The 113,772-nt window shown below is 71.7% G+C and carries 100 protein-coding genes and 1 pseudogene (2 of these 101 running past the window's edge); 40 read left to right on the top strand and 61 right to left on the bottom strand.

The features are described 5' to 3' along the window. The 5 genes from mmsA to OG446_RS36100 all read right to left on the bottom strand — a co-directional run. Positions 1-838 carry the 5' portion of a multiple monosaccharide ABC transporter ATP-binding protein gene (gene mmsA, locus OG446_RS36120; protein ID WP_328897998.1) on the bottom strand. It extends 734 nt beyond the left edge of the window, so 838 of the gene's 1,572 nt are visible here — the first part of the coding sequence; the start codon lies at positions 836-838; its stop codon lies off the left edge, out of view. Next, on the bottom strand, positions 835-1,968 hold the full coding sequence (gene chvE / locus OG446_RS36115) for a multiple monosaccharide ABC transporter substrate-binding protein (protein ID WP_328897997.1): 1,134 nt from the start codon (positions 1,966-1,968) through the stop codon (positions 835-837). Before chvE ends, mmsA begins: the two co-directional genes overlap by 4 nt. Before the next feature lie 369 nt (positions 1,969-2,337). Further along, positions 2,338-2,607, bottom strand: coding sequence for a hypothetical protein (locus tag OG446_RS36110; protein ID WP_328897996.1), 270 nt, complete (start codon positions 2,605-2,607; stop codon positions 2,338-2,340). Between the two features lie 35 nt (positions 2,608-2,642). After that, on the bottom strand, positions 2,643-3,119 hold the full coding sequence (locus tag OG446_RS36105) for a MarR family winged helix-turn-helix transcriptional regulator (protein ID WP_443050252.1): 477 nt from the start codon (positions 3,117-3,119) through the stop codon (positions 2,643-2,645). 111 nt (positions 3,120-3,230) lie between these two features. Further along, positions 3,231-3,785 (bottom strand): GH25 family lysozyme, encoded by a 555-nt coding sequence (locus OG446_RS36100; RefSeq protein WP_328898527.1) that lies wholly within the window; start codon positions 3,783-3,785, stop codon positions 3,231-3,233. A gap of 193 nt (positions 3,786-3,978) precedes the next feature. Between OG446_RS36100 and OG446_RS36095 the strand changes: the two genes are divergently transcribed. Beyond that, positions 3,979-4,638, top strand: a complete 660-nt coding sequence (locus tag OG446_RS36095; RefSeq protein WP_328897995.1) for an NADPH-dependent F420 reductase — start codon at positions 3,979-3,981, stop codon at positions 4,636-4,638. A 197-nt stretch (positions 4,639-4,835) separates the two neighbouring features. Here OG446_RS36095 and OG446_RS36090 read toward each other — a convergent pair whose 3' ends face one another. Continuing rightward, positions 4,836-5,708 carry an oxidoreductase gene (locus tag OG446_RS36090; RefSeq protein WP_328897994.1) on the bottom strand — a complete coding sequence of 291 codons (873 nt, stop codon included), beginning with the start codon at positions 5,706-5,708 and terminating at the stop codon, positions 4,836-4,838. 115 nt (positions 5,709-5,823) lie between these two features. Here OG446_RS36090 and OG446_RS36085 point away from each other — a divergent pair, with 115 nt between their 5' ends. Continuing rightward, positions 5,824-6,720: a LysR family transcriptional regulator gene (locus OG446_RS36085; protein WP_328897993.1), complete on the top strand. Its 897-nt coding sequence runs from the start codon at positions 5,824-5,826 to the stop codon at positions 6,718-6,720. 128 nt (positions 6,721-6,848) lie between these two features. On the opposite strand, the gene OG446_RS36080 is transcribed toward OG446_RS36085, so the two are convergent. Beyond that, positions 6,849-8,201 carry a radical SAM protein gene (locus OG446_RS36080; protein ID WP_328897992.1) on the bottom strand — a complete coding sequence of 451 codons (1,353 nt, stop codon included), beginning with the start codon at positions 8,199-8,201 and terminating at the stop codon, positions 6,849-6,851. A 225-nt stretch (positions 8,202-8,426) separates the two neighbouring features. On the opposite strand from OG446_RS36080, the gene OG446_RS36075 reads away from it, so the two are divergent. After that, on the top strand, positions 8,427-8,951 hold the full coding sequence (locus OG446_RS36075) for an SRPBCC family protein (protein ID WP_328897991.1): 525 nt from the start codon (positions 8,427-8,429) through the stop codon (positions 8,949-8,951). Positions 8,952-8,966: 15 nt separating this feature from the next. On the opposite strand, the gene OG446_RS36070 is transcribed toward OG446_RS36075, so the two are convergent. Further along, positions 8,967-9,830, bottom strand: coding sequence for a pentapeptide repeat-containing protein (locus OG446_RS36070; protein WP_389259404.1), 864 nt, complete (start codon positions 9,828-9,830; stop codon positions 8,967-8,969). A 164-nt stretch (positions 9,831-9,994) separates the two neighbouring features. On the opposite strand from OG446_RS36070, the gene OG446_RS36065 reads away from it, so the two are divergent. The 6 genes from OG446_RS36065 to OG446_RS36040 all read left to right on the top strand — a co-directional run bounded on the left by OG446_RS36065 (position 9,995) and on the right by OG446_RS36040 (position 17,313). Continuing rightward, complete coding sequence (locus tag OG446_RS36065) at positions 9,995-11,365, top strand: FAD-binding oxidoreductase (RefSeq protein WP_328898525.1); 1,371 nt, start codon at positions 9,995-9,997, stop codon at positions 11,363-11,365. Positions 11,366-11,425: 60 nt separating this feature from the next. Continuing rightward, the gene (locus OG446_RS36060) at positions 11,426-11,923 is read left to right on the top strand and encodes a hypothetical protein (RefSeq protein ID WP_328897990.1); all 498 of its coding nucleotides are present in this window, start codon (positions 11,426-11,428) and stop codon (positions 11,921-11,923) included. 85 nt (positions 11,924-12,008) lie between these two features. Next, complete coding sequence (locus tag OG446_RS36055; RefSeq protein ID WP_328897989.1) at positions 12,009-12,236, top strand: hypothetical protein; 228 nt, start codon at positions 12,009-12,011, stop codon at positions 12,234-12,236. Positions 12,237-12,492: 256 nt separating this feature from the next. Continuing rightward, positions 12,493-13,659, top strand: a complete 1,167-nt coding sequence (gene rhaI, locus OG446_RS36050; protein ID WP_328897988.1) for an L-rhamnose isomerase — start codon at positions 12,493-12,495, stop codon at positions 13,657-13,659. A 62-nt stretch (positions 13,660-13,721) separates the two neighbouring features. After that, the gene (locus OG446_RS36045) at positions 13,722-15,767 is read left to right on the top strand and encodes a bifunctional aldolase/short-chain dehydrogenase (protein ID WP_328897987.1); all 2,046 of its coding nucleotides are present in this window, start codon (positions 13,722-13,724) and stop codon (positions 15,765-15,767) included. A gap of 16 nt (positions 15,768-15,783) precedes the next feature. Continuing rightward, entirely contained in the window at positions 15,784-17,313 is a 1,530-nt protein-coding gene (locus OG446_RS36040; protein ID WP_328897986.1) for a rhamnulokinase, read from the top strand. Between the two features lie 153 nt (positions 17,314-17,466). Here OG446_RS36040 and OG446_RS36035 read toward each other — a convergent pair whose 3' ends face one another. Continuing rightward, entirely contained in the window at positions 17,467-18,531 is a 1,065-nt protein-coding gene (locus OG446_RS36035; RefSeq protein ID WP_328897985.1) for an enoyl-CoA hydratase/isomerase family protein, read from the bottom strand. Between the two features lie 226 nt (positions 18,532-18,757). On the opposite strand from OG446_RS36035, the gene OG446_RS36030 reads away from it, so the two are divergent. Continuing rightward, complete coding sequence (locus OG446_RS36030; RefSeq protein WP_328897984.1) at positions 18,758-20,950, top strand: SpoIIE family protein phosphatase; 2,193 nt, start codon at positions 18,758-18,760, stop codon at positions 20,948-20,950. 126 nt (positions 20,951-21,076) lie between these two features. On the opposite strand, the gene OG446_RS36025 is transcribed toward OG446_RS36030, so the two are convergent. The 6 genes from OG446_RS36025 to OG446_RS36000 all read right to left on the bottom strand — a co-directional run bounded on the left by OG446_RS36025 (position 21,077) and on the right by OG446_RS36000 (position 26,937). After that, a complete protein-coding gene (locus OG446_RS36025; protein ID WP_328897983.1) occupies positions 21,077-21,706 on the bottom strand; it encodes an LAETG motif-containing sortase-dependent surface protein in 630 nt (209 codons plus the stop codon). Between the two features lie 247 nt (positions 21,707-21,953). Further along, positions 21,954-22,442, bottom strand: coding sequence for a GNAT family N-acetyltransferase (locus OG446_RS36020; RefSeq protein ID WP_328897982.1), 489 nt, complete (start codon positions 22,440-22,442; stop codon positions 21,954-21,956). Next, entirely contained in the window at positions 22,417-23,532 is a 1,116-nt protein-coding gene (locus OG446_RS36015) for a DUF6397 family protein (RefSeq protein ID WP_328897981.1), read from the bottom strand. The genes OG446_RS36020 and OG446_RS36015 overlap by 26 nt, the downstream gene beginning before the upstream one ends. Positions 23,533-23,647: 115 nt before the next feature. Continuing rightward, positions 23,648-24,061, bottom strand: a complete 414-nt coding sequence (locus OG446_RS36010) for a roadblock/LC7 domain-containing protein (protein WP_328897980.1) — start codon at positions 24,059-24,061, stop codon at positions 23,648-23,650. A 119-nt stretch (positions 24,062-24,180) separates the two neighbouring features. Beyond that, positions 24,181-24,804, bottom strand: coding sequence for a GTP-binding protein (locus tag OG446_RS36005; protein WP_328897979.1), 624 nt, complete (start codon positions 24,802-24,804; stop codon positions 24,181-24,183). A 207-nt stretch (positions 24,805-25,011) separates the two neighbouring features. After that, positions 25,012-26,937 carry a hypothetical protein gene (locus OG446_RS36000; RefSeq protein ID WP_328897978.1) on the bottom strand — a complete coding sequence of 642 codons (1,926 nt, stop codon included), beginning with the start codon at positions 26,935-26,937 and terminating at the stop codon, positions 25,012-25,014. 108 nt (positions 26,938-27,045) lie between these two features. Between OG446_RS36000 and OG446_RS35995 the strand changes: the two genes are divergently transcribed. After that, positions 27,046-28,098: an Lrp/AsnC family transcriptional regulator gene (locus OG446_RS35995; protein WP_328897977.1), complete on the top strand. Its 1,053-nt coding sequence runs from the start codon at positions 27,046-27,048 to the stop codon at positions 28,096-28,098. A 49-nt stretch (positions 28,099-28,147) separates the two neighbouring features. Here OG446_RS35995 and OG446_RS35990 read toward each other — a convergent pair whose 3' ends face one another. Further along, the gene (locus OG446_RS35990; protein ID WP_328897976.1) at positions 28,148-29,638 is read right to left on the bottom strand and encodes an LCP family protein; all 1,491 of its coding nucleotides are present in this window, start codon (positions 29,636-29,638) and stop codon (positions 28,148-28,150) included. A 397-nt stretch (positions 29,639-30,035) separates the two neighbouring features. Here OG446_RS35990 and OG446_RS35985 point away from each other — a divergent pair, with 397 nt between their 5' ends. Further along, positions 30,036-30,611: a TerD family protein gene (locus OG446_RS35985; RefSeq protein ID WP_148018456.1), complete on the top strand. Its 576-nt coding sequence runs from the start codon at positions 30,036-30,038 to the stop codon at positions 30,609-30,611. Between the two features lie 79 nt (positions 30,612-30,690). Here the strand turns inward: OG446_RS35985 and OG446_RS35980 are convergent, their stop codons facing one another. Beyond that, positions 30,691-32,808 (bottom strand): MMPL family transporter, encoded by a 2,118-nt coding sequence (locus OG446_RS35980; protein WP_328897975.1) that lies wholly within the window; start codon positions 32,806-32,808, stop codon positions 30,691-30,693. Between the two features lie 79 nt (positions 32,809-32,887). Between OG446_RS35980 and OG446_RS35975 the strand changes: the two genes are divergently transcribed. Then, the gene (locus OG446_RS35975; RefSeq protein WP_328897974.1) at positions 32,888-33,397 is read left to right on the top strand and encodes a MarR family winged helix-turn-helix transcriptional regulator; all 510 of its coding nucleotides are present in this window, start codon (positions 32,888-32,890) and stop codon (positions 33,395-33,397) included. Between the two features lie 23 nt (positions 33,398-33,420). On the opposite strand, the gene OG446_RS35970 is transcribed toward OG446_RS35975, so the two are convergent. The 4 genes from OG446_RS35970 to OG446_RS35955 are packed head-to-tail and all read right to left on the bottom strand — an operon-like array spanning position 33,421 to position 37,840. After that, positions 33,421-33,843, bottom strand: coding sequence for a DUF742 domain-containing protein (locus OG446_RS35970; protein WP_328897973.1), 423 nt, complete (start codon positions 33,841-33,843; stop codon positions 33,421-33,423). A 21-nt stretch (positions 33,844-33,864) separates the two neighbouring features. Next, a complete protein-coding gene (locus tag OG446_RS35965) occupies positions 33,865-34,302 on the bottom strand; it encodes a roadblock/LC7 domain-containing protein (RefSeq protein ID WP_328897972.1) in 438 nt (145 codons plus the stop codon). Further along, positions 34,299-36,920 carry a sensor histidine kinase gene (locus OG446_RS35960; RefSeq protein WP_328897971.1) on the bottom strand — a complete coding sequence of 874 codons (2,622 nt, stop codon included), beginning with the start codon at positions 36,918-36,920 and terminating at the stop codon, positions 34,299-34,301. The genes OG446_RS35965 and OG446_RS35960 overlap by 4 nt, the downstream gene beginning before the upstream one ends. A gap of 59 nt (positions 36,921-36,979) precedes the next feature. Further along, complete coding sequence (locus tag OG446_RS35955; protein WP_328897970.1) at positions 36,980-37,840, bottom strand: MHYT domain-containing protein; 861 nt, start codon at positions 37,838-37,840, stop codon at positions 36,980-36,982. 159 nt (positions 37,841-37,999) lie between these two features. On the opposite strand from OG446_RS35955, the gene OG446_RS35950 reads away from it, so the two are divergent. Continuing rightward, positions 38,000-38,599 carry a class I SAM-dependent methyltransferase gene (locus OG446_RS35950; RefSeq protein ID WP_328897969.1) on the top strand — a complete coding sequence of 200 codons (600 nt, stop codon included), beginning with the start codon at positions 38,000-38,002 and terminating at the stop codon, positions 38,597-38,599. Between the two features lie 20 nt (positions 38,600-38,619). Here the strand turns inward: OG446_RS35950 and OG446_RS35945 are convergent, their stop codons facing one another. Next, a complete protein-coding gene (locus OG446_RS35945; protein WP_328897968.1) occupies positions 38,620-39,522 on the bottom strand; it encodes an oxygenase MpaB family protein in 903 nt (300 codons plus the stop codon). A gap of 90 nt (positions 39,523-39,612) precedes the next feature. Between OG446_RS35945 and OG446_RS35940 the strand changes: the two genes are divergently transcribed. Then, entirely contained in the window at positions 39,613-39,921 is a 309-nt protein-coding gene (locus tag OG446_RS35940; RefSeq protein ID WP_328897967.1) for a hypothetical protein, read from the top strand. 115 nt (positions 39,922-40,036) lie between these two features. Continuing rightward, positions 40,037-41,035: a hypothetical protein gene (locus tag OG446_RS35935; RefSeq protein ID WP_328897966.1), complete on the top strand. Its 999-nt coding sequence runs from the start codon at positions 40,037-40,039 to the stop codon at positions 41,033-41,035. Positions 41,036-41,163: 128 nt separating this feature from the next. Here the strand turns inward: OG446_RS35935 and OG446_RS35930 are convergent, their stop codons facing one another. The 3 genes from OG446_RS35930 to OG446_RS35920 form a co-directional block, all read right to left on the bottom strand. Further along, entirely contained in the window at positions 41,164-41,706 is a 543-nt protein-coding gene (locus tag OG446_RS35930; RefSeq protein ID WP_328897965.1) for an MOSC domain-containing protein, read from the bottom strand. Positions 41,707-41,721: 15 nt separating this feature from the next. Then, a complete protein-coding gene (locus OG446_RS35925; RefSeq protein ID WP_136325839.1) occupies positions 41,722-41,904 on the bottom strand; it encodes a hypothetical protein in 183 nt (60 codons plus the stop codon). Positions 41,905-42,000: 96 nt separating this feature from the next. Further along, positions 42,001-43,053, bottom strand: a complete 1,053-nt coding sequence (locus OG446_RS35920) for a fatty acid desaturase family protein (protein ID WP_328897964.1) — start codon at positions 43,051-43,053, stop codon at positions 42,001-42,003. Positions 43,054-43,308: 255 nt separating this feature from the next. On the opposite strand from OG446_RS35920, the gene OG446_RS35915 reads away from it, so the two are divergent. The 4 genes from OG446_RS35915 (at position 43,309) to OG446_RS35900 (ending at position 49,995) form a co-directional block, all read left to right on the top strand. Continuing rightward, positions 43,309-46,215: a DEAD/DEAH box helicase gene (locus OG446_RS35915; RefSeq protein WP_328897963.1), complete on the top strand. Its 2,907-nt coding sequence runs from the start codon at positions 43,309-43,311 to the stop codon at positions 46,213-46,215. After that, positions 46,212-47,573 (top strand): SWIM zinc finger family protein, encoded by a 1,362-nt coding sequence (locus OG446_RS35910; RefSeq protein ID WP_328897962.1) that lies wholly within the window; start codon positions 46,212-46,214, stop codon positions 47,571-47,573. The genes OG446_RS35915 and OG446_RS35910 overlap by 4 nt, the downstream gene beginning before the upstream one ends. 157 nt (positions 47,574-47,730) lie before the next feature. Beyond that, a complete protein-coding gene (locus tag OG446_RS35905) occupies positions 47,731-49,080 on the top strand; it encodes an esterase-like activity of phytase family protein (RefSeq protein WP_328897961.1) in 1,350 nt (449 codons plus the stop codon). A 324-nt stretch (positions 49,081-49,404) separates the two neighbouring features. Then, a complete protein-coding gene (locus OG446_RS35900) occupies positions 49,405-49,995 on the top strand; it encodes an N-acetylmuramoyl-L-alanine amidase (protein WP_328897960.1) in 591 nt (196 codons plus the stop codon). A 21-nt stretch (positions 49,996-50,016) separates the two neighbouring features. Here OG446_RS35900 and OG446_RS35895 read toward each other — a convergent pair whose 3' ends face one another. After that, a complete protein-coding gene (locus OG446_RS35895) occupies positions 50,017-50,562 on the bottom strand; it encodes a helix-turn-helix domain-containing protein (RefSeq protein WP_328897959.1) in 546 nt (181 codons plus the stop codon). A gap of 113 nt (positions 50,563-50,675) precedes the next feature. On the opposite strand from OG446_RS35895, the gene OG446_RS35890 reads away from it, so the two are divergent. Together OG446_RS35890 and OG446_RS35885 are read left to right on the top strand one after the other, a co-directional pair. Next, on the top strand, positions 50,676-51,905 hold the full coding sequence (locus tag OG446_RS35890) for a benzoate/H(+) symporter BenE family transporter (protein ID WP_328897958.1): 1,230 nt from the start codon (positions 50,676-50,678) through the stop codon (positions 51,903-51,905). 85 nt (positions 51,906-51,990) lie between these two features. Next, a complete protein-coding gene (locus tag OG446_RS35885; protein ID WP_328897957.1) occupies positions 51,991-53,787 on the top strand; it encodes an ABC transporter ATP-binding protein in 1,797 nt (598 codons plus the stop codon). A gap of 30 nt (positions 53,788-53,817) precedes the next feature. Here the strand turns inward: OG446_RS35885 and manD are convergent, their stop codons facing one another. The 4 genes from manD to OG446_RS35865 all read right to left on the bottom strand — a co-directional run bounded on the left by manD (position 53,818) and on the right by OG446_RS35865 (position 57,408). Next, positions 53,818-55,032: a D-mannonate dehydratase ManD gene (gene manD / locus OG446_RS35880; RefSeq protein ID WP_328897956.1), complete on the bottom strand. Its 1,215-nt coding sequence runs from the start codon at positions 55,030-55,032 to the stop codon at positions 53,818-53,820. Beyond that, on the bottom strand, positions 55,029-55,766 hold the full coding sequence (locus OG446_RS35875; protein WP_328897955.1) for a DUF2625 family protein: 738 nt from the start codon (positions 55,764-55,766) through the stop codon (positions 55,029-55,031). Before OG446_RS35875 ends, manD begins: the two co-directional genes overlap by 4 nt. A gap of 230 nt (positions 55,767-55,996) precedes the next feature. Continuing rightward, entirely contained in the window at positions 55,997-57,013 is a 1,017-nt protein-coding gene (locus OG446_RS35870) for a hypothetical protein (RefSeq protein ID WP_328897954.1), read from the bottom strand. A gap of 98 nt (positions 57,014-57,111) precedes the next feature. Further along, on the bottom strand, positions 57,112-57,408 hold the full coding sequence (locus OG446_RS35865; protein ID WP_328897953.1) for a hypothetical protein: 297 nt from the start codon (positions 57,406-57,408) through the stop codon (positions 57,112-57,114). Positions 57,409-57,605: 197 nt separating this feature from the next. On the opposite strand from OG446_RS35865, the gene OG446_RS35860 reads away from it, so the two are divergent. The 5 genes from OG446_RS35860 to OG446_RS35840 all read left to right on the top strand — a co-directional run bounded on the left by OG446_RS35860 (position 57,606) and on the right by OG446_RS35840 (position 64,707). Further along, on the top strand, positions 57,606-59,117 hold the full coding sequence (locus tag OG446_RS35860; RefSeq protein ID WP_328897952.1) for an aldehyde dehydrogenase family protein: 1,512 nt from the start codon (positions 57,606-57,608) through the stop codon (positions 59,115-59,117). 27 nt (positions 59,118-59,144) lie between these two features. Beyond that, a complete protein-coding gene (locus OG446_RS35855; protein WP_328897951.1) occupies positions 59,145-60,674 on the top strand; it encodes a GMC family oxidoreductase in 1,530 nt (509 codons plus the stop codon). Beyond that, positions 60,671-61,720, top strand: coding sequence for a quaternary amine ABC transporter ATP-binding protein (locus OG446_RS35850; protein WP_328897950.1), 1,050 nt, complete (start codon positions 60,671-60,673; stop codon positions 61,718-61,720). Before OG446_RS35855 ends, OG446_RS35850 begins: the two co-directional genes overlap by 4 nt. Before the next feature lie 61 nt (positions 61,721-61,781). Further along, complete coding sequence (locus tag OG446_RS35845; protein ID WP_328897949.1) at positions 61,782-63,740, top strand: ABC transporter permease; 1,959 nt, start codon at positions 61,782-61,784, stop codon at positions 63,738-63,740. Position 63,741: 1 nt separating this feature from the next. Then, positions 63,742-64,707 (top strand): ABC transporter substrate-binding protein, encoded by a 966-nt coding sequence (locus OG446_RS35840; RefSeq protein WP_328897948.1) that lies wholly within the window; start codon positions 63,742-63,744, stop codon positions 64,705-64,707. A gap of 62 nt (positions 64,708-64,769) precedes the next feature. On the opposite strand, the gene OG446_RS35835 is transcribed toward OG446_RS35840, so the two are convergent. The 3 genes from OG446_RS35835 to OG446_RS35825 form a co-directional block, all read right to left on the bottom strand. Continuing rightward, positions 64,770-67,172, bottom strand: a complete 2,403-nt coding sequence (locus OG446_RS35835) for a glycoside hydrolase family 9 protein (protein WP_328897947.1) — start codon at positions 67,170-67,172, stop codon at positions 64,770-64,772. A gap of 164 nt (positions 67,173-67,336) precedes the next feature. Beyond that, a complete protein-coding gene (locus OG446_RS35830; RefSeq protein ID WP_443050251.1) occupies positions 67,337-69,202 on the bottom strand; it encodes an ATP-binding SpoIIE family protein phosphatase in 1,866 nt (621 codons plus the stop codon). 200 nt (positions 69,203-69,402) lie between these two features. Beyond that, positions 69,403-69,564, bottom strand: a complete 162-nt coding sequence (locus OG446_RS35825) for a hypothetical protein (protein WP_187284885.1) — start codon at positions 69,562-69,564, stop codon at positions 69,403-69,405. Between the two features lie 286 nt (positions 69,565-69,850). Here OG446_RS35825 and OG446_RS35820 point away from each other — a divergent pair, with 286 nt between their 5' ends. Beyond that, positions 69,851-71,767, top strand: coding sequence for an ABC transporter ATP-binding protein (locus OG446_RS35820; RefSeq protein WP_328897946.1), 1,917 nt, complete (start codon positions 69,851-69,853; stop codon positions 71,765-71,767). A gap of 95 nt (positions 71,768-71,862) precedes the next feature. Here the strand turns inward: OG446_RS35820 and OG446_RS35815 are convergent, their stop codons facing one another. Together OG446_RS35815 and OG446_RS35810 are read right to left on the bottom strand one after the other, a co-directional pair. Beyond that, entirely contained in the window at positions 71,863-72,723 is an 861-nt protein-coding gene (locus OG446_RS35815) for a PepSY domain-containing protein (RefSeq protein ID WP_328897945.1), read from the bottom strand. A 166-nt stretch (positions 72,724-72,889) separates the two neighbouring features. Then, positions 72,890-74,287 (bottom strand): APC family permease, encoded by a 1,398-nt coding sequence (locus tag OG446_RS35810; protein ID WP_328897944.1) that lies wholly within the window; start codon positions 74,285-74,287, stop codon positions 72,890-72,892. A gap of 369 nt (positions 74,288-74,656) precedes the next feature. Here OG446_RS35810 and OG446_RS35805 point away from each other — a divergent pair, with 369 nt between their 5' ends. Then, positions 74,657-74,974, top strand: coding sequence for a hypothetical protein (locus OG446_RS35805; protein ID WP_328897943.1), 318 nt, complete (start codon positions 74,657-74,659; stop codon positions 74,972-74,974). Between the two features lie 104 nt (positions 74,975-75,078). Here the strand turns inward: OG446_RS35805 and OG446_RS35800 are convergent, their stop codons facing one another. Continuing rightward, on the bottom strand, positions 75,079-75,804 hold the full coding sequence (locus tag OG446_RS35800) for a hypothetical protein (protein ID WP_328897942.1): 726 nt from the start codon (positions 75,802-75,804) through the stop codon (positions 75,079-75,081). Between the two features lie 347 nt (positions 75,805-76,151). Between OG446_RS35800 and OG446_RS35795 the strand changes: the two are divergent. After that, positions 76,152-76,499, top strand: a pseudogene (locus OG446_RS35795) (MerR family transcriptional regulator); the annotation flags it as partial. A 42-nt stretch (positions 76,500-76,541) separates the two neighbouring features. On the opposite strand, the gene OG446_RS35790 reads toward OG446_RS35795, so the two are convergent. The 6 genes from OG446_RS35790 to OG446_RS35765 form a co-directional block, all read right to left on the bottom strand. Continuing rightward, positions 76,542-76,736: a hypothetical protein gene (locus OG446_RS35790; protein ID WP_328897941.1), complete on the bottom strand. Its 195-nt coding sequence runs from the start codon at positions 76,734-76,736 to the stop codon at positions 76,542-76,544. A gap of 130 nt (positions 76,737-76,866) precedes the next feature. Next, the gene (locus OG446_RS35785) at positions 76,867-77,754 is read right to left on the bottom strand and encodes a phosphatidylinositol-specific phospholipase C/glycerophosphodiester phosphodiesterase family protein (protein WP_328897940.1); all 888 of its coding nucleotides are present in this window, start codon (positions 77,752-77,754) and stop codon (positions 76,867-76,869) included. Positions 77,755-78,005: 251 nt separating this feature from the next. Beyond that, positions 78,006-79,133: an acyl-CoA dehydrogenase family protein gene (locus OG446_RS35780; protein WP_328897939.1), complete on the bottom strand. Its 1,128-nt coding sequence runs from the start codon at positions 79,131-79,133 to the stop codon at positions 78,006-78,008. Next, positions 79,130-80,317, bottom strand: coding sequence for an acyl-CoA dehydrogenase family protein (locus OG446_RS35775; RefSeq protein ID WP_219568649.1), 1,188 nt, complete (start codon positions 80,315-80,317; stop codon positions 79,130-79,132). Before OG446_RS35775 ends, OG446_RS35780 begins: the two co-directional genes overlap by 4 nt. After that, entirely contained in the window at positions 80,314-81,282 is a 969-nt protein-coding gene (locus OG446_RS35770) for an NADPH:quinone oxidoreductase family protein (RefSeq protein WP_328897938.1), read from the bottom strand. Before OG446_RS35770 ends, OG446_RS35775 begins: the two co-directional genes overlap by 4 nt. A 178-nt stretch (positions 81,283-81,460) precedes the next feature. Further along, positions 81,461-84,130, bottom strand: a complete 2,670-nt coding sequence (locus OG446_RS35765) for a beta-N-acetylglucosaminidase domain-containing protein (RefSeq protein WP_328897937.1) — start codon at positions 84,128-84,130, stop codon at positions 81,461-81,463. 213 nt (positions 84,131-84,343) lie between these two features. On the opposite strand from OG446_RS35765, the gene OG446_RS35760 reads away from it, so the two are divergent. Beyond that, on the top strand, positions 84,344-85,273 hold the full coding sequence (locus OG446_RS35760; RefSeq protein WP_328897936.1) for an SDR family oxidoreductase: 930 nt from the start codon (positions 84,344-84,346) through the stop codon (positions 85,271-85,273). 33 nt (positions 85,274-85,306) lie between these two features. Here the strand turns inward: OG446_RS35760 and OG446_RS35755 are convergent, their stop codons facing one another. The 3 genes from OG446_RS35755 to OG446_RS35745 all read right to left on the bottom strand — a co-directional run bounded on the left by OG446_RS35755 (position 85,307) and on the right by OG446_RS35745 (position 87,433). Further along, on the bottom strand, positions 85,307-86,164 hold the full coding sequence (locus OG446_RS35755) for an enoyl-CoA hydratase/isomerase family protein (RefSeq protein ID WP_328897935.1): 858 nt from the start codon (positions 86,162-86,164) through the stop codon (positions 85,307-85,309). A 68-nt stretch (positions 86,165-86,232) separates the two neighbouring features. Then, positions 86,233-86,964: a PIG-L deacetylase family protein gene (locus OG446_RS35750; protein WP_328897934.1), complete on the bottom strand. Its 732-nt coding sequence runs from the start codon at positions 86,962-86,964 to the stop codon at positions 86,233-86,235. A gap of 190 nt (positions 86,965-87,154) precedes the next feature. After that, positions 87,155-87,433 carry a metal-sensitive transcriptional regulator gene (locus OG446_RS35745; protein WP_148015298.1) on the bottom strand — a complete coding sequence of 93 codons (279 nt, stop codon included), beginning with the start codon at positions 87,431-87,433 and terminating at the stop codon, positions 87,155-87,157. Between the two features lie 100 nt (positions 87,434-87,533). On the opposite strand from OG446_RS35745, the gene OG446_RS35740 reads away from it, so the two are divergent. Then, positions 87,534-88,106 (top strand): rhodanese-like domain-containing protein, encoded by a 573-nt coding sequence (locus tag OG446_RS35740; RefSeq protein WP_328897933.1) that lies wholly within the window; start codon positions 87,534-87,536, stop codon positions 88,104-88,106. A 65-nt stretch (positions 88,107-88,171) separates the two neighbouring features. Here OG446_RS35740 and OG446_RS35735 read toward each other — a convergent pair whose 3' ends face one another. After that, a complete protein-coding gene (locus tag OG446_RS35735) occupies positions 88,172-89,467 on the bottom strand; it encodes an alpha/beta fold hydrolase (protein WP_328897932.1) in 1,296 nt (431 codons plus the stop codon). A gap of 104 nt (positions 89,468-89,571) precedes the next feature. On the opposite strand from OG446_RS35735, the gene OG446_RS35730 reads away from it, so the two are divergent. After that, entirely contained in the window at positions 89,572-90,735 is a 1,164-nt protein-coding gene (locus OG446_RS35730) for an ABC transporter ATP-binding protein (RefSeq protein ID WP_328897931.1), read from the top strand. 88 nt (positions 90,736-90,823) lie between these two features. Here the strand turns inward: OG446_RS35730 and OG446_RS35725 are convergent, their stop codons facing one another. Beyond that, a complete protein-coding gene (locus OG446_RS35725; protein ID WP_328897930.1) occupies positions 90,824-91,972 on the bottom strand; it encodes a serine hydrolase domain-containing protein in 1,149 nt (382 codons plus the stop codon). A 282-nt stretch (positions 91,973-92,254) separates the two neighbouring features. On the opposite strand from OG446_RS35725, the gene OG446_RS35720 reads away from it, so the two are divergent. Next, positions 92,255-93,406, top strand: coding sequence for a Gfo/Idh/MocA family protein (locus OG446_RS35720; RefSeq protein WP_328898523.1), 1,152 nt, complete (start codon positions 92,255-92,257; stop codon positions 93,404-93,406). Beyond that, entirely contained in the window at positions 93,403-94,332 is a 930-nt protein-coding gene (locus OG446_RS35715) for a PmoA family protein (RefSeq protein WP_328897929.1), read from the top strand. Before OG446_RS35720 ends, OG446_RS35715 begins: the two co-directional genes overlap by 4 nt. A 24-nt stretch (positions 94,333-94,356) precedes the next feature. Here the strand turns inward: OG446_RS35715 and OG446_RS35710 are convergent, their stop codons facing one another. The 3 genes from OG446_RS35710 to OG446_RS35700 are packed head-to-tail and all read right to left on the bottom strand — an operon-like array spanning position 94,357 to position 96,661. Next, positions 94,357-95,313: an ABC transporter substrate-binding protein gene (locus OG446_RS35710; RefSeq protein WP_328897928.1), complete on the bottom strand. Its 957-nt coding sequence runs from the start codon at positions 95,311-95,313 to the stop codon at positions 94,357-94,359. Next, the gene (locus OG446_RS35705) at positions 95,310-95,987 is read right to left on the bottom strand and encodes an ABC transporter permease (RefSeq protein WP_328897927.1); all 678 of its coding nucleotides are present in this window, start codon (positions 95,985-95,987) and stop codon (positions 95,310-95,312) included. Before OG446_RS35705 ends, OG446_RS35710 begins: the two co-directional genes overlap by 4 nt. Then, positions 95,984-96,661 (bottom strand): ABC transporter permease, encoded by a 678-nt coding sequence (locus tag OG446_RS35700; protein ID WP_306084340.1) that lies wholly within the window; start codon positions 96,659-96,661, stop codon positions 95,984-95,986. The genes OG446_RS35705 and OG446_RS35700 overlap by 4 nt, the downstream gene beginning before the upstream one ends. A gap of 229 nt (positions 96,662-96,890) precedes the next feature. On the opposite strand from OG446_RS35700, the gene OG446_RS35695 reads away from it, so the two are divergent. After that, positions 96,891-97,283 (top strand): nuclear transport factor 2 family protein, encoded by a 393-nt coding sequence (locus OG446_RS35695; protein ID WP_328897926.1) that lies wholly within the window; start codon positions 96,891-96,893, stop codon positions 97,281-97,283. Positions 97,284-97,374: 91 nt separating this feature from the next. Then, positions 97,375-98,049 carry a formylglycine-generating enzyme family protein gene (locus OG446_RS35690; RefSeq protein WP_328897925.1) on the top strand — a complete coding sequence of 225 codons (675 nt, stop codon included), beginning with the start codon at positions 97,375-97,377 and terminating at the stop codon, positions 98,047-98,049. A gap of 24 nt (positions 98,050-98,073) precedes the next feature. Here OG446_RS35690 and OG446_RS35685 read toward each other — a convergent pair whose 3' ends face one another. The 10 genes from OG446_RS35685 to OG446_RS35640 are packed head-to-tail and all read right to left on the bottom strand — an operon-like array spanning position 98,074 to position 109,585. Continuing rightward, positions 98,074-99,642 (bottom strand): ABC transporter ATP-binding protein, encoded by a 1,569-nt coding sequence (locus tag OG446_RS35685; RefSeq protein ID WP_328897924.1) that lies wholly within the window; start codon positions 99,640-99,642, stop codon positions 98,074-98,076. Next, entirely contained in the window at positions 99,639-100,514 is an 876-nt protein-coding gene (locus tag OG446_RS35680; protein WP_328897923.1) for an ABC transporter permease, read from the bottom strand. The genes OG446_RS35685 and OG446_RS35680 overlap by 4 nt, the downstream gene beginning before the upstream one ends. Further along, entirely contained in the window at positions 100,514-101,455 is a 942-nt protein-coding gene (locus OG446_RS35675; protein WP_328898522.1) for an ABC transporter permease, read from the bottom strand. The genes OG446_RS35680 and OG446_RS35675 overlap by 1 nt, the downstream gene beginning before the upstream one ends. Positions 101,456-101,463: 8 nt before the next feature. Continuing rightward, the gene (locus OG446_RS35670; RefSeq protein ID WP_328897922.1) at positions 101,464-103,068 is read right to left on the bottom strand and encodes an ABC transporter substrate-binding protein; all 1,605 of its coding nucleotides are present in this window, start codon (positions 103,066-103,068) and stop codon (positions 101,464-101,466) included. Between the two features lie 51 nt (positions 103,069-103,119). Further along, entirely contained in the window at positions 103,120-103,908 is a 789-nt protein-coding gene (locus OG446_RS35665; RefSeq protein ID WP_328897921.1) for a class I SAM-dependent DNA methyltransferase, read from the bottom strand. 11 nt (positions 103,909-103,919) lie between these two features. Next, positions 103,920-105,182, bottom strand: a complete 1,263-nt coding sequence (locus OG446_RS35660; RefSeq protein WP_328897920.1) for an MFS transporter — start codon at positions 105,180-105,182, stop codon at positions 103,920-103,922. After that, entirely contained in the window at positions 105,179-106,324 is a 1,146-nt protein-coding gene (locus OG446_RS35655) for an enolase C-terminal domain-like protein (RefSeq protein ID WP_328897919.1), read from the bottom strand. The genes OG446_RS35660 and OG446_RS35655 overlap by 4 nt, the downstream gene beginning before the upstream one ends. After that, entirely contained in the window at positions 106,321-107,517 is a 1,197-nt protein-coding gene (locus tag OG446_RS35650; RefSeq protein ID WP_328897918.1) for a PLP-dependent cysteine synthase family protein, read from the bottom strand. The genes OG446_RS35655 and OG446_RS35650 overlap by 4 nt, the downstream gene beginning before the upstream one ends. Further along, the gene (locus OG446_RS35645; protein ID WP_328897917.1) at positions 107,514-108,332 is read right to left on the bottom strand and encodes a Rossmann-like domain-containing protein; all 819 of its coding nucleotides are present in this window, start codon (positions 108,330-108,332) and stop codon (positions 107,514-107,516) included. Before OG446_RS35645 ends, OG446_RS35650 begins: the two co-directional genes overlap by 4 nt. Next, positions 108,329-109,585 carry an ATP-grasp domain-containing protein gene (locus OG446_RS35640; RefSeq protein ID WP_328897916.1) on the bottom strand — a complete coding sequence of 419 codons (1,257 nt, stop codon included), beginning with the start codon at positions 109,583-109,585 and terminating at the stop codon, positions 108,329-108,331. Before OG446_RS35640 ends, OG446_RS35645 begins: the two co-directional genes overlap by 4 nt. A 287-nt stretch (positions 109,586-109,872) precedes the next feature. Between OG446_RS35640 and OG446_RS35635 the strand changes: the two genes are divergently transcribed. From OG446_RS35635 to OG446_RS35625, 3 genes are all read left to right on the top strand, one after another. Continuing rightward, on the top strand, positions 109,873-111,165 hold the full coding sequence (locus OG446_RS35635; RefSeq protein WP_328897915.1) for a phosphoribosyltransferase family protein: 1,293 nt from the start codon (positions 109,873-109,875) through the stop codon (positions 111,163-111,165). 266 nt (positions 111,166-111,431) lie between these two features. After that, the gene (locus OG446_RS35630) at positions 111,432-112,514 is read left to right on the top strand and encodes a tetratricopeptide repeat protein (RefSeq protein WP_328897914.1); all 1,083 of its coding nucleotides are present in this window, start codon (positions 111,432-111,434) and stop codon (positions 112,512-112,514) included. Next, on the top strand, positions 112,511-113,557 hold the full coding sequence (locus tag OG446_RS35625; RefSeq protein WP_328897913.1) for a polyprenyl synthetase family protein: 1,047 nt from the start codon (positions 112,511-112,513) through the stop codon (positions 113,555-113,557). The genes OG446_RS35630 and OG446_RS35625 overlap by 4 nt, the downstream gene beginning before the upstream one ends. A 57-nt stretch (positions 113,558-113,614) precedes the next feature. On the opposite strand, the gene OG446_RS35620 is transcribed toward OG446_RS35625, so the two are convergent. Further along, on the bottom strand, positions 113,615-113,772 hold the end of the coding sequence (locus OG446_RS35620; RefSeq protein ID WP_328897912.1) for a DUF2000 domain-containing protein. 274 nt of this gene lie beyond the right edge of the window; 158 of the gene's 432 nt are visible here — the last part of the coding sequence; the start codon falls outside the window, past its right edge; it ends in the stop codon at positions 113,615-113,617.

The following is a 113,772-nucleotide window of genomic DNA, read 5'->3' as shown; positions in this document are numbered from 1 at the left end:
CGCGGATCTCCAGGGCCGGTTGTGCTCCCGGGTCACCGTCGTACGGGGTGCGTTCGGGGAATCGGTGGTCGAGTTCGCGGCCGACCATGCCGCGGATGATGCGGTCCTCGGTGGTCGACCCGGCACTCACGTCAAGGGTTTCGACCGTCCGGCCGTCGCGCAGGACGGTGACGGAGTCGGCGACCGCGGTGATCTCGCCGAGCTTGTGCGAGATGATGATCGACGAGATGCCCTGGCTCTTCAGCTCCTCGATGAGCGTGAGGAGTTTCGCACTGTCCTCGTCATTGAGGGCGGCGGTCGGCTCGTCGAGGATCAGCAGCTCGACCTTCTTGGAGAGCGCCTTGGCGATCTCGACGAGTTGCTGCTTGCCCACTCCGATGTCCGCGACCCTGGTCTGCGGATGTTCCCGCAGGCCGACCCGGTCGAGCAGGACGGCCGCGTGGCGCAGGGTCTCGTTCCAGCTGATGAAACCACGCGTGGCGTGTTCGTTGCCGAGGAAGATGTTCTCGGCGATGGAGAGGTACGGCACCAGCGCGAGTTCCTGGTGGATGATCACGATGCCGCGTGCCTCGCTCGCCCGGATGTCCTTGAACGCGCAGCTCTCACCCCTGAACCGGATCTCGCCCTCGTAGCTCCCGTGCGGATGCACGCCACTGAGGACCTTCATCAGGGTCGACTTGCCGGCACCGTTCTCCCCGCAGATGGCGTGCACCTCGCCCTGGCCGACGGTCAGGGAAACGTCGGAGAGTGCCTTGACGCCGGGGAACGTCTTGCCGATGGACCGCATCTCGAGGATGGGTACGGCGGCGGCCACCGGGCCTGCCGTCGGGGACTTCATCGGAGGTCGCTCTCCTTGATGTAGCCGGAATCTACGAGCTCGGCGCGGTAGTTCGTCTTGTCGACGCTCACCGGTTCGAGCAGGAACGCGGGGACGACCTTCTTCTCGTTGTCGTACGTCGTGGTGTCGTTGACCTCGGGCTTCTTGTCGTTCAGTACGGCGTCGGCCATCTGGACGGCCCGTTTGGCGAGTGCACGAATGTCCTTGTAGACGGTCTGCGTCTGCTGGCCGGCCATGATCGACTTCACCGAGGCGACCTCTGCGTCCTGGCCGGTGACGACGGGGTACGGCTTGGATCCGGTGCCGTACCCATCCGATTTCAGGGCCGAGATGATGCCGATCGAGATGCCGTCGTACGGGGAGAGCACCGCGTCGACCTGAGCCGACGAGTAGGCGCTGGTGAGGAGGTTGTCCATACGCCTCTGGGCGATGCCTCCGTCCCAGCCGAGCGTGGTGATCTGGTCCAGTTTCGTCTGCTTGCTGCGGACGACGAGCTGCTTCTTGTCGATGTACGGCTTCAACGTCTTCCAGGCGCCCTGGAAGAAGTAGCGCGTGTTGTTGTCGTCGGGGGACCCGGCGAACAGCTCGATGTTGAACGGGCCCTTCTCGGTCCCGGACTTCAGCCCGAGCTTGTCGAGGAGGTAGCCGGCCTGGAGCTCGCCGACCTTCTCGTTGTCGAAGGAGGCGTAGTAGTCGACGTCCGGGCTGCCGAGGATGAGCCGGTCGTACGAGATGACCCTGATGCCCTGCTCCCCCGCCTGGTGCAGCACATCGCTGAGGGCGCGGCCGTCGATGGCGGCGATCACGAGGACGTCCACACCCTTGGTGATCATGTTCTCGACCTGGGAGACCTGCTGGTCGACGTCGTTCTCGCCGTACTGCAGATCCGTCTTGTAGCCGAGCTTCTCGAACTCGGCGACCATGTTTTTCCCGTCGGCTATCCAGCGCTCCGACGACTTGGTCGGCATGGCGATTCCGATGGTCGAGCCCTTGCCGCCCGTCTTCTTCTCCTTGCTGCCGCCATCGCCGCTCTGTCCGCAGGCGGCGAGCGTCAGCGACAGGGTCAGGGCGGTGAGGACCGTTGCGGTCCGGGCGACACGCGGGGTTGACGCGGTACGTGAGGTGCGCATGGTCGGTCCTCCGGGGGTGCGAGGGGAGCGGCTGGGCGGGCCGCGTCGCCCTCATCGATGGTTCGGTATATCGGACGTGGTTCGGTGTACACGACGGCCGGAGGTACTCGAAGACCCGCCACCCGGGGCACACCCCGTGCAGGGCAAGGCAGTTGAGCTGACCGTCGTTCGAAATTTCGTCACGCGTTCGAAATGTGGGCGTGACGGTAGTGAGGGAGCGGGGAGACTGTCAATGGGGCACGCAAGCGTCGTCGCGGCAACTCCCACCGGGAGCAGGCAGTTTCGGCCGCACGGGCCACGACCTTCGCGTTCCACGCAGGCAGTACGGCCCCGGCACGCCCCGAGGCGACCCGTCCGGGGCAGTGGTGGTCAGCCGGCCCGGCCGATCGCGCTACGGAGCATCGCCACGGTGGTCGCCGCCGCGGCGCGCTCCGCCTCGTCGCCCGTGGCGCGCACTCGCTCTTCCAGCAGCACGACGGCGGCCTGGAGCACACCGACCCGTACCGGAACGCTCTGCATGGCCGTGAGCACGGCGGCCGCCTGCTCGGCGGGCGTCGCGGTCGCGGCCTGCGGAATGAGAGTGGAGATTCCGCGCCCGAGTGCACGGTCACGAGGCGGCTGAGCCGCGGCAGTGGTCACCGAGGAAGTCTGCCGCACCGGGGGCACGGAATGGGTCAACGACTTGGCCGCTGCGTCCCGGAACCGCCCTGAAGATGCCCGTACACTCGCGTCAACAGGGCCGTCAGCCGGGCGCGTTCGCGCGCGTTCAACGACGCCAGAACCTCGTCCTGCACGGCCGTCGCGTCAGCCTGGAGGCGCTCGTACAGCGCACGGCCCGCCGGGCTGACGGTGACGGTCACGCGCCGCCGGTCGGTCGTGTCGCGCACCCGTTCCACCAGTCCGGCCGCGCCCAGCTCATCGATGATCTTCACGATGTCGCTGCGGTCGATCGCCAGCCGCACCGCCAGTTCCCGTTGCACATGGGGACCGAGATCAACCAGCGCGGCCAGCACGGCCATGTGCCGGAGCCGCAGACCGCGGTCGGCCAGCCGTTCGGCAAGGCGGCTCCGCGCGGTCTTGCCCGTCCTGGACATGAGGTAGGTCGTGAGTTCCAGGAGGCTGGGCGGGGTCTCGTTCTCGTTCACCCGCATATCGTAGGCGCATACCCATCGCGGGTATGCGCCCCGAATTGCGCCTGAGGCAGCGCTCGGACGAGCACACCGCTGCGCCGCTCACTCCCTCTCCCCCGCCGCCCCGCTCTGTCACTGACCCCGCGCCCATGCGTGCATGGCCGCCCGGGAGGAGAAGGCGGCAACGTCCTTGTCGAGCGGCTCGTCGGTGTACTGGTGAATACGCCAGGAAGCCTTGATGCGCGGCTTTCCGGCGGTGACGTAGTCGGCGATCCAGAGACCGTCCCCGGCGTACGACGTCGTGTCGTGATTCAGCCAGAAGTAGCGGTTGCAGTAGAGCAGGACCTTGTGGTGCGGACGCCTCCGTTTGACCTCGCGGATGAAGCGGTCCTTCTCGGCGTTGCTCGCATGGGTGCCCTCGCCGTTCTGCTCCCAGTCGACGGCCAGGAGCTCGCCCGCCTTTTCCGGTGCCTTGCTCAGGAAGTATTCGGCCTGAGCCGTGATATTCCCCGGCCACAGGAAGTGATAGAACCCGACCACGCACTCCGCGTCCCGGGCCCGCTTGGCCTGCGCCGCGAGACGCGGATTTATGTACGAACGGCCCTCGGTGGCCTTGATGAAGACAAAGTCCAGCCCGTCCGTTTCGAAGGACGGCTGATAGGCACTGACGTCGACACCGTGCAGCATGGGTACCGCCTCACACATGGTCCGGTCATTCCACTTCCTTCTCTGATACGTGCCCGCACCATGCGGCTCCCATCCGTCCGACGAGCCGGGAGAATCGGTGCGCCGGCGCGTGGAATAGCTCCGGGCCGACAGCGGTTGGTGAACCGGCAAGACCCGTTTCACGTCACGCACGCACCAGCGGAAGGTCGGATCCATGAAGATCGGCATCATCGGCGCAGGGAATATCGGCGGCAACCTCACCCGGCGCCTCACCGCGCTCGGCCATGACGTGTCCGTCGCCAACTCACGCGGTCCGCAGACACTCACCGCGCTGGTGGAGGAGACCGGTGCGACCGCCGTCACCGCGGCTGACGCGGCGAAGGGCGCCCAGGTCGTGGTCGTCACCGTTCCGCTCAAGGCCGTCCCGGCCCTGCCTTCGGGTTTCCTCGACGGCGCCGCGGAAGACGTCGCGGTGATCGACACCGGGAACTACTACCCGCGCGAGCGCGACGGCCGGATCGCCGCGATCGAGGACGGCCTGCCGGAGAGCCGGTGGACGCAGGAACAGATCGGTCACCCCGTCATCAAGGCCTTCAACGGGACCTACGCACAGGACATCCTCTCCAACGGCCGCCCCAGCGGCAGCACGGGCCGTCAGGCGCTGCCGGTGGCCGGGGACGACGCCGCGGCGAAGCGGACCGTCCGCCACCTGATCGACGAGCTGGGCTTCGACACGGTGGACGCGGGCGGGATCGACGAGTCGTGGCGCCAGCAGCCGGGCACGCCGGTGTACGGCCATCGGGGTGACGTCGCGGCGATCGAGAAGGCCCTGGCTTCGGCATCCGCCGAGCGGACCGCCGAGTGGCGGGCCTGAGGTCCCGTCCGGCCGGTGTACGGCAGGGGTACGGAACGCGCACCCTTCCGGCAGGGTGATGTGGGAAACGCGCCCTGCCGGCAGGGCCGGGTGCGGGACACGCGCCCTCCCGGCAGGGGTGGGTGCGGGCGTGCACCCGCCCCTGCCGCACAGCTCGCGTCCGCCGGGCATCGGTCCCCGCCCCACGCGCCATGACCTCAGTCGTCGTAGCCGGTACTGCGGCTGACCTTCTCCCAGGCCAGCACTTCGGTACGGGAGGCGTCGAGGCTCGCGAGAACCGCGTCGGTCGCGTCGTTGCCGAGCGGCAGCCGCAGGGGGGTGTCCTGGGCCGCCAGCGCCGTCAGGATGGCGGCCGCCGCCTTGTCCGGGTCGCCCTCCTGCTTGCCGTCGGAATCCGGGAGGTTGCTGCGGACCGGGCCCACCGTCTCCTCGTAGGCGGCAAGCGCCGCGGACTGCCGCAGCGCGCCGCCCCCGGCGAAACCCGTGCGGAACGAACCGGGCTCGACGATCAGCACCTTGATGCCGTGCGGGGCCACCTCCGCCGCCAGCGCCTCGGACAGGCCTTCCAGTGCGAACTTCGTCGCCGAGTAGGCGCCGACCCCGGGGAAGGTGAACCGGCCGCCCATACTGCTCATCTGGACGACGGCACCGGAACGGTTGCGCCGCATGTGCGGCAGCACGGCACGCACCAGCGCGGCCGGCCCGAAGAAGTGCAGGTCCATGAGTTCACGCAGCTCACGGTCGGTCGTCTCCTCCACGGCACCGACCAGCCCCATGCCCGCGTTGTTGACCACCACATCGATCCGGCCGTGCCAGAGCACGGTGTCGGCGACCACCTCCGCGATACGCGCCGTGTCGGTGACGTCCAGTTGCGCGGCTACGGCCCGGTCGGGGTGCGCGGCGACCAGATCGTCGAGTGCCTCCGGCCTGCGGGCCGTGGCGACAACGGTGTCCCCGGCAGCGAGGGCTGCCTCGGCGATGGCGCGGCCGAAGCCGGAGGAGGCCCCGGTGATGAGCCAGACCCGGCCCGGCGCCTTGTCGTGGGCAGCTGCCGCGTGTTCGGTGTTCATGTCCAACTCCAGGTTCTTCCGGCGGTGTTGCGGTGATCCAGTTATGCCACTCCGTTCGGCGGGCGGTCCAAGACAGAGACCCGGCGGACCGATAAGCGGGCCTTATGATCGCTGGATGGAGTTACGTCAGCTGCACTACCTCACCGTGATCGCCGAGGAGGAGAACCTGGGGCGGGCCGCCAAGCGGCTGTTCGTCAGTCAGCCGGCTCTCTCGTACGCGCTCAAGGGCCTCGAGTCCGAACTCGGGGTGCGCCTCTTCGACCGTCACTCCGGTGGCGTCTCGGCCACCGCCGCGGGACGTGATGTGATCGCCGAGGCACTGCTCACGGTGCGCCAGTCCGAACGGGTGACGGCAGCGGCACAGCGGCACGCGCGGGGCGAGACGGGAGTGCTGCGCGTGGGATTCGAGGCGAGTGGCGCCGGCGAACTGACCACGCGGGCACGGGCGGAGTTCTCCCGCCGGTACCCAGGGGTGCGGGTGACGCCCAGGCACTACGACTGGGGGCAGGAGGCCGATGCCCTGCGGGACGGCCTGACGGATGTGGCCTTCGTCTGGCTGCCCAATGATCTCACCGGGCTGCACAGCGAGTTGGTGCACACGGAGCCGCGCGTCGTGGGACTTCCCTCAGGGCACGCGCTGGCGTCCCGGTCCGGCGTGTCCGTCCTGGAGGTCGGGAAGGAACCGCTGTTGTGGACCGAGCGGGCACCACGGGAATGGGTGGACTGGTGGGCCGTCAACCCACGTCCGGACGGGTCGGTTCCACGCTGGGGGCCGACCAACGACAACGTCGAGGAGATGCTGGAGCAGGTGGCGGAGGGCGCCGCCATCTGTTTCGCTCCGCTGAGCATGGCGAGGTACTACGCGCGCCCCGATCTCGTCTGGGTCCCGTTGACGGACGTGGAGCCGCTGCGCGTCGTGCTCGCCTGGGCGAAGGAGACCGACAACGCGCTGGTCCAGGGGTTCGCCGGCGTGGTGCGGGAACTGTCCGCCCCGGAGCGGCGGAGCCGGTGAGCACGCAGGGCAAGGTCGCGCTCGCTGGTGACCGTCATACCGAAAGCACAGCCCCTGGCGATCCTGCGGGGCAGAATCGCGCCGCCCCTGCTCCCGGCGTCGTCCGCAACGCCGGAAGCAGCTCGCCGCTAGGGCCTGTCGTCCTCCTGCCGGGCCGGCAGGCTGTCCATGAAGGAGCTGACGGAGAACACCGCACGTCCGGGACCGGGCGGGCCGTAGCCGGGAGGTGAGCTGAGTCCGTACTCCTCCATCGTCGAGCGATAGGCCTCCAGCAACCGGATGTGGTACTCCAGCGGCGCACCGTCCGGGTTGGTCCTGCCGAGCGGTGTCGTCGGTTCGGGGCACCAGGTGGTGAAGCGCGGAGTGATGCCGTGCGACATGAAGAACCGCAGCCCCTCGGTGGTGGAGTCGATCGCCTCCTTCACCGTGGTGAAGCCGAACGGCTCGGCCATCTCGACGCCCGCGACGAAGTTGGGGATGACGTTGCGCGCGCCGAAGACGTCTGCGGAGTCCAGGATGCGGCGGTGCCACTCGTCGCGGCCGACGTAGCGCTCCTTGCCCGGGCAGTACAGCTCGAAGAGCCTGCGGTCCCACACCTCGTAGTTGGGGTGGTAGATCTGCACGCCGTAGTCGTGGAAGCGCTGCACGTCGGCCTTGGGCAGGGCCTGGGCGACGACCTTGCCGATCCAGCGGCCGGGGAACCGCTCCTCGATGGCCTTGGCGTACTGGCCGTAGAAGTCGGCCTCGTCCCGTCCGCCGATGTGGGAGGTGATGGCGCCGCCTGTGAGGGTGTAGGCGGTGGAGGTCTTCGCCGTGTCGTACCGGTCGATGATGGCCAGTGCCTCCAGGACCTCCTCGACGGGCTTCACTCCGGTGTAGGGGCGGCCCGCTGCCTTGTGCTGGCGCCAGTTGTGGTTGATGTCGCAGTACTGGCACTCCTCCTTCGCCCCGAAGTACTGGCAGACGCGGAAGACCGTCAGGTAGACCAGGTAGCCCCACTGGATGGTGGGCGCGACCTCCATGACCGACTTTCCGTTGCCGAGGGTGTGACGGTAGTAGTCCGGCATGGGAGGCAGGCCGACATCGGAGATCCGCCGGCCGTCGAGGTACAGCCCCAGCACGCCTTCGGCGTCGGACGCCACCCGGTACGGAGACGCCGGATTGACGCGCACGGAGACGACCGTGCGCCGCAGTTCGTACGGTCCGCCGGTGAGCACGATCTCCTCGGGAGGACGGCGCAGCGCGGCCGCACCGAGCTCGGGAAGGGTGCCGTGGTCGAACGAGAAGATGAAGTACGACTTCGGCTTGACGTCGCCGCCCTCGTTGTCGCTGAGCGCGGACTCGTCGAAGGCCACACCGCCGCGCAGCAGATCCTCCTTGATGACGGCCTCCCGCGGCACGTGCGGGAACTGCTCCATCAGCCGCTCGATCAGACGGGTGCGGCTCGTGTCGGTGCTGCCGGGGTCGGTTCGGCTGGGCATGTGCGGGCTCCTGGGTACGGTCGTGGAGGGTGTTCCGGGTACGCCGTCCTGTCCAACGAACCAGGGACGCGAAGCGTTCGCGCGCCCGGTCGTCGGAACGGCCCGAACCCGGCACCCTCCCCCATGTGACCGGTGAGTAGGGTGTGGTGCCCGGGAGCCCGTCGGCCGTGCGGCCGTTCCGACGCCCCGGGGGTTGCCGCAGTCGGCCGCGGAACGGAAGTGCTCATGCGCCGCACCATGTCCGTGTCGGACAGCATCGTGGTTCTCGCCGAACCCTCGCTCGTGTACGACCGCTTGAGCGACCCGACGGAGATGGGGCGCTGGAGTCCGGAGAACCGGGGCGCGAAGGTGCTCGGACAACGCCGGGGCGCGTACGTCGGGATGGTCTTCGAGGGCCGGAACAAGCGCGGGGCCATGCGCTGGACGACCAGGTGCACGGTGACGGCGGCGGACCCGGGTGAACGGTTCGCCTTCCGTGTCCACGCCATCGGGGCGAAGCGGCCGCGGCTGCCGGGTGCGATCGCCACCTGGGAGTACCGCTTCGAGGCAGTGGACGGCGGCACCAGGGTCACCGAGATCTGGAGGGACGACCGCCGCGCCTGGCCGGACTTCGTGGCCAACGCCTTCGACCGGGCAGCCACCCGGGGGCACACCTTCGCCGATTTCCAGCGCGGCAACATCCGCACCACGCTCCAGCGTCTCAAGGCGGCGCTGGAGGCCTCGCCGGCCGACGGGACCCCACAGGCGTGACGAGGTGGCGTGCCGTCATTTGTCCCAGTGCGCGGGGCGGCTGAGCGAGGAGGGCAGCCGGGTGGCGCCGTTCCCCCTGGCCGCGTTGAGCTGGGACTGCGTGAGGAAGAGCGCCCCCGTCAGGTCGGCGCCGGACAGATCGGCATCCCGGAAGTCCGCGCCGATCAGATCGGCCAGCCGCAGGTCGGCGCCGGCGAGGTCCGCCGCGATGAGGTAGGCGCCGCGGAGATCGGCGCCCCGCAGGTCCGCCCTTCCGAGGCGGGCGGCGATCAGGTCCGCACCCCGGTGGCTGCGCTTCTTCTTCCGGGGGGCCGTGGCGCGCACGAGTTCGCTGGTGCGCGCGAGCAGGGCGGCGACACCGTCGCGGTGCGTGGCCACGTCCAGGTCCGTGAGGGCGTCCGCGTCGAGGCGGGTGAGGCGTTCGGTCTCCTCCAGACTGCGCCGGATCTCTCCGTGCAGGGAGCGGGCCGGCGCGAGGGAAGCCGCCTCCGTGAGGTACCAGAGGAGCTCGTGGAGCTGCCGTACGACCGGGAAGACCTGGAACATCTGCTGCGCGCTCTCCGGGGCCGTGCGCCAGTCCCGCCCGCCGAAGGTCTCCCCGGACACCTTCTGGCCCGCGCCGAAGCAGTCGTACACCGTGCAGCCGGCGAAGCCCTCGGTCCGCAGCCGGGTATGGATGCCGCAGCGGAAGTCCTCCTGGAGGTTGCGGCAGGGTTTGCCCGCGTCCTTGTTGATGGCGAAGTCCGCGGACCGGGTGAGGGTCAGCGCGACGCAGCACAGTCCGAAGCAGTTCCCGCAGTCGGCGCGCAGCGCGGCACGGTCGCCGCCGTCATGGCCGTCCTTGCCCTCGGTGCCGGGGGCTCTGTCGTTCTCGGGCACGGTACGTGTGTCCTTCGCTGCGCGGTTCCTGGGCGGCCGAGCCTATCCAGTTCCGGTGTCCGGCCCCACCACGAGGTACCCGCGGCGCCGGGGCCGCCCGCACCCTCGGGGGGCACCGCGACCATAATGATGGGTAATACATCTTTTGGGAGGTGGCCACCACCGTGGCGAACGCACCGGTCGACAGCATTCCGGCCCGGCGGGTCCTGACCGATCCCGCGGGTCTGACCCGATACCAGCACGACGAGGCAGAGTGGGCACCGTTCGGGACACCGCTGGCCGTGGTGCGTCCGCAGAGCACCGAAGAGGTGCGGGACGTGGTGCGTCACTGCGTCACCCACCGCATCCCGTTGGTCCCGCGCGGCGCGGGTACCGGTCTGTCCGGGGGCGCGAACGCCGTCGACGGGTCGATCGTCCTGTCCTTCGAGGACATGAACCGCGTCGTCGCGATCGACCGTGCGGAGCGGCTGGCGGTCGTCCAGCCCGGTGTGGTCAACGACGATCTGCGCGCGGCGAGCGCGGAGCACGGGCTGTGGTACCCGCCGGATCCGGCCAGTTCGCCGTGGTCCACGATCGGCGGGAACGTCGCGACCAACGCCGGAGGCATGTGCTGCGTCAAGTACGGCGTGACGCGTGACTACGTGCTGGGACTGGAGGTCGTCAATGGTCTCGGCGAAGTCGTCTCGCTCGGCCGCCGGACCGCGAAGGGCGTGGCGGGGTACGACCTGGCCGGGCTGATGGTGGGTTCCGAGGGCACCCTCGGGGTGATCACGGAGGTCACGGTGCGCCTGCGGCCCGCGCGGCTCCAGGAACGGACGGTGGCCGGGTACTTCTCGTCCGTCGTCGCCGCGGGTGAGGCCGTGAGTGCGATGACCGCGTCCGGCGTCATCCCCTCCGCGCTCGAACTCGTCGACCGCCACTGCCTTGCCGCGGTCGACGCCTGGAAGAAGATGGGCCTGTCCGCGGACGCCGACGTGGTGCTCCTCGGCCGTGTCGACACGCCCGGCGCCGAGGGTGACGCCGAGGCCGAACTGGTCCGCGAGTGCTTCGAACGCGCCGGGGCGACCTGGGCCGCGGTCTCCACCGACCAGCAGGAGGCGGACGCACTGTTCCAGGCCAGGCGGCTGGCCTATCCGGCGCTGGAGCGGCTCGGTCCGGTGCTGACCGAGGACGTCTGCGTACCCCGGACCGCCGTGCCGGAGATGCTGGCCCGGATCGAACGGACGGCCGCCCGGCACGATGTTCTCATCGCCAACATCGCGCACGCGGGCGACGGCAACCTCCATCCGCTGATCATCACCCCGCCGGGGGACGAGGCCGCGCGGGCGCGCGCCCAGAACGCCTTCGAGGACATCCTGGACGATGCGATCGCGCTCGGCGGCACGGTGACCGGTGAACACGGGGTGGGGCTGCTGAAGATGCGCGGCATGAACAAGGAACTGGGCCCGGCGGTGCTCGGCATGCACCACGCGGTCAAGGCGGCACTCGATCCGCACGGCATCCTCAACCCCGGCAAGGTGCTCGGGAGCGTCTGAGCCGGTTGTCAGTGGGCCGGCGCACACTGGCCCCACTGCGACACGGCGGAGGGAGACCGGATGAGCGCCGGGGAAGAAGAGGCCGGGTTCGAACCGGCCACCGGGGAGGGCCCCTTGCCCCCGGGCCCGGCCGAACGACGGGCCGCTTCGGTGCGGACCGCGTTCGCCGGGATGCTCCAGATCCGGCGCCTGACGAACACCGGCTCCGCCGCCCCGGAGACGGTTCCGGCGGCGTGGGAACTGCACCGGACGGTACGGGCCGTCGCTCTCGCCCTGGAGGCGGCGGGGCTGGCCGCGTCGGCCGCCGACTCCTCCGGCCGGCGCACGGCGACGGGGTACCGGGTGGCCGCGGGCACCTCACCGGGCACCGCGCGGGTGGAGTGGCTCGGCCCGCCGGGCAGTGGCGCGGCGCACGAGGAGGAGGGCGAGCTGACCCGGTGTGCCGCGGTGCTGCGGGAGTTGGGATGGACGGCCCTGCTCTACCGCGGGCCGCGCAGCCGCCGGTTCCTGGAGGTCGAACCACCGACGGGTGCGGCTCGGCCGGACAGCCGGCGGTAGCCGCGCCTCAGCTCTCGGTGAGGGCCGTTGTCAGACCCATGAGAGATGCTTGTGGGTCCGACACCTCTGACCTGGAGATGCTGAGATGCGCAATGACGAACTCGCCGCGGCGCAGGCGTACGTCCGTTTACTGGAAGCGACGCGGGCGGCGCTCTCCGATCCGGACGACGCCCCGCTGTACATGCCGTTGCTCGCCTCACCGATCGCCGAGGCGGACGGTGCGCTGCGCCGCGCCGGTCTCTCGGGCAACGAGTCACGGTTCTTCGACCTCGTCCGCTCGCTCCAGCCCAGCATGTCGGGCAGCGGACACTGACCAGCAGCCCTCACCGCACGGCCGCACACCGCACCGGCCGACCCCGGCCCGCCCCGGATCTCCCGGGCGGGCCGGGCCCGTCTTCGGGCGGGTCGCCCCGATCCGTGGTGAATTGATTCAACCCCGTTCAAGCTCGAACGAAGACCGCCTGGTCGCTTGACTAGTGAGCGGCGTCATACCTAGCGTACGTTCGGATGAAACGATTCACATGTTCCGGCGATCACGCTCGCCGGGTGACTCTGCTTACGAGGTGTTCATGTCTGATGTGTCGGCCGTCAAGGCAGCCCTGAAGTCCCAGGTGATCGAGACCCCGTCGTGGGGCTACGGCAATTCCGGGACCCGGTTCAAGGTGTTCGCGCAGCCGGGGGTGCCGCGGGACCCGTTCGAGAAGATGGAGGACGCGGCACAGGTCCACGCGTTCACGGGCGTCGCACCGAAGGTGTCGCTGCACATCCCGTGGGACAAGGTGGCCGACTACGCCGCACTGACCCGTCATGCCGAGGGCCTCGGCCTGCGGATCGGCGCGATCAACTCCAACGTCTTCCAGGACGACGACTTCAAGCTGGGCTCGGTCACCCACCCGGACGCGGTGGTGCGTCGCAAGGCGACCGCGCATCTGCTGGAGTGCGTCGACGTCATGGACGAGACCGGGTCCCCCGATCTCAAGCTGTGGTTCTCCGACGGCACGAACTACCCGGGACAGGATGACATCGTTGCCCGTCAGGACCGGCTGGCCGAAGCACTGGCCGAGGTCTACGAGCGGCTCGGCGACGACCAGCGGATGCTGCTGGAGTACAAGCTCTTCGAGCCCGCCTTCTACACGACGGACGTGCCCGACTGGGGCACGGCATACGCGCACTGCCTCAAGCTCGGTCCGAAGGCGCAGGTGGTCGTGGACACCGGGCACCACGCCCCGGGCACGAACATCGAGTTCATCGTTGCCCTGCTCCTGCGCGAGGGACGGCTCGGCGCCTTCGACTTCAACTCCCGCTTCTACGCGGACGACGACCTGATGGTCGGGGCGGCCGACCCCTTCCAGCTCTTCCGGATCATGCACGAGGTCGTGAAGAACGGCGGTCTGCGCTCCGAGACCAACGTCAACTTCATGCTCGACCAGTGCCACAACATCGAGGCGAAGATCCCCGCGGTGATCCGCTCGGTCGCCAATGTGCAGGAGGCGACGGCCAAGGCCCTGCTGGTCGACATGGACGCACTCGTCGCCGCGCAGACGTCGGGCGACGTGCTCGCCTCGAACGCTGTGCTGATGGACGCCTACAACACCGACGTACGGCCGCTGCTGGCCGAGGTCCGGGAGGAACAGGGCCTGGCCGGGGACCCGTTCGCCGCCTACCTCGCCTCCGGCAACCAGGAGCGCATCGCCGCCGCCCGGGTGGGCGGCACCCAGGCCGGCTGGGGCGCCTGACCCCGGCTGGACCACTACGCCGCTGCCCGTCGACCCGCACATCCCGTCCCGAAGGAATGCTCATGACGTCCCCGACCCACGCCGAAGTCGCCGCGCTCCTGGAGCGCGCGCACCGGATCGGATCCGACCCACGCAACACCAACTACGCCGGCGGCAACACCTCCGTGAAGGCGGCCGGCTCCGACCCGGTCACCGGAGGTGAGACCGAACTCCTCTGGGTCAAGGGTTCCGGGGGTGACCTCGGCACCCTGAAGGAGGAAGGGCTCGCCGTGCTGCGCCTGGACCGGGTCCGCGCCCTCAAGGAGGTGTACCCGGGCGTGGAGCGCGAGGACGAGATGGTGGCGGCCTTCGACTACTGCCTGCACGGCAAGGGCGGCGCCGCACCGTCGATCGACACCGCCATGCACGCCCTGGTCGAGGCGGCGCACGTCGATCATCTGCACCCGGACTCGGGGATCGCCCTGGCGTGCGCGGCCGACGGGGAGAAGCTGACCGCCGAGTGCTTCGGCGACAAGGTGGCCTGGGTGGGCTGGCGTCGGCCCGGCTTCCAGCTCGGGCTGGACATCGCAGCCGTGAAGGAGGCCAACCCGCAGGCGGTCGGTGTCGTCCTGGGCGGTCACGGGATCACCGCCTGGGGCGAGACCTCGGACGCGTGCGAGCGCAACGCCCTGTGGATGATCCGCACGGCCGAGACCTTCCTCCAGGAGCGTGGCCGGCCCGAACCGTTCGGAGCCGTACTGCCCGGCCGCGAAGCCCTCGCGGCGGACGAGCGCCGGGAGCGGGCGGCGGCACTCGCGCCGGTGATCCGCGGCCTGGCGTCCACCGACCGCCCCATGGTCGGTCACTTCACCGACGCCGAACCGGTGCTGGACTTCCTCTCCCGCGCCGCACACCCGCGGCTCGCCGCCCTCGGCACCTCGTGCCCGGACCACTTCCTCCGTACGAAGGTCAGCCCGCTGGTGCTCGACCTTCCCGCGGACGCGCCGGTCGCCGAGGCGGTGGAACGGCTCAAGACGCTGCACGGCGAGTACCGCGAGGCGTACCGGGCGTATTACGAGCGGCACGCCGTCCCCGGGTCCCCCGCCATGCGTGGCGCGGATCCCGCCATCGTGCTGGTGCCCGGGGTCGGGATGTTCTCGTTCGGCAAGGACAAGCAGACCGCCCGCGTCGCCGGGGAGTTCTACCTCAACGCCATCAACGTGATGCGTGGCGCGGAGGCCGTCTCCACGTACGCGCCGATCGAGGAGTCCGAGAAGTTCCGGATCGAGTACTGGGAACTGGAGGAGGCCAAGCTGCGCCGGATGCCGAAGGCGAAGCCGCTGGCCACCCGGGTCGCTCTGGTGACCGGGGCCGGTTCGGGGATCGGGCGCGCCATCGCGCACCGGCTGGTGGCCGAGGGCGCCTGTGTGGTCGTGGCGGACCTGAACGCCGAGAACGCGGCCGCGGTCGCGCAGGACCTGGGCGGCCCGGACCGGGCCGTGGCCGTCACCGTCGACGTCACGAGCGAGGAGCAGATCGCGGAGGCCTTCCGGGCCGCCGTGCTGGCGTTCGGCGGTGTGGACCTCGTCGTGAACAACGCCGGGATCTCCATCTCCAAGCCCCTGCTGGAGACGACCGCGCGCGACTGGGACCTCCAGCACCACATCATGGCGCGCGGCTCGTTCCTCGTCGCACGCGAGGCCGCCCGGATCATGCAGGCGCAGAACCTCGGCGGCGACATCATCTACATCGCTTCCAAGAACGCCGTGTTCGCCGGCCCCAACAACATCGCGTACTCCGCCACCAAGGCCGATCAGGCGCATCAGGTACGGCTGCTGGCGGCCGAGCTCGGCGAGCACGGGATCCGCGTCAACGGCATCAACCCGGACGGCGTGGTGCGGGGTTCGGGGATCTTCGCCGCGGGCTGGGGCGCCCAGCGGGCGGCGACGTACGGCATCGAGGAGGAGAAGCTCGGCGAGTTCTACGCGCAGCGGACCCTGCTCAAGCGGGAGGTGCTGCCCGAGCACGTCGCCAACGCCGTGTTCGCACTGACCGGCGGCGACCTCACCCACACCACCGGGCTGCACATTCCGGTGGATGCCGGTGTTGCTGCCGCCTTCCTGCGATGACCTGGAAGCGATCTCCATGGCTGTGAAATCCATCGGCTCCGCGGCCGGCGACGCGGTCTACGCCGCCGTGGACCTCGGCGCGACCAGCGGCCGGGTGATCACCGGCCGGGTCGGGCCCGGAAGGCTCGAACTGGCCGAGGCGCACCGGTTCGCCAATACACCGGTGCGCCTGCCGGACGGTCTGCGCTGGGACGTGCTGGCCCTGTACCAGGGGATGCTGGACGGGCTGCGGGCGGCCGGGGGCTCGGGGCCCGTGGCCTCCATCGGTGTCGACACATGGGCGGTGGACTACGGGCTGCTGGACGGCGACGGAGCGCTGCTGGGGCTGCCGTTCCACTACCGGGACACGCGCAACAGCGGGGCGGAGGAGAGGCTGCCGGACGGCTGCGGAGTGCGGGAGCTGTACGCGGTCAGCGGACTGCAGCACCTGCCGTTCAACACGGTCTTCCAGCTGCTCTCCCACCGGACGACCGTCCAGTGGGGAGCCGCCCGGACCGTGCTGCTGATGCCCGATCTGCTGGTGCACTGGCTGACCGGGTCGGTGGGCGCGGAGATCACGAACGCGTCGACGACCGGGCTGTTCGACGCGCGGAGCGGTGAGTGGTCCGACGCGCTGATCGGGCGGTTGGGGCTGGAGCGTGCGCTGTTCCCGCCGCTGCGTGAGCCGGGCGCTCACGCGGGGACGCTGCTGCCGCACGTGGCCGAGTACACCGGCCTGCCCGGCGGGACCCCGGTGACGACGGTCGCCTCGCACGACACGGCGTCGGCGGTCGCGGCCGTTCCGGCCACGGAGGCGGACTTCGCGTACATCTCGTGCGGCACCTGGTCGCTGGCCGGACTGGAACTGGAGGGTCCGGTGCTGTCCGAGGAGTCCCGGGCGGCCAACTTCACCAATGAGCGCGGGGTGGACGGCACGGTCCGCTATCTCCGCAACATCATGGGCATGTGGCTGCTGGAGGAGTGCCGCAGGGTGTGGGAACGCGCGGGCTCACCCCTCGGTCTGGCCGGTCTGCTGGCCGACGCGGCCGGGTCGGAGCCGTTCGCCGCGGTGATCGATCCGGACGACGCGTCGTTCCTCGCACCGGGTGACATGCCCGCCCGGATCGACGCCCATCTGCTGCGTACCGGGCAGACGCCGCCGCGGACGCCAGGCGGGTACGTGCGCTGTGTGCTGGAGAGTCTGGCGCTGGCCCATCGCAGGACTCTGCGCAGGGCCGCCGAGCTCGCGGGGCGCGATCCGGTACGTATCCATCTGGTGGGCGGCGGCTCCCGCAACGCGCTGCTGTGCCAGTGGACGGCCGACGCGAGCGGGCTGCCGGTGACGGCGGGACCCGCGGAGGCGACGGCTCTCGGCAACATCCTGCTCCAGGCCCGTGCCCAGGGTCTCGTGGACGGTCTCGCCGGATTGCGGCGACTGGTCGCCGGCACCCAGGAACTGCGGCACTACGAGCCGCGGGGTAACCGTCGCGAGTGGGACCGCGCCGAGGCCCGGCTCGACCCGTGGCACGGGCGCGCGGACGCCGGGGCGGAGGTCGGCATGGCCTGACCGGGAGTCGTGACGTCAGCCGGCTGTACCGGTGGGTGCGAGCAGGAGTGCCGGCCGTCTCAGCCGGCTGTGCCCGTGGGCGAGAGGGTGGGCCAGGCGCCTCAGCCGGCTGTGCCCGTGCGCGCGCGAGGCAGTGCCGGCCGCCTCGGCCGGTCACCCTGCCGCGGGGCCGAGGCCGAGCTCGCCGTCGCCCAGCGGTGCGAAGTGGCGGGCCACATCCGCGTCGGTGACGCCGGCGAGCTCCGCCGGGCTCCACCGGGGGTTCCGGTCCTTGTCGATGATCTGGGCGCGCACACCCTCCACCAGATCGGATCCGGTGAAAGCGGTGGACGAGACGCGGTACTCCTGGTCGAGGACCGCTTCCAGGCTGTTCAGACGACGGGCGCGCCGGACGGCCGCGAGCGTCACCTTGAGCGCCGTGGGCGACTTGGCCAGGATCGTCGCCGCGGCCTGCTTCGCGGCCGGCACCCCGCACCCGTCCAGGCGCTCCACGATCTCCTCGACCGTGTCCGCCGCGTAGGACGCGTCGATCCACTCGCGGTGCGCCGACAGTTCGCCGGCCGGGGCGGTGCCGGCGTACCGCTCGGCCGTGGCGACGACGGCCTCCGGCGTGGCGCAGGTGTCGAGTGCGGTGAGCAGGGCGGGCAGCTCACCCGACGGCACGAAGTGGTCGGCCAGGCCGCACAGGAGCGCGTCGGCCGCACCGACCGCGTCGCCGGTGAGCGCCAGGTGCAGGCCGAGTTCGCCGGGGGCCGTGCCGAGCAGGTAGGTGCCACCGACGTCCGGCACGAATCCGATGCCGGTCTCGGGCATCGCGATCCGGGAGCGTTCCGTGACGATACGGAGCGAGCCGTGGGCGGAGACGCCGACCCCGCCGCCCATCACGATGCCGTCCATGAGGGCGACGTACGGCTTGGGGAAGCGGGCGATGCGGGCGTTGAGCCGGTACTCGTCGCGCCAGAAGTCCAGGGACGTCCGGCCGCCGGCCAGGGTATCGTCGCGGATGGACCGGATGTCGCCGCCCGCGCACAGACCACGCTCCCCCGCCCCGGTGAGCAGCACCGCGACGACCGAGGGGTCCCGTTCAGCCGCGTCCAGCGCCTCACCCATGCGCAGCACCATGGCGTGATCGAGGGCGTTCAGGGCCCGGGGCCTGTTCAGCGTGATGTGGCGGACGCGCCCCTCGGTGTGCAGCAGGACGGAATCCTCGTGGTTCATGCGTGCGCTCCGGTCAGCCCCAGTGCCGTACCGTCCGCCGGTCACGGACGATCTTCCGCTGCCATTGTGCGTGGCGGCCCCGGGTGCTCGACAGGAGGGGTTGGCCGCCTCGGGGGCCCGGGCGGAGCGCCGTCCGACGGTTTCCCGCTGTGGCAGCCGTGCCGAACCCGCCAGACAATTGAGTCACGCCGTACGGCAGCCCCGCCGGACGATCTTCGGAGCATGAATGACCGATCACGACCGGCCACCGTTCATCCCCGTCCCGCCCCGCCTGTTGGTCGAGAAGACCCACAACAGCGAGACGGCGACCGCGGAGCGGCTCGCCATGAACCGCACCGGCAGTTTCGAGTGGGATCTCGACGCCCGGACACTGGACATCGACGAGGCCGGGCTGCTGGTGTTCGGCCTGGATCCGGCCGTTTTCGACTCCCGGCCCGAGTCCCTGATGGAACTCCTCGACCCGGCGGAGCGGATCCGTCTCGATGTGGCGATCGACGAGGCCATCAAGGGCGGGAGCACCTCGTACAGCGTGCACTTCCGGGTTCCGCTGGACGACGGTGGTGATCAGTGGACCCATGTCCAGGCGCGCATCCTGCGCGGCACCGACGGGAGGGCGCACCGAGTGATCGGTCTGGTGCGGGACGCGACCGCGGAAGTCACCCATTCGGCCTTCGTGCTGGATCTGGAAAAGCGGCGTCAGCGACAGACCGACATAGTTGAACGAACAACCAGTGCGTTGTCGCGAGCGGTGACCGTCGATGACGTCACCGCCGCACTGACCGGACCGGGCGGGCTGGCACGACTCGGTGCCGACGGGCTCGCACTCGGCCTGCTGGACAACGCCACGCTCAATGTCATCGCCCTGAGCGGCGAATCACTGGAGGTCGTCGACGAGCTGGGCTCGGGCCGGCTCGACCCGAAGTTCCCGCTGGCCGACACCATCCTCAGCGGACGGCCACGCTTCGTGAGCTCCCTCGATGCGCTCACGCGGCGCTATCCGGTGCTGGAGCCGTTCGTGGGACAGCTCAAGTTCCAGGCGGCGGCGTATCTGCCGCTCGTCGCCCAGGCCAGGACCCTCGGCGGGCTGGCGCTCTTCTACCGCGAACGCACCGCCTTCACCGCCGACGAACGCAACCTCTGCCTGGGGCTCGCCGCGATCGTCGCCCAGTCCCTCCAGCGGGCCACGCTCTTCGACGAGGAGCGCGAGTTCGCCACCGGACTCCAGTCCGCGATGCTGCCCCGCCGGATCCAGGACATCGAAGGCGGCGAGATCGCCGTCCGGTACCACGCGGCGTGGAGCGGCCGCCAGGTGGGCGGCGACTGGTACGACGTGATCGCCCTGCCCAAGGACCGGTTCGGCATCGTGGTCGGCGACGTGCAGGGCCACGACACGCATGCGGCGGCGATCATGGGCCAGCTGCGCATCGCGCTGCGTGCGTACGCCGCCGAGGGGCACCCGCCGTCGACGGTGCTGGCCCGGGCCTCCCGGTTCCTCGCCGAGCTGGACACGGACCGCTTCGCCACCTGCACGTACGCCCAGGTCGATCTGGCGACCGGAACGGTGCGGGTGGTACGGGCCGGCCACTTCGGGCCGCTGATCCGGCACACGGACGGCCGGGTCGGCACCCCGCAGGTGCGTGGCGGCGTCCCGCTGGGCATCGCGACCGACTTCGGCGACGAGGAGTTCCCGGAGACCCGGCTGGACCTGGTCCCGGGCGAGACGCTGGTCCTGTACACCGACGGTCTGGTGGAGGAGCCGGGTGCCGACATCGATGCGGGGGTACGCACACTCATCAACGAGGTCAGCGCAGGCCCGGCGGGTGCCGAGGCATTGGCCGACCATCTGTCGGACCGGCTGTGGGAGCGCTGGGGCTCGGGCGACGACGTCGCCCTGCTGGTGCTGCGGCGCAGCCCCGACCCGGGGTCCCCACGGGCACCGCGGCTCCATCAGTACATCCACCAAGCCGACCCGGAGGGGCTCTCCGAAGCCCGGACGATCGTGCGTCAGGCACTGACCGACTGGAACATGGCCGAACTCGCGGACGATGCCGAGTTGGTGACCGGTGAACTGCTGGTGAATGTGCTTCTGCACACGGAGGGCGGGGCCGTCCTCACACTTGAGGTGCTGCCGGAACCGGTGCGGCGCATCCGCCTGTCGGTGCAGGACCGCTCCAGTGCCTGGCCCCGGCGCCGTACACCCGGCGAGACCGCGACGTCGGGCCGGGGACTGCTGCTCCTCGACGCCGTCGCCACCCGCTGGGGCATCGAACCCCGCGGCGAGGGCAAGGCGGTCTGGTGCGAGATCGGCCCGGCCGCGCCGCCCGTGTCCGCGCCGGTCCGCAGGGAGGCCACGGAGCCCGTGGACCGCCTCGCCGAAGACGACCCGGACCGTCCCGGCTCCCTGGACGCACGGAACTGACAGCGACGACGCCGAGGGACGCCACGCAGGGGACAGCATCGAGGGGCGCGCCTCGTCCCACGGGACACGGCACGCCCCTCAGCCGGTGGCCCGGGCACGGTCAGCGCGCCCGGGTCCCGGAGTACGTCAGTGCTGCGCGGTGCGGCGCTTGCGCACGGACCACATGATGCCGCCACCGGCCAGCAGCACGGCGACGGCCGCGCCACCGATGATCGGCGTGGCGGACGACGAACCGGTCTCGGCCAGATCCGGCGAGCTGGGGCTCGGCGTGGCTGCGGCAGGCGCAGACGACGAGGCGGTCTCGCTGGGGGTAGTGGTCGGCGTGGGAGTCGCCGTCGTGGGCGTCTCGGACGGCTTCGTCTCGGTCGGCGTCGGGGTCGGCGTGGGCTCCTCGGTCTCCTCGCACACCGGCGCCTGCTTGGACTCGTCGCGCGAGTACTGCTCGCCGTCACCGGCCTTGACGACCAGACGGACCGTCAGCGCCTTGTCGTGCTCGGGCAGCGCGATCGTCTTGTCGAAGCCCTTGCCGAAGGTCTCCGTCGGCAGGAGGTCCTTGCCGTCGACGGTGACGGTCACCTGGTTGGTGACGTCATCGTTGTACGCGGTCAGGTGCAGGCTCACTTCGGTACAGGTCACGTCCCAGGTGGGGGTGTGAGCTGCGGCCGGACCGGCGGTGAGAACCGCACCGGTCAGGCCGACAACCGCGGCGGCGGCGAGGGTTCCCGCAGCACGCCACGATCTCCTGGGTATGGTCATGGATTCTTCCTCCGCAAATGTTTCATCGCCCGAATGGCGGTGGGGCGCACAGTACTGCCCTCTTCCCCTCCGTGTGCACCCGCCCCACAGACCATTCGGCGTCACAACTGACCGCACATCGCCTTCGGTTGGGGCAACCCGGACACGCGCACCGGCGGGGCCCCACCGCAGCCGTGGCGCGAAGTGAACGCCCGGCGCCGCAGCGTGCCCGTGAGGCAGTGCGCCGCCACGACCGCCCGTGGACCCGTTAGAGCGGCCGGTACATGATGTGAAGTCCCACGAACCCCTTCTTCGGGTGGTTGAACCCCTCCGGCAGGGTTCCCAGCACCTCGAAACCGAGGGAACGGTAGAGACCGACCGCGGCGGCGTTGCCCTCCACGACCGCGTTGAACTGCATGGCGCGGAACCCGGCCGCGCGAGCCCAGTCGATCGTGTACGCGCACAGGGCCCGCCCCACACCCCTTCCGGAGTGCCGGGGGTCGACCATGTAACTGGCACTGGCGACGTGCGAGCCGTTGCCCATCTGGTTGTTGTTCATCTTCGCCGTGCCCAGGACGCCGCCGTCCTCGTCTACCGCGACCACCGTGCGGTTCGGGGGCTTCAAGAGCCACCAGTCGAGCGCATCGGCCTCCGCGAGATCGGGTGGGTAGGTGAACGTCTCGCCCGCGGCCACGATTTCGTGGAAGAAGGGCCAGATGGCGGGCCAGTCCTCAGCGGTGGCTTCCCTGATCAGCATGGTGGAAAGAATGCCTGGTCCGGGCGCCGGTGGCGAACGGCTTCCCCGGGCCGCTCGCTGTCCGGCGCGGGCTCCGGCGCCGAGGTGTCCGGCGGAGGCGGAACCGGGCCAGCAGCCCCGCCGCGCCGCCGCCTTCGCCGCCTTCCTGTTCGCCGTCTCCCTGTGTGCCGTCTCCCTGCGCACCGGGCTCCAGCCGTTCAGCCGACGCCTCCTCCGAGCCCGACGCCCGCACCTGACCGACCGATCCCACCGGCACTGCGGGTTCGGCCGAGGGGCCCGATTCGCCCGCCGCTCCGGGACACCGCTCCTCCCCGGGCCGCGGGGCCGCGCGCAGCTCGCGTGCGCTGTCCAGCTCCATCCCGAGAGTGACCCGCCGCCAGAGGATCTCGTCGGGTTCATCGGCGAGCATCAGCTGCGCCATGGCCTCACGCCCGGCGGCCGATCCGCCCTGGCCGAAGAGCGGTACGGGCCGGACCCTGCCGAGGTAGGCACGCTCGTACGGATCGTCGACGACCTCGGCCAGCTGGACCGGGTCCAGCGCTCCCCCGACGACGGCGGCACGGGCCCAGGGGTCCTCGGTGAGGGCCAGCAGCCGCTCGGTCCGAAGGGAGCGCCAGTTGCGGGCCCGGCAGTCCGTTCCGGCATCCAGTCGACTGCGCATCCAGGGCGGGCTGTTGCCCACCATGAGTTCGGGTGACCGCGCGGCCACCCCGCCCAGCTCCTGCGCGAGATAGAGCCAGACCACCGCTCGGTAGCGATTCAGGTAGAACGCGACCGGCGTGACACAGCCCGCGCGCGCCAGCCGGCTGAAGCGGACCGGACTGATCCCGAGCAGCCGGGCGCCATCCGCGGTCCCCACGGTCCGCACCCGCTCCTGCAGCGCCTCGGGAAATCCGTCCTCCGACCTGAGCCGGTCGATTTCCTCCCGGTGGACTCCGGCCCGCCCTCCGGGCTGCCGGGCGTCGACCCGGACGATGCCCAGGTGCACGGCCAGGGCGAACTCTCCGCGCCTCAGCTCCAGTTCCGCAGTGGCCCTGCTTACGGTGATCATACGAACGCCGTCGTCCCGCACCGATTCCGTCGTCGGCATGACGATTCTCCCCCGTGAGACCCGAATACTCTCCGTGATCACGGTAGTACGGAAAAGGCAACCGCCGCCCTGCCTGTGGATAACCATCGGACAGGGGGCGGCACCGACCGAGCCGTCAGACCCTGTTGACCCCTACGCTCCCGTCCTGCCGCGCAGCCACCCCGAGGTGCTCGCCGACTCTGTTGACCAGCAGCGTCATCTCGTACGCCACCTGCCCCACATCGGCCTCCGCCTCACTCAGCACACACAGACAGCTGCCGTCTCCGGCGGCCGTCACGAAGAGCAACGCCTCGTCGAACTCCACCATCGTCTGCCGGGCCTTTCCGGCGCGGAAGTGCCTGCCCGATCCACGGGCGAGACTGTGCAGTCCGGACGAGACGGCGGCCAGATGCTCCGCGTCCTCACGAGCCAGCCCCGTGCTCGCTCCGGTGACCAGACCGTCGTTCGACAGCACCAGAGCGTGCCGTATGTGCTCCACCCGGCTGGTGAGATCGTCAAGCAGCCAGTCGAGTCCCCTGTCCAGCGCCATTCTGTTCCTCCCCGCTCATACGTTCCCCGTGCCCCACGTGTGCGCAAGCCTTACGCACCGGTCACGTACGGGCAAGCGTCCCGCTGCGCATCAGCGCGACGGAATCAGGCCAAAACAGCTCAGCCGACCGAGTCCAGAAGCCGCGCGGTGTGCATACGGCCCGCGTATTCGACCATCCGGATCAGGACTTCCTTGCCCGAGTCCCGGTCCCTGGCGTCGCACAGCACCACCGGAGTTCCCGGGTCGAGATCGAGGGCGCGCGACACATCCCCTTCGCCGTACGAACGAGCCCCCGCGAAGCAGTTGACGGCGACGACGAAGGGGATCCTGCGGTGCTCGAAGTAGTCGACCGCCGGGAAGCAGTCCTCCAGCCGCCGGGTGTCCGCCAGAACCACCGCACCCAGGGCGCCTTGGGAGAGTTCGTCCCAGAGGAACCAGAACCTGTCCTGGCCCGGGGTTCCGAACAGGTAAAGGGAGAGTCCGGACCTGATGGTGATGCGTCCGAAGTCCATGGCGACGGTGGTGGTGGTCTTCTGCGCGACGCCATCGGTGTCGTCCACCGACTGTCCGGCCTCGCTGAGGAGTTCCTCCGTCCGCAGAGGCCTGATCTCGCTCACTGCTCCGACGAGCGTCGTCTTGCCGACCCCGAACCCGCCGGCGACCAGGATCTTCAGGGCCAGGGCGTCTTTCGGAGCGGCCCCGGTGGACTCGTCCGGGGAGCTGTCAGCGTGCTCGGTCGGCATGGATCACTTCTCTCACCAGTGTGCCCCAGGACGTCGAATGCGCAGGTCAGAGTCGTCACGGGGGCTCGGATTCAGTGCATCTTCGGCATGCTTACGGCGACAGCATGGCAAACCGGCACCCGGTCCGCGGGGTGCGATCACTATTTTGAGGATGTGACTGTTTCGGGCCGTCCGATGCCCGGAACCGCACGAATTCCGGTGCGATTGTCAGCCATCCGATTGTTCTTGGCCGATAACCACGCGCAGCCCTTCCCCGGCTCCGTGTTCCTGCTCCCGTCGTAGCCGCTCCTCACCCAGGACGGAGCGCAGCTTCTCCCACCGCCGGGAATGACGCTGCGCCACTGCGGCAGGGACCGGAACGTCCACCGGCGCGTCCGGCCCGGACCGGGCCGAAGCGCCCAGCAGACGCGCCGCGGCGCGATGGTTGCCGAGGCCGAGCTCGATGTCGGCGACGAGTTCGCCCGCCACCGAGGCGGACCGGCGGTCACACAGATCGAGCATCCGCCGGGCAGCCTGCGCCGCATAGCGGCGGGCTCGGAGCGGGTCGCCCTCCCAACGGCTGATCTCCGCCAGGACGAAGCGGGTCCACGCGTCGGCGTGGGCATCGGGGGCGGTCGGGGCCAACTCCCCCGACGTCGCGATCACGTCCATGGCCGCTTCGGGCTCGGCCTGGACCAGGGCCAGTGCGAGGAGGGCCACCGTCACTCCCTTCCCCGGACCGAACTCCGGTGTCCGCGGCAGGTGTTCCAGCGCCTCGGCGAACTCCGTGGCCGCCGCTTCCGCCTCTCCCTTCCACAGGTGCGCGACGCCCCTGATCTGGGCGAGCTGCCCGATGCAGGTGCTGTCGCCGTCCCGGACGGCGAGCGGCCATGCCTCGGCGAGCACCGGGGCCGCCGCCTCCGGATCGCCGTCGCACACCATGAGCTGGGCGAGCAGCCACAGCGCCCGTGCGGGGCGCGTGCCGAGCGTGGCGTCGAGCGCCCGCTCCAGGTGCCGCCGGCCTTCCGCGAACCGGTCATCGGTCACCCAGTGGAACCACAGCGAGACGGCGATGCCCGACGCGGTCTCCGCTTCCGCGGCGGGCGAGAGCGGAGCAGTGGCGGGGTTCAACGCGGCATACAGGTCCGGGCGGGCCGAGAGCACCAGTCCCTCCGCCTCGCGGTGCCGCCCCAACCGCCACAGGAGGGACGCCTCCTCGGCCACCGCGGCGTAGTGGCGCCGGTGGTGCAGGACGACGGCCCACCGGTCGCCGCGCGCGTCGAGCCGGGCAGCCCCGGTCCGCCGGGCGGCGGCAGGCATCCGGTAGCGGCCCTCGGCGTCCGTCAGCAGCACGCGCGGGGCCAGCCGGTCGAGAGAGGCCAGCACCTCGGCGACGGGCAGTGCCCCGGAGACACAGACCGCCTCCACGGCGGCCGGACCGAAGCTCCCGTCGAACACGGAGAGCCGTTCCCAGAGCAGCCGTTCCTGCGGGTCGCATGTCAGATAGGTGTGCTCGGCGTCGGCCAGGGGGCCGGGACCGGCGGGCGAGCCGAGCGGATCGTCGAGTACGGCGTCCAGGGTCTCGCTGCCCAGCCTGTCCGCCGCATGCCGAACCGCGCCCGGAATTCCGTCGAGCCGGTCGCACAGCTCCGACACCCGGGCCCGCAGGGCGGATGCCTCCGCACCGCCGTCGGCCCGGATGTCCGGCAGCGGGCTGCCCGCGGCAGTGGCCGCCGCGGTGAACACCCGCATCGCTTCGGGCCCGTCCAGCGGGCCGAGCAGGAGGGCCGCCTCGCCCGCCAGATGAAGCCGGCGCCGGACGGTGACCAGCAGGGAGATACCGGGGAACTCGTTGAGCAGGCCCGCGATCTGCGACCTGGCGTGGGGTCCCAGGTGTTCGCAGTCGTCCACCACCACGAGCGCGTCGTGAAGTTCCTGGCCGCGCAGTCGGCGGGCCGCCTTCTCGGGGGCCGCCCCGGCGGGTGTCCCGGTCGGCGACATCCAGATCACCTGTCGGCCCGTCAGAAGTTCCGCCTCGACCACCCGGCGGGCCAGCCACGACTTGCCGATGCCTGGCGGGCCATGCACGGTGACCAGCCGTTCCCCCGTCAGGAGCCCGTTGAGGCCACGTATTTCTCGGTCTCTTCCTGCCATGCGCCCAGTCCTTCGCATCCCGTCGATCTTGCCCACACATGCTCATGGCATAGTCCGGTCCACCCTCTTCATCCCCGCCGTCAACCGGTGAATCCGCCAGGAAGAAACGTGTCACGCAGCGAACACACCCTCAGCGAAGCTGACCGCACGGTGATCCATGCGCTCCAGATCGCGCCCCGAGCCGGCTGGAGCCGGCTCGGAGCTGTTCTCGGGAGCCGTCCGGACACGCTGGCGCAGCGGTGGGCCAGGATCACCGCCGCCGGAACGGGCTGGTGTGTGGCGCTGGGACTGCACACGGGAGAGACGCCGCCCTGCATGGCCTGGATCGAGGTCCTCTGCACCGGCGAGCGGAACGAGGTGCGGTCCGCCCTGCTCACCGAGGATCCGCATGTGCTGTCGGTGTTCGACGTGACCGGGGCCCGCGCCATGCTCCTGTTCGTCGCCTTCCCGGACCTGTCGATGCTCGACGAGCACATCTCCACCCGTCTACTGCGTCTTCCCGGTGTGACGGGGACCCGGACCCATCTCGTCACCGCGGTCCATCGCTCCGGGCACCGGTGGCGGCTCGACCGGCTGACGCCCACACAGACCCACCGCCTGATCGACCTGCCCGGCCGCCCCCGTGAACCGGGCGCGACCTCGTCCCCCTCCCTCAGGCCGGAGGACCGGCGTCTGGTCCTGGCCATGGCGGGCGATTCACGGCTCTCCGTGGCCGAGCTGGCCCGGCGGCAGGGCCGGAGCGAGTCCGCGACGCGACGCCAGCTCATCCGGCTGGAGAGCAGTGGCACCCTCACCCACAACTGCCGGCCGGCTCCGCTCTACTCGGGCTGGCCCGTCTCGGTCGTGATGTGGGCGGACTCCCCGACCGCGGACCTCGCGACGGCTCCGCCCCTCGTCCATCTGCGGGAGACGGTCGAGTTCATGTCGGTCACGGGTCCGCACAACCTCGTCATCGCCCTCAATCTGCGCTCGCTCGACGATCTGCCGGCCTGTGCGGCCACCCTGATGCGGCGGGTGCCGGGACTCAGGATCGCGGACTCGATCGTCGTACTGCGGTGCCACAAGTTCGCCGCGCAGGTGCTGGGCTCCGACGGCCGCCGGATCCGCACGGTCCCGCCGGACATCTGGGCCCGCCCGGTTCCGCTGCCGGCGCGTTCATGACGACCGCGGCGCGCACTGTCGCCATGAACGCGCCGGGAGCGCCGCGGCCTCAGCCGTACGAGAGGTCGCTGCACGGGTCGTCCGCCGCGGAGCGGGACCTGTCCGTGACGTCGGACGGCAAGGAGTCGGATGCCGGGGACGCGGGTGCCGGTGACGCGGGGTCCGGCGCGGGGTTGTCGGCGTAGTCACGCCCGACGATCACCTGGATTCCCGCCTCGCCGGACTCCTTGATCCGGGCTCCGCCGAAGAGGCGCGCCGTGGTCTCGGCCCCGGTCTTCCCGCCGGGCCCGTAGGTGACGACGGTCCGCTCCTGGTCCTGGGAGTTCGCCGTGGCGGTGCCGGTGACGGTGAACCCGTGCGTACGCAGGAGCCCGGCCGCCCGGGCCGCGAGTCCGGTCACCGTGGTGCCGTTGTAGACGGCCACGTCGATGCCCGTGCCGGAGACGGGCCCGGTGGAGGTGGGGGCCGGTGCGGGCGTTGCCCCCTTGTCCCGGCTTGTGCCCGCCGCGTCCTGGCCGTCGATCGTACGGTCGGCCTTGAGCGTCGCCCACAGCGCGTCGGCCTCCGCTTCCACGATGGCGACGCGGGCTCCCTCGTAACGCCACGGAACCGTGAGGAACTTGGTGTTGCGCAGGTCGATGTTCTTCATCGACAGGGCGAACCTCAGCAGTTTGTCGGCCGAGCCGAGGCCCGGGTCCACGGTCATCGCGTCGGTCGCCGCGTTGGCCAGGGGCAGCAGGGTGGTCGGGTTCAGGCCACGGGACTTGACCTGTTTGATGAGGGAGCCGACGAACGCCTGCTGCCGCTGGATCCTGCCTATGTCGGAGCCGTCGCCGATGCCGTGCCGGATCCGTACGTAGTCGAGCGCGCGCTGTCCCGAGACCTCCTGGGGGCCCTTGGCGAAGACCCGCTCGCCTCGGGTGGGGCGCTTGGGGTTGAGGTCTCGCTGGTAGATGTCCTGCGGAAGACAGACGGGTACTCCGCCTACGGCCGAGGTCAGTGCGGAGAAGCCGGCGAAGTCGACGACGACGGTGTGGTCGACGCGCAGACCGGTGAGGTGCTCGACGGTGTTCTGGGTGCAGGCCGGATTGCCCTCGGCGGTCTCCCCCACCGAGAAGGCCGCGTTGAACATGACGTGCTGCTGCGGGGCCGTCCACTCGCCGCCGGGCTTCTTGCAGGCCGGAATGTCGACCAGTGAGTCACGGGGGATGGAGACGGCGACGGCATGCTTGTGGTCGGCGTAGACGTGCAGCAGGAACGCGGTGTCGGAGCGGCCGACGTCGCCCGTGCCGCCGCCCAGTCCGCTGTTGTCGCCCGCTCGCGTGTCCGATCCGATGACGAGGACGTTCTGTCCCGCCGACGTGTCGGGCGGCCGGTCGCCGGAGATGCCGTCGGAACTGAACGTGTCGATGCTGCCGGTCAGTTTGAGATAGCCCCAGCCGGCCCCGGCGACCAACAGGACGAGGAAGGACAGCCCGGTCAGCGCCGTCCGCCGTAGCCGGCCTGCCCGGCCCACGGCCCCCTTGTGACTGCCTGTCATCGATCACCCCGTTCGTCCGGCTGCCGTACGAAAGACCGGCATCGGCCTCGCACGGTTGCGCGGTTGCGCTGTTCGGCAGGTTGCGGTCGCCTCGTGGATCACCGGCCCCGCCCATCCTCGGTCCGATCCCCTGTCCACAACCGGCTGCTGGAAACATTGACCGGAAGACACCCGGTCCCGCCTGTGCCCTGGGCAAATCCCCGCGGATCCTGAAGAGTGGGCCCACGGTCGTGAGGACAGGACGCGCCGCCGGGGATCCGCTTCCGGTGTCTGCGGGACCACCCCGCCACTTCACGGCCCGCGTCTCCAGGGAACCATAGGGGAAGGGCCGTCGTCCTCTTCGGTGGCGGCCGAAGGAACACTGATCACCGGATCACCGGATCATTGGAGGAAGTTCATGGGTGTGACCCTGGCCAAGGGCGGCAACGTCTCCTTGTCGAAGGAGGCGCCCGGCCTGACCGCGGTGACGGTGGGCCTGGGCTGGGACGTGCGGACGACGACGGGCGCCGATCACGACCTCGACGCCAGCGCGCTGCTGTGCTCGGACGCCGGCAAGGTCCTCTCCGACCAGCACTTCGTCTTCTACAACAACCTCAACAGCCCGGACGGTTCCGTCCAGCACACCGGTGACAACCTCACGGGTGAGGGCGAGGGCGACGACGAGTCCATCAACGTGGACCTGGCCGGTGTCCCGGCGAATGTCGCGAAGATAGTCTTTCCGGTCTCCATCCACGACGCGCAGAGCCGGGGGCAGAGTTTCGGCCAGGTGCGCAACGCGTTCATCCGGGTGGTGAACCGGGCCAACGGGGTGGAGCTCGCCCGCTACGACCTGAGCGAGGACGCCTCGACCGAGACGGCGATGGTGTTCGGCGAGCTGTACCGGCACGGTGCGGAGTGGAAGTTCCGTGCGGTGGGCCAGGGTTACGCATCCGGGCTGGCCGGCATCGCGACGGACTACGGCGTCAACGTCTGACCGCCTGCACCGCGTGTCCCGTGCGCCCGGGCCCTGTGCCCGCCCCTGAAGTCCGGGGCGGGCACAGGGCCCGGTTGCGTCACCCCTCCTCGCTCCCCCGCCCCGATCCGGCCGGGATCCGGCTGATCATGCTCGGCCACCAGGCCTTGGGGCCGATGTCCACGACGAGTGCCGGGGCCAGCAGCGAACGCACCACCAGGGTGTCCAGCAGCACTCCGAAGGCCACGATGAACGCGATCTGGGCGAGGAACGCCAGCGGAATGACGATGAGCGCCGCGAAGGTGGCGGCCAGTACCACTCCGGCGGAGGTGATGACCCCGCCCGTGCTCACCAGGCCTCGCAGCACCCCCTGCCGGGCCCCGTGCTCCAGGGCCTCCTCCCGGACCCGTGACATCAGGAAGATGTTGTAGTCGACGCCGAGGGCCACCAGGAAGACGAATCCGTACAGCGGCACGGACGCGTCGGTGCCGCTGAAGCCCAGGACGTGCTTGAAGACCAGCGACGAAACGCCGAGGGTCGCGAGGAAGTTGAGCCCCACGGTGGCCACCAGCAGGACGGGGACCAGCACCGACCGCAGCAGCCCCATCAGGATCAGCAGAATGATCACGAGCACCACCGGCACGATGATGCCGCGGTCACGGTCGGCCGTCTGCTGGGTGTCGTACTGCTGCGCCGTGTAGCCGCCGACGAGCGCCTCGGCGCCCGGGACGCCGTGCACGGCGTTCCGCAGACGCTGGACCGTCGCCTTGGCCGCGTCGCTGTCCGCCGCATCGTCCAGGGTCGCGTCGATGCGTACCCGGCCGTCGACCACGAGGGGAGGCCCGTCGCCCGGGCGTCCGGACTCGGTGACGGGTGCCGCGGAGGCGACGCCGGGGGTTCCCGCAGCGGCCGCCGCGGTCACCTCGTCGGCACGGCCGGCCGCCGCGACGATCACCGCGGGGTTGCCGGAGCCGCCGGGGAAGTGCTTGCCCAGCGTGGCCTGTGCCGACACGGACGGGGCGTCGTTCACGAAGATCTCGTCCAGCGGCACGCCCTGCGACTTGAGCGTGGGTGCGAACGCCGCGCAGGCGACGAGGACCAGGGTGGTGGAGACCCACACCTTGCGCGGGGACCGGTCGACGCGGTCGGCGACCCGGCGCCAGATGCCGTGCCCTCCCGTCTCCTGGCCGGCGGGACGCGGCCTTGCCGGCCAGTAGGCGGCCCGGCCGCACAGGACCAGCACCGCGGGAAGGAACGTCAGTGTGCTCAGTACCGCGCAGACGATACCGATGGCACCCACGGGCCCCAGGGCCCGGTTGTTCGTCAGATCACTGAGCAGCAGCGCGAGAAGACCCAGCGCCACGGTGGCGGCGCTGGCGGTGATCGCTCCGAAGGACCGTCGGAGCGCGGCGAGCGCCGAGGCCGTCCGGTCGCCGTGCCGGGCGAGTTCCTCCCGGAAGCGTGCGGTCAGGAGCAGGGCGTAGTCGGTGGCCGCCCCGATCACCAGGATGGACAGGATGCCCTGGACCTGGCCGTCCACACGGACGACGCCGTGGTCCGCGAGGGCGTACACGACGGCGCAGGCGAGGCCCAGGGCGAGGACGGCGCTGAAGATGATCAGGAACGGCAGCAGGACGCTGCGGTAGACGAGCAGGAGAATCACCAGCACGGCGGCCAGTGCCACGCCCAGGAGCAGTCCGTCGATCCCCGCGAACGCGTCCTTGAGGTCCGCCTGGCTGGCTGCGGGCCCGGCGATCTCCGCCCGGGTGCCGGGCACGGATCCGGCCGCGGCGCGTACCCGGTCCAGGGTGTCCGGCAGCGCGTCACCGAGGTCCGAGCGCAGCTGTACGACACCGGAGAGCGCCGCACCGTCCTTGGAGGGCTGCGCGCCCGACGGCGTGCCGACCACACCTGGCCGGCCGGCCAGGGAGGCGAGTGAACGAGTCGCACTCTCCTGCGCACCGGCCGGGATCCTGCCCGTCCGGCCGGTCCACACGACGATCGCCGGTACGGTCCCGGACTTCTGGAACGCCTTCTGCGCCTCGGACACCTTGGTCGACTCGGCGCTGCGCGGCAGGAAGGCCGCCTGGTCGTTCGTCGCGACCTCTCCGAGCTTCCCGGCGTAGGGACCGAGCGTGCCTCCGATGCCGAGCCAGACGACGAGCAGGGCTACGGGCACCAGCCATCGGACGATGCGGTGCCGCGGTGCGGGCTTCATTGCTTCCCCATGAGTCGATGCACGCGATATCTCTCGGACATTCATTATCTCAATCAGTGAGAGATATTACTGTAGGGGCATGCGTACAGCAGACGGAGGCCCGGACAGAGGCATGAGCGACGGCCCCACGGGGCTCCAGTCGTTCGCTGTGCTGCTGCGCCGAATGACGAGCGAGTTCAATCGCATCACCCATGAGTTCGCCCAGGCCCAGGGGCTGCATCCGACGGATGTGCAGGCACTCATCGCCGTCCTCGACGCCGAGCACGGCGAGGACGGCTCGGCCATGACCCCCGGGAGGCTGCGTGAGCAGCTGGACCTCACCTCGGGTGCGGTGACGGCGTGTCTGGACCGGCTGGAACGCGCGGGTCACATTCACCGCGTCCGGGACGGCGGCGACCGGCGGGTGGTTCGTCTGCACTACGCGCCGGCGGCGAAACTGGTCGCCCGCGACTTCTTCAGCCCGCTGGCGACCGCCACCGATGCGGCCCGGCGCCAGTTCGACGAGGACGGACTCCACGTCGTCGTGCGCTTCCTGGAGGCCATGAACGACGAGCTCACGCACCTGAGGGGAAGCGGGAGCACGTCGTAGCGGTGCGGTGCGGCAGCCGGTTCTCAGAGTGCGCGCAGGCCGTTGATCACCTCGCGGAGGATCCGTTCATCGGGCAGCTGCGCGGGCGGCACCGGGCGGCTGACCGTGACGTACCCCGATTCGAGCAGGTCGCCGAGCAGCACGCGCACCACGCCGACGGGCAGGTCGGCGTCGGCGGAGAGTTCGGCGACCGACTGCGTCTCGGTCTGGCACAGGGTCAGCAGCGTCCGGTGCTCCGGCCCGAGCAGCGCGTCCTCGGAGCTCCCGGTCACGGTGTCGTCCAGGGTGACGAGCGCGATCAGGTCGAAGCGCGCGCCGCCCGGGCCCGGCTCGGTCCGCCCGCCGGTCATGGCGTACGGACGGACGAGGGGTCCCGCGTCGGCGTCGTACCACTGGCTGCCCGGCAGTTCGTACGGGTCGGGGGCCTGGGGTCCTCCGTCGGTCATGGACACTGCTCTCCCCGCCCCTCAGCCGGCTGCCGACGGATGCTCGGCGAAGCGTGCCGGGGTACGCAGGTGCTCACCGACCCGTTTGACGAGGCGGGCCATCTCGTAGGCGACCAGGCCGATGTCGGCGAACGCCGTACTGAGCACGGCGAGGCACGACCCCTCGCCCGCAGCGGCGACGAAGAGGAAACCCTCATCCATCTCGACCATCGTCTGGCGCACGCTGCCCGCCCGGAAGTGCCTTCCGGCGCCCTTGGCGAGGCTGTGGAACCCGGAGGCGACCGCGGCCAGGTGCTCGGCGTCCTCGCGGCTCAGCGCACTCGACGCCCCGACCGCGAGTCCGTCCCCCGAGAGAACGACCGCGTGCCGGACCTCGCCCACGCGGGTCACCAGATCGTCCAGCAGCCAGTCGAGTTCACCGGATCGGCGGGGCACCCCGGTCCTCTCGTTCGCGATCATGCGCGGTCTCCTTCGCTTGGCGGGCGGGGTTCGGTGGTGCCGGGGGGTGCCGCCGGGGATGCCGGGGCGGCGCCGCCGCCGCGTACCCACCCGGCCCGGTAGGCGGTCATCCGGTCCCTGGCCTGTTCGGGGGTGCGGTGCGCGGCCCTCTCCTCGTCCGGTCCGCCGGTCCGGGGCGGTTCGGGCCGCGGTTCCTCACGGAGCTGGGGTACGAGGCTTGCCTGCCGCACCCGGCGGGGCAGGGTCCCGTCGTCGTTGCCTTCGGCAGGCGTCCGCGGCGCCGGCCCGGTCGTGTCCTTGTCTCCGGCAGGCGTCCGCGGTGCCGGCCCGGCCTCGTCCTTGGCCTCCGGACGACGGGGACGGAGCGAGGTCACCTGGGCGGTGGGGCCGGCGACGCGGGACTCCAGCGCCGGGACCGGTACGGGTGCGGGGAAGGCGGTGCCCTGAGGCCGGACGGCGCGGGGACCCGGCCCGAAGGTCGTGCGTTCGTGTTCGTCGCGGCGTTCGACGGACGCCTTCTGCGGCGCCGCCTGCTCCTCGGCCGGCGGCAGTGCGGTCTGCAGCAGCGCCGTCGGCAGCAGGACGACCGCCGTGGTGCCGCCGTACGGGGAGGTGCGCAGCTGGACCTTGATCCGGTGCCGTACGGCGAGCCGGCTGACGACGAACAGGCCGAGCCGGTCGCTGTCGAACAGATCGAGGGCCTCCGCCTGCTCGATGCGGCGATTGGCCTCGCCCAGCAGTTCGGCTCCCATGCCGAGGCCGCGGTCCTCGATCTCCAGTGCGTAGCCGTTGCCCACGGGTTCACCGGTGATGCGCACCTTGGTGTGCGGGGGTGAGAACTGTGCGGCGTTCTCGACCAGTTCGGCGAGGAGGTGGGTGAGGTCGGCGACGGCCGTGCCCTTCACCGCGGCATCGGGCAGCCTGCTGACCTCCACCCGGGCGTAGTCCTCGATCTCGGAGACGGCTGCGCGCACGACGTTGGTCAGGGACACCGGCATGCGCCAGGCCCGGCCGGGCGCGGCGCCGGACAGGATGATCAGGCTCTCGGCGTGCCGGCGCATCCGGGTGGTGAGGTGGTCGAGGCGGAAGAGGTCGCTCAGCTCCTCGGGGTCGTCGGCCCGGCGCTCCATGCTGTCCAGGAGGTTGAGCTGGCGGTGGACCAGTACCTGGCTGCGCCGGGCGAGGTTGACGAAGACGCCGGAGATCCCGTCCGCGAGCTCGGCGCGCTCGACGGCGGCGCTGAGGGCGGCCCGGTGGACCGTACCGAGAGCCTCGCCGACCTGGCCGATCTCGTCCTGGGAGGCGAGTCCCGGCGGGGCCTCGGCCCGGATGTCGAGCTCTTCGCCCGCGCGCAGCCGTTGCATGGCCAGGGGCAGTTTGCGCCGGGCGATCTCCAGGGCGCTGTTGCGCAGGCTGACCAGCTCCACGACGAGCCCGCGCCCGATGCGCACGGAGATCACCAGGGAGGCGGCGACGGCGACGCAGCCGAAGATCACCGCGGCGCCGGACGGGCTGAGCAGTCCATGAGCGAGGGGGTCGGCACGGTCGGCGGCGCGGTCTCCGGCGCCTGAGGTGATGCTGCGCAGTTCACCACGGACTTCGTCGGCGGCGCGCTGCCAGTCCGTGGCGGGCACGGCCCGCGCGGCCTCGCGGCCGGCCGGCGCCGTGAGCACCTTGTCTTCTGCTGTCCGGACGGAGCGGTAGGCGGGCAGCGCGGTGAACTTCCGCCAGGCGGTGCGTTCGGTGGCGGGCAGGTCGGCGCCGGCGGACTCGGTGAGGCTGCGCCGGGTGTCGACCGCGCCGGTGAACAGCCGCAGCGGGCGGTCCTTCAGGGTGCCGACGCGTGCGGCGGTGGCCAGCAGGGCGTCCTCGCGGGCCAGCATCTCGTCGGCGCGGGCGAGTTCGAGCAGGACGCGGGCGTCGGAGCCGAGGGAGTCGTCCTGGATGCCGGTGAGGGCTCCGGACACGGCGAAGGCTGCGCTGACCGCCGAGGTGTAGCGGTCGTACACGGCGTCTTCGCCGCCATCGGCGCTCGCACGGCTTCCGTCGTCCGTCCGCAGGTCCTGGGCGAGGCCGAGGAAGCGGTCGAGCCGGCCGGCCAGGCCCCCGGGGAGGTTGCCGGTGTCGGCGACGGTGTGACCGTCGCCGAGCCGCAGCGCGTCGAGGGCGGTGTCGGTGCGCCCGGCCCGTTCCTTCAGGGCGGCGGCGTGTGCGGTGCCGGGGTCGGCGGACTGGAGCATGGCCGCCCGGCGTTCGCTCTGGAGGGCCGAGACCGCCGCCGCGACGGGCGCTCTGACCTCTTCGTCGACACGCTGCAACTGGCGCAGCCGTGCCACGTCCTGGGCGGTCGACACGGTGGCGAAGCCCCAAAGGGCCAGCAGCGAGACGACGGGCAGCATGAGCAGCGAGATGATCTTCGCGCGCACGGTCCTGGGACGCAGCGCCCGGCGTCCGCGTGGGGCGGATATGCCGTACTCGGCCGGCGGACTGTCGCGCTCGGCGCTCTCGTCGGCGGGCGGTCCCGCGTGCGCGCGGCGGCCTCGGGCAGGAGGCGTGGGCGGGGTGGCGGGCCGGGCGGCGGAGGCACCGGGGTCCGGGGTCGTGCGGGGTGGGCGCATGGCCTCCTCGTTCCGGGTCGGAGCTGGGTGGATGGTGCTGCGGCGGACGGGGCCGCGCGTCAACGGATGCCGACGGGTGGCGCGTCGGGGCTGCGGGCGGCACGCCGGGACCTGAGGTCCGGACCGCGGGCGGCCGTGGCCGTGGCGGCCGCCTCGGAGGGGGCCTGTGCGTGCTCGGCGTGGGTGTACGCGGCTCGTTCCGGCGCGGTCGGGGACAGGGCCACGAACGCCGACGTGAGGAAGAGGTAGGAGCCCAGTCCGACGGCGAGGGGGAAGATGAACTGCATCGCGGTGGCCCCGTGCAGCGCGGCTCCCGAAGGCGTCACCTGCACGGTCACGGCCAGCATCCCGGTGTAGTGCATGCTGCTGACGGCCGCGCCCATGACGAGGGAGGCGAGGGCCACGGCGCGCGTCGACCTGATGTTGAGCGCGGCCCACAGCGCGGCCGTCGCGGCGATGACCGCGATGACGACGGAGAGGACGACCTTGAGCGGGTCGTAGTGGATGGAGCCGTGCAGTCGGAGTGCCGCCATGCCGAGGTAGTGCATGCTGGCGACGCCGAGCCCGGTGGCGACCCCGCCGAGCAGCAGCGCCCGCGTCCGGTCGCGGCTGTAGCCGACGGCGAAGACCCCGCCCCCGACCACCACCATGGCGCCGAGCAGGCTGAGGAAGGTCAGCGTCACGTTGTAGCGGATGTCGGTGCCGTACACGCCGAAGCCGAGCATCGCGACGAAGTGCATGGTCCAGATGCCCGAGCCGATGGCCGACGCGGCTGTGATCAGCCAGTTGCGGCGCGAGCGCCCGGTCGTGTCGAGCGCGCGTACGGTGCAGCTCAGACCGAGTGCGGCGCCGATGCAGGCCATCGCGTACGACAGCAGAGGTGTCAGCCAGCCGAAGGTGGCGTGGTCCAGGTGTCCCATGACTCGGGGACGCTAGTCGCGCCGGGGCGCGCGCCCCGGGCGCATTCGAAAGCTGCCGAAATATGACAGAGAGATGTTCCCCGACGATCGCAGCGTGCTCGAACATGCGCATCGATTCACGACGTTTCGTTCGGGCAGTGCCTGCGCGATCATGTCCGTATGGCCGATGACCACACACACGTCCAGGAGTTCTTCACCGCTCGCGCCGCGGACTGGGACACGCGCTTCCCGGACGACGGCCCGGCCTTCGCCACCGCGATCGCCGAGCTGGGACTCCGCCCCGGCGATGCCGTTCTCGACGCGGGGTGCGGTACGGGGCGGGCGATGTCGGCCCTGCGGGCGGCGGTCGGGCCCGAGGGCACCGTGCTGGGCGCGGACCTCACCGCGGCGATGCTGAAGTCGGCTGTGCGTGCCGGACGCGGTGGCAGCGGGCTGCTGATCCGGGCCGATGCCGCGCGCCTGCCGTTGCGGGCCCGGTCCCTGGACGCGGTGTTCGCCGCCGGACTGGTCTCGCACCTGTCCCGGCCGGGGCCCGGCCTGGCCGAGTTGGCCCGGGTGGTCCGGCCGGGCGGACTGCTGGCGCTGTTCCACCCCATCGGGCGGGCGGCGCTGGCCGCGCGGCACGGCCGGCAGCTCACGGACGGCGATCTGCGGGCCGCACCGAACCTCGGCCCTCTGCTGACCCGTTCGGGCTGGCGACTGGCTTCGTACGTCGACGAGGAGAGCCGGTTCCTCGCCCTGGCCGAACGGACCGGATGAAGGGGCGGCAGCCCCCTGAGTCAGCCGGCCCGGGCGTCCGGGCGTCGAACGTGCGGGACCGGGCAGCCGCCGATGCCCGGTGTGGGGAAGGTGCCGAGCGCGGCGACCTCGTACCCGTCCGGGTATCCCTTGATCTCCGGGTTCTGCCGGGCGTAGTGCGGCTTGACGCGGGGCGGCAGCAGACGGACCGCACGGGCTCTCAGGCGCAGGGCACCGCGGGTGAGTGAGCGGGCCGCGGCGCTCGGCCGTCGGTAGCGGAATGCCCGCAGCAGCGAGTCGTCCAGGAGGGCGAGGCTCGCGCCGCGCACGAGCGGCGCCAGGGGGCGCGGATACCACGAGGCCATGAGCTCCAGTGTCGCGTCCGACACCGAACGCGCCCCTTCGTCCCAGCCGAAGTGAGCCTCCTCGTAGGTGTCGAGGGTGTGCTCGAAGTCCTCGTAGGTCTGCGGCAGGTCCTTGATCCCCATATGGGCGCCCAGGGTCCGGTAGTAGGCCGCACATGCCCGCAGTTCGTGGTCGCACAGCCGGCGCCAGCCGTACGCGTCGAGCCACCGCTTCGGGGTGACGACGAAGGTGCACAGCACGTAGCGCATGTCGTCGTTGCCGATGTCGAAGCTGTTGTGCATCCGGTTGATCCGGCGGATGGCCGTGCGTCCCTGTTCGCTGTCGAAGCCGTGCTCGACAACCGTGTCCAGGAGCAGCGCCGTATCGTCGTAGCGCTTCTGCGAACGGTCCGTCAGTTCCGCTGTCTCCGCGAGGAGCCGCCCGATGCTGGGGACCGCATACGTGCGGTACAGCGCCAGTTCGAGGGCGCGGGTGATGTCCCAGGGGAACTCGTACGTCGCCGTGATCCGGTAGATCTCCAGGAAGTCCCGCTCCGGATCGAGGCGTTGGATTTCCTTCAGCCGGTCGAAACGCTTCACCGCACCGTCTCCCTTGTCCGGGTCGAGTGTCCCAGCGTACGTGCGGGGGCAGGACGGTGAGTACATACGCGTCAACGGAAGGCGGTCCCCATGACCAGCATGTTCGGCATATTGCGCAGAGCCGTGACCCCGGGACGCAAGGACGGCCTGCCCGCGGCGCCCTCACGGGCGCCGGAGCGCCGGCAGCACAACCTCTTCGAGGCGGCCGCCACGTTCGTCGCCGCATCGGTGGAGGAGGACCAGGACCGGATGGACGAGGCGAGCGGCTGGGTGTCGCCGGAGGCGCTCTCGTTCGGCGTCGGTGAACTGGCCTGCCGGGCCGTCATCGCCCTCGCCCGTGAGCGCGACGAGTCGCCCGAGACGGTGGCGCGTGCGCTGCTCGGCCTGGCGGACGACTGAGGCGCCGTACGGTTCGCCGTCGGAACCTGTGTCCTGCCTTGTCAGGGCCTCGACGAGCGGGTTACCCACTGGTTAAGGTGCGCCGACGACAACCACGACGGAAGAGGAGGGTGCAGTGGCCGGGACGGACAACACAGTCGCCGACGACGACGCCCTGTACGTGCTGACCGCGGTCCTGCTGACCCCTGCGCAGTTTCCGAGCGTTCTCGGCGACGACTACCCGGCAGCCTGCGCGGCCCTGCACCTGGAGCCCTATGCCGAGGGCTACGGCCTCGTCCTGGGCCAGGACGGCGACGGGGCCCGGTGGACGGTGGTCGTCGACGACGTGTCCCTGGTGGCCGTGGCGATAGCGTCGTGGGACTGCGGGATGGAGTACGACCTGTCGCCGGACGACCGCTCGGTGGTCTGCGCGCTCCCCGGCTGGCCGCTCGCCGTGGCGGTCGCCGCTCCCGGAGTGAGCGCTCCGCACGATCCGGAACCGGACCCGGAGGCGGACGGGGAGGACCTCGTTCCGCTGTGCCCGCCGGACACCGACGTGTGGGGGCCCGCCCAGCGCCGGCTGGGTGCGGACGCGATAGCACTCCAGTGGGCGGTCTGGCGGGAGCAGATCGACGACGAGACCGCCTTCGCACCGGCGGGTGACGGGGAGGAGGAGGGTTCGCACGCGGACGCCTCGGACCCGGACGGGCCGCAGGTGGACGGCTCGGAAGGGGACCCGGACAAGCCCCAGGCGGGCAACCCGGACGAGGACGCCCCGGAGGCCGGAGCAGAAGCCGGAGCAGAGCCCCGGCCAGAGGACGATGCCGAGGCAGGACCGCCTGCGGACGACGCACCCCTGTCCGGCACACATCCCGGTGTACGGCGCGCTCTGGCCGAAGCGCACTCCTATGTCGACACACCACCGCCCCCCGGCCGCGTCCGCTCCTCCTTCGCCCCGGGCGACGCCCGGATGATCAGGGCCGACGGACCCGGCTGGTCCATGGTCGCCAGGACCGACGACATCGCCTTCCTGCTGCTCGACGAGATGCCGGGGGAGATCCTGACCGTGGGGCGCGGGACGGAGCTCCCCAAACTGCTCCAGGCCCTGGACGCCATGGCCGTGCGGCCGTCCTGACCGCGGGACGGCAGGACCCGGGACGGCAGGACCCACCGCATGAGGGAGCCCCGGGACGGCACGACCCACCGCGTAAGGGAGCCCCGGGATCCTTCGATCCCGGGGCTCCCTCATGCGCGCGTCGAACGTCAGACCCGTTCCAGCGGCCGGTGGGGCTCGGCCGGGAGCTCGACTCTGACCCGGTCGCCGGGCCTGACGGTGCCGCCCACGGCGACCACGCTCATGACGCCCGCCTTGCGGACGATGTTGCCCGCCTCGTCGCGGCCGACGACCTGCTTGAGCAGTCCGTCCTGGAAGTTGTCGATCTGGAGGCACGGGTTGCGCAGCCCCGTGACCTCGACGACGGCCTCGTCGCCGAGGTGCAGCAGGGTGCCGACGGGGAGCGCCAGCAGATCGATGCCACGGGTGGTGACGTTCTCCCCGAGGTCACCGGGAGCGACCTCGAAGCCCGCCTCGCGCAGCTCGTCGAACAGTTCTTCATGTATGAGATGGACCTGGCGCAGATTGGGCTGGGTGGGGTCCTGCGCGACCCTGGAACGGTGCTTGACCGTCACCCCCGCGTGTACGTCCCCCTCCACTCCGAGCCCGGTCAGCAGGGTGACGCTCTCCCGGTTCGGCTTGGTGAAGGTGTACGACTCATTGCTGCTCACCACGGTGACTGTCCCGCTCACTGCGCAGGTCCCCTCTCAGCGGCCTATTTCCTTACGCGTGATCCTACGGAGCCTGCGCCGCTGGCTCGGGTCCAAGGCCAGATACGCGATGGCGGGAACTCCGATGAGCACCAGCAGTGACAGCCAGAACCCGATGAACGGCATCAGGACGACTGCGACGACAACTCCCCCGATGGCGATCTTTGCGCTGTTCGACATCGTCCACGCCTCCTTCGCGGCCCGTGGCCGCTCCTGCTGTGAGAACGCCTGTGGGCGCCCATCGGTTCCTCGTGGCGGCGGGCGCCCGCGCGCCCGTCACCGCAGAGGGGCGCCGACCTCGTGCATGTGCTCCAGCGCCTGCCGGTAGGACTCGATGAGTCCGGTCTCGGCGTACGGCATGCCGAGTGCCTCGCAGTGCGCCTTGACCAGGGGCTGGGCGAGCCGCAGGTGCGGGCGCGGCATGCTCGGGAAGAGGTGGTGCTCGATCTGGTAGTTGAGACCGCCGAGGAACCAGTCGGTGAGGACGGCGCCCCGTACGTTGCGCGAGGTGAGGACCTGTCGCTGCAGGTGTCCCCAGCGGTCCCCGTCGGGATCGGGCATCTCCATGCCCTTGTGGTTCGGGGCGAAGGCCATCCCGAGGTGGAGACCGAAGAGCGCGTGGTGAACGAGCGCGAAGACGATGGCCTTTCCCGGGGACATGACGCTGAGCAGCAGCGTGGCGTAGAGGCCCAGGTGAGCCACGAGGAGTGCGGCCGACAGGGCGCGCTCCTTGACGGGCTGCTGCCGCAGGTACTGGAAGCCGGAGATCTTCAGGGCGATGCCTTCGAGGAGCAGCATCGGGAAGAACAACCGGGCCTGGTTGCGGGTGAGCCAGCGGGCGAAGCCCTCGCGCTGGGCTGCCTGCTTCTGGGTCCAGACGAGGGCGCCGACGCCGACGTCCGGGTCCTTGTCGATGTGGTTCGGGTTGGCGTGGTGACGTACGTGCTTGTCGTTCCACCACGCTTCGTTCATGCCGAGCAGGAGGTTGGCGTGGACCAGGCCGATGGTCCGGCTCACCCGCCGGTCGCCGGTTATCTGGGCATGGCCGGCGTCATGTCCGACGAAGGCGGTGCGGGACCAGATGATGGCCAGGGGAAGAGTGAGGAGCAGGGTCCACCAGGTGTTGCCGAGGAGGACCACCGCGCTCAGCAGCGCGCCCAGGGTGATGAGATTGGCGGCAATGCCTGCCGTGTACCAGCCGGTACGCCGTTCGAGGAGCCCTTGCCCCTTGACGGCCCGCAGCAGTGGCGCGAAGTCACTTCCTGTACTTCCGGCACTTCTGTCACTGTCGCGAGTCGGTTCCGCGACAGTGGTTGCGGCCTGAGGCATGATGTCTCCGGTCTTATAGGTGCGCTGACCTGATGAAACGTACGGGTCGCAGATGTATAGCAGCCATGGAGCCACCACCCGGAGTTTCCTGGTGCCAACCCCCTCATTCCGACGGGGGGCTGGCAACACCTGCCAGATATGACGGATTTGCGCACGTGACTTGAATCACCCGCCACGGACCCCCGTCAATGGCCGCGATGGAGTACCCTCGGCGACCTCGGCCCACTAGTCAAATTTGAGGACTCTGACATCGCTGTGCACCGCCTCTCCGCAGCAACGCTCTCCGAGATCTCCGCACTCGCCGGCTGCTGCGTGGTCTTCCTGCCCGCGGATCCCGCCCGGACCGGACGGGTCGCCTTCTGGTATCCGGACGGCAGCAGCCCGCCAGACGCCCCCGGAACCGTCGAGGAACTCACCGTCGCCGGTGCCGATGTCCAGCCGTACGCGGTGCCCGCACGGATCCTCCCGGTACGGGACGCGCTGCCCGTACTCACCCGTGCCCGGACCGCGGCGCACGCCTCCGCGGCAGCCTCGTTCTGGGGGGCGGCGGGGCTGCTGGCCCTGCAGTTCGCCGCCCGGGGGCTGTTGCTGCCGGGCCTGAGCGCCACGGATCACGACGCATGGCGGGCCGGGCCGCTCACCGCGGACGACCGGACGCGCATCCGCACCCTGGCCGCTTCCATGCCTCCCACCGCCCACGCGGTGCCCGTCGACGCACTGGCCCAGCCTCTCCTGCTGCCCGAACCGGAGTGGCTGGTACGGGAGTTCCTCGACGCGGTCGCGGACGGCCTGCCGCGCACACCGGGTGCCACCTTCGCCGCGGGCGGTCCGGCGTTCGCCGCGGACGCGCCGCAGCACCTGCCCGGCCGGCGGGCCTGGGTCACCGACGTCGCCGCGGGGCACGACGCGGGCGTCCGGCTCTCGCTGCGCGTGGAGGTGTCGGGCCTCGACCGGAGCGGCGAGGCACATCCCGAGCAGCCCTCCGGCCCGTCCTTCCGGGTCGTTCCGCAGATCCACGGCGTGAGCGATCCGACGCTGGTCGCCGACGCCGCCGAGATCTGGACAGGCTCGGGGCCTGCCGCCGCGTCGTTCGGGCCGCGGGCCCGGATGGACACCCTGCTGATGCTGCGCCGGGCCGCCCGCGCCTGGCCGCCCCTGACACCCCTGCTGTCGGCGGCGGTGCCGGACGCCGTGGAGCCGGCCGACGACGAGATCGCCGATCTTCTGGGCCCCGCCTCACGGGCCCTCGCCGCCACCGGTGTTCAGGTGCACTGGCCCCGGGAACTGGCCCGCACGCTGACGGCACGCGCGGTGATCGGCCCCCCGGACGAGGCGGGCGGCGAGGGCGCACCCGACGGGAGCCGGGGGCCGGCGGGCAACGTGTCGGACACGCCCGCCCTCCTGTCCGCCGACTCCCTGCTGACGTTCAACTGGTGGTTCGCCCTCGGTGACCAGAAGCTGAGCCGTGCCGAACTCGACCGGCTCGCCGAGGCGGGGCGGCCGCTGGTGCGGCTGCGCGACCAATGGGTCCTGATCGACCCGGAGGAGGCGCGCCGCGCCCGGGAGACGCAGGACCGCAAGGTCACCCCCATCGACGCGCTCGGCGCCGTACTGACGGGTTCCACCGAGTTCGACGGTCACCGGGTCGACGTGCGGGCGACGGGCTGGCTGGAGCGGCTGCGTCAGCGGGTGGCCGACCCGGAGTCCCCGCAGGCGGACCAGCCGGTGGTCGGTCAGCCGGCCGCGCTCACCGCGACGTTGCGGGACTACCAGCTCCGCGGCCTGAACTGGCTGCACACGATGACGTCCCTCGGGCTCGGTGGCTGTCTCGCCGACGACATGGGGCTCGGCAAGACCATCACGCTGATCGCTCTGCATCTGCATCGCCAGACCCTCGACGGGGCCGCCGGACCCACCCTGGTGGTCTGCCCGACCTCGCTGATGGGCAACTGGCAGCGGGAGATCGAGAAGTTCGCCCCGGGCACCCCGGTCCGCCGCTTCCACGGCGCGTCACGCAGCCTGGAGGGCCTGGTGGACGGCGAGTTCGTCCTGACCACGTACGGCACCATGCGGCTGGACGCGTCCCGGCTCGCGGCCGTGCGATGGGGCATGGCCGTCGCCGACGAGGCCCAGCACGTGAAGAACCCGTACTCGGCGACGGCCAGGCAGCTGCGCACGATCCGCGCACAGGCGCGGGTCGCCCTCACCGGTACTCCCGTGGAGAACAACCTCTCCGAGCTGTGGGCCATCCTCGACTGGACCACACCCGGCCTGCTCGGCAGGCTCGGCACCTTCCGCACCCGGTACGCGCGTGCGGTGGAGGGCGGGAGCGACCCGGCGGCGGCCGAGCGCCTCGGCGCTCTGGTACGGCCGTTCCTGCTGCGCCGGCGCAAGTCCGATCCGGGCATCGCCCCGGAGCTCCCGCCGAAGACGGAGACGGACCGTGCGGTGTCGTTGACGGCCGAACAGGCGGGTCTGTACGAGGCGGTGGTGCGGGAGACGCTGGCCGCGATCTCCGAAGCCGACGGCATGGCACGGCGCGGCCTGGTGGTGAAACTGCTCACCGCGCTCAAGCAGATCTGCAACCACCCCGCGCAGTATCTGAAGGAGGAGGAGCCGCAGGTCGCGGACCGTTCGGGCAAGGTGGAGCTGCTCGACGAACTGCTGGACACCATCCTCGCCGAGGGGGCGGGTGTCCTCGTCTTCACCCAGTACGTGCAGATGGCCCGGCTCCTGGAGCGCCATCTGGCGGCGCGCGGGATCGGCACCCAGTTCCTGCACGGCGGAACGCCGGTGGCCCAGCGCGAGGCGATGGTCAGCCGCTTCCAGTCGGGCGGGGCGCCGGTGTTCCTGCTGTCGCTCAAGGCCGCGGGGACCGGGCTCAATCTCACCCGCGCGGGCCATGTGGTCCACTTCGACCGCTGGTGGAATCCGGCGGTGGAGGCGCAGGCCACCGACCGCGCGTACCGCATCGGGCAGACCCAGCCGGTGCAGGTCCACCGGCTGATCGCCGAGGGCACGATCGAGGACCGGATCGCGGAGATGCTGGCCCGCAAACAGGGTCTCGCGGACGCGGTGCTCGGTTCGGGCGAGAGCGCCCTGACCGAGCTCAGCGATGCGGAACTGGCCGATCTGGTGGAACTGCGAGGGGGCGCACGATGAGCGAGGGATACGAGGCGGACGCGTTCGGCGACCGGAACGACGGGGACGGACCGGACGAGACAGTGCCCGGGCAGGAGCGCACGTTCGCCGCGCTGCCGCCCGCGCAGGGCCGCGGCTTCGCCGAGTCCTGGTGGGGCCGGGCGTGGCTGAAGGCCCTGGAGGACACCGCACTGGACGGACAACAGCTCAAGAAGGGCCGCCGGTTCGCACGTGAGGGCCGGGTCGGCGCGGTGTCCGTGCGGCCGGGCCGGATCACCGCGGTGGTCCGGGACCGGGACGAGAGCGGCTACCGCAGCGACGTACTGCTCCAGGAGCTGACGGAGGGAGAGTGGGACCGCTTTCTGGACATGGCCGTCGACCGGGCCGGGCACATCGCCGCCCTGCTCGACCGGGAGATGCCGCCGCATCTGGTCGAGGACGCCGCGGCGGCCGGAGTGGACCTCCTGCCGGGGATCGGCGACCTCGACCCGGAGTGCAGCTGCGAGGCCTGGGACCACTGCCCGCACACGGCCGCGCTCTGCTACCAGGTGGCACGGCTGCTGGACCAGGATCCGTTCGTCCTGCTGCTGCTGCGGGGTCGCGGTGAACGGCGGCTGCTGGACGAGCTCCAGGTCCGCATCGCCGTCAGGGCGGCGGGTCACACGCCGTCGGCCACCACCGACGAGCCGGCCGAGGAGTCCGAGGACCGGGCCGTGCGCGGGGTCCCGGCGGCGGAGGCATACGCGGCGGCGGGCGTCCTCCCGCCACTGCCCCCGGTTCCCGCGCTTCCCGCTGAGCCGGGGCAGGCTCCCTCGCTGGACACGGAGACCGATCCGGAACCGGGGGTGGACCCGACGGCGTTGGAGATGCTGGCCACCGACGGCGCGAGGCGGGCGCACCGGATGCTGGCGGAGGCGCTGGCGCCGGGTCACGGGCAGCAGGCCGTCCCGGCAGGGCTGACGCCCCAGCAGGACGCGGTGAGGCTGGCAGCCGAGGCGCGGCCCGAGCCGTGGATCGTGAACCGGCTGGCGACCGGCTCGGGCCGGCAGCGCGCCGGTCTGCCGGCAGCGGTGCGCGCCTGGCAGTACGGTGGCGCGGCCGCGCTCGCCGTGCTCGACGAGGAATGGGCCCCGGACGCCACCGCCCTCGCCCGGGCCAGGACGCGGCTCGCCGGAGCCTGGGAGGAGGACGAGGCCCCCCGGCTGCGGTGCGAGCGCAACCGCTGGACTTCGGCGGACGGCACGGTCCAACTCCGTTACGGGCGGGACGGGCGCTGGTATCCGTACCGCAAGGAGAGCGGCCGCTGGACTCCGGCGGGGCCTTGCGACGAGGATCCCGCCGCGGCCTGGGCGGACGCGGCGGCCCCCGCCGACGGCTGACAACGGCTCACTGGGCGGCGGGCAGGCGGGCGGACAGGTGCGGGCCGCCCCTGCCCGCCGCCGGGTCCTGACCCGGAGTTCAACTGAATGTCACCGTTCGTTGAGGCGCACGGCGGAACGTGACGGCCGTCAGATCCTTTGCTCCTCAGGAGGCCCCATGTCCGCGCGTGTCGTCCGTCGATCCCTTGCCGTCGGGCTGCCGCTCGCCCTGCTCGGCACGGTAGGTGTCGCCGGCACCGCAACCGGCGCGCAGGACCGGCACCACCGCCCCGAGGCCACCGCGCGGGTCACCGCGAGCGCTGTGCTCGGCGACGTCCCGCTGGCCGGATTCAGCAACGGCCTGCTGCCCGGGTCCGTGGGGGACGACCGCGGCGTGATGCTCGGCGGCATCGGCAGCGACATCTTCCCGGCCGGCCGCGAGGGCGAGTTCTGGACCGTCACGGACCGCGGCCCGAACGGCCAGATCAAGGTCGACGGCACCAAGCGGCGGACCTTCCCCGTCCCGGGGTTCGACCCGGCGATCGTCAAGGTGCGGCTGAGCGGCAAGCGCGTCGAGGTACTGCGCTCCCTGCCGCTGACCACGCGTTCCGGCGCCCCCGTCACCGGTCTCGCGAACCAGGCGGACCGGGACGAGGCCCCGTACTCCTATGACGCGAGGACGCCCCTTCCGTACAACCCGAACGGTCTGGACACGGAAGGCGTCGTCCGCGGCGCGGACGGCTCGTTCTGGCTGGTCGACGAGTACGGTCCGTCGCTGGTGCACGTCTCCGGGAGCGGCCGGGTGCTCGCCCGTTACGTCCCCGAGGGCCTGAACCTCGCGGGCGCGGACTACCCCGTCGTGGAGGCGCTGCCCGGCGTCCTGCTGCACCGGAAGATCAACCGCGGATTCGAGGGCCTGGCACTGCTGCCGAACGGCGATCTGGTGCTCGCCGTCCAGAGCCCGCTCTCGCTGCCCGACAAGGACGCGGGCGAGGCCTCGCGCAATGTGCGGCTGCTGCGCTTCTCCACGAAGAAGCGAGCGGTCACGGCCGAGTACGCGTACCGCTTCGACGCGGTGGGTGTCGTGGACCCGGGTGAGGACGACACGTCCGAGCTGAAGATCTCCTCGGTCGTCGCGATCGGCGGCAACGACCTCCTGGTCGAGGAGCGCACCGACCGGGCGGCCCGTCTGCACCGGGTCACGCTCCCCCGCGGCGCCGGCATCCTGGGCTCGCGCTGGGACGCGCCGTCCGCTTCGCCCTCGTACGAGGAACTGGCGGACCCGGCGGCCTCGGGTGTCCCGGTCCTGCGCAAGAGCCTCGTCGTCGACCTGGGGAAGGTGGCCGGAGTGCCCGGAAAGATCGAGGGCGTGGCGGTGACGGGCCGCAGCACGCTCGCCCTCATCAACGACAACGACTTCGGCATGACCGACGGGGCGGGCGCCTTCGACGCGGACGGCCGGCTGGTCGACTCCGGGATCGAGACCTCCGTGACCCTGCTGAAGCTGCCGCGTCCGCTCACCCACTGACCCGCACGGGTCTCCCGGGCCGCCCGTCCCACTCCTGCCGGGCGGCCCAACTCCACGCCGCCCGCATCGATTTCGGGCCCCTGCCGTCTTCCGCCACCCGGGCGGCGCCCGTACGGTGGGGCGCGCACATTGCTCGGCCGTACAGCGGACACCGGCTTCCGGTCAGCGGACAGGAGGGAGTCACGGGATGCGCGGGGGAATCGGGTACCGGACTCCCGCGCGAGGCCCCGTTCCGGAACAGCGCCCCACCGGCCCGGGACGATGCACCGGTCAACCGGCCCCGCAGCTGTGCGCGTCCCCCCTCCCCCACACCCAGGAGTGCACATGGACCGCAGAAGGATCCTTCAGGGCGCGGCGGCCACGGCCGCGGCGGCACTGCTTCCCGCTTCCGTCCGCGCGACCGCGGCGACGGCCGGTGACACGGACTATCCGGCGGCCCACTGGGTCCCGGCCTCCGCGTCCAACTACACGGTGTCGACGCGGCCTTCGGCGTATCCGGTGCAGTACGTGATCATCCATGTCACCCAGGAGACGTTCTCGGACGCCGTGGCGATCTTCCAGAATCCGGCGAAACAGGTGTCCGCGCACTATGTGGTGCGCTCGGCGGACGGCTACATCGACCAGTGCGTGCGGGAGAAGGACGTCGCCTGGCACGCCGGGAACTGGGACTACAACACCCGCAGTATCGGCATCGAGCACGAGGGGTACGTGGACCAACCCGCCTACTTCACCAACGCCATGTACGAGAAGTCGGCGCTGCTGACCGCCTCGGTGTGCGACCGCTACGGCATCCCCAAGGACCGCGCGCACATCCTCGGCCACGCGCAGGTCCCGGGCACCGACCATACTGACCCGGGCCCTCACTGGGACTGGGTCCGCTACATCCGCCTGGTCAACCTCCTGAGCGTGTCGTGACCCGCTGACCGCCCGGCGGTCCTACGGGGCCTCCGCCACCGGACTGCGGACGAAGAGGACGCCCTCCACATCACCGTCGGGCGCGCCGTAGACATGGGGCGCGTCGGCCCGCCAGTGCGCGGAGGCGCCGGGGCCGGCCGTCCTGGTGTCGTCCGGCGGGCCCACGACGGCGGTGCCGGTCAGGACCATCAGGCTCTCGTGCGTGCCCGGGACGTGCGCCTCGGACTCCTGGACCGCGCCCGCGCGGATGCTGATGCGGAACACGTCGGTGACGGCGGCCCCGTCCTCGTACCGCTCCAGCAGGACGGCGGTGACGGCGCTCCCGGAGACGCCCGCGGGCGCGGGGCCGTCCACCGGGAGCGGGTCGCTCAGTACGGCGCTCAGCGGCAGCCCCAGGGCGGTGGTGAGTGCGTACAGCGTCTCCAGGGTGGGGTTGCGCGTCCCGCTCTCCAGCTCCGAGAGCGTGCCCTTGCCGACGCGTGAGCGCCGGGAGAGCTCCGACAGGGACAGGTCCCGTTCGCGCCGCAGCGCGCGCAGCCTGCGCCCCACGTCCTCGTTCAGCCCCATCGGCCGTGCACCCGCTCCGCTGTCCTGGTTGACGGGCGTCGGCCCGCCTCTCTAGTGTTCCACATACAGAACGTTCCGTATACAGAACGAACCGCGCAGGAAGTGGCTCCCTCATGTTCGCGATCACCCGCATACGCTCGATCGCGCCGCCCTCGGCCGTGGTCGCCGGACTGATCGCCGTCATGGTCGGCGTGACCAGTTCGGCGGCGCTCGTCTTCACGGCCGCCCGGGCGGCGGGGGCGGACGCGCGCGAGATCTCGTCCTGGATGCTCGCGCTCGGTGTCGGCCTTGCCTGCACCTGCATCGGGCTGTCACTGCGCTACCGGGCCCCCGTCGTGACCGCGTGGTCGACACCGGGAGCCGCGCTGCTCACGACCGGTCTGAGCGGTGTGTCGATGGCTCAGGCGGTCGGCGCGTTCGTCTTCTCGGGGCTGCTCATCCTCGTGAGCGGGATGACGGGCTGGTTCAGCCGGCTCATGGGCCGGATCCCGGTGCCCCTGGCCGCCGCACTCCTCGCCGGGGTACTGCTGCGGTTCGGCACAGGGCTGTTCAGCACGATGCACGGCGGATTCGCGGTCGCGTTCCCGATGTTCGTGCTCTATCTGCTCGGCCGGCGGCTGCTGCCCCGTTACGCGGTGCTGCTGGCGCTCGCCGCGGGCGTGGTGGCCACCGTGTTCACCGGAGGCTGGCAGCTGGGCCAGGTCCGCCTCGCCCTGGCCGCCCCGGTGTTCACCGCGCCGGAGTTCGACTGGAAGGTCCTGGTCAGCGTCGGCGCACCGCTGTTCGTCGTCACCATGGCCTCGCAGAACCTGCCCGGCGTCGCCGTGATCCGCGGCGCCGGCTACGACGTGCCGGTCTCGCCCCTGATGACCTGGACGGGTGCCGCCAACGCGGTCCTGGCGCCCTTCGGGGCGTTCGGCCTCAACCTGGCCGCGATCACGGCAGCCATCTGCACGGGCGAGGAGGCGCATCCCGACCGGGACAAGCGCTACCTCGCCGCGGTGTGGGCGGGCGTCTTCTACCTCTGCGTCGGGCTGCTCGGCGCGACCGTCGCCTCCCTCCTCACCGCGATGCCGCAGGAACTCGTCCTGGCGATCGCCGGGATCGGCCTGCTGGCGACCATCGAGGCCTCACTGACCGCGGCACTGGCCGACAAGGCGTCCAGGGAAGCGGCCGTGGTGACCTTCCTCGCCACCGCTTCCGGCGTGACGCTGCTGGGAATCGGCTCGGCGTTCTGGGGCCTGCTGGCCGGACTGGTCACCGGTGCGATCGCCTCGGTGGGCCGCCCGCGCCGCAAGGCGCCCGCACCCGAGCCGCTGCCGGACGAAGTCCGCGTCCACTGAGACCTGTCGGAACCCACCACCCGCTCCTGTCCTGTCCGTGGAACGGAGTTGCCCCGGACGGCGGGAGCGGGGTGGGATGGACACCATGCAGAAAGCGGTTTCCCAACCACCCTCCGCCGAATCCCTGGCGCCTTTCGACCACCTCGACCACCGCTACCGCGGCGAGAACCCGTTCCGGACCCTCGGCCACCTCTTCCGGCCCGACCGCGGGCGACTGGCACTCGCGGTGGCCATCTTCGTCGTGAAGCACAGCCCCATCTGGCTGCTTCCCCTCATCACCGCCACGGTCCTGGACGTCGTCGTCCAGCACGGTCCGGAATCCCGGCTGTGGAAGGCCACCGGCATCCTGTTGTTCATCCTCGTGATCAACTACCCGCTGCACCAGTGGTACGTACGCTGCCTCGGTGGCAGCATCCGGCGGATGGGCACGACCCTGCGCTCGGCGCTGTGCCGTCGTATGCAGCAGTTGTCCATCGGCTATCACTCACGGGTCAGTTCGAGCGTCCTGCAGGCCAAGGTGGTCCGCGACGTGGAGTCCGTGGAGCAGATGATGCAGCAGAGCGCCGACATGGGGCTCGGCGCCGTCGTGACGCTGGTCGGCGGTCTCGTGGTCATCGGCGTGCGCGTGCCCGCGTTCCTGCCGGTCTTCCTGATCGTGGTGCCGGCGGCCGGTTTCCTCGTGATGAAGCTGCGCGCCCGGCTGCGCAGTCACAACGAATCCTTCCGGCGCGAGGTGGAGCAGCTCTCCTCCCGCGTCGGTGAGATGACCACGCTCATCCCCATCACCCGCGCCCACGGGCTGGAGCGCACCGCGCTCGGCCGGGTCGACGGCTCGCTGCGCCAGGTCTTCGCGGCCGGTCTGCGCCTGGACGTGATCAACGGCCGCTTCGGATCGCTGGCCTGGGTCATCCTCAACACGCTCGGCGTGCTGTGCCTGACCGGGTCCGCACTGGTCGCCTACCACGGCTGGATGCCCATCACCCCCGGCGACGTCGTGATGCTCAGCGCCTTCTTCACCGTCCTGACCGGCTCGGTGACCACGCTCCTGGGTCTGGCCCCCATCCTCACCAAGGGGCTGGAATCGGTGCGTTCGGCGGGTGAGGTGCTCCAGGCACCCGACCTCGAACACAACGCCGGCAAGGCACAGGTCGACCGCGTCACCGGCCGGATCGACTTCGAGGACGTCGGATTCGCCTACGAGGACGCGGCGCCCGCCGTCGACGGCTTCACCCTCTCCGCACGGCCGGGCGAGACCATCGCGCTGGTCGGTGCTTCGGGCGCGGGCAAGTCGACCGTCCTGAACCTCCTCATCGGCTTCATCCGTCCCACGTCGGGCCGCATCATGCTCGACGGCACCGACATGGCGGGACTCGATCTGCGCAGCTACCGGCGCTTCCTGTCCGTGGTGCCGCAGGAGTCGATCCTCTTCGAGGGCAGCATCCGCGAGAACGTCACCTACGGGATGGGTGACACGGACGAGGCCACACTCATACGCGCGCTGACGGACGCCAACGCGCTGGAGTTCGTCAACGATCTGCCGCTCGGCCTCGACACGGTCGTCGGCGAGCGCGGCGCACGGCTGTCGGGCGGCCAGAAGCAGCGCCTCGCCATCGCACGGGCGCTGATCCGCGACCCCAGGGTGCTGGTGCTCGACGAGGCCACGTCCGCGCTGGACAACCGCTCCGAGGCCCTCGTGCAGGAAGCCCTCTCGCGGCTCGTGCACGGCCGTACGGTCTTCGTCGTCGCCCACCGGCTCTCCACGATCCAGGGCGCCGACCGCATCGTGGCGATGGAGGGCGGCAGGATCGCGGAGGTGGGGACGCACGAGGAACTGATCGGCCGGGAAGGGGTGTACGCGGGCCTTCAGCCCGCCTACCCGTAGGGGCCCCGGCGGCCGGCGGCGCTCCGCGGCTCACCAGTCGTGGACGCTGCCGTCCCGGAGCCGGTTGACCGGAAGGTAGGCCCGCTCGTACGGATGCGCGGCCGCCGCCTCCTCGTCCAGCTCCACGCCGATCCCCGGCGCCTCGCCCGGGTGCAGGTACCCGTTCGTGAAGGTGTACGCGTGCCGGAACACCGCCTCGGTCAGCGGGTTGTGGCCCGCGTACTCCTGGATGCCGAAGTTGTGGACGGCGAGGTCGAGGTGGACGGCCGCGGCCATCCCGACCGGCGAGATGTCCTCCGGTCCGTGGACGGCGCTCTTCACCTGGTACTGGGCGGCGAAGTCGAAGAGCTTGCGCAGCGGTGTGACGCCGCCGAAGTGGGTGACCGCGGACCGGGCGTAGTCGATCAGCTGCTCGGTGATCAGTGACTGGTAGTCGTACACGGTGTTGAACACCTCGCCCACGGCGAGGGGTGTGGTGGTGTGGCGGCGGACCAGACGCAGCGCCTCCTGGTTCTCGGCGGGCGTGCAGTCCTCCAGCCAGAACGGCCGGTACGGCTCCAGGTCCTTGCCGAGCCGTGCCGCCTGGATCGGGGTGAGGCGGTGATGGGCGTCGTGGAGCAGCGGAAGCTCGGCCCCGAACTCCGCGCGGACCGCCTCGAAGACGGCCGGCGTGTGGCGCAGGTAGGCGTCCGTGTCCCAGTCCTCGACCAGGGGACGGGCCTGCTGATGGGCGACCGTCGTGCCGTCGTCGTCCTGGTGGTACACCCCGTACACGGCCTTCAGCCCCGGGATGCCCGTCTGGATGCGGACGGCGGGATAGCCCTCGGCGAGTCTGGCCCGTACGGAGTCGAGGAGTTCGGGGATGTCCCGGCCGTTGGCATGTCCGTAGGTGCCGACACGGTCCCTGCTCGCGCCGCCCAGCAACTGGTAGAGCGGCAGGCCGGCGGCCTTCGCCTTGATGTCCCACAGGGCCACGTCCACGGCGGCGATCGCGGCCATGGTCACCGGCCCGCGCCGCCAGTAGGCGCCGCGGTAGAGGTACTGCCAGGTGTCCTCGATCCGGTGCGGGTCGAGGCCGGTGAGCAGGGGCGCCACATGGTCGCGGAGATAGCCGACGACGGCCAGCTCCCGCCCGTTGAGCGTGGCGTCACCGAGGCCGGTGAGGCCTTCGTCGGTCGTCAGCTTCAGGGTGACGAAGTTGCGTCCCGGTCCGGTGACGACGACTTTCGCGTCGACGATCTTCATGCGGGTCCCTCCGAGGGAAATGAACCGAGAAATCCGGGGTCGCCCAGCCCCGTCTGCCGGCAGAAGTCGCTGCTCAGGGTGGGCAACTCGGTCAGAGGAACGGGCGTCCTCGTGGTCGCAGCCGAATCCGCCCGGGCTTCCTTCGACCGCAGGAAGGGGTACCCGGCGATTCCCTGGGACAACTCCGGCGACTGCGACTCGCGCTGCCGTCCTGGCCACCGGAGCCCGTCGTGGAACTGGTCCAGCCGTCCGGGCAGCAGCCAGGTCAGCCACGTTCCGCAGCCCATCTCCCTCGCCTCCCGTTCCAGGGAGTCCGGCGCGAAGCAGAGCATCTGTCCGGGCGCACCGGGCCGGCCGCACGCTGCGGGATCGTGGCCGTTGAGAGCGAACACCCCGCCGAGGACATCGTGGCCGACGACCAGGGCGCCCAGCGGGCGCCAGGCGGGGTCGAACGCGGCCGGGAAGCGATTGACCCGGGCCGGACCGGGAAGACCGGCCGCGCCGCTCGGCGCGCCTGCGAGAACGCGCACCCGTCCGTGGTCCACGACCAGTCCGCCGGAGTGCAGCACCAGGGAGAGCGGATCGCGCGCCGACCCGCAGCTGGAGCAGCCAGGCGCGGCCCTGCTCGGGGTCACCGGCAGCACCTCCACCGGCACCGGACGGCCGGCGAACTCATCCTGGAGGACCGGCCACGCAGGGTCCTCCACGTCCGTCCATTCGCTCAGCTGTCGCATGCACGCATCGTTCCATCGCCCCCTGCCGGGGCCACCGGCAGGGGGATCACAGGTGAGGCCCGCGCCGCCTCCGTGGTCCGGCGGACAACCCACCCTGCGGCGTCCGTCCCTGCGTGGACGACGGATGCGGCACGGGGCGGTGACTGGCCGGCACCGAGGACGGCAGGCCGTTCGCGCACGCCGGTTGGCCGCCCTCCCCGCGTGACAACGAGGCCCCGGCCGGTTTGCGTTCAGGCGCCCGGGTGCGTGCGAGGGATTCCCAGGTGCGGCAGGTCGAGATGGAATCCGCGCCCGCGACCCGCCATGGATCCGCTGTGCACGAGGTCGGCCGGATCGACGCCCAGCTGCCGCAGTTCCTCGACGAGCATGCGGGCCGCAGTTTCGGCGTGAGCGCGGTCGTCCCTGGCATCGGGAAAGCGCCGTTGCCAGAGCGAGTGCGGGAGCTCCCAGCCGTTCCGGGTCAGGCGGGCGGGATCGGCCAGTTCGGGATGGTGCAGGTAGCCGGTTGCCTCGATGACGAGTTCCAGGCCATGGCTCCAGCACTGGACGAACCGTCGGGGGTCGCGGGCCGACGACAGATGCAGGATGAACCTGGCCGGGAAGAACGGAGCGTCGTGGGTGAGGGAGCGCAACGCCTCGCACAGCCTCTTCCGCACCTCGTCCCCACTCGTGCTGCTCCGGGTCGGCGTGGTGGGGACGGGAGGCCGGCCGGCCGGGTCCGCAGCGCGCCAGGAGCCGCGGGCGTAGCCCCGTCCGATGACGTCGGTGCCGGCATCGGCGGGCAGGAGTTCCAGGCTCACCTGACCTTCGTCATGGGTGTGGACGGCGAGGCCGGCACCGGGGCGCCGCCACATCATCCAGGGCCCGGCGTCGCCTCCCCAGAGTGTCGGCGGACCCAGTTCCTCCTCCATGACCCACCAGGCGGCGCGCACCGGGTCGGCGGCGGCCCGGACGTCCTCGGCGGGCAGATCGACGACACGCACGTTCACCTTGCGCACCTGCTCGGGCTCCGAGGCGTCGGCGATCACGGTGCCGTACCCGCCCCAGGGCCCCTTACCGGCGACGAACCTGCGCCAGACCTGATCGCCCACCTCCCGGGGGCCGCCGAGTTCCCAGCCCAGCGCCGAGGTGGCGCGTTCGAACTCCGGGATGCTCCACCCGCCCGGTCGCAGTGGGGCAACCTGCTTCACCACATCGCGGAAGGCGTCGGCATCGAGCCAGTCACCGCGCGGAACAGCATTCTCCATCCGCCAGACAATAGCGATCTGCCCGGACCGGGCACGGTGACCCGTACCTCCCGAGGCGGTCACCCGCCCGCTCGGCATCGGTGGGGGCAGATGCGGCTTCACATCGCGCCGTCCCCGTTCCGGAACTCGGGGCAGCCGCACACCTCACCGAACGTGCGCCCGCTGTCTCCGTAACTGTCGTTGTTCCAGCTGTCGTGCCCGTACGCGTGATGGCACCGGGTCGTCGCCCCGCCCCCGGACCGGTGCTCGGGCTGTGCGTGCCCGCACGTGGCGCACGACGGGTGGACGACCACGGGGCGCAGGACCGATCCGCTCCGCAGGATCAGCGCGACAGCCACCACGCCCGCGATGACCACGACGATCCCGGCGACCCCCACGACGTACTCCGCGCCCATGCGCTCCCCCGGTCGGCAACACCGTTCGGTCCCCAGCCCGGCGGGCACCACGCTACGCGACCGGACCGGCCTGCCGCTCAGCACCACAACCCGTCGCCCTGCGCGTGAGCAGGGTCACTTCCCGGCTGCCGCCACGCATGGCTTCCCTCTTCCGGGGCAGACGGCCAGACCGCTGGGAATCACCCGGCGTCGAATCCATGGCCAACGAAGGGGCAGCACGCGACGTGTCGGCACAACACACCATCCAGGTAGCGGGAGAGTGGCGAGCGGCCGCCTCCGGCGCCACGCGCGAGATCCTCGACCCCGTCGACGCGACCGTCCTCACCGTCGTGTCGGAGGGCGACTCCGTGGACGCGGACGCCGCGGTCGCCGCCGCCAGGGCCGCCTTCGACACGGGGCCCTGGCCACGCACGCCCGTCGCCGAGCGCGCCGCACTGCTCCGGCGGGTGGCGGACCTGCTGGAGCGCGACCGGGAGCGGCTCGGCGCCCTGGAGTGCCGCGACGCGGGAAAGACCCTAGAAGAGGGCCGAGTTGACGTGGACTGTGTGCGCGACGCCTTCCGCTACTTCGCCGATCTCGTCGTGAACGAGAGCGGCGGGCGGGTCGTCGACGCCGGGTCCGAGGAGATCCACAGCGTCGTGGTGCACGAGCCCGTGGGTGTCTGCGGCCTCATCACCCCGTGGAACTATCCGCTGCTCCAGGCGAGTTGGAAGATCGCTCCGGCGCTCGCCGCCGGCAACACCTTCGTGGTGAAGCCCAGCGAGATCACCCCGCTCACCACCGTCGCCCTTCTCGCGCTGCTCGCCGAGGCGGGGCTGCCGGCCGGTGTGGCGAACATCGTGACCGGTGCGGGCGCCACCGTCGGCGCCCGGCTGGCGGAACACCCGGATGTCGACCTGGTGTCCTTCACCGGTGGGCTGGCCAGCGGCACGAAGGTGATGCGCGCCGCCGCGGACTCCGTCAAGAAGGTCGCGCTCGAACTCGGCGGCAAGAACCCCAACGTGGTGTTCGCCGACGCGTGCGCCACCGAGGACGGGTTCGACACCGCGGTCGACCAGGCGCTGAACGCCGCGTTCATCCACAGCGGCCAGGTCTGCTCCGCCGGATCCCGGCTGATCGTCGAGGAGTCGGTGCGCGAGCGGTTCGTGGCCGAACTCGCCCGCCGCGCCGAGCGGATCCGCATCGGCCGCGGCACGGACGACGGTGTGGAGTGCGGTCCGCTCGTCTCCGCCGCACAGCTCGCCAGGACCGAGGAGTTCGTCGCCTCCGCGCTCAAGGACGGAGCGGTGCTGCGGGCGGGCGGTGAACGTCCCCAGGGGCCCGGCTACTTCTACCGGCCGACGGTGCTGGACCACTGCGACCGCACCATGCGCGTCGTACGCGAGGAGGTGTTCGGACCGGTGCTGACGGTCGAGACCTTCCGTACGGAGGACGAGGCCGTCGCTCTCGCCAACGACACCGAGTACGGCCTGGCCGGCGGCGTGTGGACGGCGGACGCGGGCCGCGGCCGCCGGGTCGCGGCGCGGCTGAGGCACGGCACGGTCTGGATCAACGACTTCCACCCCTACCTGCCGCAGGCGGAATGGGGCGGCTTCGGCAAGTCCGGCATCGGCCGGGAACTCGGCCCGACGGGCCTGGCCGAGTACCGCGAGGCCAAGCACATCTACCAGAACCTCGCCCCGCGCCCGGTGCGCTGGTTCGCGGGCTGAACGGGAGCAGAGGCGATGGAGAACGACATGACCCCCTACGACTACGTCATCGTCGGCGGCGGCACCGCCGGTTCGGTGATCGCGTCCCGGCTGACCGAGAACCCCGACGTGACCGTCGCCCTCATCGAGGGCGGACCGAGCGACGTGGGGCGCGACGACGTGCTGACCCTGCGCCGCTGGATGGGCCTGCTCGGCGGGGAGCTGGACTACGACTACCCCACCACCGAGCAGCCGCGCGGCAACTCGTACATCCGGCACAGCAGGGCACGCGTGCTCGGCGGCTGCTCGTCCCACAACACACTGATCGCCTTCAAGCCGCTGCCGTCCGACTGGGACGAGTGGGCGGCGGCCGGTGCGGCCGGCTGGGACGCGTCGTCGATGGACCCGTACTTCGGCCGTCTGCGCAACAACATCGTCCCCGTCGACGAGGCCGACCGGAACGCCATCGCACGCGACTTCGTCGACGCCGCGCAGACGGCGCTCGGGGTGCCGCGCGTCGAGGGCTTCAACAAGGAGGCCTTCCGGGACGGTGTGGGGTTCTTCGACCTCGCCTACCACCCGGAGAACAACAAGCGGTCCTCGGCGTCGGTCGCGTATCTGCATCCCTTCCTGGACCGGCCGAACCTCCGTATCGCCCTGGAGACCTGGGCGTTCCGCCTGGAGTTCGACGGCACCCGGGCAACCGGTGTGCGCGTGCGGACGGCAAACGGCGAGGAGCGGGTCGTGCGGGCCCGGCGCGAAGTCGTGGTGTGCGCGGGTGCGGTGGACACGCCCCGGCTGCTGATGCACTCCGGGATCGGTCACCGTGGGGAGCTGGAGAAGCTCGGTATTCCGGTGACGCACGACCTGCCCGGGGTCGGTGAGAACCTGCTCGACCACCCCGAGTCGGTCATCGTCTGGGAGACGCACGGGCCGATCCCCGAGAACTCCGCGATGGACAGCGACGCCGGGCTCTTCGTACGGCGGGATCCGGACAGTCCGGGCCCCGACCTGATGTTCCACTTCTACCAGATCCCGTTCACGGACAACCCCGAGCGGCTCGGCTACGAGCGCCCGCCGCACGGGGTGTCGATGACGCCGAACATCCCCAAGCCGCGCAGTCGCGGCCGGCTGTACCTGACGAGCCCCGACCCCGAGGTCAAACCCGCCCTGGACTTCCGCTACTTCACCGATGCGGAGGACTACGACGGACGCACGCTCGTCGACGGGATCAGGATGGCCCGGGAGATCGCCGCCCAGGAGCCCCTGGCCGGCTGGCTGAAGCGGGAGGTCTGCCCGGGGCCCGAGGTCACCTCCGACGAGGATCTGAGCGAGTACGCGCGCAAGGTCGCGCACACCGTCTACCACCCGGCCGGAACCTGCCGGATGGGGGCACCCGACGACGCGCTCGCCGTGGTCGCACCCGATCTGCGGATCCGCGGCCTCGACGGCATCCGGATAGCCGACGCGTCGGTCTTCCCGACCATGACGACCGTCAACCCGATGATCGGGGTCCTGATGGTCGGCGAGAAATGCGCGGATCTGCTCGGCGCCACCTATGGGGGTCATGCCCGATGAACACACCACCGCACGTCTTCTCCGTACGCAACCTCTGGAAGGTGTTCGGGCCGAAGGCCGACCGCATACCCGGTGACGCCGAACTCGGCGCGCTCGACGCCGCGGAGCTGCGCACACGCACGGGCTGCACCGCCGCCGTGCGTGACGTCTCCTTCGACGTCCGCAAGGGCGAGGTGTTCGTCGTGATGGGACTGTCCGGTTCGGGCAAGTCCACCCTGGTGCGCTGCCTCACCCGGCTCATCGAGCCGACCTCCGGTGAGGTCACGATGGACGGCGAGGACGTGCTGGCGATGAACGCCGGCCGGCTGCGTGAACTGCGCCGCCACCGGGCCTCCATGGTCTTCCAGCACTTCGGACTGCTTCCGCACCGCTCGGTCCTCGACAACGTGGCCTACGGCCTGGAGATCCAGGGCATGGGCCGGGCCGATCGCCGTGAGCGGGCAGCCGGGTTCATCGCCAAGGTCGGCCTCGACGGGCTGGAGAACCGTCGCCCCGGGCAGCTCTCCGGCGGTCAGCAGCAGCGGGTCGGGCTGGCGCGGGCGCTCGCCGTCGACCCCGAAGTGCTGCTGTTCGACGAGCCGTTCAGCGCGCTCGACCCGCTGATCCGCCGCGACATGCAGGAGGAGGTCGTACGGCTGCACCGCGAGGAGGGCCGCACGATGGTCTTCATCACCCACGACCTGAACGAGGCCCTGAAGCTCGGCGACCGCATCGCGCTGATGCGTGACGGCCGGATCGTGCAGCTCGGCACACCGGAGGAGATCGTGGGCTCGCCCGCCGACGACTACGTCCGCGACTTCGTCCGGGACGTGCCGCGCGAGCAGGTCGTGACCGTCCGGGCCGCCATGCGCCCGGCCGACAGCGCGGAGAGCGTCTCCGGTCCCGCGCTGGCCCCGGACGCCACCGTTTCCGAGGCGATCGAGGCGGTCGTCCGGACCGGGGAGACGGCACGTGTGGTCGAGGACGGGCGCTGCCTGGGCGTGGTCGACCACGCGTGTCTGCTCGGCGTCGTGGCCGGGGTCCCGGCCGTGAAGGAGGCCGCGTGATGCGCGTGATCTACGCCTCCGGGCCACCGGGCCGCCCGAACGGCATCGGCGGGTGGGCGATATGACAGCGACCGCGTCCGCCGCACCCGCCGCCCCGCTCGGCAAGGCCGGGCCGGCGGCTTCGCTCGCCCGGCACCGAACGACGCTCCTGCTCACCGGGGCGGCCGTGCTGCTGGTGCTCGGCAGCGTCCTCGTCGGCCACGGTGCGTGGCCCGCGAGCCTCACCGTCGATCTCACCGGACCGCTCGGGGACGTCAGCGACTGGATCATCGACAACCGCGACACGCATCCGCTGTTCCTCTACTTCTTCGGGCACCTCAGCAACGCCGTCGTGCTCTCGGTCCGCGGTGTCTACCTGGTCCTGCTCGCCGCCGGCTGGGCGGGTGTCACAGCGGCCGCCGGGCTGATCGCCTGGCGGGTGGCGGGCCTCAGGCTCGCGGTGACCGCCGTCGTCGCCTTCCTCGTCTGCGCCGTGCTCGGCATGTGGGTGCCCACCATGCAGACGCTGGCCCTGATGGTCGTCGCCGTCCTGGCGTCGGTGGCGCTCGGCGCGGTCCTCGGCCTGGCCGCCGGGCTGTCGGACCGCGTCTTCCGAATCCTGCGGCCGGTGCTCGACACCATGCAGGTCATGCCGGCGTTCGCGTATCTGCTGCCGGTGGTCCTCGTGTTCGGCATCGGTGTCCCCGCCGCGGTCCTCGCGACCGTCGTCTACGCGGCGCCGCCGATGGCCCGGCTGACGGCTCTCGGGCTGCGCGACGCCGACGCGGGAGTGATGGAGGCGGCGGCCTCGCTCGGTGCCACCGGGCGGCAGCGGCTGTTCTCCGCACGCCTTCCGCTGGCGCGCAGGGAGCTGCTGCTCGGTCTCAACCAGACGATCATGATGGCGCTGTCGATGGCCGTGATCGCCTCCGTGATCGGCGCCGGCGGTCTCGGTGACCGCGTCTACCAGGCGCTCGCGTCCGTGGACGTCGGTGCCGCACTCGCGGCCGGGATCCCGATCGTGCTGCTCGCCGTGGTGCTCGACCGCGTCACCTCCGCGGCCGGTCACCGTCTGGGCGCCGCGCCGCGCCCCGGATCGGCCGGGCTCGGCTGGGCCGTCGCCGCGGCCGGCACGGTGGCGGCCGCCGTCGTGGCCCGTCTGGTCTCCACCACGGGCTGGCCGGACGGCTGGACGGCCGACATCACCCGCCCGGTCAACACGGCCGTCGGCTGGATGACCGACCACCTGTACGCGGGTGTGCCCGTGGTCGGGGGCACCGCGGACTGGGCCGGACGGTTCACCACCTGGGTCCTCGACCCGGTGCGCGACGGCCTGCAGTGGCTGCCCTGGTGGGCGGTGCTCCTGCTGATCGCCGTGCTCGCCCTGCTGATCGGCACCTGGCGCACCATGCTGACCGCCGTCCTCGCGATGGCCGCGATCGGTGTCCTCGACGTCTGGGACCCCGCGCTCGACACGCTGTCCCAGGTGCTGGCCGGTGTCGCGGTGACGCTGGTGGCCGGATTCGCCGTAGGGATCGCCGCCTCCCGCAACGCACGCGTGGAACGGCTGCTGCGCCCGGTGCTGGACGTGTTCCAGACGATGCCGCAGTTCGTCTATCTCATCCCGGTCGTCGCCCTGTTCGGCGTCGGCCGCGCACCGGCGGTGGCCGCCGCCGTGATCTACGCGCTGCCCGCCGTCGTACGGATCACCACCCAGGGCATGAACGGCGTCGATCCCGTCACGATGGAGTCCTCCCGTTCCCTCGGCGCGACGGGCTTCCAGCAACTGGTCAAGGTCCAGCTGCCGCTGGCCCGCCCGGCCCTGCTCCTGGCCGTCAACCAGGGCGTCGTCCTGGTCCTGGCCGTCGTGGTGATCGGCGGTCTGGTCGGCGGTGGTTCGCTCGGCTACTCCGCCGTGTTCGGCCTCGCGCAGGGCGACCTGGCGACCGGCCTGGTCGCCGGTGCCGCGATCGTCCTCCTCGGCCTGATGCTCGACCGGGTCACCCAGCCGACCCGGCGCCGCTCCGGAAAGGGGGCCTGACATGGCTCGTACGCGTACTCCTGTCGTCGCACTCGCATCGGCCACGGCTCTCGTCGCCGTGGCGGGCTGCGGTGCCGCGGACATGACGCAGCAGGCCTCGCCGTTCGCCAACGCACGGGGCGCGAAGACCGTGACCCTGTCCGTGCAGTCGTGGGTGGGCGCCCAGGCGAATGTGGCCGTGGCCGAGTACCTCCTCGAACACGAGCTGGGATACCGGGTGGACACCGTCCAGATCGACGAGGTGCCGGCCTGGGACGCCCTGAGCCAGGGCCGGGTGGACGCGATCCTGGAGGACTGGGGACACCCGGACCAGGAGGCGCGGTACGTCAAGGACAAGGGGACGATCCGGTCGGGCGGGGAGCTCGGCGTCACCGGCCACATCGGCTGGTTCGTGCCCACGTACTTCGCGAAGCAGCATCCCGACGTCACCGACTGGCGCAACCTCGACACGTACGCCGACAGCTTCCGCACAGCGGAGAGCGGCGGCAAGGGCCAGTTGCTCGACGGTTCGCCGTCGTACGTCACCAACGACAAGGCCCTCGTGAAGAACCTCGGCCTGGACTACCAGGTCGTGTTCTCCGGGTCCGAGGCGGCGCAGATCACCCAGATCAAGCAGTTCGCCAAGGAGAAGAAGCCGTTCCTCACCTACTGGTACAAGCCGCAGTGGCTGTTCGAGCAGGTACCGATGACGGAGGTGAAGCTTCCGGCCTACGAGGAGGGCTGCGACGCCGAGCCCGAGAAGGTGGCGTGCGCCTATCCGCACACCCCGCTGAAGAAGTACCTCAACGCGCGGTTCGCCAACGCCGGCGGCAAGGCGGCCACGTTCCTCAAGAACTTCTCCTGGGGTACGGAGGACCAGAACAAGGTCGCCCTGATGATCGCCGATCAGAAGATGTCACCCCAGGACGCGGCCAAGGAGTGGGTGGACGCGAACGAGAAGAAGTGGCGGGCGTGGATCCCCGGGTGACGGCCTGAGGGGTGTGGTGCCGTCCCGGCCCTCGCCGGGACGGCACCACACCCCTTCGTCGCTCAGCCGCACTCCGTCCCGTTGAGGGTGAAGGAGGACGGTGCCTGTGCCGGAGCACCGGTGGCCTGGAACCCGAAGGAGACGGTGCCTCCCGCCGGAATCCCGGCATTGTGCGTCGCGTTCTTCACCGTGACGCGGGAGCCGGTCTGGGTGGCGCTCGCGTTCCAGGCGTTCGTGACCCTCTCGGCCCCGCCGAAGGCGAAGCCCAGCTGCCAGCCGTCGACCGGGTCCGTCCCGGCGTTCCGGACGGAGACGTCGGCCGTGAATCCGCTGCCCCAGGACTGGCTGACCCGGTAGGTGACCGCGCAGGAACCGGCCGGGCCGGGCGTATCCGTCGGGTCTGGCGTCGGGGTCGGAGTCGGTGTCGGATCAGGGGTCGTGGTGAGGTCGGGGGTCGGTTCCGGGTCTGTCCCGTCCGGCGCGGTCCCCCACTGCGGCGCCGCACCTTCGAGCAGCACGATGTGCGGTGCGTCCACCGGTGTGGTGCCGGGGGTCGTGGCCGATGAGGGGTAGGACCAGTCGTTCGCCGGATCCCAGGCTCCGGCCGAGGTGATCCGGAACTGCACCTCCTTGCGGTACGCGGACTGGCCGGCCGGGGCGATGTCCGTGGCGGAGCAGTCCACGGTCACGTAGTAGACGTCGCCCGTCTCGTGCGTCGGGCCGGTCACCTCACCGCACTGGTTGTAGTTCGTGGTGAAGCTGATCTGCCCCGGCGTGACACCGGGCTCCAGCGTGAAGTAGTAGCGCATCGACGCGTCGGTGAGGGCGCGGGCCGGCCAGGCGGACCGGTTGACCAGATACGCCTTGATCTCGGTGAAGTTGCCGCCCGCCGCGTTGACCGAGGCCTGGACGGACATCTCCGGCCCGTCCGGTGTCTCCTGCCGCGGGAAGTCCGCGAGCGGAGCTCCGCCGTACTCGCCGTAGAGCCGGGCCAGTGCGCCGGTGAAGGCCGCGTTGTAGTCGGTGGCGACCTCGTTGTTCACGTAGTTGGAGCGGTCGTCGGTGTACGTGTCGTTCGCCGCACTGGGGCCGCCGACCAGCGCTCCGTACAGGGTGTGCCGGGTCTCCACGGGGTTGTTCATCTGGTCGGTCCACGAGCCGTGGGCGGTGCGGTGGTGCGGCTTGGTCGGCGGGTTGGTGCCGAAGCCGACCACGTAGCTCGACTTGCGCGGGTTGTCACCGAGCGCGTAGTCGATCTGGCGGACGGCGAAGTCGTGGTAGCGGGCCTTGCGCGTGGCGTCGGTCAGCCAGTCCGAGTAACTCAGCGCCACGAAGGCGGTGTTCGCCGCGTACCGCAGCGACCCCCAGCTGTCCAGCACGGCCTGGCCGCCGGGCGAGTAGGCCACCCGCTGCCCGTTGACGCCGACCGTCCACCAGTCGAGCCAGCGGTTCGCGTCGTCGACGTACTTCTGCTTCCCGGTCAGCTGCGCGAGCAGCACGTACGCCCCGTAGGAGCTGTCGTCCCAGGAGAGCGTCCAGCGGTAGGACCGGGTGCTGCTCTGCGGCTCGGTCGAGAGGTTGTCGTAGTACGACTCGGCCTTGGCCAGGTACGAGGCGTCACCGGTGGCCTTGTACAGCCAGATCGCACCCCAGACCAGCTCGTCCTTGTACCCGCTCCAGGAGTTGTAGTACGCCTGCGCGTCGGTGATGCAGTCGCTGTACTTCCCGCGGTAGGTGTCCGCGAAGGTGTACAGCTGCTTCGCGTGGGTGATCAGCTTCGTGGCGTACGCCGGGTCACTGCCGGCGAACACCATGGACGAGGAGGCCAGGGCAGCTGCTGTCTGGCCGGCCAGATCGGTGCCGGGGCAGGAGGCGTCGATCTTGTAGGCGGGCCGCTTCATCGGCATCACCTCGGCCGGGCCCCACCACTTGTGGTCGTCGCCGCCGTTGCCCACCTGCCCGTACAGGACGTTCGGGGACGGATGAGCCTTGAGGAAGTAGTCGTTGACGAAGCGGAGGTTGTTCCTCAGGTACGGAAGCTGGCCCGAGGCCGCGTAGGCGTCCGCCTGCTCCACGCCGCCCCACGCGAGCATGGTGGTGGAGAAGGCCATCGGCAGGCCGAACTTGACGTGGTCACCGGCGTCGTACCAGCCGCCCGTCAGATCCAGACCGACGTCCTTGCCGTCGTCGAGAGCGGAGTCACCGCGCCAGCCGACCCGGTTGGTGTCGGGGAGCGTGCCCGACTGCTGCGCCTCGTAGAAGAGCACCGACTTCTGCAGCGCCTCGCCGTAGTCGAAGGCCGGCGCGGCAGCCGCGGGGCCCGACAGGGACAGCGGGAGGAGCAGGCCGGCGCCGAGCGCCAGGGCCAGAGCGATGGCGCCGGGGCGGCCGGGCCGCTGGGCGGGTGGGCCGGCGCCGGCCCCTCGGAGTCGTCTTCGCAGGTCGGCGAAAGTGAGCGAGCGCAACGGAACAATCCCTTCCGTACGTCGGTGGGGGCGCCGTCACCGCAACCACGTGGGAGCGCTCCCATAGGCGTTGCTCATGAAGCCAGCTGCCGAGGGAGCCTGTCAACACTTCTGACAGGAACACCTCAGCAAACCGGGGCGGCCGAGGGAGCCGCGCCTCGCCGTCAGTCCGTCGTGGCGTCGCCGGCGTCCGCAGCGGGTCCTTCGGTGAGCGCGAACCAGGCCGTCTTTCCCTCGGGTTCGGGGCGCACGCCCCACTGGTCGGCCAGGATGTCGAGCAGCATCAGCCCCCGGCCCGACGAGGCGAGCTCACCGGGCGTCCGCTGATGGGGCAGTTCGTCGCCCCGGTCCATGACCTCGACGAGCAGCCGGCGACGTCCGGTCTCGCCGGTGACGTACGCGTTGAGGGCACCGTCCTGGTCCGTGTGGACGAGTACGTTGCCGAGGAGTTCGGTGGTGAGGAGCACCGCGGTGTCCACCTGGTCGGGCCTCGCCCAGTCGTGCAGGAGCGCCTTCAGTTCGGCGCGGGCCTCGGAGAGCCCTTCGCCCTGGTCCTGGCCCACGGTCAGCATCAGGCGGCGTCGGCTGACCTCCGCCCGCGACTGTCCGGGGTCCCGGCGCAGAAGCAGCAGGGCGATGTCGTCGCCGTCCCGAGCGGTGTCGCCGTCCCGGTCCCGGGGCTCGGCGCTGAGAACGGCCGTCATCAGGCGGTCGGCCATTCCCTCGAGGTCCTCGACGGGGCCGGGCGAGAACGCGTCGCGCACCCGGACCCAGCCGGTGTACATGTCGTGGCCGCCGTTCTCGATCAGCCCGTCCGTGCACAGCATGAGGACCTCGTCGTCGTGCAGCCGCACGATGTCGACGGGGTAGTCCTCCTCGCCGGGCATCAGGCCCAGCGGCAGACCCCCGCTGATGTGCTTGATCAGGCAGGTCCCGTCCGGCGTGCGCAGCACCGGGTGCGGATGCCCGGCGCGTGCGATGTGCAGGTCACCGGTGGACGGGTCGGCCTCGATGTAGAGGCAGGTGGCGAACCGGTCCTCGTCGAGGGTGGTCAGGAAGCGCGAGGCGCGTGCCAGTACGGCATCCGGGCCGTGCCCCTCCGCGGCGTACGCGTGCACGGCGGTGCGCAGCTGGGCCATCAGACCGGCGGCGTGCACATCGTGTCCCTGGACGTCGCCGATGACGAGGGCCAGCCGGCCGTTGGGCAGGTCGATGCTGTCGTACCAGTCCCCGCCGACCATGAGCCCGCCCCCGGTCGGCACATAGCGCGTCGCCACGCTGAGTCCGGTCATGGCGGGGCCGTCCGTGCGCATGCTGTGGCGCAGGCCGCGGGAGAGTTCCAGTTCGGCCCTGCTGGCCCGGGCGCGCTCCAGTACCTGGGCGAGCATGCGTCCGGTCAGCGTCAGCAGCGATCGCTCGGCGGCGTTGAACTCCACCGATGCGCGGAAGGCGGCCAGCCACACTCCGGTGACCCGTCCGGCGGTCACGAGCGGAACGAACGCCCACGCCTTGCGGCTCTTGCGGGCGGACATGTGCCAGGTCGCCGGGAAGCGACGGCGGTACTCCTCCTGGGTGGCGAGGTACACGGCCCGGCCGGTTCTGGCGACTTCGGCGGCCGGGTAGCCGGTCTTCATCGGCATCCGGAACCCGCGGTCGGCTCCGCCCGGACGGAAGCCGTACTGCCCCAGTGCCGTCAGGGTCCCCTCTACGAGCCCGAACACGCACTGGCCGTCCAGCGGGAATTCGGGGGCGTACAGGGCGTCCACCAGCCTCAGCGCCTCGTCGAGCGAGTCCGCCTCGGCGACGGCGTGCCCTGCGGAGAGCAGCCGGGAGTCGCGACGCCTGGCAGCCTCCTCCGTCCCGTCGGCGTGCGCCTGCGGGTCCCGGGGGCCGGGCCGGGGCGCGTCCATGCTGTTCAGGGCATCGATCTGGTCCAGCTCGGCCCCGACCCCGTCCGGCGGCGGCTCATGCCGTTCACCACCCATCCGGCATCCCTTCGTCGCGATGTCGTCGCCGACTGTTCGTTCCATGCTCCGACGGGAGAGCCGGGTCCGCAGTGCGAGACGTCGTGACAGCGGCAGGGCACGGGGTGTCGTGCCCCGTCGCGACGAGGGAATTCAGGGTGCCCCGGAGGGGACGTCGCGCGGCATCCGGGAGGGGGTCTCCGAAGCCGCGGGCTCACCGCCCGGTCACCGGGCCGGCGCCGCTCCGCGACGGCGGTGCCCCGCTGCTACCGGTAGGCCGCGGCCCTGCGGACGTCACTGAAGTCGATGGCCCGGTCGGCCTCGCGCAGCGTCTCCTCAGCCACCCGGCGCACCTCGGCCGGCACATCCCCGTGTTCTTCCACGAGTCCGGCGTAGATCGGTGCCTCGGAACTGTCGGTGAAACTCACGTCGCACTGCCTCAATCGGTTGTGTTTGCCATCGTTCGGCCGGAAACAGGGGCCGATTCTACGTGGTCCGCCCGCACCGCCGCAGACGGCACCGGGTAATGGGCGCGCACCCCGCCGACCTGCGCTCTTACCGGAATCCTTGGTCTCCGGGGCCGCTCCCCTGCTGTTCTCGCACGCAAATCCGTTGACCTCAAGTCCGCTTGAGCTCATAGCGTTCTCCCTGCGCCCCGGTCCGTGTCCGGCCCCCGGGAGCCGCACCCGCTCTTTCGCACCCCGGAGGCACCGCATGAGCATGGAAGTCACCGCCTGGTCGTCGCTGCACAGCGCGATGAACGCGCAACAGGACCGCAGACCGTTCTCCCGGGCCACCGTCCGCAGGATCGCCGCCTTCGCCCGGCCGCGCCGACGGGAGCTCTACCGCTTCCTGCTGCTGAGCATCGTCATGGCCCTGCTGGCGGTGGCGACTCCGGTGCTGGCGGGCCGGGTGGTCGACGCGATCGTCCAGGGCAAGGAGAGCGGCACCGTCACCCGCCTCGCGCTGCTGATCGCCGTCATCGCGGTGGCGGAGGCCGGGCTGGGCCTGCTGACCCGTCTGCTGTCGGCCACGCTCGGAGAGGGCCTGATCCTGGATCTGCGCACGGCCGTCTTCGACCATGTCCAGCGGATGCCGGTCGCCTTCTTCACCCGCACGCGCACCGGTGCGCTGGTGAGCCGCCTGAACAACGATGTGATCGGGGCGCAGCGGGCGTTCAGCAACACCCTGTCCGGGGTGGTCTCCAATGTGGTGACCCTGCTGCTGACGCTCACGGTGATGCTGACCATCTCCTGGCAGATCACCCTGCTCGCCCTCGTCCTGCTTCCGGTGTTCGTCCTGCCCGCCCGCCGGATGGGCTCCCGGATGGCGCGGATGCAGCGCGAGGCGGCCGCGCACAACGCGGCCATGGGCACGCAGATGACCGAGCGGTTCTCGGCCCCCGGTGCCACGCTCGTCAAGCTCTTCGGGCGGCCCGATGACGAGTCCGCCGAGTTCGCCGCCCGGGCGAGCCGGGTCCGTGACATCGGCATCCGTACGGCCATGGCGCAGTCCACGTTCATCACGGCGCTCACCCTGGTCTCGGCGCTCGCGCTGGCGCTCGTCTACGGGCTCGGCGGCTACTACGCGCTGCGCGGCACCCTGGAGCCGGGCGCGGTCGTGGCCCTGGCCCTGCTGCTGACCCGGCTCTACGCCCCGCTCACGGCGCTGGCCGGTGCCCGGGTCGAGGTGATGAGCGCGCTGGTGAGCTTCGAGCGCGTCTTCGAGATCCTCGACCTGAAGCCGCTGATCGCCGAGAAGCCGGATGCGCGCAAGGTTCCGGAGGGGCCGGTGTCCGTGGAGTTCGACGGGGTGTCCTTCGGGTATCCGTCGGCGGACAAGGTCTCGCTCGCCTCCCTCGAAGAGGTCGCGACGCTCGACACCCGCGGGGGTACGGAGGTCCTGCACGAGGTCTCCTTCCGTGCCGAGCCCGGCCGCATGGTGGCCCTGGTCGGCTCGTCCGGCGCGGGCAAGTCGACGATCGCGCAGTTGCTGCCCCGGCTGTACGACGCCGATTCCGGTGCCGTACGCCTCGGCGGCGTCGATGTACGTGATCTGACCGCCGCCTCGATCCGCGAGACGCTCGGGATGGTCACCCAGGACGGGCACCTGTTCCACGAGTCGGTCCGGGCCAATCTGACTCTGGCCAGGCCCGGGGCGACCGAGGACGAGATCTGGGACGCGCTGCGGCGCTCCCGGCTCGACGGTCTGGTGGCCTCGCTGCCCGACGGGCTCGACACGGTGGTGGGCGAGCGCGGGTACCGGCTGTCCGGCGGTGAGCGTCAGCGGCTGACGATCGCCCGGCTGCTGCTGGCCCGCCAGCGTGTGGTCATCCTCGACGAGGCGACGGCGCACCTCGACTCCACGTCGGAGGCGGCGGTGCAGGAGGCCCTGGCCGAGGCGCTGGAGGGGCGCACCGCCGTGGTGATCGCGCACCGGCTGTCGACCGTGCGGGCCGCGGACCTGATCCTCGTCGTCGAGGAGGGCCGGGTGGTCGAGCGCGGGACCCACGCGGAACTGCTGGCCGTCGGCGGCCGGTACGAGGAGCTGTACCGGACACAGTTCGCCTCACCGTCCTCGGAGGGCGGGGAGGCGCAGGAGGCACCGGAGGCGCACACCGAGTCCGTCTGATCCGGGCAGGGCTCCGAACAGCACGCACGACATGCCCCCGGTCCGTGCGAACCGGGGGCATGTCGTGCGTGCGGTGGTGCCGGGCCGGGCCCGGGTCAGTCGGTGTCGGTCTCCTCGGCGGTGACGGAGCCGGTGGCCGCGTCGACGTCCACCGTGGTCTCGTTCCAGCTCTTGTCCACGACGTCCACCGACCAGACGAGGACGTTCTTGTCGTTCTCGTCCAGTTCCAGGGAGGTGACGGTGCCCTTCTTCTTGTCCGTCGCCGCCTTGGCCGCCTGCTGCGGGGTCTGCTTGGCCTTGGCGACCCAGTCGGCCGTGCGGCTCTTGTCCTCGGCGTCCTGGTCGGTGTCCTCGGTGGACTTGACGACCTTGCCGGAGACGGCGTCGATGCGCACGGTGTGCTCGGTGCCGTCCGTGGCGGCGACCGTCGCGACCCATTCCGGGCCGGTGGCGGCCGGCGAGGCGGAGGCGTCGCCGGGCGAGGCACCGGTGGACTTCGGGGAGGCGCTCGCGCTGCCGGACGGCGAGGCGGTCCCGGACGGGGACGCGCTCGCGCTGGGCGATGCGCTCTCCCGGTCGGTGTCGTCATCCGACTTGCCCGGGCCCCGCAGGTCGAGATCGACCACCTTGCCACCGCTGACGGCGCCCTCGGCCGTCGTGACGGCCTTGTCGTAGGTGATCTTGGTGGAGTCCAGGAGCTTCTTGCGGTCCTTCTGGTCCTGGGTCATCGCCGCGGTGGCCGGCGCGCTCTTGCTCGCGCTGTTCGAGGGCGTGGTGGTCCGCTCCGGGACGGCGCGGGCGGCCTCCGAGGTGGCCGTGCCCGTCGAGGTGTCGCCGCTGTCCTGGCCGCAGCCCGTGAGCAGGGCGGCGGCCAGGAGGACGCCTGCGGCGCCGGTGGCGCGCAGGCGCCGGGAGCGGAGGAATCCGGTGTTCTCAGGTGGGAAGTCACATGTCATGCCCGCATGCCTAACCGCATGGCCGGTCCGGCATGACGTGCCACCGCCCGGTGTCACCCGATCACCGGAGAACCTGTCTCACACCTGCTCGTCCTCGGGGATGCTCACCAGCCATCGGGTCGCGCGGCGGGGCCTCAGGTACAGGGCCCAGTAGGGAGAACCTGTCTCACACCTGCTCGTCCTCGGGGATGCTCACCAGCCATCGGGTCGCGCGGCGGGGCCTCAGGTACAGGGCCCAGTAGAACGTGGCGACCGCGGTGATCCCGCCCGTCCAGAGCAGGTACTCGGTCTCCTGCTGGGTCAGGATGTAGGCGAGGACGAGGATGAGCAGGACCGGGACGGCGGGCCAGAGCGGCATCCGCCAGGCGGGTGCGTCGCGGTGCGTGCCGCGGCGGCAGAGCAGGGCGGCGACGGCCACCAGCAGGTACATGGCGGTGACGGAGACGCCGGTCACTCCGTACAGGGTGTCGAGACTGACGAAGCAGAGGGCCGCTCCCGGAATGCCCACGAGGAGCGTCGCCACCCACGGCGAGCCGAAGCGGCCGAGCCGGGACAGGGCCTGGTTGACCGGGGCGGGCCACGCCTTGTCCCGGGCGGAGGCGAACAGCACCCGGGAGTTCTGGATGACCATGACGATGCCGGCGTTGATGATGGCGAGGGCGACACAGAGGCTGACGAACGTGCCGACGGCCGAGTTGGACCACGCCTCGACCATGCCGCTGAGGTCGCCGGAGGTCAGGGCCGCGAGGTCGGGGGCGCCCAGGGTGATGGCGATGACGGGGACGAGGATGACGGCCGTCGAGATCGCGAGCGTGGCGAGGACCGTACGGGCCACGTTGCGCCGCGGGTCCTCCAACTCCTCGGAGAGGTAGACGGCCGTGGAGAAGCCCTGCGTGATGAAGAGCGCGATGGCGAGCCCGGAGACGACCATCATCGCGGTGACGGTCGAGCTCGTGCCGCCCGGCGAGGCGACGGACCCGTGCACGAGCGCGGCGGCGCCCCGCTCGGAGTGGGCGAACCCGAGGACGGCCACGACGCCGGCGGCGATCACCTCCAGCACCAGGAAGATGCCGGTGATCCAGGCGTTGGCGCGCAGGTCGAGGAGGCCCGCGAGGGTGGCGAGCAGCATGACGCCCGCCCCGGCGAGCGAGGCGGGGATGTGGACGAGGGGTGCGAGGTAGTCGGCGGTCCCCATGGCGATGACCGGGGGCACGATCATGACGACGAGCAGGGAGAGCACGAACACGAGCCAGCCGGCGAGCCGGCCCGCCATCGTCGACACCATGGCGTACTCGCCGCCGGCGCTGGGGATGAGGGTGCCCAGCTCCGAGTAGCAGAAGGCCACCGCTATGCAGAGCAGCGAGCCGATGGCGATGGTGAGCGCGGTGTAGGTGCCGAGTCCGGCGAACAGGTCAGGAACGACCACGAAGAGGGTGGAGGCGGGGGTCACGCAGGACAGCGTGAGCAGGGTCCCCCCGACGACGCCGATGGAACGCTTGAGCTTCTGCGGGGTGGGTCCGGTCGCGGGGGCGAGTGCCTGTGGAGCGCTGAGCGTGTCGGTCATCGAGTCGGGTTCCGATCAACAGGTGCGGTGTCAGAGCGCGGGAGCGGTATCGCCTCCGGACGAGGTGTGAGGAAAGGTTCCGGTGCTCCCAGCGCGTCATGCAATACCGACGCGTTCCGCAGGTCAATAGCTGTTTTCCTTCGGAATTCGTCGCCCGGAGATCACTGATCAACGATTTGGCGTCAAGATCGCACCAGGGCAACGGGATAGGCCACTGCGGGAACCGCAGTGCGGCCGGACGAAAAATTTCATTCAAATCCATCCGCGGTCCACCCGCCGGACCCGTGGCCCGAGCAGTACGGGCCGTGCGTTTCGGGGACTTGTCATCCGTGGGTCGCGATACGCCGGCTTTGGTGCGAGCCTGGAGGCATGACCTGGGCGTCCTGGACGACACGCGGAGTTTACTCGGGGCACGGCGGCGTGCTCACCGAGGAGGTCGGGCCGCTGTCCGGCGACCTGACCGTCCACACCACTTGGGCCGAGGGCACGGCGCAGATCACTGTGCAGTACACCGATGCGGCCGACTGGTTCACGATGGCGGGGAGTCCTGTCCCCTGCCCCTCGGAGGAAGCCAGCCGTTCACTGCACGAAGCGGCGGTGGAAGCCGTCCGGCGAGGTGCGGCGGCCACGGTTCCGACGACCCTGCCCGGACCGGACCACGCGACGGGGGAACCCGCGGCGGACTAGCCGGCCGGGGCCGCGAGGCCCATGAGTTGTGCATGGCATCGCTGAGTGTTCCATGGGCGCTTCGGACGGGCGCGGTGCCACCGGACAGTTCCACATCCCTGAACTCAGCCCCGCCCGCCGGTACGGCGGTCCAGCATCTCCCGCCTGATCGCGGCCGCGGTGGTCCTGGCCCGGTCCGAGGCGGCCCTCCGGTCGGCCTGGGCCGGCACGAACCGGTGCAGTGGACTCGCGCAGAGCGCGCACGGGGAGTCGGTGGTGACCAGCCTGCCGTCCTCGCAACTCGGCTCGGCGCAGAGTCCCGGCCTGAGCAACTGTTCGGCGATCTCCCAGGGGCGCCGGCGGCGTCCTTCCTCGTCCTTCTCCTGAAGCGTGTGGGACCAGCGGGCGTTCCACCGGCGCTCGACCCGGTCCAGGAGCTGGTCGGGGGTGCGCCGGCCCAGCTCCCGCCGGATCAGCGCCACGAGTTCCCCCGGATAGCGGCCGCCGAACTCCCGTATGAGCGGGGGTGGCAGCGCATGGAGGAGGTAGCCGACCGGATCGCCTCCCGGCCGCTGCCACCGCCGGCACTCGCAGTCGCCGTCGGCCGCCGGCGGCGTATGACAGCGGCCGCACAGTCCGCGGCAGTCGCCGCAGAGCCCGTGGTCGAGCCCGTCCACGTGCGGGGCGGGCGCCCGGCCGCATTCCCGGCAGCAGGAGGCGCAGAGTCCGCAGAGGCGTTCGCTTCCGGCGACGGTCGTCCAGGGCCGCTGCTGGCACCGGCAGCAGCGGCTGCTCCGGCAGTGCTCATGATGGACGGCTCCCGGATCCCGTCCGAACAGAGGGAATGACATGGCTGTGCTCTCCGGGTCCCGGCTCGGTGCGAAGCCCGGCGGACGTTCCCGGTCCGGGCGAGGCGACGGTCCGACCCGGCCCGTGCCCCACCGGACCGTTTCACACCTGGATGTCCCTGGTCACCTCATGGCGGCAGGATGCGAGCTGTTGACCGCAACGATCATGTTCCAGTGTCTGTCCGGACCGTTCGTGCGCGCTTCCGGGCTGCTGCTTGACCTTGCCACTGGCGGCAGGGTTGAACGATCACGGTATGAACAACAGCCCAGCAGCACATCACCGGCGTGATCCTCCCGGTCGACGGTGGCGCGGTGGTGGCGTGACAGGAGTGGACAGGGAGGTGGTGGGGGTGCTGATCGGCGAACCGGCCGAGGCCACCGGCACGACCGCACGGGCGCTGCGCCACTACGAGCAGGCCGGGCTGATCAACTCGCAGCGGGCGGCCAACCGGTACCGCGTGTACGAGGAGCGGACCGTGGTCCGGGTCCGCAACATCCGTCATCTGCCGGCTGCCGGGCTCACATCGGACGACGTACGTCTGTTCCTGCCGTGCCTGGACGGCGACGTTGGCGCCGCACCGTACCCGGAGCGGGGTCTGCGGATCGCCCGCGAGCGGCCGGCCGTCCTCGAAGCGCGGATCGCCGCCCGGACCGAGGCGAGGCACCGGCCGGCCACGGCGCTGCGGAACCTGTCCGGTGGCCCGGCCCCTCAGGGCGGAGCCACCGGTCCGGCAGCGGGGTCAGGGGTTGATGCTGCTGACGACGTCCGCGGTGGCCGTGATGCCCTCCTGGATGGTGGGGGCCATGCTCGTGCCTGCGAGGAAGAACCCGAGGAGGGCGCAGACCAGGGCGTGCGAGAGCTTCAGTCCGCCGCTGCGGAGGAAGATCACCGCGAGAATCAGCAGAAGCAGCACCAGTGAGATCGAAATGGCCATGGCCAACCTCCTCCGCCGCGCCGGAATTGCGGCATTCGGCGTCAGTTTGGCCTAGCGGAGGAGCCATCCGGCGCACTGGCGTGTCCGCCAAACGGGTACGCCTGCGGCAAGCCGGTCCCGGTGCTGCCGCCTACCGCGTGTTCCGGTCGTGGGCGCGGAGGAAGCGGGCGAGTCCCGCGAGGTCGTCGGTGTTCAGGTGGTCCACGCCGGCGGCCAGCAACTCCGCCCAGACCGCGTCGCGTTCAGGTCCGGGAGCATCGGGAGTGGCCCAGAAACGCACACGCTGCCCCGCGCCGTGCGCAGCGGCGGTGATCGCACGCAGGGCGTCGCGTTCGGCGGGCGGGACGGGGCCGGCGCCGAGCCAGCGGAACGTGCCTGTCCAGCTGCTGCTGACGAGCGGGATGAACGAGGCCGTGGCGGCGGTTCCGAGGTCGTCGAGCCGACCGTCGTAGAAGGCGTACCGGGTGCGCTGGGCCTCCATGGGGACGCGGGCGGCCCGGTCGCCCGAGATCACGGCGGTGACGGCTCCGGGCCGTACCCGGCCGTGCCGACAGGCGGTCAGCATCTGCCGGTGACGGCGGAGTTGGCGGTCGAGTTCCGCGTAGGCGGCCGCGCCGTCCGTCTTGATGTCGATCAGCAGCTGCACCGGTGTACGGTCGCCGCGGAACACGGTCCCGTGGTTGGCCCGGACCCTGGCGAGCAGCGGATCGAGATACAGCGCGGAGAGGGTGCGGGCGGGGTCGAGGTCGGTGGCCTCGTGGGCGACGAGCAACTCGCCGTCCACGAGGAAGATGTCGGCCTCGACACTGGTGAATCCCTGGGCCAGCGCGTCGTGGAGCGGGCGGGGGTGCAGATAGTCGTTGTGCGCGTGCGCCCGGAGCAGTGGCCGGGGGCCCGGGGCGCCGGTCCGGGCGCGCGGGGCTTCGGTCGCGGTGGCCGGCTGGTGGGGTACGAGGGTGGCCGCGGCCGCGGTGGTCAGGGCGGTGGTGACGACGTGGCGGCGGGTGGGGAACGCCATGGAATCTCCCGGTTGCGAGGCGTGCCGGATGGGCGGACGCGACCGAGTATGGAAGCGCCGCGCCGCAACAGGGGCCCGGACGAGCAGAGTTGGCTCGATCGCCGTCCGCCCGTCGGCCTCCGTTCCGCCCGCCGTGACCGGATCCGCACGAATCGGGCCCGCAGCTGTCCGGACCGGAGCGGGAGTACGTGAGCACGTACTCCCGCTCCGGTCCGAACGACGGGTACGTGAACACGTACCCCCCGATGTTGCTACGGCGCCGGCAGCTCCATCAGGGCGGCGACGGTCTCGCGATGACGGCCCGCCGTTCCGAAGGCGTTCGCGTCGGCCTTGGCGCGCTTCAGGTACAGGTGCGCCGGGTGCTCCCAGGTCATCCCGATGCCGCCGTGCAACTGGACACATTCCTCCGCCGCGTGGACGGCGACCTTGGAGCAGTACGCCTGCGCCACGGCCACCGCCAACGGCGCGTCGGGGCTGCCCGTCGCCAGCGCGTCGGCCGCGTTCCGTGCCGCGGCCCGGGCCGAGACCACCTCCAGCCAGAGCTGCGCCATGCGGTGCTTCAGCGACTGGAAGGATCCGACCGGGCGGTTGAACTGGTGGCGCTCCCGGGTGTGCCGGACCGTTTCGGTCAGGCACCATTCGGCGAGTCCGAGCTGCTCGGAGGCGAGCAGCCCCGCACCCGCCAGCAGCCCCCGGTCCACCGCGGACCGCGCCGCGCCCGCGTCCGCGAGGCGGATGCCGGTGGCTCCGGTGAGGGTGACGGTGGCGAGCGGGCGGGTGAGGTCGAGCGGGACGAGCGGCTGGACGGCGACACCGGGTGCGTCCGCGGCGACCGCGTAGAGGCCGTCGGTGGTGGGGACCAGGAGCACGTCGGCGGCGGCCGCGTCGGCGACCGGCCCGAGTGTTCCGTCGAGGGCTCCGGTCACCACCGGCGTGTCGGACGCCGATGCGGAGAAGGGCACGGCGAGCACCGCGACCTTGCGGCCAGCGGCCAGTTCGGCGAGCAGCCCGCCCACCGGCCCGTCCTGCGCGCCGAGCGCCAGCAGCGTCTCGGTGGCGACGACGGAGCTGGTCAGGTAGGGCGCGGGGGCGACGCTGCGGCCGAGCTCCTCGATGACGACGGCGGCCTCGCGATGGGTGGCGCCCTGTCCGCCGAGCTTCTCGGGCACCAGCAGGCCGGCGGCTCCGATGTCGGTCGCCAGGGCCTTCCAGAGCTGCGGGTCGTACGGCGTGTCGGACTCGGTGCGAGCAATCACCGTCGGCGCGTCGGCCCGGTCCGCGAGCAGGGAGCGGACCGCGGCCCGCAGGTCCTCCTCGGCCTCCGAGTACAGGAGGTCGGGCGCCTGGGTCGGTTCGGTCTGTGCGGCCTGTGCGGTCATCGGGAGAGGTCCTTCCACGCGACGTCCTTGTCGTTGCGCGGCTCGGCGGGCAGACCGAGCACGCGTTCGGCGACGATGTTGAGCAGTACCTCGCTCGTACCGCCCTCGATGGAGTTGCCCTTGGAGCGGAGGTAGCGGTAGCCGGCGTCACGTCCGGTGAAGTCGACGTGGTCCGGGCGTCGCATGGTCCAGTCGCTGTACAACAGCCCGTCGTCGCCGAGCAGTTCGACTTCGAGCCCGCTGATCTCCTGGTTGAGGCGGGCGAAGGCGAGCTTCATTCCGGAGCCCTCGGGTCCCGGCTGTCCGGCGACGAGCTGCTGGCGCAGGCGTTCGCCGGCGAGACGGGCGACCTCGGCCTCGACCCAGAGGGTGAGCAGGCGCTGGTGCAGGTCGTGGGTGCGCAGTTCGGGGCGTTCGCGCCAGGTCCGCGCGATGGGGCCGATCATGCCGCCCTCGCGCGGGATGCGGGATCCGCCGATGGAGACACGCTCGTTCATCAGGGTCGTCTGTGCGACCTTCCAGCCCTCGCCGACCGCGCCGAGGCGGCGGCTGTCGGGGATGCGCACCCCGGTGAGGAAGACCTCGTTGAACTCGGCCTCGCCGGTGATCTGGCGCAGTGGCCGCACCTCGACGCCGGGGTCGGTCATGTCGCAGATGAAGTAGCTGATGCCGCGGTGCTTGGGCACGTCCGGGTCGGTGCGGGCGATGAGGATCGCCCAGCGTGCCACATGGGCGCTGGACGTCCAGACCTTCTGCCCGTCGACCACCCAGTCCTCCCCGTCGCGCACCGCGCGTGTGCCGAGGGCGGCCAGGTCGGAGCCGGCGCCCGGCTCGCTGAAGAGCTGGCACCACACCTCCTCGCCGACCCACAGGGGGCGCAGGAAGCGCTGCTTCTGCTCGTCGGTGCCGAAGCCGAGGATGGTCGGGGCGGCCATGCCGAGGCCGATGCCGATGCGGCGCGGGTCGTTGTCCGGGGCGTTCGCCGCGGCGAGTTCGGCGTCGACGACGGGCTGGAGGGAGCGCGGCGCGTCGAGGCCGCCGAGTCCGGCCGGGTAGTGCACCCAGGCGAGTCCGGCGTCGAAGCGCGCCTTGAGGAAGTCGGTGGGGTCCGTGGTGGCCGGGGGGTGCGCGGCGAGCAGTTCCCGGGTGAGGCGGCGCAGTTCCGCGGCGTCGGGGGCGGTCATCGGGCGGCTCCTGACGGGAGGACGACGATGCGGCCGGTGCTGGTGCCGTCGGCGACGCGCTGGACGGCGGCCGCTGCCCCGTCCATCGGGACCCGCTCGCTGATGAGCGGCTTGATGACGCCCTGCCCGGCGAGCCGGGTGAGCTCCTCGTGGCAGTCGCGGACCGCCTGCGGGTCCTTGGTGTTGTACAGGCCCCAGTGGAGACCGACGACGGAGTAGTTCTTCACCAGGGCGTGGTTGAGTCCGGGGGTGGGAATGACGCCGCTGGCGAAGCCGACGACGACGACCCGGCCCTCGAAGGCGATGCACTTCACGGACTTGGCGTACGCGTCGCCGCCGACCGGGTCGTAGACCACGTCGGCGCCACGGCCGCCGGTGAACTCCTTGACCGCGGCGACGATGTCCTCGGTGCGCCGGTCGATGACCAGGTCGCAGCCGAGTCCGGCGGCGATCTTGGCCTTCTCGGAGCCTCCGACCACACCGATGACGGTGGCTCCGGCGGCCTTGCCGAGCTGGACGGCCGCACTGCCGACGCCGCCTGCCGCGGCGTGGACGAGCAGGGTCTCGCCCGCCTGGAGGCGCGCCCGGCGGTGCAGGCCGAACCAGCCGGTCTGGTAGCCGATGTGCAGGGCTGCCGCCTCGGCGTCGTCCAGCGCCTCGGGGGCCGGCAGCAGGGCCGCCTCGTCCGCGACGACGTACTGGGCGAAGCCGCCGTCCGGCAGGGCGGGGGTGGCGAGCACGCGGCGCCCGTCCTCGGTGCGGCCGCAGATCTCCACCCCGGGGGTGAACGGCAGCGGGGGCCTCACCTGGTACTGGCCGCGGCAGAGCAGCGCATCGGGGAAGTTGATGTTCGCCGCGAGCACCTCGATGAGCACCTGCCCGTCGCCGGGCGTCGGCCGGTCCGCTTCTTCGAGCCGCATCACCTCGCTCGGCTCGCCGTTCCGGTGCACTCGCCATGCCTGCATGAGGGGCCTCCACAACACTGTCGGCATTACCACTGCTCCGGGGCATACTAAGCGGTCGCTTGCCCCTGTGGGAACAACCTGCGGGTGACCGGTTCGGCCGGGCGCCGGCATGGGTGTGCGCCCGGCCCCGCCGCTGGAGGTGCGGCTGGGCCGGGCGCACGGGGCAACCGTGCTGCGGCTACTTGCCGACCACCACCTCCGCGATCACGGGCGCCGCGGAGCCCGTGTGCCAGGCGAGGCGTACCGCGTCGGCCGTCCGGCCCGCCGCGTCGACGCGCGTGTACGGGCCGTCGAGCGTGCCGATGGTCTGCCAGCTGCCGTCCGCGTTCCGCAGCTGGATGTCGGCCGCGGCTCGTGAACCGGCCGGCTGGAGGACGGTGACCGCGCCGACCTCGCGTGCGGTGGCGAGACCCACCTCCAGCGTTTCGCCCGCCTCCGGAGCGCGCGCGGCGCGGTAGACGCTGTCCGGGTCCCCGTCGGCCGCCGAGCGCAGCGCCGATCCACCGGCAGCCGGCGGGTTGCCCGTGATCTCCCCGTCCGTGGTCGCCACGTGGAACTCACGGACGACGACCCAGCTGTTCTGTCCGGCGGTCGCGCGGGCCCGGACATAGCGGGCCTCGGTGCCGGCGGGCACGGTCGCGGTGACGTCCGCCTGCTCGGAGAACTCGGTGAGCGTGGTCCAGTTCTGCCCGTCCACCGAGTACTCCAGCACTCCCGCGTGGACGTAGTCCTCGGTGCTGCCGGGCTTGCCCATGGCGAGGGTGACGTCGCCGATGTCCCGGGCCGCCCCGAGGTCGACGGTGAGCCGGTCGCCCGCCGCGGGCGGCCCGTCGCTCCAGAAGTAGGTGGAGTCGTCGCCGTCGAGCATCCGGGCGAGGGTGTTGCTCTGGTACGTGCCGAGGCTGGTCGATGCCGTGGGCCGGCCGCTCACACCGAGGATCCGGTCGTGCTCGGCGGTGGCCGCTTCGATGAACCCGTCCAGCTTCCCGTCACCCACGAGGACCGGCACCTCGCGCCCGTCGAGACCCTTGTACGTGAAGGACTTGGCGCGCTCGACCTGCGCGGGCAGTTGCTGACGGAGCGCCCAGGCCCGGTCACCGTCTCCGGCGCGCGCCGCCTCGACCATGCTCAGGGCGGTGCGGGCCGCGGTCGCCCAGGACTCGGTGGCGTCCAGCCAGGGGCCCGAGTCCTCGATGAAGCCGCGGTCCGGAAGGTCCGCGCGCAGCCGGGCGGGCGCGGCTCCGAGGCCGGCGAGCACCGAGGTGAGCCGCTTCGCGTCACCGGACTCCCAGTACCGGGCGAACGCGGCGGACAGCTCCGGTGCCTTGTCGGTGTTGAGCGCCGAGCTGTAGTTGACGTCGGCGAAGGCGCGCAGGGCCTGCTCGGTGCGGGCGTCGCCGCCCGCGTACTCCCCCAGCCCCCTGCCCCACGAGGTGCGCGGGTCGTACGCCGCGTCGTTCCAGGCGTAGTCCGCGACGGTGTACAGCGAGAGCTTCGAGGCGTACGGCTGGATCATCGGGTTGGCGGTGATCCCGGCCAGCCGGCCCGGCAGCCCCTTCTCCCGGCCGTTGAACGGGCCGAGCAGCAGCCGGTTCGTCGCGTAGTCGTTCACCGGGTAGTTGTCCCAGGTCAGGATCGGGTGGCCGAACACCTCGCGGGCCGCGTCGGCCTGAGCGACCGTCATGGTCGGCGCCACCACGCCGACTCCGGTCCACTCGACCAGCACGTCCGGGTCGAGCTGCTCGGACAGGGCCTTCTTGTACGGGGACGGAGCGACGTTGTAGTACTCGGTGGGGACCATCTGGAGCGGCTCGGCACCGGGGTGGGTGGCGATGAACTCCCGGTTGACCTTGTTCAGGAGGTAGGCCTGCGCTGCGCCCGCCGCACCGCCTCCGGTCCCCCACTTCGCCTTGTCGGCGTCGCAGTTCCAGTCGGTGTAGCTGATGTCGTCGAGCGGCACCGCGAAGGTGCGCACTCCGATGTCCCAGATCGTCTGGAACTTGTCGACGAGCGCCTTCGCGTCCGCGTCGGAGCTGTAGCAGACCGAAAGGCCCGGCGAGAGCGCGTAGGTGAACTCGACGTGCCGCTCGACCGCCCGGTCGGTGAGCTCCTTGATCTGCGCCAGCCGGTCGGCGGGGTACGCGTCGCGCCACTTCTCGCGCAGGTAGGCGTCGTCCTTGGGCGAGTACACGTAGATGTTCATCTTGTGCTCGCCGTAGTAGTCGAGCTGGTCCAGGCGGGCCTCGTGGGACCACGGGGTGCCGTAGAAGCCCTCGATAACGCCGCGCAGTGCGGTGCCGGGCCAGTCGCGCACGGCGATTCCGGCGACGCGGGCTCCCGGGTTCGCTCGCTGCGGCAGGATCTGGCGCAGGGTCTGCGCGGCGTAGTAGGTCCCGGTGGTGTCCTTGCCGGCGAGGACGATGCGACCCGCCCCGATGCCGAGGACGTACCCGTCGGCAGGCAGCCCGGACGGCCCTTCGAGCGTGAGGGCGGCCAGCGCGCCGGCGTCGCCGATGTGGACGTTGAGCCCGTTGGGGGCCGGCCGCGCAGCGCGGACGACCCGCTGCGCACCGGCCTTGCGCAGGGCCGCCGTCACGACGCCGAGGGTCGGCTCGTCGGCTGCCTCCCCGGTGACCAGGGTGACGGTGGGAGTGATCGTGATCCGGTCGGACCGGTTCCTGACGGACTGCGGGGTGGGGGTGACGGCCGGGGCGTCCTGAGCCCTGGCCGAGGCTCCGTCCGGTCTGATGCCGGCCGCCTGGGCGACGGGTCCGGTGGTCAGCAGACCACCGGCGAACAGGGCCGCGGCCGCGGCCATTGCGGTGAGACGGGGTGGGCGAGGCGTCACAGATCCTCCATCGGTCACTCAAGTCACCAGAGTCGCGCAACACAACGTCACCGAATTCAACATTCTGGCGCTTACATGTCAATGGTCTGGACAACATCAGCGCTTGGACCTGGACTTTCGTGCTGGGTACCTGGATTCTCGTCGCACAGAACCCCGCGTTCAAATGCCTCTCAGGCCTGGCCTTGTGTCGGCGGAAGCGGTACTCATGCGTCCATGACGGAGAGCATGCACACCCCCGGAATCACCGCTCCTCCCCCGCTCGGCGCGAGCGCCCTGCCGGCCGGCACGTACGACGGGAGCGTGGTGCTGGTGACCGGTGGCGGCTCCGGCCTCGGCAAGGCGGTCGCGGCCGAGTTCGCCCGGCTGGGAGCGCATCTGGTGCTCGTCGGCCGGAATCCCGGGCGGCTGGCAGCCGCCCGGGAGGAGCTGGCGCCCCTGACCGGGGGCCGGGTCCTGGCCGTCCCGGGCGACATTCGCGACCCGGAGAGGATCACGGAGGTGTTCGACACGGCCGAGGCCGAACTGGGGCCGCCCGACGTCCTCGTCAACAACGCGGCGGCCAACTTCCCGTCACCCGCCGAGGACCTGTCGCCGAACGCCTGGCGGGCGGTGCTCGACATCACCCTGACCGGGACCTGGTTCATGACCCGCGAGTTCGGGCGGCGCCACCTCGCCGCCACGACCGGCGGCTCGATCGTGTGCGTCGGCGCCTCGTACGCCTGGACGGGCGGCCCCGGTTACGCACATTCCGCGGCGGCGAAGGCCGGGGTGAAGAATCTGGTCGAGACACTCGCCGTGGAGTGGGGGCCGTACGGAATCCGCGTCAACGGACTGGTTCCGGGCCTGATGCCGCACCAGGACATGACCGGCGACATCCGCACCCACCTGGACCGGGACGGCGCCGCGGAGGACGGGGGGAGCGGACGGCTCGACGCGCGGCAGCCCGCACTCCGCGTGGGCCTGCCACGTGAACTGGGCTGGGCGGCCACGTTCCTGGCGTCGCCGTACGCCGCGTTCGTGTCCGGCCATTCCCTGGTGGTCGACGGGGCGAACTGGCAGCGGCGTTCCCTCGTCGCGCCGCCCGTGGTGCCGGTACGCGAACAGTTGGGGCGCGGCCCCTTCACACTGCCCGAAGCCGAATGAGCGGAGTCGCAGAAGGACGCACGGGGCGGCGGGTCAGGTTCCCTCGAAGTGCGGCGGACGGCGGGCCGCCTTGGCGGCGTAGCCCTCGGCCGCGTCGTGCGAGGTGAGGGTCAGCGCCGCCGCCAGGGCCGTACGGTCCAGCGCCTCGCCGAGGCCCGCGTCCGCGAACGCGTCGACGGAGCGCTTGATGTGCCGTACGGCCAGGGGTGCGTTCGCCGCGACCGCCTCGGCGACCGACCGGGCGGTGCGCTCCAGTTCGGCGAGAGGCGTGACCGACTGGAGCAGCCCGATCCGCTCGGCGGCCGCCGCGTCGATCCGACGGCCGGTGAGCGCGAGGTACTTGGCCCAGCCCGCGCCCGCCTCGCGGGCGATCCGCATGTCGCCACCGGCGTCGACCGCGACCCCGATCCCGGCCTCGGGCAGCGCGAACACGGCATTGTCGGCGGCGATGCGGATGTCTGCCATGAGCGCGAGCTCGAAGCCGAAGCCGAGACAGTAGCCCTGCACGGCGGCGATCACCGGCTGCGGAAGCCCGGCGAAGGCGGCGAAGCGCTCGTGCACCCAGCGGATGCCCTCGTAGTAGCGCTGGGTGCGTTCGGCGGAGGTACGGCCCGTGATGTCACCGCCGGGCGCGGTGACGTCGATCCCGGCACAGAACGCCCGGCCCTCGCCCCGCAGCAGGACCGCACGGACCGAGTCGTCGAAGCGGAGCCGGTCGGCCATGATGCCGAGCTGCCTGCTGGACTCCCAGCTCCAGCCGTTGAGCTGCTCCGGCCGGCACAGCGTCAGCACACCGACGCCGTTCTCGATCCGGAGCGTCATCCGCTCCTGGCCCTGCGGGACGTCGTGGTCCAGGATGTCGAGCACGGCCGCTCCCCGATAGGCTGACACACCGTCAGGCGCCTTTGCGGGGCACAGCGTACGGCGACCCGCCATCGGTGGCCAGGGTCCGTCCGTGCTCAGCGCGCGAAGAGCTCGAACGTGACCGCCGGGCGGCCACCGAAGCGCTCGGCGGACGCCTGCGCGTTGCCGGTGAGGAAGGCGCGGCAGTACGCCTCGGGGTCCTCGTCCGTGAGGGCCTCGATGTACGTACGGTGCGCCAGGAGCGACCGTACCGACCGTTCGAGGCCCGCCGTCGCGTCGACGGCGTGGGTCGGCGTGGACGATCCGGCGACGGCCACCCAGCGCACGCCGTCCCACGGCGCGAGGCCCTGATCGGTGAGCTCCGGGAAGATCCAGCGGTTGCCCGCGTCGGCCGCCGCATCCAGTGCGGCCCGGCCGACCGCACGGTGGTCGGGGGTGTTCCAGGCGACACCGCCCCAGGTGTCGCGGTGGTTCAGCGTGATCACCAGCTCCGGCCGGTGACGGCGGACGGCCGCCGCGATGTCCCGGCGCAGCCCGATGCCGTACTCGATCACCCCGTCGCGGTGATCGAGGAACTCGACGCGGGAGACCCCGACCGCCGCCGCACTCGCGCGCTGCTCCCGCTCGCGCAGCGGCGCGCACTCCTCCGGTTCGAGCGTGTCGATTCCGGCCTCGCCGCGGGTGGCCAGGAGGTAGGTGATGTCACGGCCGTCGTCGGTCCAGCCGGCGACGGCAGCCGCGCAGCCGTACTCCAGGTCGTCGGGGTGCGCGACGACGGCGAGTGCCCGCCGCCAGTCCGTGGGCATGGGTTCGAGCTGTCCCGTCATGTCGGCAGGCTAACCGGCCGGGCCGCACGGGGCCCTGCGTCCCGAGCGCCCCGCCCACCCCATGTTCGAGACGGTGCCGGCCGCTCGTCCGAAACAGCGCCGTCCGCTCACCTGGAACGGTGCGGGCCCGCTCGGCTCAAACACTGCCGGTCCGTCGTACGAAACGGTGCCGCGGCCCTCACGGTCCGTCTCAGGCCAGCGACAGGAAGAGCTTCTCCAGCCGGGCCCGCATCTGGTCCCGGTCCGCGGGTTCGCTGCCGCCGTCGGCCATGCAGTGCTGAAGTCCCGTCGCGATGATCGCGAAGCCCGCGCGGTCGAGGGCCCGCGAAACGGCGGCCATCTGGGTGATCACGTCCTCGCAGTCGCGCCCTTCCTCGATCATCCTGATGATTCCGGTGAGCTGACCCTGTGCGCGGCGCAGGCGATTGAGCACCGACTTGAGTTCATCGGCCGCCATGTCGAGTTCCACACATCCTCCTTTTAATACCCCAAGGGGTATTCTAGCCCGTCCGGGGCAGGAGAGACGGAGTCTCTGCCTCACACCCGGTGAACGAAAGGAAACACTGCTCGTGACCAGCCCCGTATCCCTCTCCCCCACCCAGGCCGCCGCCCGTCTCGCGGAGTTCACCGTGATCGACGTGCGCGCTCCCGGCGAATACGCCTCGGGGCACGTCCCCGGCGCCCTCAACATCCCGCTCGACCGTCTCTCCGAGGCGGTGCCCGCCCTCAAGTCGGCCTCCGCCCGCGGCGCCCTGCTCGTGGTGTGCGCCTCCGGCGTCCGCTCCACGCGGGCCTGCGACATCCTCTCGGCAGCCGACATCGACGCGGCGACGCTGTCCGGCGGCACCTCCGCCTGGGAGGGCGAGGGCCACGGCCTCGACCGCCCGGAGGGCGGCCGGACCACCTGGCCCATGGAGCGCCAGGTGCGGCTCGCCGCCGGCTCGCTCGTGGTGGCCGGTCTGCTCGCGGGTGTGCGCCGTCCGGCCGCGCGCTGGCTGTCCGCCGGTGTCGGAGCCGGTCTCGTCTTCTCTGCCGTGACGAACACCTGCGGCATGGCGGCGGTGCTGTCGAAGCTCCCGCACAACCGCGCTCCGCGCTCGGCCGCGAACCTGAACGCGACGCTGGACGCGCTCCAGGGCTGAGCCGCCACGGCGGCGGGGGCCGTTCGCACACCCGGTGCGAACGGCCCCCGCCCGTACCGGAGGACTCAGACCTCGTCGCGGACCAGAGCCAGCAGCCGGTCGAGCACGCGCGGTCCGCCCGCGCGCAGTCCGTCGTGCTCGAACTCGTCGGTCACCCAGGTGCGCAGCCCGCGGATCGCGGCGGCCGTGCGCAGCGCGTGCGCGGTGTCCACGTACATGTCGTCGTGGTAGACGGCGGCAGCGACCGGCACCTCGTTGGCGGCCAGCCGCTCGGTGTCGTACAGCGGCTCCCAGTCACCGCGGGTGGCGAGCAGCTCCGCGGTCTCGCGGAGCGGGCGCAGCGCCGGGTCGACGTCGAAGTGCCAGGGGTGAATGCTCTCGCCCGTGAACAGGACCGGGCCGTCGCCCTTGAGGGCGGCCTCCGCGTCGAACTGCGGGAACTCCGCCCGGACCCGCTCGGCCGCCCAGCCGGTCGGCCGCTCGTCCTGGCCGTAGATGGCCTCGTGCAGGACCGCGTACAGCGGGTGCCCGGCGAACGAGTTCGCGGTGCGCATGGCCTCCTGGAACGTGTCGGAGAGTTCGGTGCCGTGCGCGGTGGTGACGAAGGCGTTCTCCATCAGGTAGTGCAGCTGGTGGCTGCCGTTGCTCCCGCCGAGCATGATGCCCAGCGACTGGAATCCCTCGGGCGTCAGCCGGTGTCCGGCGCTCTCCGGCCGGTGCTCCGCGAGGTGAGCGGTGATCTCCCGGGCGCGCTCGACGTCCTGCGGGTATCGGCGGTAGTGCGCGGCGACCTTGCGCTCGATCCGCGGGTACGCGGCCCGGTAGACGTCGTCCGCGTGGGCGTCGAGGGAGGGCAGACCGCCCGTGATCAGGACGGCACTGAGGCCCTCCGGCGCGGCCGACAGATAGCGGACCGCGCAGAAGCCGCCGAAGGACTGGCCGAGGACGGTCCAGGGCGCGCCGCCCGTCAGCTGGGGGCGGATCAGCTCGCAGTCGCGCACGATGCTGTCGGACCGGAAGTGCGCGAGGTAGTCGGCCTGCTCACGCGGACCGCCGCGCAACGGCAGGGTCTGCCGGTTGGCGGGGGTGGACAGTCCGGTGCCGCGCTGGTCCAGGAGCAGTACCCGGAACTCCTTCACCGCCCGTCCCAGCCACGCCTCCGCGCCGGTGAATCGCCGGGCGCCGAAGCCGGGGCCGCCCTCCAGGTACACCAGCCACGGCAGCTCCTCACCGGCCCGGGAGCCCGCCACCACCTCGCGGCCGAAGACCTCGATCTGCTCACCGCCCGGGTCTGTGTGATCGAGCGGAACGGTGAAGTGACGGTCGGTGAGGACGAGGCCGGGCAGGCGATAGCTGTTCAAGGGGGCTCCTGTATCGATGGTTCACGGACAGTTCAGCACATAGCCGTTCCCCGGACGGCCCCGGCCCGTGTGCAGGGGGCCCGTGCGGCTCCTACCGTTCAGTCATGATCCGGTTCGAGCAGGTCGGCAAGGTCTATCCGGACGGGACGACCGCGGTCGACGAACTGTCCTTCGAGGTCGCCGAGGGGGAGCTGGTCACCCTGGTCGGCCCCTCGGGCTGCGGAAAGACCACCACGATGATGATGGTGAACCGGCTGATCGAACCGACCTCGGGCCGGATCCTGGTCGACGGCGAGGACATCTCGAAGGTCGACCCGGTGAAACTGCGCCGTCGGATCGGCTACGTCATCCAGCAGGTGGGGCTCTTCCCCCACCGGACCGTCCTCGACAACACCGCGACCGTCCCGGCGCTGGTCGGCTGGAAGCGGTCCCGGGCGCGTGCGCGGGCTGCCGAGCTCCTCGATCTGGTGGGCCTTGACCCCGGCACGTACGGCTCGCGGTATCCCGCCCAGCTCTCCGGCGGCCAGCGCCAGCGGGTCGGGGTGGCGCGCGCTCTGGCGGCCGATCCGCCGGTGCTGCTGATGGACGAACCGTTCGGTGCGGTGGACCCGGTGGTGCGGGAACGGCTGCAGAACGAGTTCCTGAGTCTGCAGGCCACGGTCAGGAAAACGGTCCTGATGGTCACTCATGACATCGAGGAAGCGGTGCGGATGGGCGACCGGATCGCGGTGTACGGGGAGGGGCGCATCGAGCAGTTCGACAGTCCGGGTGCGGTCCTCGGCTCGCCGGCGACCCCGTACGTGGCACGGTTCGTCGGTGCGGACCGCGGGTTGAAGCGGCTGTCCGTCACCACGATCGAACCGGAGGACCTGGAGGAGCCGCCGGTCGCCCGGCTGGACGAGCGGGCCTCGGTGGCGGCGGCCCGGCTCGGCGCCGCCGGTGCGCGATGGGCGGTGGTGCTGAACGGCGGCGGTGAGCTGCACGGCTGGGTGTCGGCGGACTCGCTGCGGATCGCCGGTGAGCACGGGACGGTGGCTGAACTGGCCCGCCGGATGGACGCCTGGGTGCCGGTGGGAGCCCCGCTCAAGCAGGCGTTCAGCGAGATGCTCCAGCACGACGCCGGGTGGGTGGCGGTCCTGGACGGGGCGCGCTTCCTGGGTGTGCTGACTCCGGCGAAGCTCCATGAGGCCCTGCGGCGTTCGGTGGACGCGGACGCGCAGGGCGTGGCTCGCGACGAGGTGCGGTTCGACTCGGTGGCGGACGCCTGACGGGCGCCACCGGGCGCGGGGGGTCTGCCCGGGCGCGGGGGGTCTGCCCGGGCGCGGAGGGCTCACGGGGGCGCCCGGCGCTGAGGCTTCACTCACCGGCCACGTGACGCCAGAAGTCCTGCATGGTGCGGGGCGGTTTGGGGCCGGCCATCTCCACCTGGGTGAACATGATCGCGACCGTGCCGGTGGCCGGGATGATGTGGGCCGTGGTGCCGGTGCCACCGACCCAGCCGTAGCGGCCCGGCACATTCCAGGGGTCGGTCCTCTCGACGTCCACCGAGCCGCCGAATCCCCAGCCCTGTCCCTCGGTGAACAGTCCGCTCGCCCTGCGCTGTGCGGGGGTCAGGTGGTCGGTCGTCATCTGCCGCACCGACTCGGGTGTCAGCAGAGCGCGGTCGCCCACGGTCCCGCCGGCGAGCAGCATCCGGCCGAAGGCGCACCAGTCGGCGGCGGTCGAGACCAGGCCGCCTGCCGCGGACGGGAATTCCGGCATGCTGCTCCACTGTCCCTCGGCAGCATCGACGAGTTCGAGGTCCCCTGTCTCGCCGGCCCGGTAGTAGCTGGTGAACCGGTCGAGCTTCTGCGCGGGTACCTCGAAGCCCGTGTCGGTCATGCCGAGCGGCTCGAACACCCGCTCGGCCAGGAACTCCGGCAGCGACTGCCCGGAGGCGCGGGCGATCAGGACGCCCAGGATGTCGGAGCAGGTGTTGTACAGCCATGCCTGCCCCGGCTGGCACAGCAGCGGGATGCGCGACAGCGTCGCCGTCCAGGCGTCCGGGGCGGCGACGGCCCGAGGTTGCGGCGGGCCCTGCTTCAGTTCGCTGAACAGGGGCGCGACGGCGGGCAACGAGAAGTCGGAGGGGAACCCGTACCCGGCCCGGAAGGTCATCAGGTCGAACACGGTGAGGGGCCGGTCGGCCGGGACCACGTCGTCGACCGGGCTCTGGGGGGTGCGCACGACCATGGGCGATGCCAGTTCGGGCAGCCAGGACGCGACGGGGTCCTCAAGCCTGATCCGGCCGTCCTCGATCAGCATCATGGCCGCCGCCGCGGTGATCGGTTTGGTGGTGGAGGCGATCCGGAAGATCGAGTCCGGGGCCATCGGGGTGTCACCCCGGGTGTCCGCGCCGCCGACCGCATGCAGATCCACCCGGTCGCCCCGGGCCACCAGGCCCACGGCTCCCGGCACCGATCCGTCGCGTACGTGCGTCTCCAGTACTTCACGCAGGGTGCTCATCGCTCCGCCTTCTCGCGTCGAGGGTCAACAAGCATGACTCCCGCGACGGTGCGAACTCATCGGGCCGCGCCGGGAGTCCGACGCCCTCGCCCCGGCGGATCCGGGCAGCGCGCCGTCGTTCGGCCGGGAGGACGGCAGCAGCGGGCCGCCGTTCGGCCAGCAGGACATCGGCTGAGGCAGCGGCGGCCCGGAGGCGGGTCTCTTGACCTGAACCCTGCGGAAAGCCTAGGTTTCCACAGGGAGAAAGCGCTTACTGCCGGGTGGGCGCCCCTCACCGTGGAGGTGTTTGTCACGCCCAGCCAGGCTTCCCCCAGCCGGCCGATCCGGGTCGCGATCGTCGGTACCGGCGCCATCGCGCGCGTGAGCCATCTGCCTGCCCTGCGTGCGCTGGCCGCCGAACAGCCCCTGGAGATCGTCGCGGCGGTCGATGTCGACGCCGCGTCCGCCGAAGCGTTCTGCGCCGAGGCGGGCACCGGCCGGGCGTACACGGATCTCGCCCGGATGCTCGCCGAGGAGCGGCCCGATCTCGTCACGCTCGGCACTCCGCCCCGCTTCCACCGCGACCAGACCATCACCGCACTGCGCGCCGGGGCCTGGGTGTGGTGCGAAAAGCCTCCCTGTCCCTCGCTGGAGGACTTCGACGCCATCGAGGCGGCGGAGGCCCCCGACAAGGGCGGCCCGTTCGCCGCGATCGTGTTCCAGCACCGGTTCGGATCCGGTTCGGACCACGTCCGGGCGCTGCTGGCCGAGCAGGCGATGGGGCGGCCCCTGGTCGCTCATTGCCAGACCACCTGGTACCGGGACGAGGCGTACTACTCCGCTCCCTGGCGGGGCCGTTGGAGTACGGAGGGCGGCGGCCCCGCGATGGGCCACGGCATCCACCAGATGGATCTGCTGCTGGATCTGCTGGGTCCCTGGTCGGAGATCCGGGCGATGGCGGGACGGCTGGTGCACGACGTCGAGACGGAGGACGTCTCCACCGCACTGGTCCGCTTCGAGAACGGCACCATGGCCACGATCGTCAACAGCGTCCTCAGCCCGGACGAGGTGAGCCGGATCCGGATCGACTGCGAGCGGGCCACGGTCGAGCTCACCCATCTGTACGGCCATCGCAACGCCGACTGGCGGATCACTCCGGCCCCCGGGGTCACCGCCGAACAGGTCGCCGCCTGGCGGGACTTCGGGGCCGATGTGCCCAGCTCCCACGAGGCCCAGCTGCGCGGTCTGCTCCACGATCTGCGGGCCGGCCGCCGGCCGCGCAGCAGCGGCGCCGACGGCCGCACCAGCCTGGAGCTGGTCACCGCCCTCTACAAGGCGGCCTTCACCGGAGGCACCGTCCGGGCCGGCGAGACCGGCCCCGGTGACCCGTACTACAGCGCCCTGCACGGCAACGCACCCGGCTGGGCGCCCGAGCCGGCGGAGCGGTCCGCGTGACCGGCCGGACCACGCTGGTGCACCGGCACGGCGACCACATCTCCGTCGCGACGGCGGACAGCGGGGTGGAGCTCCTGCGGTACGTGTACCGGCCCGAGGCGGCCTGGGAGGCGCCGAAGCCGTACATCCATCCGCTCCGCACCCTTCTGGGGCAGGTGGTGACCGACTACCGGCCCAACGATCACCGCTGGCACAAGGGCCTGCAGCTGACCGCCTCGCATCTGTCGGGGCAGAACCTGTGGGGCGGCAACACCTATGTACGGGGCGAGGGCTACCAGCCGCTGCCCGAGCGGGTGGGTTCCATGGCGCACCGCGGGTTCGACGAGATCTCGGTGCGGGAGGACGGGGCCACGGTCGCCGAGCGGCTCGGCTGGCATCCGCACAGCGGGGAACTGTGGGCGGACGAGGCGCGCCGGGTCGAGGTGCACGACATCGATCCGGCGTCGGGCAGCTGGGTGCTGACGTGGTCGTCGGCCGTCACCAACCGGCGGGACGAACCCCTGCGGTTCGGCAGTCCGGCCACCCACGGGCGCCAGGGCGCCGGCTACACGGGGCTGTTCTGGCGCGGCCCGCGCGCGTTCCGTGACGGCCGGATCCTCACCCCGGACGGCGAGGGCCCCGAGGTGATGGGGCGGCAGGCGCCCTGGCTGGCGTACAGCGGCGAGCACGACGGGGCGTACGGCCACGCGACGCTCGTCTTCGCGCACGCGCCGGAGAACGACCACACGGGCGCGGGCGGCGAACACCCCGCGCACTGGTTCGTTCGCAATGACCCCTTCGCCGGGGTCGCCCCGTCCTTCGCCTTCCACGACGAACTGGTCCTGGAGCCCGGCGCCACACTGACCCGGCGCTACCGGGTGGTCGTCGCGGACGGGGTGTGGGAGCGCGAGCGGATCGAGGCCCGGCTGGCGGGGCTGGCCTGGTGAACCCGCGCGTCGTCGGCGACCCGGTCAGTCGCCGGGAATGAGGCCGTGCGACCGGAGGTAGGCGCGAGCGACGTCCTCGGGGAGTCGGCGCCAGCTGTCCACCTGCTCGTTCAGCCGGGCCAGGTCCGCGGTCGTCAGTACGGTGTTCAGCTTGCCCAGTGCCGTACGGACACCTTCGCTGCCCGCCCGGGACCGGTTGACGACGGGCACCAGGTAGTCGGCGTTCTGCAGGTGCTTGTCGTCGGCGAGCAGGACGAGACCGAAGTCGTCCAGGGTGGCGTCCGTGGTGGTGGTCAGCACCATCTGGTCACGGCCGCTCCGGACGGCCTGCTTGGCCTGGGTCGTACCGACGCCCTTGGGGTCGACGCCGGTGATGTCGATGCCGTACGTCTTCTTCAGCCCGGGAGCGCAGTAGGGGCGCTGGACACACTCGTCGCCCGCGGCGAGGCGGACCGGGAGCCCCGACCTCCCGAGGTCGCTGAGCGACTTCAGGTGGTGCTTCGCCGCGTAGGCGGAGGTGACGGCGAAGGCGTTCTGGTCGACGGCACGGCCGGGGTCCAGAACGGTGAGGCCGCGGGGTGCGGCCAGGGCGCGCAGCGCCTTCATGGTGGTGGAGAGGTCGGGTGAGCCGACCGGGGTGGCGTCGGCGCCGTTCTTCTTGGCGTTCAGCCAGTCGGCGAAGGTGGCGGCGTACTCGGGGACGACGTCGATCTGGCCGTTCTCCAGGGCCGGCTCGTAGATCTCCCGGTTGGTGACGGAGATGATCTCCGTGGAGTATCCGGCCCGGTCGAGCAGCAGCGCGTACATCTGGGCGAGCAGATCGCTCTCGGTGAATCCCGCCGAGCCGATGGTGAGGTGTTTGCTGTCGCCGGGCGGGGCGGTGACCTCCCCCTGGTTCTCCAGCGTGGGCCCGGTGGTGCAGGCGGAGACCGGTGCCAGCACCAGGAGCAGGGTCACGGCGACCGTGTGCCGGGCCCTCATCCGGTGTTCCCGTCACGGACCCGGTCGGGGGCGAACCGCTGCGCCAGCTCGAAGAGACCTTCCACGATCAGGGCGAAGGCGGCGACCAGGACGGCGCCGGCGACCACCTGGGCGGTGGAGGCGAGATTGAAGCCTGCGGTGATGATGCGGCCCAGTCCCCCGCCGCCGGCCAGCGCCGCGATGGTGGCGGTGGCGACGAGCTGGACCGCCGCGATCCGTACGCCGGTCATGATCAGCGGCAGCGCGAGCGGCACCTCGACCTGGAAGAGCATCTGCCGGCCCGTCATGCCCATGCCTCGGGCCGCGCGTACGACGTCCTGGTCGACCTCCCGCATGCCGACGTAGGCGTTGGTGAGCAGCGGCGGTACGGCGAACAGGACGAGCGCGACCACGGTCGGTCCCTCGCCGAACCTCCCGATCGGGGTGAGCAGCAGCAGGACGAGGACGGCGAAGGTGGGGACGGCACGGCCGACGTTGGAGATGTTGACGGCCAGGGCGCCCCCCTTGCCGAGGTGCCCGAGGAGCAGGGCGATGGGCAGGGCAATGAGGCAGCTGATCAGCAGACAGACGACGGTGAGGACGAGGTGCTGGGCCAGCCGGGTCCAGATGCCGTCCTCGCCGTACCAGTGCGCCGACGTCGTGAGCCAGGTCCAGGCCTCGGAGAGGGTGTTCACGACTGCCTCCGTGTCCAGGGGGTGAGCAGGCGCTGCGCGAGCAGGAGCAGCAGGTCGGCGGCGACGGCGATGACGACGCACAGGACGGAGGCGGTGAGCACCTGGGCCTTGAAGTAGGTGTTCATCCCGGAGTAGATGAGGTTGCCGAGTCCGCCGTAGCCGACGATCGCGCCGATGGTGACGAGGCTGACGGCGGAGACGGTGGCGATGCGCAGGCCCGCCATCGCGGCCGGCAGGGCGAGCGGGAGTTCCACGGCGACGAGCAGCCGTACGGGGCCGTACCCCATGCCGCGTGCCGCCTGCCGGGTCTCCTCGGGCACGGCGCGCAGCCCGGCCAGGATGTTCCGTACCAGCAGGGTGAGCGAGTACAGGACCAGGCCCGCCACGACGAGCGAGGCGGAGAGTCCGTACACGGGGAGGAGCAGCGAGAACATGGCGAGCGACGGGACGGTGTAGAGGATCGTCGTCACCCCGAGCACCGGGCCCGCCGCCCAGCGCCAGCGGCGGGCGGCCAGGGCGAGCGGCACCGCGATGACGAGTCCGATGAGCACGGAGACCGCGGTCAGCTGCAGATGTTGCAGCACGGCGTCCCAGAGGATGTCCCGACGGCTGCTCAGATAGGCGCCGCAGATCCACTCGTTGCGCGCGAGGCAGTCGTCCGGGGGCGCGGTCACCTGTCCATTGCAGCCCGCAGCGGTACGCGGGCGCCCGTCCGGCTCACCCGTCCGGGGGGACGTGCCCCCGGACGGGTGAGCCGGACCTTCGCCCTGGCCCGCTTCCCACCGATACCGGGCGACGTCCCTCGGCCATGCCCCGGACCGGAGCCGGCGACCTCTGGACACACAGACATCGATGCGATTAATCTCATCGACACTTATTCAATTAATTGACTATGGAGCCGGGATGCACCCTTTCCGTAAGGCCGTCGAAGCGCACGACCTCGGCGCGGTCGAGGCGCTGCTGGCCGAGGACGTCGTCTTCACCAGCCCGGTGGCGTTCAAGCCCTACCCCGGCAAGGCGCTCACCGCCGCGATCCTGCGCGCGGTCGACCAGGTCTTCACGGACTTCCGCTACGTCCGGGAGATGGCGAGCGAGGACGGCCGCGACCACGCCCTCGTGTTCGAGGCGAAGGTGGGCGACCGGAAGATCACCGGCTGCGACTTCCTCCACATGAACGAGGCGGGCGAGATCGACGACCTGATGGTCATGGTCCGGCCCCTTTCGGCCGCGCAGGCACTGGCCGCGGCCATGGGAGCCAGGTTCGAGCAGATCGGCCGTGAAGCCTCGGCGGGCTGAGCCCTGAGCCGCCAAGCCCCTCGGAAGGACGGGCGGTTGACCCGGTTCACATGAAATCCGCAGGGCGTGCGGTTGTTAGGATCACCACCCTATGAACACCAGCACCGAGTTCGCCATGGTCGATGTCCCACCGGGACGGGTGACCCTGTCGGACCGTCGTACGCAGCGCAGCTGGGCGGTCGATCTCGCGCCGTACCGGCTCGCGGCGTTCCCGGTCACCCAGGCCCAGTACGCGCAGGTCACCGGCGAGCGGCCGAGTACGGCACAGGGCGAACTGCTGCCCGTCGAGGGCGTTTCCTGGCTGGACGCCGTCCGCTTCTGCAACGCCCTGTCCCTGCGCGAGGGGCTGGCGCCCGCCTACCGGCTCCACGACGATGCCGCCGGCGTCGAGTGGGACCCGGCCGGCGACGGATACCGGCTTCCGGCCGAGGCCGAGTGGGAACACGCGTGCCGGGCCGGCACGACGGAGGCACGGTACGGGCCGCTCGACGACATCGCCTGGCATCGCGGCAATGCGCAGGACCGGCCGCACGAGGTGGGCGGCCGGCAGCCCAACGCATGGGGCCTGTACGACACGTTGGGCAACGTGTGGGAGTGGTGCTGGGACGTCTACGACGCCGAGGTGTACGGCACCTACCGGGTGCTGCGCGGTGGTGGCTGGTTCGACGAGCACTGGAGCTGCCGGGCCTCGGTGCGGCGGCGCAGCCATCCGACGTTCCGGATCGACGACACGGGGTTCCGTGTCGCACGCTCGGCTCCGCGGTGAGCCGCCCCCCGGAGGTTCGGTCCGTCAGTCACCGTCACTCCCCCGCATCGACCGTGCCGCGGCAGCCAGTTCGGCGGTGAAGGCGTGGCGCGGCGCGTTCAGTACGTCGCGCGCCGCCCCGGCCTCGACGATCTCACCGTCTTCCAGCACGGCGATACGGTCGGCGAGGGCCGCCGTTTCCAGGTCGTGGGTGATCAGGACGAGGGCGGGCACGGCGCCGGACCGGAGCAGCTGCGCGAGCAGTCCGAGGAGGGAGCGCCGGGCGAACGTGTCGAGGCCCGAGGTGATCTCGTCGCAGACCAGGACCCGCGGGCGCGCGAGCAGGGCACGGGCCAGGGCGGCGCGCTGGAGTTCGCCGCCGGACAGCGCCCCGGGGACACGCAGCGCCCGCTGAGCCGGGAGGTCCAGTGCGCTCAGTACGTCCACTGCCTCGGCTCTCGCCGCGACCCGGCCCACGCCGCGCAGCCGTACGGCCGTCCGTGCGATCTGGTCGAGTACGGGGCGGTGGGCGTCGAAGGCCGCCTGCGCGTCCTGGAAGACGTACTGGACCGCGGCCAGTTGCCCGCGGTCGCGGTCCCGCAGACTCCGTGGCAGTGGGCGCCCGTCCAGGAGCAGTTCGCCGTCGTGGTTCCGGTGGAGGCCGCTCAGGCAGCGGGCCAGGGTCGTCTTGCCGCTGCCCGAGCGGCCGACCACGGCGAGGCTCTCTCCGGCGTGCAGGGTGAGAGCCGCGTGGTGGAGCACCGGGGTCCGGCCGTGGCGCGCGGTGAGGGCCCGGACGTCGAGGACAGGGGTGTCGCCGGTGTCCGCGCGCGCCGTGCGCATGCGGATGTCCGGTGACGGCGCCAGGAGTTCGCGGGTCCACGGATGGTCCGGGGAGCGCAGGACCTCCTCCGCGGGCCCCGCCTCGACGGCCTTTCCGTCGCACAGGACGACGACCTCGTCGGCGAGGGCGCGGACGACGTCCACGTCGTGGCTGAGCAGGACCACGGCGACGCCCTGCCGGGCCAAGGCGGCCAGCAGCTCCACGACGCGCCGTTTCGTCAGGGGGTCCTGCCCGGTGGTCGGCTCGTCCGCGACCACGGCACGGGCGCCGAGCAGCAACGCCTGGGCCAGGACCACACGCTGCTGCTGGCCGCCGGAGAGCTGGTGGGGGTAGCGGCGGAGCAGGGTCCCGTCGGAGGGCAGCTGGGCGCGGGCGAGGGCGTCGAGCACGCGCTCGCGTGCCGCCGCCCGGCGACCGGGGCGCGGCAGGTGCGCCACCCGGTGCCGGGCGATGTCGCCCAGCAGGGCACCGGTGCGGCGGGCGGGGTTGAGCACGGTGGCCGGGTGCTGCGGGACGTATCCGATCAGTCCGTCCGCGAGGCGCACCTCCCCCGTCACGTGCGCGCCCGGCGGGTACTCGCCCAGCAGCGCGCGTCCCGTGGTCGTCTTGCCGCTGCCCGACGCTCCGAGCAGAGCGATGATCCGTCCGGGCAGCACCCGCAGGCTGACGCCGTCGACGATCGCCCGCCCGCCGGCCTCCACCCGGAGTCCCTCGATCACGGCGACGGGTTCCGTCCCGTCGGCCGTCCTGGGCCGTGCGGCCGTGTTCATATGCGCTTCTCCTTCGTGCCGGGGCGAGCGAGCGCCGCGTCGACGAGCAGGTTTCCGCCCATGGTGAGCGCGACGATCAGCAGGGCCGGGACCACCACGGCCCACGGCTGGACGAACAGCCCGGCACGGTTGCGGTCCACCATCACCGCCCAGTCGGCGGCGTCCGGGGCCACTCCGACACCGAGGAACGCCGCCGTGGCCACGAGGTACAGGGCCCCCGTCAGACGGACACCCGCGTCGGCGGCGAGGGTCCGGGCGACCGACCTGCCGACATAGCCGAAGGCCATCCGCGCCCAGCTCTCGCCCTGCATGCGGAGCGCCTCCACCGCCGGACGCGAGGCGGCTTCCGCCCCTGCGGCACGGACGATCCTGGCCGTGTCCGGAATGTTGACGAGTGCCACCAGGAGGGCGAGGCCGGCCGGTCCCGGTGCGACGGCGGCGGCCACCAGCAGAATCAGCAGGAGTGACGGTACGGAGAGCAGCACGTCCAGCGGACGCATCAGCAGCTCCTCCACCCACCTGCGGCGCGTGAGGGCACAGACGAACCCGGCCGGCAGCGCCACCGCATAGGCGAGGGCCGTCGAGGCGAGCGCGACGAGGACCACCGACCGGCCGCCCAGCAGCACCTGTCTGCCGACGTCCCGGCCGATGAAGTCCGTGCCGAGCCGGTGCCCGTCGCCGGTGGTGAGCGACGTCCCTCGCGGCCCGGCGTCCCCGGCGAACAGCGGTCCCGCCAGGGCGAGTACGAGCGGAACACCGACGATGAGCAGGCCGGGGAGGAAGCCGCCGGCACGGGTGCGGGTCCGCCCGTTTCCCGGCCCGACGACCAGCGCCTTCAGTCCGCGCCGGGAGCGGGCGAGCGCGAGGGCCATCACGCCGCCGCTCCCGTGCGCGGCGCGAGGCGGTGGGTGACCAGGTCCGCCCCGAGGTTGAGCAGGACGGTGGCCAGGCCGAAGACGACCGCGAGGCCCTGCACCACGGGGACGTCCCGTTCCGCGACGGCGTTCATCAGGACCGTGCCGAGCCCGGGGATCACGAACAGCGCCTCCACGACGACCACCCCGCACAGGAGCCAGTCCACCGTGCGGGCCAGTTGCTGGGCAGCCGGGGCGATCGCGTTGGGCAGGGCATGGGTGTAGCGGACCCGCACGCCCGGCACGCCGCAGCGGAGCGCCTGGGCGACGTACGGCGAGGTCAGTGCGTCGGTCATGCCGGCCCGGACCAGCCGGGCGAGCGAGCACACCGGGCGCGCCAGCAGGACCAGGACGGGAAGTACCAGCGCGGCCGGGTGGGCGAGCAGATCGGTGCCGTAGCCGACGGCGGTCGGCGGCAGCCATCCGAGCCGGAGCGCGAAGACCGTGACCAGCAGCACGCCCAGGGCGAACTCCGGAACGGCGTACAGGCCCAGCGTCACCGCGCTGACGATCCGGTCGGCGGCGCGCCCTTCGTGCCGGGCCGCGAGCACGCCGAGGCCGACGGCGGCGGGTACGAGCAGCACCACCGTCGGGGCGGCGAGCAGGAGGGTCGGGCCGAACCCGTCCGCCAGATAGGTGCTGACGGGCCGCCCCGAGGTCAGCGAGACCCCGAGGTCGCCGTGGAACAGCCCGGCCGACCAGTCGAGCAGACGCTCCAGGGGCGGACGGTCCAGGTGCAGGGCGGCTCGCACCGCCTCGATCCGGTCCGGGTCCGGCTGGTCTCCGGCGAGGGCCACGGCGGCGTCGCCGGGCAGCGCCTCGGTGAGGGCGAAGACGAGCAGCACCACGGCCGCGGTTTGCGCACCTGCGAGCAGCAACCGCCGTGCCGCCCACGGCATGGATGCGCTCACGCGAGCCACACCCTGTCGAAGCGGGCCCAGTCCAGGGTGTTGGCGGGTGCCTGCTGCTCGATGCCTCTGACGCGGCGGGCGGTGCCGAGTATCCAGTCGGCGAAGCCCCAGATCAGGAAGGGGCCTTCGGTGTGGAGGCGGCGCTGCATGCGGGCGTAGACGGCCGAGCGCTCCTTCGGGTCCCGTGTCGACTGGGCCTGCTGGTACAGGGCGTCGAAGTCCTGGTGGCGCCACTTGGTCGCGTTGGTGGTCGAGCCCGTGAGCAGGCGCTGGGATACGTGCGACTCGATGGGCATGGCGCCCGAGCGGTAGCAGCACAGGGTGCCGGCGTCGAGGATGTCCTTCCAGTAGGTGTCCTTGCTTCCGGTCCTCACCTCGACCGTGATGCCCGCTTCGGCCGCCTGGTCGCGGAAGACGGCGGCGGACTCGGTGAAGCCGGCGGCGACGGGTGAGGTGTCGAGGGTGATCCGCAGGTCCTCGGCACCTGCCTGCTTCAGCAGGCTGCGCGCCCGGCCGAGGTCCCGTTCACGCTGGGGCAGGCTGTCGGCGTAGTACTCGTACCCCTTGCCGAACAGGTCGTTGCCGACCTCCCCGGCGCCGGAGAGGGCCCCCTGGACGAGTTCTTCCCGGTCGGCGACGAGCATCAGGGCCTGGCGGACGCGCGGGTCGTCGAAGGGCGGCCGGTCGGTCTTCATGGCGAAGGACTGCATCGCGCTGTTGCGGAGCCGTACGATCCGGATCCGGCCGCCCTTCTCATGGGCGCGGGCGGTCGCCGGGTTCAGCTCGTGGGCATACTCGACCTGGCCGCCCAGCAGGGCGTTGACGCGTGCGGACTCCTCGTTGGCGACGACGAACTCCAGCTCGTCCAGGTGCGGGGCACCGTCCCAGTAGTCGTCGTTGCGCCGCAGGACGGTGGACCGGCCGGGGGCGAAGGACACCAGACGGAAGGGACCGCTGCCGACGGGCCGGTGGTCGAAGTCGCCGTCGCGGGCCGAGGCGGGGACGATGTACGCGCCGAACGCCGCCATCACATTGGGGAATTCGGCTGTCGGCCGCTTGAGGACGAATTCGACGGTCCGCTCGTCCAGGGCCCGGCTGGCCGCCAGGTCGATCGGTTCGAGTGACGCCCTGGCGCGGAAGGCGCGCTCGGGGTCGGCGATCCGCCGGTAGCTGTACAGCACGTCCTTCGCCGTCACGGGCTGCCCGTCGTGGAAGAGCGCCGTCCGCAGGGAGACCTTCCACCGGTCGAGGTTGTTGTTGGGTTCCCAGGAGGAGGCGAGGCGGGGCTGGGCCGAGAGGTCGCCGCCGTAGTCGGCCAGCTTGTCGTAGAGAGCCTTGGCGCGGGCGGCGTCGGCGAAGAGGTTGCTCAGGTGCGGGTCCAGCGTCTCGCTCGCCCCGCCTCCGGCGAAGGCGGCCCGCAGCCGGCCGCCGCGCTTGGGTGTGCCGTCCGCTTCGGCGTCGTCGGGGGCGGGGCCCGAGGTGTCCGCGCAGCCGGTCAGCGCGAGGGCGCCGAGACCGGCGGCGCCCGTGGCGGCGAGGAAGCCGCGGCGGCGCAGGCCGGGGAAGGGCGATGCTGTCGTGGTGCGTGTGTCGCTGTGCATGGGATGTCCTTGATCCGGTGGGAGTGGGCAGGAAGGAAGGAACCGGTCCGGTCAGCCGTCCGCGAGCCGGGCGATCACATGAAGCCGGTCGGCGTCCGTCGTTCCGGCGGGCAGGTCGCCCTCATGCCAGGGAGGTTCGGTTCGGGGCCCGGGCCCGTCGTGGAGCGCGAGGACCTCGAACCCGTTCGCGACGAGGGCCCGGCGGAGTTCCCGGGGGAGCAACAGGCGCCAGGCCGAGCGCTGTTCGACCGGAGGTGTTCCGTCGTCGGTGGACCAGGTGCGGCTGCGGTGGAGCAGGCGGGCCGTCGGGTCCACGCGCAGCCGGGTCACGGAGCGGTGGACGACGCCGCGATGGGTGAAGGTGTGAACGGCCGGGGCCTCGGAGAGCGCGCCGCGGCCGAGGAAGTACGCACCGTTGCGCATCTCCGCGACGAACAGGCCGCCCGGGCCCAGGCAGCGCCGGCAGGAAGCGAGGAAGGTGTCGGTCTCGGCAGCGGTCCGGCAGTACAGCAGCGCGCTGTCCAGGCACACGACCGCGTCGAATCTCCGTGCGCCCAGGTCGAACTCCCTCAGATCGGCGCGGAGATACTCCGGCCCAGGATGCTCCCGGGAGGCGTGCCGGAGCATCGCGTCCGAGAGGTCGGCACCGGTCACGGTGCGCCCCCGCGACTGGAGGTACGCGGCGTCGCGCCCGGTACCGCAGCCGAGGTCCAGGACGCGGGGGCCGGACCCGTACCTCCTGAGCGTGTCCTCGGTCCAGCGTCCGGCGAGCCGCTGGGGGTCCGGAAAGCGGGCCTCGTAGAGCGCCGGGTTGTCGGTGAGCAGATTGGCGTCGTTCATGGGGGTTCTCCTCAGGCGGGGGCGGAAACGGGGACCGGCCGGCCGGGCAGCCCTCCGCGGCGGTGCAGCCGGGTGATCCCCGCCGCCGAGACGAGACCGAGCACGAGACAGCAGGCCCAGGGCAGCCAGCCGGCGCCGATGCGCTGGCCGGTGTCCATCGCCCAGCCGACGGCGGCGTTCCCGAGAGCTGCGGCGATGCCGGACACGACGTAGAAGACCCCGAAGTACGTGCCGGTGAGACCGGGCCTGCCGAACTCGGGGATCAGTTCCATCACGAACGGCTGGGTGACCATGAGTCCGGTCTGGAGCAGCAGGGCGCCTGCCAGCACGGGGACCGCGCGCAGCACGGTCTGGCTCACACCGGCGTCCGGCGGGGCGTCCGACGCCACCAGCATGGGCGGCACGAAGGCCACCGCCATCAGGGCGAGGCCCGCTCCGATCCACTTCGCCCTGCTGCCCCGCCGTTTCAGCGCGCGGGTGATGCGGAGCTGGAACGCGAGTCCGGCGAGCGTTCCCACGAGGAAGACCAGGCCCGCCGCACCGTCCCAACCGGTGGCCCGGCGTGCGCCGTCGGGAAGCAGCAGATAGAGCTGGCTCTCCAGCGCCACCATGGAGACCATCGCGCAGGCGAAGGCCATGAAGGGGCGGTTGCCGACCACTTCACGCCAGTCGGCGAAGACACCGTTCGTGGCTGGTACTGCCGCCCGGCCGGGCGGCAGTACCAGGGCCTGGGCGACGGTCAGCACGGCGAAGATGCCTGCCGCCGTGAGAGCGGCCGCCCGGAAGTCGACCAGGAGCAGGGCGCTGCCGAGGAGGGGACCGATCAGGGCTCCTGTCGTCGCGAAGACGTTGAAGAGCGCGAACGCCTCGGCCCTGCGCTCCCCCGCCTCCTGGGCGAGGTGGGCACGGACCGCGGGGTTGAACAGGGCACCGGCCATTCCGCTGAGGACCGAGGCCGCGAGCAGGACCACGACTCCGTCGCCGAGCGCGAAGAGGGCGAAACCTGCCGTCCGCAGCGCGCAACCGGCGATGATCACCCGACGGGCCCCCAGCCGGTCCGAGGCCGACCCGCCGATGACGAACAGCCCCTGCTGGCTGAGGTTGCGCACACCGAGCACGGTGCCGACGACGGCGGCGGACATCCCGAGGTCGTCGCTGAGGTGCACGGCCAGGTAGGGGATGAGCAGGTAGAAGCCGGTGTTGACCCCGAGCTGGTTGACGAGCAGGAGGCGCACCGCCGGGGGCAGGGCGCGTATCTCGCGCCAGGTGCTCACGACCGCACCTCTTTCGCGTGGTCGCGTCCCCGGTCGGTGCCGTCCGCCACGAGGGGTGAACGGGGTCCGTCGAACGGTGTGCGCGGGCGTACGCCCAAGCCCGGGTGGCTGCTCGCCCGTACGGTGCCGTCGGTTCCGCCGATTCCTGTCCACGGGTCGTGGGCGAGCAGCAGATGTCCGTCGAGGTCGGTCCACCGGGCACGGTCCGCGAGGTGCACGGCCGGGGCGATGCCGAGTGAACTCGCGGTGAGGCAGCCGAGCATGAGGTCGGTGCCGCTGCCGGCGATCAGTGCGGCGATGTGCAGGGCAGCGCTCACGCCTCCGCACTTGGCGAGTTTGACGTTGATGCCGTGGACCCGCCCGGCGAGCCGTCGGGCGTCCTCGATGCCGACGGCGTCCTCGTCGGCGATGACGGGCAGCGGCGAGCGTGCGGCGAGCCGGGCCAGTGCCTCGGGGTCGCCCGGAGCGACAGGCTGTTCGACGGCCTCGACGCCGAGTTCGGCGAAGCGACCGAGCAGTGCGGGCGCCGCCGCGGTGCTCCAGCCTCCGTTGGGGTCCAGGAGCAGCCGTACGTGCGGGGCCGCAGCGCGCACGGCACGCACGCGCGCCACATCGTCCTCCGGATCGGGCGCACCGGCCTTGACCTTGAGGACGGTGAACCCCTCCCCCGCCAGCCGGGCGGCGAGGGCGCCGGCGTGGCGGGGCGAGGTGATCCCGATGGTCCTGGCGGTCGCGGCGACAGGCGCGGCGGCCGTGCCGAGGAGGCGGTGCACCGGCGCGCCGGCGCGCTTGCCGACGAGGTCGAGCAGCGCCGACTCGACGGCTGCCGCCACCGCCGGGGGCGCCCCGGGCGCGACCGGCCCGCCGGTGCCTCGGGGTTCGCCGGAGGCCTGCCGGGACAGGGTCTCCAGGGCCGTCTCCGGGTCCGGGAACCGCGCGAGACCGTGGCCGCACCGGTCGAGCCAGTGGGTGACGGCCGCGGTGTCGAGGCCGTAGTACACACTGCTGACGGTCTCGCCGTGGCCGTGCAGCCCCTGATGCTCGATGGACAGCCGGACCGCGTCACGGGCGGTCATGGTGGAGCGGGAGATCCGCAGCGGCTCGGCCAGCCGCAGCGCGACGGTGCGCCGGCGGACCTTCATCGGGACTCCTCCGGTTCGTACGGCAGCCGGACGGTGTACGGGCGGGTGCGCGGCAGGGTGCTTCCCGCGGGCACGCGGGCCGCTGTCGCTCCTGCGGGCCCACGGGACACCGGCTGCCGCACGGGCCTGCGGTCCTCGCGGCGCCCCGTGACGGCGCGGCAGCGCGTCCAGCCGGTCGCCTCCACGGCCTGCGGATGGCGGATCTCCACCGGGCGGGTGGCCGCGTTCTCCGGGCCCAGCCCGTGCAGGGCGTTGAATCCGTCGTCGAAGATGCTGCCGAGGTAGCGGTGCGGCCCGTCGGGGAAGACGGTCGCGACGACAGCGCCCGGGTGGACGCGGGCCGCCCAGGCCGCCACGAGTGCGACGGCACCGGTGCTCCAGCCACCACTGACGAAGTTGTCCCGGGCCAGCCGCCGACAGCTGTCCGCGGCCTCCGCCGGTCCGACCCAGTGGACCTCGTCGAACTGCTCGTGGGCCACGTTGCGCGGATGGATGCTGCTGCCCAGTCCGCGCATCAGGCGGGGCCGGGCCGGCTGTCCGAAGATCGTCGAGCCGGTGGCGTCGACACCGATCAGCCGCAGTCCGGGCCAGCGTCTGCGCAGCGGGCCGACGATGCCCGCGCTGTGCCCGCCGGTTCCGACGCTGCACACCAGGACGTCCACATGGTCGAGCCGGCCGGCGATCTCGGCGGCGAGTGACGCGTAACCGGCGGTGTTGTCGGGGTTGTTGTACTGGTCGGGCCAGTAGGCGCCCGGCAGTTCGGTGAGGAGCTCACGGAGCCGGGCCAGCCGGGCGGCCTGCCAGCCGCCCTCGGCGGCCGGACGGCCGACGAGTTCCAGCCTGGCGCCGTGGGCGTGCAGGAGACCGCGCATCGACGGTTCGAGTTCGGTGTCGCCGACCAGGACGACGGGATGGCCGAGCGCCTGGCCCGCGAAGGCGAGACCGATGCCGAGGGTTCCGGAGGTGGACTCCACCACCGGTGCGCCTGGGCGCAGTTCGCCGCGCCGCTCGGCGCCCAGCAGCATGGACACGGCGGCACGCGCCTTCATCCCGCCCACGGCGAAGCCTTCGAGTTTGGCCCAGAAGCCGGGGTGCGGGCAGGGCAGATCGGCGGTGATGCGGGCGAGCGGGGTGCCGCCGACGAGCCCGAGGAGTTCCCGGTTGCCCGCGGGGCGCAGGAGTGCGGCGGTCACAGGGTTCCTCCGTAGTGGTGAACGGTTCCGGCGGCGCCGTCGAGCCAGAAGAACGGGTACGGCTCCGCGGACACGGCGGTGACTCCGGCGCCGATGAGCCGGGGCAGTACCGCGCTGCCGGTCTGGGCGAAAACCACGAGGGGCTTGTCCTGCCGCAGGGCGTGTTCCCGCAGCGGTTCGAAGCTCCCGTTGCCCAGGGTCATCCCGGAGGCCAGGATCGCGTCACAGCGCTCCAGTTCGGCCGGCGCCTCGGTGCGCACGGGCTCGCCCCACTCCGTCGTACCGCCCTTCAGGTCGCACGGTACGTAGGCGAGGCCGCGCTCCCGCAGCGCCTCCAGCAGGGAGTTGACCACCCCGACGACGAGCACGGTGGAACCGGGCGGGGTGTCGAGCAGCCCGACGACGGCGCGTGCCCGCGCCCGGGACCTCTCCAGCGAATCACCGGCCGGAAGGGGCCACGGCCGCGCGCCCGATCCGGGGCCGTGGGGCAGCACCGCCATCAGATACGTATCGAGCGCGGCGACCCTGACCGGGGACAGCCGGTGTCCGAGCAGCGCGGCGACATCCGCGCCGACGCAGTCGTCGACGACCCCGGCGGGCAGCTCCCCCGGCTCGACCGCGCAGGAGCCGACGGCCGCGTCGAGTCGCAGGCTGAGCACCTCGTTGCGGTAGCCGCTCCCGCGGCCGGCGTGTCTTACGGACTGGCGGGTGGTGAAGGCCATGGCGATGTGGCGGGTTCGCGGGTCGGGCCCGAAGCGGCCGGCCAGGACTCCGGCGACGAGATCCTCGTACGAAGCGGCGGCGGGGGCGGTCATCGGTTCGCCACCTGGGGGCGCAGCCGGGCGAGGAGCGCCTCGGCGCCTGCCCGGGCGCCCGGACCGTCGGCGTCGCCGGCCATGACGTGTCCCAGGTACTCGTTGTTGCTGCTCGCCACGCCCACCCGGGTGCCGGGTCGCGCGACGCTGACTTCAAGGACGTCGGCGGCCTCTCCCACCTCGTCGACGCCGTCGACACCTTCCAGCACTCCCCCGGCGCCGGGCACCAGGAAGGCGATGGCCGCGCTGTGCAGTCCGGTGGCGCGTGGCCGCAGGTCCGGTGCGCGCCCGAGTGCCACGTTCACGCAGGCTGCCGCGAGATCGATGCCGGTCACATGCCGGACCAGTTCGGTGATGCGGTTGCCGGCCGGGCGGGGGTTGACCTCCACCACACGCGGGCCGTCCGGCGTCAGCTTGATCTCGGTGTGCGCCACCACGGAGTCCAGACCGAGCGCCTCGACCGCCCGCACGGCGGTCTCCCGGGCCGCGCGGTCGTCCGCGTCGGTGAGTGCCGCCGGGAACATGTGGCCGGTCTCCACGAAGGCCGGTGCTCCGCCGGTGCTCTTGTCCGTCACGCCGACCACCTCGGTCCGGCCGGCGAACGTCACGGTCTCCACGCTGACTTCGGGCCCGTGCAGGAACTCTTCGAGCAGTACCACGGGTGCGCGGGCCTGGCCCCGCGCGTTGACGGGGAAGTCCATGAGCGCCCGGTGGGCCTCGGCGAGGCCCGTCTCGTCGTCCACGCGCCGCACGAACATCCCGGCGCACAGGTCCACGGGCTTGAGGACCAGCGGCAGACCCGTCTCCCGGACGGCCCGCACGGCCTCCGCGTGATCCCGGCAGACGGCGAACCGCGGTCCGGGCACGCCCGCTTCGGCGAGGACCCGCCGGGTGAGGTCCTTTCGGCAGGCGTTCTCCACGGCAGCGGGGGCGGGCCCCGGCAGGTTCAGCCGGGCGGCGATCCTGGCGGCAGCCGGGAGGTAGTAGTCGCAGGAGGTGATCACTCCGTCGAACCGCAGGGACGCGTGGGCCCGTTCGGCGAACGGCAGCAGCACGTCGGCGTCGTTGGTGTCCGCCGTCAGGACGTGACGGGCCGAGAGCAGCGGGTGCGTGACGCCCTCGGGTGCGGCGCGCAGGTAGTGGTGGAGGTCGCGGGTGAGGAAGGTGAACTCGTGCCCGCCCTCCCGGATCGCCCGTGGCAGAAGCCTGCTCATCGATCCGACCCAGCTCTCGACCATCAGCAGATGTGCCACGACTACCCCTCTTCGCCATGCAGTTCAGGACCCGGGCAGGCGGCAGCACCCGTCCGGGGGCTCGCGCCTGACTCGCCACACGCTATCGACAATCGTTTTCATTGTCATCTAGCTGTGAGGCCTTCCCCGGCTGCCGGACCGTCCGGAGCCAGCCCCCGACTCGCCGCTCCGGCTCGGATCACGGCGGCAGGACGGTCCCCGGCGGTTGCGGGCACGCGGCGCACGGTGTTGATTCGAAGTACGTGTACGGGCGGCCGCCCGCTTCCCCGATCCGGGGGTGAACCCCTGTGCTGTTCGCCGACCGCGCCGACGCGGGTCAGCAGCTGGCCGAGGCGCTGCGCCCGCTGGCGTCGAGCGACCCCGTCGTCCTGGGCCTGCCGCGTGGCGGTGTACCGGTGGCCTTCCGGGTCGCCCGGGAGCTCGGCGTCGCTCTCGATGTGATCGTGGTGCGCAAACTCGGCGTCCCGTACCACCCGGAGCTGGGCTTCGGCGCCATCGGAGAGGGTGGCGTGCGGATCATCAGCGAGGACATCGTGCGCCGCGGCGGGGTGTCGGAGGCGGATGTCGCCGCGGTCGAAGGGGCGGAGGAGGCCGAGCTGCTGCGGCGGGCCCGGGCGTTCCGGGGCGACCGGCCCCGGGTCCCGCTTGCGGGGCGCACCGTGATCATCGTGGACGACGGCATCGCCACCGGCGCGACCGCCATGGCCGCGTGCGAGGTGGCCCGGGCCCAGGGAGCCGCGCGCGTGGTGCTGGCCGTGCCGGTGGCACCTCCGGACGCCGCCGAACGGCTGGGCGGGCAGGTCGACGAGCTGGTGTGCCTGTCGACACCGCACGGATTCGCCGCCGTGGGTGAGTGGTACCGGGACTTCGGCCAGACCCCGGACGAGGAAGTCGTCTCGCTGCTGGCCCGGGCCGCCGCTCCGGACGCCTCACGGACCGCGGCCGAGGTGGCGGTGGAGGCGGGCGGCGTGACCCTGCCGGGTGACCTCACCCCGGCCGGGGACACCGGAGCACTCGTCGTGTTCGCCCACGGCTCCGGCAGCAGCCGGCACAGCCCGCGCAACCGTTCGGTGGCGGCGGCCCTGAACCGGGCGGGACTCGGCACCCTGCTCTTCGACCTGCTCACCCCCGCCGAGGAGGCCGACCGCGCCAACGTCTTCGACATCGGGACCCTGGCCGGGCGACTGGTGGACGCCACCGTCTGGGTACGGCGTCGCGCCCCCGGCCCCGTCGGTCTGTTCGGCGCGAGCACCGGGGCCGCGGCAGCCTTGCGGGCAGCCGCCGCCGTCGGCACGGAGCGCGGCGCGGGGATCGGCGCCGTCGTCTCCCGGGGCGGCCGGCCCGACCTCGCGGGCGACAGCCTCGGCGACGTACGGGCCCCGACCCTGTTCATCGTGGGCGGTGACGACACCCGGGTCCTGGAGCTGAACCGGCAGGCGCAGGCACGGCTGCGTTGCGAGAACCGGCTCGACGTCGTCACCGGGGCCACCCATCTCTTCGAGGAGCCGGGCGCGTTGGACGAGGTCGCCGAGCTGGCCCGGGACTGGTTCACCGGCCATCTGACAGCCCGATCCGGCTGACGCGCCACCGGCCCTCCGCCTCTCCCGCCACCGAGGACTCAGACGCTCCTCACACATGGCCGCGCGGTTTCCCCGATCGCCGAGCAACCCTCCGCGCACATTCGCCGTCTTGATCCACAACAAAGGCCGCACGCCGCACACGACCGACCTCGACTCACCCCCCACCAGCACAGGGCTCCGGCGATCGCACATCTATACGCGCAATGTATACACAGGACGTATAGATGCTGCCGCCGCGTCACCCCGTGCACGCACGGAAGGCTCCCATGCACAGCAAAGCAATGGCGCCCGAGTACCAGGGCGCCCTCACCAAGATGTCCGTGAACGCATCCCTCACGGACGTACTGGCCGAGGGGCAACGTCACCTCAAGGAGGCCGAACTCGCCGGCTCCCCGCAGGAGGTGGCCCGCACCGGGCTCGCGGTGGCCGAGGCCCACCGGAGACTGGGTCACGTCCAGGACGCCGACCGCGCCTGGAAGGCCAGCTACCGGGCGGCCCGCTCGGCCGGCGCCACGGGGGCCATGGCCTGGGCGCTGTGGAGCGGCGGGACGCTCGCCCGGCAGCGCGGCGAACTGCGACTCGCCTTCCGGCTGCTGAGGCTGGCCGCGGACCTGGGGAAGGCGGGCGGGGACGTCGTCGCGCGCGGCTACTCACTCGCCGGACTCGCGGAGACCGGACGCATCCAGGGCGACTACCGGACCGTCGCCGCGCTGCACGAGCAGCTCCTCGCCGAAGCACGTGCCCGCGGCGAGGCCCGGCACACCGTCTGGGCCCTGGAGGGCATCGCCCAGATCCATCGCAACACCGGGTCGTTCGACACCGCCCTGGAGATGTTCGAGGAGGCGGCCCGGCTCGCCGGGGACGCCGACGACCGGCGCGGCCGTGCCTGGGCGCTGCGCGGGATGGCCGACATCATCTCCGTACGCGACAACGACCCGGAGCGCGCGCTCGGTCTGCTCTCCGAGGCGGAACTCACCTGCCGTGCGATGAAGTTGTCGAGTGCCCTCGCCTACAACCACAAGATGCGCGCCAATGTGCTCTACCGTGCCCGGCGGTACGAGGAGGCCCGGACGGTCTACGAGGAGGCGCTGGCGGAGTTCCGTGCGATGACCGAGCCCCGGGGCGAGGCGCTGGCCCGGCTCGGGCTCGTGAAGTCGCTCGCCCGGCTCGGCCGCGACCGTGCCGCGACCGCCGCGGAGCTGGACGAGCTGCGGGGGACGCTGGACCGGATCGGACTGCTCAACGCCCGCGGCATGGTCGACAAGGCGTACGCGGAACTCGGCGTGACGGCGGCCGGCGACATCGCGGCGGCCCCAGGCGCGACGCCCCCGGCGGGCGGCCCGCGATGACTCCTCCCGTGGCCCAGCGGACCGGGGCGCCGCAGATACTCGCCCGTTGCCGCGAACTCGTCCGTCCCTCGCTCGTCCGGGCGGTCGGGCGGCTGCACCCGTGGCATGCCGAGATCACCGCGTTCTCCTTCGGCTGGGACGGGGACGGCCGGCCCCTCCCCGGTGCGCAGGGCAAAGGGGTCCGGCAGGCCCTGGCGGTGCTCGGCGCGGAGGCCGTCGGCGCGAAGGCGGAGAGCGCGGTCCCCGGCGCTGTCGCCGTCGAACTGATCCACACGTTCTCCCTGCTCCACGACGACGTCATGGACGGCGACGAGACCCGCAGGCAGCGGGCCACCGCCTGGAAGGCATACGGCACCGGACCCGCGGTCCTCGCCGGCGACGCGCTCTTCGCACTCGCCGTCCAGACGCTGGCCGGTACTCCCGGCGGCGCCTGCGCCCCGGCGGTCCGGCTGCTGGCCGGGGCACTCAACGACCTGGTGCACGGTCAGGCCGACGACCTGCTCTTCGAGTCGCGGCCCTGGACCGGGCCGGATGCCGTGCAGCCGCACGAGTACCGGCGGATGGCCGAGCAGAAGACGGGCGCCCTGCTGGGCTGCGCGGCCGGCCTCGGCGCCGTCCTGGGGGGCGCCGGGCGCTCGGAGACCGATGCCCTCACATCGGCCGGCCGCCACCTCGGGGTGGCGTTCCAGGCCGTGGACGACGTGCTCGGGATCTGGGGCGACCCGGCCGTCACGGGCAAGCCCGTCCACAGCGATCTGCGGCGCCGGAAGAAGACGTACCCCGTCCTCACCGCGCTCACGGCCGGCGGCCCGGCCGCTGTGCGCCTGGGCGCGTTGCTGCGTACGGGAGAGGCGCTGGACGACCGTGCCGCCAGGCGGGCGGCCGGGCTGATCGAGGAGGCCGGCGGACGCGCGGCGGCCCTGGACGAGGCCGACCGGCACCTGGAGCGTGCTCGCGCCTGCCTGGAGAGCGTGGCCCTGGCGACGGAGCCTCTCGCGGATCTTCTCGCCCTGCTCCCGTATTTCGCCGCACGCGTCCGGTGACGCCCCGCGCGGCCGGCGGACATCCGTCCGTCGGCCGCGCGCCCGCGTCCCACGTGGTCAGGGATGCATCGACGCGCCCTTGAGGATCTTGTCGACGGCGTTGCGGGGCCCGTGCACGGCCAGCCCCACCAGATCCATACCGTCCCGCCGCACCGCGCGGACGGCGGCCCGGTTGTCCCGGTCGTTGCCCGTCGCGAAGAGGTCGGAGGTGAACA

Origin of the sequence: Streptomyces sp. NBC_00236 (assembly GCF_036195045.1) — a bacterium.
Lineage (GTDB): Bacteria > Actinomycetota > Actinomycetes > Streptomycetales > Streptomycetaceae > Streptomyces.
Note: the sequence above shows the minus strand (reverse complement) of the source record. Positions and strands in the feature narration are given on the sequence as shown.

Coding starts and splice junctions, on each gene's coding strand:
- OG446_RS35805 (WP_328897943.1), top strand. CDS start 74,657: ATGACCTGGGCGTCCTGGACGACACGCGGAGTTTACTCGGGGCACGGC.
- OG446_RS35665 (WP_328897921.1), bottom strand. CDS start 103,908: ATGAACGACGCCAATCTGCTCACCGACAACCCGGCGCTCTACGAGGCC.
- OG446_RS35920 (WP_328897964.1), bottom strand. CDS start 43,053: ATGCCTCAGGCCGCAACCACTGTCGCGGAACCGACTCGCGACAGTGAC.
- OG446_RS35855 (WP_328897951.1), top strand. CDS start 59,145: ATGACCCCCTACGACTACGTCATCGTCGGCGGCGGCACCGCCGGTTCG.
- OG446_RS36030 (WP_328897984.1), top strand. CDS start 18,758: ATGACCGATCACGACCGGCCACCGTTCATCCCCGTCCCGCCCCGCCTG.
- OG446_RS35895 (WP_328897959.1), bottom strand. CDS start 50,562: ATGGGGCTGAACGAGGACGTGGGGCGCAGGCTGCGCGCGCTGCGGCGC.
- OG446_RS35645 (WP_328897917.1), bottom strand. CDS start 108,332: ATGACCGCCCCCGCCGCCGCTTCGTACGAGGATCTCGTCGCCGGAGTC.
- OG446_RS36060 (WP_328897990.1), top strand. CDS start 11,426: ATGAGCGCCGGGGAAGAAGAGGCCGGGTTCGAACCGGCCACCGGGGAG.
- OG446_RS35980 (WP_328897975.1), bottom strand. CDS start 32,808: ATGAAGCCCGCACCGCGGCACCGCATCGTCCGATGGCTGGTGCCCGTA.
- OG446_RS36025 (WP_328897983.1), bottom strand. CDS start 21,706: ATGACCATACCCAGGAGATCGTGGCGTGCTGCGGGAACCCTCGCCGCC.
- OG446_RS35670 (WP_328897922.1), bottom strand. CDS start 103,068: ATGCACAGCGACACACGCACCACGACAGCATCGCCCTTCCCCGGCCTG.
- OG446_RS35990 (WP_328897976.1), bottom strand. CDS start 29,638: ATGACAGGCAGTCACAAGGGGGCCGTGGGCCGGGCAGGCCGGCTACGG.
- OG446_RS35655 (WP_328897919.1), bottom strand. CDS start 106,324: ATGAAGGTCCGCCGGCGCACCGTCGCGCTGCGGCTGGCCGAGCCGCTG.
- OG446_RS36075 (WP_328897991.1), top strand. CDS start 8,427: ATGCGCCGCACCATGTCCGTGTCGGACAGCATCGTGGTTCTCGCCGAA.
- OG446_RS36085 (WP_328897993.1), top strand. CDS start 5,824: ATGGAGTTACGTCAGCTGCACTACCTCACCGTGATCGCCGAGGAGGAG.
- OG446_RS35690 (WP_328897925.1), top strand. CDS start 97,375: ATGAACACCAGCACCGAGTTCGCCATGGTCGATGTCCCACCGGGACGG.
- OG446_RS35845 (WP_328897949.1), top strand. CDS start 61,782: ATGACAGCGACCGCGTCCGCCGCACCCGCCGCCCCGCTCGGCAAGGCC.
- OG446_RS35685 (WP_328897924.1), bottom strand. CDS start 99,642: ATGAACACGGCCGCACGGCCCAGGACGGCCGACGGGACGGAACCCGTC.
- OG446_RS36080 (WP_328897992.1), bottom strand. CDS start 8,201: ATGCCCAGCCGAACCGACCCCGGCAGCACCGACACGAGCCGCACCCGT.
- OG446_RS35870 (WP_328897954.1), bottom strand. CDS start 57,013: ATGGAGAATGCTGTTCCGCGCGGTGACTGGCTCGATGCCGACGCCTTC.
- OG446_RS35780 (WP_328897939.1), bottom strand. CDS start 79,133: ATGACCGCACAGGCCGCACAGACCGAACCGACCCAGGCGCCCGACCTC.
- OG446_RS35680 (WP_328897923.1), bottom strand. CDS start 100,514: ATGGCCCTCGCGCTCGCCCGCTCCCGGCGCGGACTGAAGGCGCTGGTC.
- OG446_RS36105 (WP_443050252.1), bottom strand. CDS start 3,119: ATGCGGGTGAACGAGAACGAGACCCCGCCCAGCCTCCTGGAACTCACG.
- OG446_RS35785 (WP_328897940.1), bottom strand. CDS start 77,754: ATGGCGTTCCCCACCCGCCGCCACGTCGTCACCACCGCCCTGACCACC.
- OG446_RS35760 (WP_328897936.1), top strand. CDS start 84,344: ATGACGGAGAGCATGCACACCCCCGGAATCACCGCTCCTCCCCCGCTC.
- OG446_RS35985 (WP_148018456.1), top strand. CDS start 30,036: ATGGGTGTGACCCTGGCCAAGGGCGGCAACGTCTCCTTGTCGAAGGAG.
- OG446_RS35775 (WP_219568649.1), bottom strand. CDS start 80,317: ATGACCGCCCCCGACGCCGCGGAACTGCGCCGCCTCACCCGGGAACTG.
- OG446_RS35900 (WP_328897960.1), top strand. CDS start 49,405: ATGGACCGCAGAAGGATCCTTCAGGGCGCGGCGGCCACGGCCGCGGCG.
- OG446_RS35695 (WP_328897926.1), top strand. CDS start 96,891: ATGCACCCTTTCCGTAAGGCCGTCGAAGCGCACGACCTCGGCGCGGTC.
- OG446_RS35820 (WP_328897946.1), top strand. CDS start 69,851: ATGAGCATGGAAGTCACCGCCTGGTCGTCGCTGCACAGCGCGATGAAC.
- chvE (WP_328897997.1), bottom strand. CDS start 1,968: ATGCGCACCTCACGTACCGCGTCAACCCCGCGTGTCGCCCGGACCGCA.
- OG446_RS36010 (WP_328897980.1), bottom strand. CDS start 24,061: ATGGCGCTGGACAGGGGACTCGACTGGCTGCTTGACGATCTCACCAGC.
- OG446_RS35965 (WP_328897972.1), bottom strand. CDS start 34,302: ATGATCGCGAACGAGAGGACCGGGGTGCCCCGCCGATCCGGTGAACTC.
- OG446_RS36000 (WP_328897978.1), bottom strand. CDS start 26,937: ATGGCAGGAAGAGACCGAGAAATACGTGGCCTCAACGGGCTCCTGACG.
- OG446_RS35975 (WP_328897974.1), top strand. CDS start 32,888: ATGCGTACAGCAGACGGAGGCCCGGACAGAGGCATGAGCGACGGCCCC.
- OG446_RS35725 (WP_328897930.1), bottom strand. CDS start 91,972: ATGAGCACCCTGCGTGAAGTACTGGAGACGCACGTACGCGACGGATCG.
- OG446_RS35890 (WP_328897958.1), top strand. CDS start 50,676: ATGTTCGCGATCACCCGCATACGCTCGATCGCGCCGCCCTCGGCCGTG.
- OG446_RS36020 (WP_328897982.1), bottom strand. CDS start 22,442: ATGCTGATCAGGGAAGCCACCGCTGAGGACTGGCCCGCCATCTGGCCC.
- OG446_RS35910 (WP_328897962.1), top strand. CDS start 46,212: ATGAGCGAGGGATACGAGGCGGACGCGTTCGGCGACCGGAACGACGGG.
- OG446_RS36040 (WP_328897986.1), top strand. CDS start 15,784: ATGGCTGTGAAATCCATCGGCTCCGCGGCCGGCGACGCGGTCTACGCC.
- OG446_RS35815 (WP_328897945.1), bottom strand. CDS start 72,723: ATGACATGTGACTTCCCACCTGAGAACACCGGATTCCTCCGCTCCCGG.
- rhaI (WP_328897988.1), top strand. CDS start 12,493: ATGTCTGATGTGTCGGCCGTCAAGGCAGCCCTGAAGTCCCAGGTGATC.
- OG446_RS35770 (WP_328897938.1), bottom strand. CDS start 81,282: ATGCAGGCATGGCGAGTGCACCGGAACGGCGAGCCGAGCGAGGTGATG.
- OG446_RS35960 (WP_328897971.1), bottom strand. CDS start 36,920: ATGCGCCCACCCCGCACGACCCCGGACCCCGGTGCCTCCGCCGCCCGG.
- OG446_RS36045 (WP_328897987.1), top strand. CDS start 13,722: ATGACGTCCCCGACCCACGCCGAAGTCGCCGCGCTCCTGGAGCGCGCG.
- OG446_RS35630 (WP_328897914.1), top strand. CDS start 111,432: ATGCACAGCAAAGCAATGGCGCCCGAGTACCAGGGCGCCCTCACCAAG.
- OG446_RS35925 (WP_136325839.1), bottom strand. CDS start 41,904: ATGTCGAACAGCGCAAAGATCGCCATCGGGGGAGTTGTCGTCGCAGTC.
- OG446_RS36005 (WP_328897979.1), bottom strand. CDS start 24,804: ATGCCGACCGAGCACGCTGACAGCTCCCCGGACGAGTCCACCGGGGCC.
- OG446_RS35790 (WP_328897941.1), bottom strand. CDS start 76,736: ATGGCCATTTCGATCTCACTGGTGCTGCTTCTGCTGATTCTCGCGGTG.
- OG446_RS35875 (WP_328897955.1), bottom strand. CDS start 55,766: ATGCGACAGCTGAGCGAATGGACGGACGTGGAGGACCCTGCGTGGCCG.
- OG446_RS35865 (WP_328897953.1), bottom strand. CDS start 57,408: ATGGGCGCGGAGTACGTCGTGGGGGTCGCCGGGATCGTCGTGGTCATC.
- OG446_RS36090 (WP_328897994.1), bottom strand. CDS start 5,708: ATGAACACCGAACACGCGGCAGCTGCCCACGACAAGGCGCCGGGCCGG.
- manD (WP_328897956.1), bottom strand. CDS start 55,032: ATGAAGATCGTCGACGCGAAAGTCGTCGTCACCGGACCGGGACGCAAC.
- OG446_RS35905 (WP_328897961.1), top strand. CDS start 47,731: ATGTCCGCGCGTGTCGTCCGTCGATCCCTTGCCGTCGGGCTGCCGCTC.
- OG446_RS35885 (WP_328897957.1), top strand. CDS start 51,991: ATGCAGAAAGCGGTTTCCCAACCACCCTCCGCCGAATCCCTGGCGCCT.
- OG446_RS35860 (WP_328897952.1), top strand. CDS start 57,606: ATGGCCAACGAAGGGGCAGCACGCGACGTGTCGGCACAACACACCATC.
- OG446_RS35850 (WP_328897950.1), top strand. CDS start 60,671: ATGAACACACCACCGCACGTCTTCTCCGTACGCAACCTCTGGAAGGTG.
- OG446_RS35710 (WP_328897928.1), bottom strand. CDS start 95,313: ATGAGGGCCCGGCACACGGTCGCCGTGACCCTGCTCCTGGTGCTGGCA.
- OG446_RS35940 (WP_328897967.1), top strand. CDS start 39,613: ATGACCAGCATGTTCGGCATATTGCGCAGAGCCGTGACCCCGGGACGC.
- OG446_RS36015 (WP_328897981.1), bottom strand. CDS start 23,532: ATGCCGACGACGGAATCGGTGCGGGACGACGGCGTTCGTATGATCACC.
- OG446_RS35955 (WP_328897970.1), bottom strand. CDS start 37,840: ATGGGACACCTGGACCACGCCACCTTCGGCTGGCTGACACCTCTGCTG.
- OG446_RS35840 (WP_328897948.1), top strand. CDS start 63,742: ATGGCTCGTACGCGTACTCCTGTCGTCGCACTCGCATCGGCCACGGCT.
- OG446_RS35970 (WP_328897973.1), bottom strand. CDS start 33,843: ATGACCGACGGAGGACCCCAGGCCCCCGACCCGTACGAACTGCCGGGC.
- OG446_RS36100 (WP_328898527.1), bottom strand. CDS start 3,785: ATGCTGCACGGTGTCGACGTCAGTGCCTATCAGCCGTCCTTCGAAACG.
- OG446_RS35730 (WP_328897931.1), top strand. CDS start 89,572: ATGATCCGGTTCGAGCAGGTCGGCAAGGTCTATCCGGACGGGACGACC.
- OG446_RS35625 (WP_328897913.1), top strand. CDS start 112,511: ATGACTCCTCCCGTGGCCCAGCGGACCGGGGCGCCGCAGATACTCGCC.
- OG446_RS35675 (WP_328898522.1), bottom strand. CDS start 101,455: ATGCCGTGGGCGGCACGGCGGTTGCTGCTCGCAGGTGCGCAAACCGCG.
- OG446_RS35810 (WP_328897944.1), bottom strand. CDS start 74,287: ATGACCGACACGCTCAGCGCTCCACAGGCACTCGCCCCCGCGACCGGA.
- OG446_RS35750 (WP_328897934.1), bottom strand. CDS start 86,964: ATGACGGGACAGCTCGAACCCATGCCCACGGACTGGCGGCGGGCACTC.
- OG446_RS36035 (WP_328897985.1), bottom strand. CDS start 18,531: ATGAACCACGAGGATTCCGTCCTGCTGCACACCGAGGGGCGCGTCCGC.
- OG446_RS36055 (WP_328897989.1), top strand. CDS start 12,009: ATGCGCAATGACGAACTCGCCGCGGCGCAGGCGTACGTCCGTTTACTG.
- OG446_RS35800 (WP_328897942.1), bottom strand. CDS start 75,804: ATGTCATTCCCTCTGTTCGGACGGGATCCGGGAGCCGTCCATCATGAG.
- OG446_RS35950 (WP_328897969.1), top strand. CDS start 38,000: ATGGCCGATGACCACACACACGTCCAGGAGTTCTTCACCGCTCGCGCC.
- OG446_RS36095 (WP_328897995.1), top strand. CDS start 3,979: ATGAAGATCGGCATCATCGGCGCAGGGAATATCGGCGGCAACCTCACC.
- OG446_RS35830 (WP_443050251.1), bottom strand. CDS start 69,202: ATGGAACGAACAGTCGGCGACGACATCGCGACGAAGGGATGCCGGATG.